The sequence below is a fragment of the Nocardia vulneris genome, from assembly GCF_001613425.1.
In the GTDB taxonomy this organism is placed as follows: domain Bacteria; phylum Actinomycetota; class Actinomycetes; order Mycobacteriales; family Mycobacteriaceae; genus Nocardia; species Nocardia vulneris.
The window spans coordinates 55,090-163,746 of the sequence record NZ_BDCI01000004.1 but is presented as its reverse complement, the minus strand read 5'-3'; the positions used below and the strand labels follow the sequence as shown (position 1 = coordinate 163,746).

Genomic DNA, 108,657 nt, shown 5'->3' with positions numbered 1-108,657 from the left:
GTCGAGCCGGAGGTATAGATGACGTACGCAGCGGTATCGATGGGCAGGGGGCGCTGTGGATCGGTCGGCGACATCGTCGGCAAAGCCGCCAATTCGCCTGTGGTGTCGGGATCGTCGAGATACAGCAGATCCCGCGGACGATCCGACAGGACCTTCGCATCGGCGCGGCGGGTGAGGACGAGAGCCGGTGCCGCGTCATCGAGGAAGAGATTGATCCGCTCCCTCGGATAAGTGATATCGAGCGGCAGGTAGGCCGCCCCGGCCTTGCTCACCGCGAGCACCGCGGCGGTGAAGTCGACGGACCGTGGTAGCGCCAATGCGACCGTGTCTCCGATACCGACGCCGCGCGACCGTAGAAGATGCGACAGCTGATTGCTCGTGCTGTCCAACTCGGCGTACGTCAGATCTCGGTCCCCGGCGGCGATGGCTACCGCTTCGGGCCGCGCGGCGACCTGGGTTTCGAACAACTCCGTGATCGTTGCTGTGGAAACAGGATTGGCCACGATCCTCACCCCGCCTTTGCCTCGTCGATAGAGCGGTGATCGCGCCCGGCACCGGTGGAGAACGCGGCCAGCCGCGCGCGGGCTATCGCCAGGGTTGCTTCGCTGCGGTTGAAAGCCACCCGCACATGGCCGTTTCCGTCGGCCGGTTGCGCGTAGAACGCGGTCGCCGGGGCTATCAGCACGCCACAGCGCGCGGCCAACGTCTGGGCCAGAGCCGGGCTGGCCGAGGTGGAAACCGCCTGAGTGTCAGCGAGGATGTAGCAGCCGCCACGCGGTGGGGCACAGCGGAATCCGGCCTCCCGCAACAGGGCGGTCGCCTGGTTTCGCCGCGCGCGCATTTCCGCCACGACCTCGTGCAGCCAGGGACCGAACAACTCGACGCTCGCCGCCGCGTGCTGCAACGGAGTGGACGCGCACACCGTGGTCGCCACATGGACCGCGCGCAGTAGCCGCGTCCACGGTGGGCGAGCACGGAGGAAGCCGAGTCGCCAGCCGCTGACCGCATGGCTTTTGGAGAGGCTGCCGATGACGATGCTGCGCTCGGCCAGCCCCGCGACAGATGCCACCGAGCAGTGGTGTTCGTGGTCGTAGACGAACGGTGCGTAGACCTCGTCCGACACCGCGGTGACGTCCCACTTCTCGCACAGCACCGCCACCTGTTCCAGTAGTGCGCGCGGCAAGACGGTGCCGGTCGGGTTGCCGGGGCTGTTGAGGATGATCGCGCGGGTACGTGGCCCGAACGCCGCCGCCAGCTCGCCGGGATCGGGCAGCCAATGTGGGCCGCGCAACCGGACGAACCGCGGTATACCGCCGCTCAAAGCGATTGCGCTGAGGAAGTTCTCGTAGAACGGCTCCAGCACGACCACCTCGTCACCGGGGTCGACGGAACTCAGCAGCGCCACGGCGAGTCCTTCGCTTCCGCCGACGGTGACCGTCAATTCGGTCTCCGGATCGGGTGTATCAGGTAGCCCGGCGGCGATTCGGGTACGTAAGGCGAGCAGGCCTGCGGGATCCGCGTACTGGTGTGCGCCGGAGCGCAACGCGGCACTCGCCGCGTCGGTCAGCGCAGCGGCAGGGGCCGGGAAGCCGGGCGTGCCGACAGCCAAGTTGACCAAATCGGCGATGCCGTCGGTGTGTAATAGGGCGGCCAACCCGCCGCTCGGCAACCGGCCGACCCGCTCGGCACCGAGCGTGCGTCGTGACGGGGTTCGAATCTCTTCGTCGGTCATGATAATTCGCTGCTCTGCCGGATCTCGTAGGGCCGGTCCGCAGCTGATCGGCACAAGCCGCAGGCCGCGTGGACCTGGTTGGCCACCGAACGCACTGCGGCGCGTACCGCCCGATCTCGGGTACCTGCCAGACCCACACCCCAGAACAAGCGTCCGTCATGGAACACCTCGCAGCATGCGTACACGGTGCCGAGGCGCGCGCCTGCACCGCTCAGCGTCCCCACGGTCAGCTCCTGCACGACGCCGTCCACCTCGTGCGCCGCGAGCATGTGCGCCGCATCGGCGGTGGTTTCGCTCGCGTCATCGATGTGGTCGAGCACCGCGCCGATACCGGGCTGGACGTACCTCGTGTCGAAATGCCGCCACAACTCGCCGGCGGTCATCTCTCCGCCGGTCGTCTCACAAACCTGCTGCATCGCCGCCGCGAGATCGATCTGCAGCCGCCGGGGCAACTCCACGCCGTATTCGGTGCGCAGGAGATGCGCGATACCGCCCTTGCCGGACTGGCTGTTGATCCGGATCAGCGCCTGGTAGTCGCGGCCGATATCGTGCGGGTCGATCGGCAGATACGGGACTTCCCACACACCGTCGGCGGACTGCCCGCGCGCCTGCAGTCCCTTGGCGATCGCGTCCTGGTGGGTTCCGGCGAACGAGGTGTAGACGAAGTCCCCGACCCACGGATGTCGTTGACCGACCGTCATTCGGGTGCAGTGCTCCACCACGCGCCGGATGCCGTCCAGGTCGCGCAGGTCGAGCATCGGGTCGACGCCTTGCGCAAAGAGATTGAGCGCCAGGGTGATCAGGCAGACATTGCCGGTTCGTTCGCCGTTGCCGAACAGCGTCCCTTCCACCCGGTTCGCACCGGCCAGCACCGCCATCTCCGCCGCGGCTACGGCGCATCCTCGGTCGTTGTGCGGGTGCACCGACAACTGGACTCGCTCGCGATGCGCCAGATGGCGGCTCATGTACTCGATGCGGTCGGCGAACTCCTGCGGTGGATAGACCTCGACCGTCGCGGGAAGGTTGATCGCCAGCGTATTTTCGGCTCGTGGCGCCCAGAAGTCCAGCACCGCATTGCAGATCTCCAGCGCGAACTCGGGTTCGGTCTGGGTGAAGGATTCCGGTGCGTACTGCAGGAAGATCTCGGTGCCAGGTAACGAGTCCTGCAGGCGCAGTGCCTGTTCGGCGCCGTGGAGCGCCAGCGCAGCCAGTTCGGCTCGGCTCTTGTGGAATACCAACCGGCGCTGCATTGCGGAGGTGGGATTGAAGACCTGCACGATCGCTCGCCGGGCACCCGCGAGCGCAGCGCCGGTGCGCTCGATGAAATCGCCGATGATCGGCGCCATCACCTGAATCACCACATCATCGGGGACTGCGTCGGTCTGGATCAGGTGGCGGACGAAGTCGTGATCGTCGCGCGATGCGGTCGGGTAGCCGACTTCGATCTCCTTGAATCCCAGCGCTATCAGTAGATCGAACATGGTGCGCCGGCGGTCGCAGTCCATCGGGTCGATCAGCGCTTGGTTACCGTCTCTCAGGTCCACGCTCGCCCACACCGGGGCGCTGTCGAGGCGTCGTGCGGGCCAGGTCCGATCGGGCAGGCCCAATGGTCGGTAAGCAACGTACTTTCCGGTGTTCATCGGGCTCGGTCGTTGCTCGCCGCGAACGGCCTTGGTGCGCCGGGCCCGCGCGGCAGAATTCGGTATCGATCGGCTGATCTGGGACGCGACAGTCAAGGCAACCCCCTACGAAACGGACTGTGGGTGTTTCGATTCCGAGTGATTCGGAGCTGTAGAGGTGGGTACTGCATTGAGCGTAGGGCGGCAGGGTGCCTTGCCGGCCAATCGGAACGGGAGCCGCTTGCCCTACGAAGTGGGCACGAGCACGCGCCGTTTGTCGCGCGTGGTGCAGTGCGCGGCTATGCCCGCGCCGCGCTGGTGACGGTGCTCCAAAACATCCTCGATGATGTCGGCCAACTATCGTTGGAAGACGTATTCGGTCGAAGCCGACCCTGAAGAGGAGTGGTCGCCGGCCCGGCTGTATCGCTGCTCAGCGCGCACTCGGTGCGGGTATCTGCATGGTGAGGCAGTGGATGGTGCCGCCGGAGCCGGCGGGGACGCGGGCGGGCACGCCGACGATGTCATGATCGGGCATGGCCTGCTGGTAGGCGCGGACAGCGGCTCGATCTGCCTCCGGTACGTCGAACAAGGGCAGGAAAACCGTGCCGTTGCTGGTGAGAGCGTTGGTGTAGGAGCGCCACACCGGCACCTGCCAATTGAGATACGCCGGTAGATAAGGCAGTTTGACGACGCGGTAACCGGCCTGTTGGAGTATTTCGATGATCCGTTGGCGGCGAGCATGATTGACGCCGCGGCCGGGCTCGGTGGCGAGTATCGTTTCGCCATCGGCGGGCTTGACGACCAGATCGACGTGGCCGGTGAATTCGCCTGTCAGGGGTGGCAATTCGATGATGTTGTGCACGTCGAAGGTCTCGCTCAGCAGTTCGCGGACGCGGGCACGACCTCGGAAGCGGTTGCGGTGGAACAACAGTGACGTGGTGAGTAGCGTGCCCTGACCGTCGGACCAGAGATTGCCGCCGTCGAGCCGCAGGGGCAGGTGGCGCCAGCCCAGCTGGTTCGCGCCTGCCCAGCGACCCGGGAAACTGTCGTCGTGTCCGGTGAATATGGCGGGCGGTGGTCGATAGCGGGTGTCCACCGCGACCCGTCGACCGGCGTCGTCCACGCCGACGAGCGGGCCGTAGTCGCGGATCCAGATGTCGTCGAGCCGTGCGACCGCGTAGTCGACGGTCTGCCCGGGCAGATGCAGTGCGACGGCAGCGGCGAACAGCGGGGTAGGCACGATCACCGTCACGGGGGTGGTCGCCGCGATCGCGCGGACCAGACTCCGATGAAACGGCCACAACCCTGGAAACAGATAGGGCCACGCCACCAGCACCCGGTCCACCGGCTCCCATTCGGCAGGCAACCGCAACGGCGCACCGTGCTCCGAAGATGGTGCGGCGGAAGGTATGTCGATAATCGAGACCGCGGACCGAGTGATCTCGGCAGCCGCCGCATCGACGTCGACACCGGGCGGCAGCAGCCGCCACCGAGACAGCCACCGGGCCATCGCCGCAGCCGTCGCCGGTGGCCGCAGCTCGGTCATCGCGGGATAGAACGCGGCCAGTTCCGGTGCGAGCCACCAGGTATAGCGCCACTTCCACCACGGATTGGCCGAATAATCGAATCGAAGACGTGCCATCGGTGCACCCCCTAACTCCCCACCCCGATCGTACCGAGCAGCCGCCCCGGCAGCGCTTCTTCGCAACTCGATCGATGCCGATCGCCGCTCGTCGCCGCCTGACGAATCTGCTGCTCGTTTCTTGCCGCGCCGTGCGGCAACGGCATGGCCGACGCGTCGAAGTGGCCTGTGTGCCGAAGGCGGGTCAGTCGTCGGGGAGCGCCCATTCGCGCAGTCGGCGTCTGTCCAGAAAACGAACTCTGATTCCCGTCAGGACAACTAACGAAATCTGTAGGTGTTGTCGCGTGTCGCCGGTTGTCGACGCGGGTATGCCGAGAACAGGCTGATCGGAAAGGAATCGTCTTCGGCACGTGATCGTGCTGGTCGGGTTGTGGGAGGTGCGCTGGTGACAGCGAGGACGCGGTTCAGCGGCCGCGACGTGGCCGCGATCGAGGACTTCCTGCGCGTGGTCTGCTCCCGCGGGTATGACGGGCCCGCGCCCGATATGCGCGCGGTGGAGTTGGTGCGGTCGGTGATCGCGCATCAGCACACCGTCGAGGCCGAGATCAGCGAGTTGGGGTTGGCCGAGGACGCGGCGGCCTATCTGGCCGCCTGCGCGAACGCCGTCGTGCCCGCCGAAATAGTGCAGGTCGAGCCGGCCCCGCGTGCCGCGGGGGAGCCGGTGCGGCGTGCGGTGTCGTTCATGCAGAAGCATCTGCGCGACGAACTCGCCATCGCCGATATCGCGGCCGCGGGTTTCGTCTCGGTGCGCACCATCCAGCTGGCGTTTCGGCACCACCTGCATACCACCCCGATGGCCTACCTGCGGGAGCTGCGCATGCACGCCGCGCACCACGAACTCGACCAATGCTGCGCCGGCGACGGTTGCACGGTCACCGGGATCGCCATCGAGTGGGGCTTCAGCCACCCGGGGCGTTTCGCCGCGGCCTACCGGCACCTTTACGGCCAATCCCCGCACACCACGCTCAACGCGCCGCGCTCGCCCGCGACTGCACCGGGGTCCGAGTCGTGACCGCCTCGATCGCTGAGCAAGCCGGGGCCCGCGCGAAAGAACTGGCCCGGTTGCGCATCGACCTGGCTGCCGGGCGTCGGCTCACGAAAGCCGACGTCGCACTCGCGGTAGAACGTGCCGAGCAGTCGCGAGCGCGGGCCGAAGCGGCCCGCCGCCGCGCCATCGCGGCTTACGAGCGAGCCGCGTGTTCCCACGACCGAGCAGCCTCGGCCCACGAGGACGCACTGAGCCGAGGTCGCGGCAACGCCACCGCGCACGAACGAGCAGTCGCGGCCCACCGTGCGGCCGCCCGCTTGGACCGGCTGGCCGCAGAGGCCGCTGAAAAAGATTGTCCGACAAGCAGGTCCAGCGCAGATGACGGTGCGCAGGCGTCGACCCTGCAGCGTGCCATCGACTACGTTCATGCCAACGTCGACCGGCGGATCACACTGGCCGAACTCGCCGAAACCACCGGCGTGAGTGAACGCGCGCTGCAATACGCGTTCCATAGCCACTGCCACACCAGCCCGCTCGGCTACCTTCAGCAGGTCCGGCTCGACCACGCCCACGCGGACCTGCGAGCCGCGGCGGTCGCAGGCGACAATCCGACCATCGCCGAGATCGCCGCCCGCTGGGGTTTCACGCATCCGGGTCGCTTCGCGGCCAGCTACCAGAAACGCTTCGGCCGGCCGCCCAGCCGCACCTTGCACGGGTGAGCCGTAGGGGCAGACGACGGTTGTCGTCGCGTCGGCCGGTACCGCCGACCCGGTAGCCACCACTTCCACGTCGAAGCTCCCGCCGCTGCCGCAAGCTACTGGCCGACGCGGTCTCCGGGTAGCAGCGAGGCCATCCCGAGAAGCTCCGACATGGGCCATGTCCGGAGTGTCTCAATCGCGTTGGGGGGCTCGGTTGCGTTGGTCTCATTCACCTTGACAACGGCCATCGTGACGATGACGATTGGCTTTATCTTCAGTCAATTCATTTGACCTAGGCTGAGTCGCGATAGGAAATCTATATGACCGCGGTGTCGTCGGATATGCGCTTTCACGTGGGCGGGCAGGGCTCTCGGACTGACACACCGGAACTGGATGCCGGCGCGCTCCTCGACGCCGCACGCGAACAGGTCGAGCCGCTGTTGCGTGCGGCAGTAGACGGACTCGCGGATCCGCTGCGACGAATGGCCGGGTATCACTTCGGGTGGTGGGATGTCGAGGGTCGCCCTACGGGCTCGACACTGGGGAAGGGGCTGCGCGCCGCGGTGACTTTCGCGTCGGCGCGAGCGTGGGGGGCTGATGCCGCGGTGGCGGCGCCGGCAGCGGCAGCGGTGGAGCTACTGCACAATTTCACGCTGATTCACGACGATGTGATGGATGGCGACCATCTGCGTCGTGGCCGGGCGACGGTGTGGCGCGTATGGGGTATCAGTGACGCCGTGCTGCTGGGTGATGCGTTGCATGCTTTGTCGACTCGCGTCCTCATCGGCAGTCCGGACCATGTGGTGGTCCGAGCGGTTGCGCTGCTGGCCTCGACGGCCCTGGACCTGTGCGCGGGTCAACATTTCGACTGCGCCTGCGAGCAGGGCGGCGCGGTGGATGTCGCCGACTACCTGCTGATGGCGTCCGGCAAGACCGGCGCGTTGCTCGGGGCCGCGTGTGCGCTGGGCGGGTTGTACGCCGGGGCCGACGACGCCACCGTGGCGGCGTTGGAAACCTATGGCCGGGAGACGGGCGTCGCATTCCAAATCGTCGACGACCTACTGGGCATCTGGGGCGATGCGGCCATTACCGGGAAAACATCCGGCAACGATCTCGCTCGGCGAAAACGAACTCTTCCGATTGTAGCGGCGCTCGAATCGGACCATCCCGCGGCAGCCGAGCTGGCAGGTCTGTATTTCGATGACCGAGTGCTGAGCAAGGCCGACTTGGCTCGTGTTGCCGAGTTGGTCGAGAAAGCGGGCGGAATGACTGCGGCACGGCAACTGGCCGAGCAGCATCGACTCGCGGCCATGGCAGCACTGCCCAGTTTTATCGATGTGTCCGAGCTGAGCATTCTCGGTTCGTCGGCTATCGACCGCAACCGATAATTCAATAGGAGTCCGAGTCACGATGCGAGCAGTATTCAGCCGGCACCGGGAACTGCCGAACGGCGTTTCGGAAAATCAGGCGATTCCGACTGTGCCAGGAGCGCTGCCGATGGTCGGGCATTCGTTGGCGCTGCTGCGGGACCCGTTGGCGTTCATTTCGGCACTTCCCGCACACGGCGATGTGACGACGATACGAATCGGGTCCCTGCCGATGGTGATGGTGTGCGATCCGCTGCTCACCCGGCAGGTTCTGTTGGAGGACAGCACCTACGACAAGGGCGGACCGGTCATGGACAAAGCTGCGGAGGTGATCGGCGACGGTCTGATCACCTGCCCGCACAGCAGGCATCGACGTCAGCGTCGTCTGTGCCAGTCGGCGTTTCATCCGACCCGGCTCCCCGAATTCGGCGCGGTGTTCGCGTCCGCGGCGAAAGAAATGGCGAGTTCCTGGCAGGACGACCAAGTCGTCGATGTCGACCGAGAATTGATGGCAATGACAGCAGGCACGGCCGTGCTGACAATGTTCGCCAACACCCTGCCGGAGCCGGAACAGCTCATCGCCGACTTGGTCACGGTGGTCGAGGGGGCGTTCCGGCGAATGATCACACCCCGGTTCCTCAACCACTTCGCGCTGCTCGGAAACCGGCGCTTCGACCAGGCGAACAAGCGATTGCGGAGTGCGGTAGCCGACGCCGTCGGCAGACGTCGTGCGGACGACGCCGGCCACAGCGACCTACTGGCTTTCCTGCAGGAGGCCGTCGATTCCACGGAACACCCGGACAGCAGCGATCGGCTGACCGATGTCGAATTGGTCGACCAGATCACCACCTTCTTCGGTGCCGGGACGGAGACGACCGCGAGCACAGTGGCCTGGGCTCTGCACCTGCTTGCCCGCCACCCCGAAATTCAGGACCGGCTGCATCAGGAAATCCAAGACGTCCTGGCCGGTGCACCGATGACTTTCGAGCGGCTGACCGACATGGAAATGGCAAGTCATGTCATCAACGAAACTCTCCGGCTTTATCCACCGGCCTGGCTGCTCACCCGCACAGTTACGAAGGAGACTTCGCTGGGCGGCTTCCAGCTTCCGGCCGGGACCACGCTGGCCTACAGTCCCTATGTCATTCACCGTAGACCGGATTTGTACGACGATCCCGATCGTTTCGACCCGCAGCGCTGGCGGCACACCAAGCCTGATCGAACGGCCTTCATTCCCTTCGCTGCCGGAGCCCGCAAGTGTATCGGCGATCGCGTTGCCATCACCCAGGCGACGATGGCATTGATCACTATTGTCGGCCAGTGGCGCCTGACGCCGCTTTCGGATCGAGCTCTCGAGCCTGCTGTCAAGGCGACCTTGACCCCCCGCCACCTCCGCCTCCGGGTTACTGCGCGCCGCTCCCGGTAACCATCCGAGCTGCCCGAATAGATTGGAGAACCACAATGTCGGTGGACGCAGGACAAGCAGTCGACGGTTTGCGCATCCCCTTCCCCAGCGCCCGCAACCCGCGAACAGAGCTGGTCCGTAAGCCGCATCGGGACTGGATCGACACCATGGGGATCGCCCCCGCGGCGACCGCGGACATCGGTGCCGACCTTCCGCTCATTATCGGGCGTCTCTATCCACACGCCGGTGTAGACGATCTGGCCCTGGTCACCGATTGGAATTGCTGGGGTTTTCTCTACGACGACGAATTCAACGGCAGTCTGGGCGCATTGCCTTCGACGGTGGCAGCCTCCGTCGAAGGCATGATCGAGATCATCTGCGCACCAGCGGATTTCCGAGAAACGTCCGAGGTGCCGTTGGCTCGGGCGCTCGCCGACATGATGCGCCGATTCCGGGACAGCGCGTCGGCGATCTGGTTCCATCGATTCAGCGAACACTTCGCCGCGGGTCTCACCGGTTTCGCCCATCACGCCGCCGCTCGCGCGGCGGGCGGATCGACCAGCATCGAGGACTACCTCGCCCATCGACGACTCGATATAGTGTCCGACCCGCTGCTGGATTTCATCGAACTGACCGACGACTGCGAACTATCGCCGGTAGTGCACACCAGTCCGGCGATGCTTCGCCTGCGCCGGGCAGCATTGGACATCATCATCATGATCAACGACGTCTTTTCCTACGACAAGGAACTCCGCTGCGGCGACACGGAGAATGCGGTAGCCGTCCTGGAACGATCGACAGGATTAACCCACGAAGACGCGACGGCACGCGCGATCGAGATCGCAAACCAGAATATCCTCGCTCTTGTCGAAGCCGCCGAGACCCTGCCGGCAGCATTGCGCAAGCTCGACGCCGACCTCGACCAGATCGATCGAGCCCTGCGGTTCCTCACCGGAGTTCAGACCGTGGTGAAGGCTACGTACGACATTCACCTCGAAAGCGCCCGATACGCCGAATAAATGTACGAACACGTCGTGCCGGGTATTGGGAATGCCGAGTACGGCGATGCGGAAACAATTGTTCTGTGAATTTCTGTAGGAGGACTGCGATGTCGGAGGTTCGGTCCGGAGCACGCCAGTATCCGATGGCCCGAGGGCGCTGCCCGTTCGACCCGCCACCCGAGCTCGGCCGCAGGCAGCGGGAGGATCCGGTGTCCAAGGTGCGGATCTGGGACGACGGCGAGCCATGGCTGTTCACCCGGTACGCGGACGTGCGCGCGCTGCTGGCCGATCCGCGCGTCAGCGCCGATTCGACCCGGGACGGGTATCCGGCGCAGTCGCCGGGGATCAAGGCCAGTCCCGACCGGGCGAGATTGTTCATCACCATGGACAACCCGGAACATGCCGCGCAGCGCAGCCTGCTCACCGCCGACTTCACCGTGCGGAAGATAGAACGGTTGCGACCGCGGATCCAGCAGATCGTCGATGACCTGATCGACGATCTGCTCGCGGGCCCGAAACCGGCCGACCTGTTGGAGGCGTTCGCACTTCCGGTGCCCTCGTTGGTGATCTGTGAACTGCTCGGCGTGCCGTACGCCGACCGGGCCTTCTTCCAGCGGGTGAGCAAGGTGCTGACCGCGAGCTATGTGCCCGCGGCCGAATCACTCGCCGCGATGCAAACACTGCTCGACTACCTCGGCGGACTGGTACGGGACAAGGCCGCCGACCCTGGCGACGACCTGCTGAGTCGGCTTGCGACAGAACACGTCGCCGCCGGCGCGGTGACGGTCGCGGAGGCGGCGTCGATGGGGCTGCTGCTGCTGGTCGCCGGGCACGAGACGACGGCCAACATGATCGCCCTGGGCACCGCCGCGCTGCTGGAACATCCGGATCAGCTCGCCGCCGTCCGCGACGGTGACGACGCAACGGTGGCGAATGCGGTCGAGGAGCTGCTGCGCTACCTCACCATCTCGCACAGCGGACGGCGGCGCGTGGCACTGGAGGATCTGGAGGTCGGTGGGCAGCGGATCCGCCAGGGCGACGGGCTGATCACCGCGGACAACGTGGCCAACCGCGATCCGGCGCGGTTCCCCGACCCCGACCGGCTCGACGTGACCCGCGAGGCGCGCCACCACCTCGCGTTCGGCTACGGCATCCACCAGTGTCTCGGCCAGGCGCTCGCGCGGGTCGAACTGCAGGTCGTCTACCGCACGCTCTACCGGCGGATCCCGACGCTGCAGCTCGCGGTTGCGCTGGACGAGATCGAGTTCAAGCACGACATGGTCGTATACGGGGTGCACGAACTCCCGGTGACGTGGTGAACCCGGAACTGTTCGACCAGTGCTTGTGATGAAACGCCTTGTCCGCAGCCTCTAGCCACAGCCACTGCCACACCTATCGGGGGTCCGAACCCGACCGGAGCTGAACTCGGGCGTTGAGGTCGCCGCGATCGAACGGATAGGTACGGCAGTGCTGACCTATTTCATGACTCTGTCGAAGCCCCCTGCCAAAGCGCGGGCCACCTCCAATGCGTGACGCTCGACAGCGGGCCCTTGCTCGGGCGTGGACGGGCCGGCGAACGTTCGGTTCAGGCGGATGTGCACGGTGGCGTTGGCGACGCGGAAATCGGTCTCGGCCGCGGCGTCGGTGGACGAGATCTCGTGGAATGAGTAAGCGTCGTCACCGATACCGTTCACGATCTTTACCGCGGGGGAATGCTGGTCCCGATAGCTGATGAAGCTGCGCTCGGTCTCGTTGACCGGATCCTTGTCCCCCCAGGAGCCGGGCTGGTTGACGGTGATCGCGATGAAAACGGTGGCAGCGCGGATTCCTGTTGCGTCGGCGCCATCCCTGTGGGACGCGTTGTTCACGAAGGCGCCGTAGCAGGTCAAGACAGTCGCGGACTCTTTCTGCGGCTGCTCGGGACGGAATTCGGATTTCGGATCGTAGAGTTCACCCGCATAGCTCGACACCGCGTCCTTCGTGACTGCCTGGACTTCGAGGCAGTCGGTGGGCGGAGTGCTGAACGGAGGGGCGGAGTCGGGTGTTTTCTCCTCGCAGCCGGTCAGTGCGAGCGAGGCCAAGACGATGCCCATCGTCACAGTTCCGATGTTCTTCATGACGGCGTCCCCCAACCCGGTCCGGTCGGGTTACGTGGTTGCCATCCAGGAACGGTCAATGCGGCTGGCGCTATCGCTGCGGGGACTTCTACCTGGTTGATCTTGGTGATGACATCGTCGATTTTCCCGCCGGTATCGACCATATATTTGCTGAGATTATCCAGTAACGATTTCGTGTCGGTCATGAACCGGTCCACGAATTCCAGTGCGGCGCTCTGGTAGCTGTCGGTGCCGCCCGCGCCGCCGGTGAAGATCACGATCAAGGCGTTGGTTTGCGCTTTCTTACGCGCAGCCTCGTACTGTGCAAGGCTTGCCGCGGTACTCTGCACATTCGACGTGGCGTTGGTATATGCGGTCGTCACATAGGCGCCGAGATCGTTCAAATATGTGGCGATTTGCGCGATGTGGCCATTGTTCGAGCGCGTGGATGTAGCGAGCCGATCCACGTAGTCGACAGCGGCATCCCGTGCAGTGCCTGCCCAGCGAGCTTTCAGGTTTTCGTTCGCTGTCGCCAGACCCATGCCGTCGTTGCTGCCATCGACCGCTTTCGTGAGTTCGGTGACCGCCTGCTGCCAGGCCGCCAGGACGGACGACACTTTGCTGGGGTCCCCGAGCATTTTCTGCAGGACGCTCATTCGATCGCGGACGGGCTCGTCGACGCCGAGGTGTTCGGCCCAAGTGACCACGTAAGCTGCCTGATCCCAGGGGAACACGAGTTCAGCAGGCAGGCCATTGGGGTTTCGCTCCGCCGGGATGGCGAAACCTTTGGTATCGCCCACGGATCAGTACCCCAACTGCGCGTCGATGTAGCCGAACTGACGGTAGTAGTCGGCGTCCAGGTTCTCGAAATGTGTAGCGCATGTTTTCAATCCGTCCGCGGCGGACTGGATCGAGGTGGCCCCTTCGCGGAGCTTCGCGGTCAGATAGGTCGTTGCGAGATTGAACTTGGCGGCATTGTCTTTGCCATAAGACCCGAGCGCATGGAGATCCATCGGAGTTTCGAGGATCTTCTTCTTCGCGGCATCCCAATGACCTGAAGTCTGCCGGATTTCTTCAGCTTCCAGCTTCAGCGCCTCGGGAACCACATGGAAATCCTGGTCAGACATTCTTACCCACTCCCTGGTAGGAACCTTGGTGCGATCGAGTGGCCGACGAGTTCATCGCGGCGGAGATCGCTTTCAGTACGTCGCCCTCGTTCGATCGAGCGACCTCCTCTGGATCGAGGTCCATCGACCTGATCGTGCCGTTTCCATCGACGATCAGGAATCCGTACGTCGCTCCGGAACAATCGTCGACAATCGGCACTTCGCGGATTTGCGCCGCGCGCTTCGCGTAAAACCGTCCGGAGTTGACGTCCGCCATGAGGTCACGCCACTCTTTGTTCCTCTCCTGCGTCAAGTGGTACAAGCTATCGAAATCCGACATGCATATCCTCGGTTGTTTCGCGTTCCCACGTCAGCGAGCGAATTCGCCGGCCAATCGGTCGGCGACCGTTTCGGCTCTGCTGAACCGCGCGGCATTGACCGCCTCGACGATGGCGGTGGCAACAGAGTTGACGTCATCGGCGACCACCCAGCTCGGACGCGTCAAATCTCCGAAGCCCCTTGCCAGTCGGATGTCGACGACATCACCGGAGCTCGAGACACTCGCGACCGCGGCCCGATCGGACGACGCCCCGGTGAACAGCATCGAACCGACACTCGCCATCACCGCGTCGATACGACCTCGGGCGATATCGCGTTGACGCTCGAACTGCTCCTGTTGAGCGGCGACATCGTCGTTGGGCACCCGCGGTTGAGACGGGGGTTGGGCATGAACGGACCTGACGTCACTCTCGGGGGCCTCGCCGATGGATGCGCCGACGTTACGGGATACGGGAACCTCCGCCGACGGGCGGCGGGAGACCTCGAGCGGTGCGTCGTCCCAGAATTCGTCAGGGTCGTCGTAATGGTTGTAGTAGCCCTGGGCAGCCATCATCGCCCCTTGGCTGAAGCGTTGCAGGCAGCTCTGAGGTGGGTCGTGCCAATGGCAGTCATCACGTGTCCCCCCGTCGATCGCGCCGTGATCATGACCCGGCGGTCCGACAGTATCGGCCATCGAATGTCGGGGTCAATCCGCAGCAACGTCATTGGCAGTTGACCGTGTCTGCGATCAAGGACCCGACCGGGCGTAGTGGAGATGCACGAACCTCTACCGATGACGACCAGGACGTGACACTTGTCTCGAGCCGTAGGAACCCGTGATGCCGTTTTGGATTGCTGGCTGGAAGCTGTGCGCAAAACCCATCGGCGTGTCGAGTTGAAGACACGCCGAAGTGGGGTTGCCGAGGTTTGTCCCCGAAGTGGTCTGGGTAGGGAGACAGGGACCTTGCAGTCACCGTCGCACGGCGGCCGAATCCAACCGGGGTGATAGGGCCTACCAGCTACCTATGAGTCGTGACCTGCCATTACGGCTCTCCACATACTCTCCACGACGGACGCCATAAGGCCCCAGAACGGGCCATGTGGCGAGTTCCTCATGGGAGGAAAATGCCCTGGTAGGGCACCATATCTGCCATATGGCCCGTGCTGGGTTGTGCGCCCCCGGCAGGAATCGAACCTGCGACCTAGGGATTAGAAGGCCCTTGCTCTATCCAACTGAGCTACGGAGGCAGTGGGTTCCACCATGGCCGACATTGGCCGTGCTGTCCAGCGCGCCAATTATAGCGACCGACCAGATGGCTAAGGGTCCAGCGCGACGGCGAGTACGAGCATCGCGGCCAAGATCACCTCTAGCACCAGGTAGAACCAAACGGGGTAGAAGGCGGACGGGCTTTCCACGACGGACGACCACACGCGGCCGAACGCCATGCCGCCGAGCGCGGCGGCCACCGCCACGCACGCCCCGAATCTGAGGTCACCGACATCTGCGGCGGCCAACCCGAGGATCACCGCGATGGCGATGCCGAAACCGCCGTAGACCGCCCGCACCTCGGCGCGGGCGTCCGCGCGGTCGGCGAGCAGCCCGAGCGGGTCGACGAGTTGGCTGGGCCGTAAGAGCCCGAAAACGCCCATGGCAGCGAAGAACAACGCCACCAAGGCAATCAACACGATCGACACGACCGACACAACACCTCCGTGATCCGCAGCCCACAATATCGGCCCAAACCCGGCGCGGCCACGCGATAACACTGGAACTACGCTCAGTCGTATGTCGTCTGCGCTGGACCCGTCCGCTTCCCCCGAGCTGGAAGGCAACCGGCCGGCGGCGACATACGCAGTGGTGATCGCGCTTTCCGCGGCGATCGCGGCGGTGGTCGCGGCACTCGTGGTGGGCCTGTCCGCGGCGCAGGCGCTGAGCTTGCTCGGCATTCCGGATCCCGGCGCGTTGACCACTTACGGGCTGCCCGCGGTGCGCGCGCTCGCGGATCTGTCCGCGGCGTTGACCGTCGGCTCGCTGCTGTTCGCCGCCTTCCTGGTGCCGCCGCAGGCGAGCGGGCTGCTCGACGTGGGCGGCTACCGCGCGGTGCGGCGCGCCTCGAACTTCGCGCTGCTCTGGGCTTGCTGTGCGGCGCTGCTGATTCCGTTGACCGTGTCCGACACCACCGGACAACCGGTGCGCGACACGCTGGACCCGGTGGGGCTGTGGCGGGCGATCGATCAGATCGAACTGGCGGGCGCGTGGCGTACGACGGTGCTGTTCGCGTTGATCGTCGCGATCGGCGCCCGGCTCGCGTTGCGCTGGGGTTGGACGCCGGTGCTGTTCGGCGCGGCGATCGCGACGATGATGCCGCTCGCACTGACCGGCCATTCCTCCTCAGGCGGCGCGCACGACGTGGCCACCAACAGCCTGATCCTGCACCTGGTTTCGGCCGCGGTGTGGGTCGGCGGCCTGTTCGCGCTGCTGGCGCACGCCCGCCGGGGCGGCGCGCACACCGAGCTGGCCGCGCGCCGCTTCTCCCTGACGGCCACCTTCGCGTTCGCCACGATCGGGGTGAGCGGGGTGATCAACTCGTGGGTCCGGGTGCCCTGGGACGAGCTGTTCAGCAGCACCTACGGCAGGCTGGTGCTGGCGAAGGCGGTGGCGCTGGTGCTGCTCGGGCTGTTCGGGTACGCGCAACGGCGGGCCGCGCTGCCCGCGCTGGCAGCGGACCCGAAAGACCGCGGCGCACTGATCCGGTTCGCCGGAGTCGAGGTGCTGGTGTTCGCCGCGACCATGGGTCTCGCGGTGGGCCTCGGCCGGACGCCGCCACCGCCGCCGACCAGCATCCCCACGCCCGCGGAGGTGGAGCTCGGCTACAACCTGGCCGGGCCGCCGACGGTCGCTCGCATGCTGTTCGACTGGCGCTTCGATCTGATCTTCGGCACGTTGGCGATCGTCCTCGCGATCGGATATCTGCTCGGCGTGCGCAGGTTGCGGGCCCGCGGCGACGCCTGGCCGATCGGGCGGACCATCGCCTGGCTGTCCGGCTGTGTGGTGTTGCTGCTGGCCACCTCGTCCGGGGTGGGGCGATACGCGCCCGCGATGTTCAGCGTGCACATGGGCGCGCACATGGCACTGTCCATGCTGGCGCCGATCCTGTTCGCGCTCGGTGGCGTGGTGACGCTGGCCTTGCGTGCCCTGCCGCCCGCGGGCCGCGGCGGGGCGCCGGGACCGCGCGAGTGGATTCTGGCCGCGGTGCACAATCCGGTGTCGCGGTTCCTGACCCACCCGATCGTGGCCTCGGTGATCTTCGTCGGCGGGTTCTATGCGCTGTACCTCGGCGGAATCTTCGACACGTTCGCGGATTCTCATGCGGCGCATCTGCTGATGAACCTGCACTTCCTGCTCAGCGGCTACCTGTTCTACTGGGTGGTGATCGGTATCGATCCGAAACCGCGTCAGGTGGAACCGCTGACCAAGCTGGCCATGGTGTTCGGTTCGCTGCCGTTCCACGCCTTCTTCGGGATCGCGCTGATGAGCATGACCACGGTGCTCGGCGGCTGGTTCTACCGCGGCCTCGGACTCGGCTGGAACGGTGACCTGCTCGGCGATCAACGCACCGGCGGCAGCCTGGCGTGGGCGAGCGGCGAGGTGCCGCTGGTCGTGGTGATGCTCGCGCTGCTCATCCAATGGTCGCGCAGCGACAAACGATTGGCGCAACGCACCGATCGAGCCGCCGACCGCGACCACGACGCGGACCTCGCCGCGCACAACGCGATGTTCGCCGAACTGGCCAAACGTGATCGGGGACCACAGAAGTCGGCGGGCGATCCGGCACAACCGTGATTTGAGTGGCACAGTGTGTTCCACTGACACAGTGTCCTGCGAAGGCAATCGTGCGAAATCCGTCTTGCGGGACGGTGCTGCACGATCGGACACTGTGCTGTCGGACATGGTTGTGCAGTCGTGGTCGAGTCGAATGTGGTCAAGGTGTGGTTGTGAACGAGCGTTCCATGGTCTTCCCCGAGCACGACCACATCGACCGTGTGCACCGATCCGATGTGCGGGCCGCGCGCAAGCGGCTGGCCGGACGCACCCGTAAGACCCCGGTCTTCCACACCTCCGTGGCCGGGCCGGACGGTCCGGTGCCGGTCACGATGAAGCTCGAATACCTCCAGTACGGAGGCACTTTCAAGGTTCGCGGCAGCCTCAACGCGTTGCTGGCGGCGCCGGACTGCGCCGAGCAGGTGGTGATCGCCTCGGGCGGGAACGCGGGCATCGCCGCCGCCTTGGCCGCCGCGCAGCTCGGAAAGTCTTGCACGGTGGTGGTTCCCGAGTCGGCGCCGCACACCAAGGTCGCCGCGATGTGGTCGCACGGCGCCGAAGTGCTCTGGCATGGCACGACTTACACCGAGGCACTCGACTACGCCACCGAACTGGCGGTGGAACGCAAGGCATTGCGTCTGCATGCTTACGACTTGGCCGCGGTCGTCGCCGGGGCCGGCGTGGTCGGATTGGAGCTCGAGGAGCAGGTGCGCGGGCGGCCGCCGGTGCTGGCGGCGGTCGGCGGGGGCGGGCTGATCGCGGGGATCGCCGCCGCGATCGGCCGGCGCCAGCAGATCATCGGCGTCGAACCGGAAGGCATCCCCACCTTGCACGCCGCGCTGGCGGCGAACCGGCCGGTGGAGATCGCGGTGTCCAGTATCGTGGCGGAATCGTTGGGCGCCACCAGGATCGGCGATATCGCGATGGACGTGGCGCGTCGGCACGAGATCCGTTCGCTGTTGGTCACCGACGACGCGATCACCACCGCGCGCGACTATCTGTGGCGTGAATTCCGGATCGTGGTCGAACTGGCCGGGGCGGTCGCGCTGGCGGCCGTACAGAGCGGGGTGTACGTTCCGGCTCCTGGGGAGCGGCCCGTTATCGTGCTGTGCGGGGCGAATACGGATCTCGCGGCGCTCTAGGGGACGAACGCGGGGTCGGGCGCGGACGCGGGACTCGCCGCCGCTGCGGGATCGGGCGCGGCTGCCGGTCGGTCGCGAGCGTGAGATTGGGCGCGGTCGCAGGGCCGTGCGTGAGCGGGGGATTGGGCGCGAACGCGGGATCGGCGGTCGCTGCGGGATTGGGCGTGGTCGCGGGGTTGGGCGTGAGCGCGGGACTGGGCGAGCGCGGGATCGGCGGTCGCTGCGAGATCGGTCGCGAGCGCGAAATCGCCTGCGAAGCACCGGATATCCACATCCGGGAAAGTTGTGCACATTCTCGGCTCGCACCGTCCGATCGGCATCCGGATCGGCAACGCTGGTGGCATCCCATCAAGGGGCGGAAGTTCCCGGGCAAGCGGGCGGAATGCGAAGGGGCGTCACCATGTACGAGGCGAATACGACCGTGATCGGCACGATCGTGAACAATCCGGTGAAGCGGGATCTGCCGAACGGCGAGCAGATGCTGACCTTCCGGATGGCGAGTAATTCGCGCAGGCTCGACCACGCGACAGGGGAGTGGGTGGACAACGGCGCGTTGTTCCTCACCGTGTCTTGCTGGCGCCGTTTGGTTTCGGGCGTCGACGTGTCACTGCACCGCGGTGACCCTGTCCTCGCGCACGGCCAGCTGCGCTCCCGCGAATACCGCGGCAGAGACGGCGTAGAGCGCCGCGACCTGGAAATGCGCGCCACCGCAGTGGGTCCCGACCTCGCCCGCTGCACCGCCCAGGTAACCCGCTGGTCCGCAGACCGCTGGACCGACGACCAACCCCCACAAGAATTCTCGGTCGCCGAGTCCGGCGTCCTCTCCGCCCCGCTCCCACCCACCCAGCCGCCACAACACGTCCCACACGACGAAGCCGTGCCCGCCCCCGTCTGATCCCCCGCCAACTCCACCCGCTCCGGTGGCATCGCAACCGCGGCCGGAGCGGGGCTGAGATTGCCCGGCGACGTATCTCGCCGCCTATCTGATGCCGTCCAGTCGTGGCCGTGCGCGTAGTGATCGGCGCGGTGTTCAAGGGTCCGAGCGAGGTGGAGACGGCCTGCCGACGGCCCGGCGACTCCGTCGACGCGGATCCCGGTGGGGGTGGGAATCTCGGTGATCAGGTGCTGGTTGAATGTACGGGCCCGTGAGCTGCGAGGGTGGGGCAGTGGGGCGTAATCGTTGATCCCCTTACCGATAGGCTTCCCTGTATGGCTGAGTTCATTTACACGATGAAGAAGGTTCGCAAGGCGCACGGCGACAAAGTCGTGCTCGACGATGTCACCTTGAACTTCCTTCCTGGCGCCAAGATCGGTGTCGTCGGCCCGAACGGTGCTGGTAAATCCAGTGTCCTGAAGATCATGGCCGGACTGGACCAGCCGAACAACGGCGACGCGTTCCTGGCGACCGACGCGACCGTCGGCATCCTGATGCAGGAGCCGGCGCTCAACGAGGAGAAGACGGTCCGCGGCAATGTCGAGGAGGGCCTCGGCGAGGTCAAGGTGAAGCTGGATCGCTTCAACGAGATCGCCGAGCTGATGGCCACCGACTACTCCGACGAGCTCATGGACGAGATGGGCAAGCTGCAGGAGTACCTGGATCACGCGGACGCCTGGGACGTCGACTCCCAGCTGGAGCAGGCCATGGACGCGCTGCGCTGCCCGCCGCCGGACGAGCCGGTCACCAACCTCTCCGGTGGTGAGCGCCGCCGCGTCGCGCTGTGCAAGCTGCTGCTGAGCAAGCCCGACCTGCTGCTGCTCGACGAGCCGACCAACCACCTCGACGCCGAGAGCGTGCTCTGGCTCGAACAGCACCTGGCCGCGTACGCGGGCGCTGTCCTCGCCGTCACGCACGACCGGTACTTCCTCGACAACGTGGCCCAGTGGATTCTCGAACTGGACCGCGGCCGCGCCTACCCGTACGAGGGCAACTACTCCACCTATCTGGAGAAGAAGGCCCAGCGACTCGAGGTGCAGGGCAAGAAGGACCAGAAGCTGCAGAAGCGGCTCAAGGACGAGCTGGCCTGGGTGCGCTCGGGTGCCAAGGCGCGGCAGGCGAAGAACAAGGCGCGCCTCGGCCGCTACGAGGAGATGGCGGCGGAGGCCGACAAGCACAGGAAGTTGGATTTCGAGGAGATCCAGATTCCGGCGGGTCCGCGCCTGGGCAACGTGGTCGTCGAGGTCGAGCACCTGGACAAGGGCTTCGGCGATCGGCAGCTGATCAAGGATCTGTCGTTCACGTTGCCGCGCAACGGCATTGTCGGCGTCATCGGTCCGAACGGTGTCGGTAAGACGACGCTGTTCAAGACCATCGTCGGCCTGGAAGCGCCGGACAGCGGCACGGTGAAGATCGGTGAGACGGTCAAGCTGAGCTACGTCGACCAGAACCGTGCGGGCATCGACCCGAAGAAGAATGTCTGGCAGGTGGTTTCCGAGGGCCTGGACTTCATCCAGGTCGGCAACCAGGAAATGCCGTCGCGGGCCTACGTCAGCGCGTTCGGTTTCAAGGGTCCGGATCAGCAGAAGCCCGCGGGCGTGCTCTCCGGTGGTGAGCGCAACCGGCTGAACCTGGCGTTGACCCTCAAGCAGGGTGGCAACCTGATCCTGCTCGACGAGCCGACCAACGACCTGGACGTGGAAACGCTCGGCTCGCTGGAGAACGCGCTCGAGCAGTTCCCCGGTTGTGCCGTGGTCATCTCGCACGACCGCTGGTTCCTCGACCGGACCTGCACCCACATCCTCGCGTGGGAGGGCGACTCGGACAGCGAGGCCAAGTGGTTCTGGTTCGAGGGCAACTTCGAGGCGTACGAGGCCAACAAGATCGAGCGCCTCGGTGTCGAAGCGGCTCGCCCGCACCGGGTCACCCACCGCAAGCTCACTCGCGACTGACCCGGTCGTTTCGGGGTAGGTGCGCCGCGCACCTACCCCGATGAGTGATACCCGAAGTACCTCCAAAGTACTGTCTCGGATCCGGCACAACGGCGACCGGCCCGCGCACACGACCCGCGCGGATCTCGCTAGGGTGGGATACGTGAATGCGAAGGCGCAGTTCGAGCAGTCGGCGGTCCGCACCGCCGAGGTGGTGGCCGAGCTGAACCGAGGTGCTTCGGCCCCGCTGCCGCCGCGGAAAGCACCTGTCGCGCACACCTGACGTTCGTGGGTCCGAACGATGCTGTGTGCCGAGATCATCCGTTCGAGATCGGCAATCGCGTGGCGAACACGGCGGTTGTGGTGAACACCCCAGGATTGGAAGGGATTTCACCCCCGCGTCTTCGACGTACAGCTACTCTCGGACCGGCGTCGCTTTGTTACGGAACCGAATCCGAGGAGTTGGCGAAAAAATGACGGTCTCGTCCGAATTGTCCAGTGCGGCGTGGGCCGCTGGTTTGCCGCAGGCGCTGCGCGGCGAACTGGCGACCCTCGAGGAGGCGTATTTCCGCCACGTCGACGCTGGCGATGTGGACTGCGCGATCACCGGCATCACACAGATCTTCCGACGGCACATGGAATTGGCCATGCACCGTCCGGCCGGCCGGGCACTAGTGCGGGTGTACCACCCGGATGACAGCTCCGGCCTCGGCGCGGCAGTACAGGTCGTCACCGACGATATGTCGCTGCTGGTCGAATCGGTCACCGCGTCGCTGAGCAGGCTCGGCGTGAGCGTGAGCGAAGTTATCCATCCGATTTTCGAGGTCGAGCGCGACGCGGACGGACGCCTCGAACAAGCCGCCCCGCACGAGGTGGACGGCAACGGCGCGGCCGGGCTGCGCGAGTCCTGGATGCATCTGCAACTGCACCCGGCCACCAGCCGGGCGCAGCTGAGCCGGATCGAATCCGGCCTGCCGAATGTGATCGCCGACGTGCGCCAGGTCATCGGCGACACCGAAGCGATCAAGGATGTCCAGAGCAAGCTGGCCGAGGACCTGGAGTTGGCCGCGAAGTCCGGCAAGGCGCCGTTCTCGGAGACCGACCTGGTCGACACCGCGAACCTGCTGCGCTGGCTGTCCAGCGGAAACTTCACCGTGCTCGGGTACGCCCGCTACCGGCTGAGTTCCGAGCAGGAACAGCAGTCCTCCAACGCACTGCCCGGCACCTGCCTCGGCGTGCTGCGGCCCGACGTGGGCACCGATTTCCAGGTGCCGATCAACGCGATCGACCGGCCGCTGCTGATCCTGACCCAGGGCCTGGTCCCGGCCACCGTGCACCGCTCGGTCTACCCGTACTTCATCGGCGTCGCCGATTTCGACGAGTCCGGCACCATCGTCGGCGAGCACCTGTTCATCGGCGTCTTCACCGTGACCGCCGTGCACGAGAACGTGCTCGACATTCCGGTGATCGAGCGGCGCGTGCGCTCGGTGATCGAGGAGAGCGGGTTCGATCTGGACTCCTTCTCCGGGCAGGCGATGCTCGAGGTCATCCAATCCTTCCCGCGCACCGAGCTGTTCTCCTCCGACGACGACACGATGCGCAAGACCGCCCTGGCGGTGCTGAACATCGGGCTGCGCCGGCAGGTGCGGTTGTTCCTGCGCGCCGACGGCTACGGCCGCTTCGTGGCCTGCATGGTCTACCTGCCGCGTGACCGGTACACCACCCGGGTGCGCCTGGAAATGCAGGAGATCCTGGTCCGGGAGCTGGGCGGTGTCGATATCGACTACTCCGCCCGGGTCGCCGAAAGCGATTTGGCCAGTGTGTATTTCACTGTGCGCATGCCCGCGGCCGAGCACGTCGCCCCGCGCTACGCGGCGGCACCGGCGGCGGACACCTCCGAGGCCAACCGCCTGCGCATCCAGGGCCTGCTCGCCGAGGCGAGCCGCACCTGGGAAGACCACCTGAACGACGAGGTCAGTACCTCGACGATGCTGGACCCGGCGGTGGTGCAGCGCTACGCCGTGGCCTTCCCGGACGCCTACAAGGAAGATTTCGAAGCCGACCGCGCGCTGGCCGATATCGTCCGGCTCGAGCACCTGCGCGACGGCGGTATCGATCAGTACCTGTACCGCAACGCGGGCTCGGATCCGGGGAGCTGGCGCTTCTCCCTCTACGTCGGCGGCGCGGGCATCTCGCTGAGCCAGGTGCTGCCGGTGTTGCAGAGCCTCGGTGTCGAGGTCGTCGACGAGCGGCCCTATCAGTTGGAGTTGGAACCGCAGCAGGGCGGCGACCCGAGCAGCGGCGGCGAGCGCTGGATCTACGACTTCGGTCTGCTGGCCCGCCCGGAGCTGCTGCGCAGCGCGCTCGACCGGGACCTGGACGCGGAACTGCTGGAGTCGTCCAAGCGCGCCGCGGTGCTCGAGGCCGAAGTGCGTGGCCTGCGTGAGCGATTCACCGAGGCGTTCGAGGCGGCCTGGTACGGCCGGGCCGAAGCCGACGGCCTCAACGAGCTGGTGCTGCGCGCCCGGCTGCCGTGGCGTGCGGTCTCGATCCTGCGGGCCTACGCGAAATACCTGCAGCAGGCGGGCTTCCCGTACAGCCAGGCGAACATCTCCCGGGTGCTGCTCACCTATCCGGATGTGGCACGGCTGTTCGTCGACCTGTTCGGTGCGCGGTTCGACCCGGACACCGTCTCGGCCGAGCACGCCGCCGAACTGGAAACCCAGGTGCGCGCCCGCATCGACGAGGTGGTCAGCCTGGATGCCGACCGCATCCTGCGCGCCATCCTCAACCTGATCCGGGCGACGCTGCGCACCAACTACTACGTCACCGACGCCGAGGGCATGTCGCGCGACTACCTGTCGATGAAGGTCGAGCCGCGCGAGATCAGCGAATTGCCCAAGCCGCGGCCGCAGTTCGAGATCTTCGTGTACTCGCCTCGGGTCGAGGGTGTGCACCTGCGGTTCGGTCCGGTCGCGCGCGGCGGGTTGCGCTGGTCGGACCGGCTCGAGGATTTCCGCACCGAGGTGCTCGGCCTGGTCAAGGCGCAGGCGGTGAAGAACGCGGTGATCGTCCCGGTCGGCGCCAAGGGTGGCTTCGTGGTGAAGCAGCCGCCGGCCGCCACGGGTGATCCGGTCGCGGATCGGCAGGCCCTGGGCGCCGAGGGCGTCGCCTGCTACCGGACCTTCATCTCCGGCCTGCTGGACGTGACCGACAACGTCGATCGCGCCACCGGCAAGGTGCTGCCGCCGGCTCGGGTGGTCCGTCGCGACGGTGACGACACCTACCTGGTCGTCGCCGCGGACAAGGGCACCGCGACCTTCTCCGATATCGCCAACGATGTGGCCAAGCGCTACGGCTTCTGGCTCGGCGACGCGTTCGCCTCCGGTGGCTCGGCGGGCTACGACCACAAGGCGATGGGCATCACCGCCAAGGGCGCCTGGGAGAGCGTCAAGCGCCACTTCCTGGAGATGGATATCGACACGCAGACAGAGGATTTCACTGTCGTCGGTATCGGTGACATGAGCGGTGACGTGTTCGGTAACGGCATGTTGCTCTCCGAGCACATCCGCCTGCTCGCCGCGTTCGATCACCGGCACATCTTCTTGGACCCGAACCCCGACACGGCGGCGTCCTACGCCGAGCGGCAGCGCATGTTCCAGCTGCCGCGCTCGTCGTGGGCGGATTACGATGCCAAGCTGATCAGTGCCGGCGGCGGCGTCTGGGACCGCACCGTGAAGTCGGTGCCGATCAGCCCGCAGGCGCGAAAGGCCCTGGGCCTCGGCGACGATGTGGAATCCCTCTCGCCGCCCGAGCTGGTGCGTGCGATCCTGCTCGCTCCGGCGCAGCTGCTGTGGAACGGCGGCATCGGCACCTACATCAAGTCGAGCACCGAATCCAACGCCGACGTCGGCGACAAGTCCAACGATCCGGTCCGGGTCAACGGAAACCAGTTGCGCGTCAAGGTGATCGGCGAGGGCGGCAACCTGGGTGCGACGGCGCTCGGCCGGATCGAGTTCTGCCGCAACGGTGGCAAGATGAATACCGACGCGCTGGACAACTCGGCGGGCGTCGACTGCTCCGACCACGAGGTCAACATCAAGGTGCTGCTCGACGGTGTCGTCAGCAGCGGCGAACTGGCGGAGCCAGATCGCAACCCGCTGCTCGCCTCGATGACCGACGAGGTCGCGCAGATCGTGCTCGAAGACAATGTGGCGCAGAACTTCCTGATGGGTATCTCGCGCACCGACGCGCCGCAGATGCTGAACGTGCACATGCGCCTGATCGATGATCTCGAAGAGCGCCGCGGTCTGGACCGCGAACTGGAGGCGCTGCCCTCCGAGGCGCAGATGCAGCGCATGCTCGAGGAGGGTGCGGGCCTGACCTCGCCGGAGCTGGCGAATCTGATGGCGCACGTGAAGCTTTCGCTCAAGGCGGACCTGCTCCAGACGGATCTGCCGGACAGCGCCTACTTCACCACCCGGCTGCCGGACTACTTCCCGACGCCGCTGCGCGACCGGTTCGGTGCGGCGATCAAGAAGCACCGGCTGCGTCGCGAGATCCTCACCACGATGATCGTCAACGAGATGGTCGACTACGGCGGCATTACCTACGCGCACCGGTTGAGCGAGGAGACCGGCGCCACCGCCACCGACTCGGTGCGCGCGTTCGCCGCGGCCACCGAGATCTTCGGCCTGCCGGAGATGTGGGCGCGGATCCGGGCGGCCGACGCCACCACCTCGGTGCGTGACCTGCTGGAACTGGAGACCAAGCGCACCCTGGACCGGGCGTCGCGGTGGTTCCTGAGCAACCGGCCGCAGCCGATCGCGGTCGGCGCCGAGATCAACCGGTACTGCCGGGACGTGCAGGAACTGGCGCCGAAGGTGCCGGGTTGGCTGCGCGGGCACCATGTCTCGACGCTCACCGATCAGTCGGCCGAGCTGATCGCGCGCGGGGCGCCGACCGACCTGGCCACCGAGGTGTTCGGGCTGCTCAACCTGTTCCCGCTGCTGGACATCGTGGATATCGCCGATATCACCGACCGGGACGGCGACGAGGTCGGCGCGCTCTACTACGCGCTGAACGAGCACCTCAAGATCGACTGGTTGTTGCAGGCGGTCAGCCACCTGGAACGCGGCGACCGCTGGCACTCACTGGCCAGGCTCGCGCTGCGCGACGACATGTACGCGTCGCTGCGCTCGCTCACCCTGGACGTGCTCTCCGCCGGAGACCCGGAGGAGAGCGCGGACGAGAAGATTGCATACTGGGAGTCGAAGAATCAGTCCAGGCTCGGGCGTGCCCGTGCCGCACTGTCGGAGTTGTTCGAGTCCGGAACCCACGATCTCGCCACGCTGTCGGTTGCAGCGCGGCAGGTGCGAAGCATGGTGAGCGGGGTGGGCGCCCAGTCGGAGGTAGCAGCACGGTGACGAGTCCGTTGAACGGTCACGGGAAGGCGCAGGGCGGCCAAGCCGTGCTGCCCAAGCGTTTCCACACCCAGGTCGAGGTCAGATGGTCGGACATGGATGCTTTCCAGCATGTGAACCATGCCCGCATGGTGACCCTGCTGGAGGAAGCGCGCATCCCGTGGCTGCTCGAGCCGGGCCGGCCGACCGCCGCGCTCGGCACGGGCTGCGTCCTCGCCGACCTGCGGGTCCGTTACCGCGGTCAGCTGCGGCACGAGGACACGCCGCTCGATATCGCCATGTGGATCGAGCAGCTGCGGGCCGTCGACTTCACCATCGGCTACGAGGTGCGGGCCGCCGCCGCGGCCCCGGACTCGCCGCCGGCCGTGATCGCTGCCACGCAGATCGCCGCGTTCGACATGCAGGCGCAGCGGTTGCGCAGGCTCACCGATGACGAGCGGGATTATCTCGCGCAGTGGCGTAACGACTGATCCAGCACGGTCGTGATGTCAGAACAGCGGGTGTTGCATGTGTCCGATCCGGCGGAGCGGGAGAATCTCGCGACGTTCCTGACTCGGGCGGTGCGGCTGGACCCCGCGGCGGTGGTACGTATCCGCCGCCGCGGGGCGCAGTACGTTTCGGCCTGGGTGGCAACGGGTTTCGAGACGCTCGCGGTGCGCACCGTGGTCGCCGAACTCGGGGTCGACGATGTCACCGTCGACGCAGAGTTGGTGTTGACCGGTTTGGGTTCCGGCCTGCCGATCGACCTCGGGTACTCGATGGATTCCGCCTGGCGCGGTGCGCTGCCGCCGCCGGATGGTTTCGCACACATCGATGACGTTCCCGCCCGCACCCTCGTCGAACTGGCCGAGCAAGGGGCGCAGCTGGCGAAGGAGCACGGCAGCAGCCACGGCCCGCCCGCCTCGCTGCTGGACCAGACGGTGCTGACCGTATCCGGGGCAGGCACCCAGGTGCAGGTTCCGATGCGGGTCGTCTTCGCGCTCACCGCAATGGATTTCATCCCGCATTCGGGCGACAAGGCGGACTCTCGGCGGATCATGCCCACCGAGATCGTCCGCGTCCGGGCCAGCCGCACCTGGCTGCGCATCGATGCCCGCTACGGTTCGGTCGCCCGCCGCCTCGGCGGCGGTATCTCCCTGTCGCCGAGCTGATCTCGCGCACCCGAGCAGCCGGGGCGCCGAATGCTCGGGTGCGCAACGGGTCTCGTGGATCAGGCGATGCCGAGGAAGCGCAGCAGCGCGGTGGTCCCGGCGGCCGCGAGGATGACCACCAGGATCGGCAGCTTGCGCCAGGCCAGCAGTCCCGCGACGAGAACGCCTGCGGGTAAAGCGAATCCGAGATGGCCGGTCCCCGCGGGTAGAGCGGTCACCGCCACCAGGGCGGCGAGCAGCACCACCGCGCCGACCTCGAGGACGCGAACGGTCCGCGCGGGGAAGCGAATACGTTCGCGCAGCGCCGGCCCGGCCCAACGGAATGCAAAGGTGCCCGCGGCGAGGGCGAACATTCCGGCCACCAGCATCATTCGCACGTCGCCTCCGAGTTCGTGGGTGTGCGTTGGGGTACCGTGACGGGCTGCTCCGGCGCGGATGTCTCGTCTTCTCGTCGCGGTATCGCTACCAGCACTCCCAGAAGTGCCACCAGTACCGGCATTCCGGCGGGCAGGAAGGGCGCGCTGATCAGGGCCAGCGCCACACCGGCCAGCACGGCCCGCAACGTCGCGCGGTCCGCCAGTGCCGGAATGACCAGCGCGAGCAGTACCGCGGGAAACACCGCGTCGAGGCCGAGGATCGAGGTGTCGGGCACCACCGACCCGATCAGCGCACCGATCGCGGCGCCGCTCGGCCAGGCGAGCAGCACGCCGAAGCCGGTGGCCCAGTAGGCCGCACGTTTACGCTCGGCATCGGGCTGGGCCAGGGCCATCGCCACGGATTCGTCGTTCATCAGATGCACCCCGAACATTCGGCGCCAGCCGGTCCCGACCACGTCCGGCACCGAGAGTCCGTAGGGCAGATGCCGGGCATTCACCACCAGCCCGGCGAACACAGCCGCGATCGGGCTGCCGCCCGCTGCGACGATCCCGATGAACAGGAACTCGGCGCCGCCCGCCAGTACCGTGAAACCGAGTGCGATGGGCAACCAGACCGGCAGGCCACTGGTCACCGCGGTGGCGCCGTACGAGACGCCGATCACCCAGACCGCGAGGCACACCGCCGCGATCCCGGTGAACGTGTCCCGGCCGAGTGTTCGCCATATCGAACGCATGTTGTTTATAGTGAACATGGTCGCCCGGTTCGTCAATATGGTTTTCTGTTGAGCGGTCTGCTACGTGACGGGAGTTGGGGATGGCGCAGGACGAACCGACGGCGACGACGCCGCAGGCGATGATCGCGGTCGCGCTGCGGCGCGAACGCGCCAGGGCCGGGTTGTCCCTCACCGAGGTCGCGAGCCGCGCCGGGGTCGCGAAGTCCACACTGTCGCAATTGGAATCGGGCACCGGGAACCCGAGCATCGAGACCCTCTGGGCGTTGTGCGTCGCGCTGGACATGCCGTTCTCGCGTCTGCTCGATCCGCCGCGGCCGCGCGTCCAGGTGATCCGGGCGGGGGAGGGGCCGGTGCTGGCCGCCGAACGTTCCGACTACCGCGCCACGCTGCTGGCGGCCAGCCCGCCGGGTTCGCGCCGCGACCTGTTCCGGGTGACCGCCGAGCCGGGGCATGCGCGCAGCTCCGACCCGCATATGCCGGGCGTGGTCGAGCACGTCCTGCTCGCGGCCGGCCGTGCTCTGGTCGGTCTGGCCGACGAGCCGGTCGAACTACACCCCGGCGACTACACCTCGTATCCGGGCGATCTTCCGCACGTCTTCGAGGCGCTCGAGCCCGACACCTGGGCTGTGCTCGTGAACGAATACCCGTGAGCCACTACCGGTTTCGCCGAGCGGTCAGGCCGCGCCCTCGCCGAGATACTGCAACCAGACCGGGTCGAGATCGGCCGTCGTGGACAGCAACCGCCAGTGCGGGCCCTTCGGCGAGACGAGCGGCGAACGCAGCGTCCACCCCAGCTCGCTCAGCAGTTTGTCGGCCTTACGGTGATTGCACGGCGCGCAGCTGGCGACGCAATTCTCCCAGGAGTGTTCGCCGCCCCGGCTGCGCGGAATCACGTGGTCGATGGTTTCGGCTTTGCTTCCGCAGTAACCGCAGCGATAGCGGTCGCGATGCATGAGGGCGGCGCGGGTCATCGGGACGCGGGCCCGATACGGCACGTGGACATAACTGCGCAGGCGGATCACCGAGGGAATGGTCACGGCGGATTCGGCGGAATGGACTACCGGACCCGCGGCGTCATGATGGACGGTGTCGGCTTTGTCGCAGATGAGCAGGACGATCGCGCGGCGCGCGGACAGAGCGGTGAGCGGCTCGTAGGTGGCGTTCAGCAGCAGCACCCGGCGCTTCAACCAGCTCGGAGTCTCACTGGGCGGCGGTGCGGAGCGGTGCGCATGCTCGGCATGACCGTGATGCGCGCCCGGATAATGATCGGACAAGATATGCAGCGGAGTAGCCCCCGACCCACGATTGTGGACGTCGGCGGGCTGGAGTTGTCGGTGTGTCCGCGCCTCGTGTGACCTGGCGCTGTGCCGCTGCTTCATCTGGACCTCAATTTCATGATTGGCAGGATCATGCTGTTAGCTCGGCAGAGATTGCCACTCAGTTGACCATGGAACGACGGCCATTGCACGGTGATTTTCAACAATGTCCGGTTAACTGTGGCTGAAGAGCCACCGCTCCGCGATTTTCCACCGCCGGATACGGCCATGTGGGCGGGCTTTGGGGCCCAGTAAGGAGCGCACAGGCCGCACTTGCCGGTGGCGGTGCTCAGCTGAGGAGCTATCGCCTTCCGGGATGGGGGCAAGGTGACGGTCGGCTTGGGAGGCCGCACAATGGTTGTGGCGCATCCAGCGAATCGAGAGGGTCTATGACTTCGGGCGAGCAGGCAGCAGCGGCAACGGCGGGCGAGCCGACGACGTCGTTCTACGAGGCGGTCGGCGGGGCGGAAACGTTCCGGCGCATCGTCGCCTCGTTCTACCGCGAGGTGGCGGAGGACGAGGTGCTCCGTCCGCTCTATCCCGAGCAGGATCTGGGCCCCGCGGAACGCAGGCTGCGGATGTTCCTCGAACAGTATTGGGGCGGACCGCGCACCTACTCCGACGAGCGGGGCCATCCGCGGCTGCGCATGCGGCACAACCCGTTCGTGATCGGGCCGATCGAGCGCGACGCGTGGCTGCGGTGCATGCGAATCGCCGTCGCCGAGATCGAACCCGAGCTGCTCGACGACGAGCATCGCAAGGCCCTACTCGACTACCTGGAGATGGCGGCGAATTCGCTGATGAACGCACCCTGGTGAGATCGTTTCGCGCGCGTACCCCTACGGCCCGAGGTAGTTCCTGTCCTGGCCGGAGTGTTCGCGCGCTCGCTGGCAATTTGCCCGAAGTCGAGATTGCTGCTCCGCCTAAGGGTTTTTACCGTAGATCTTTGGCACTATTGGCTGTGTGACTGATACACCAGCCGGGCCGGCGACGGTGGATCGCACCACGCAACCATGGTGGCGGTCGGCCGTGTTCTACCAGGTATATCCCCGTTCCTTCGCGGATTCCGACGGCGACGGCGTCGGTGATCTCGGCGGGATCCGGGACAAGCTCGGCTATCTGGAACTGCTCGGCGTCGACGCGCTGTGGGTGTGCCCGGTGATGCGGTCACCGATGGCCGACGGCGGCTACGACGTCGCCGATCCGCGCGATATCGATCCGATGTTCGGCGGCTTGGCCGCGATGGACGAGCTGATCGCCGAGGCGCACTACCGCCAGATCAAGATCACAATGGACCTGGTGCCGAACCACACCAGCAGCGAACATCCCTGGTTCCACGCGGCGCTCGAGGCGGGGCCGGGCAGTCCGGAGCGGGCCCGCTACATCTTCCGCGACGGCCGTGGGCCCGATGGTGACGAGCCGCCGAACAATTGGCCGAGCATCTTCGGCGGCCCGGCCTGGACCAGGGTTCGCGAGTCCGATGGCAGGCCAGGCCAGTGGTACCTGCACATCTTCGCGTCCGAGCAGCCCGATTTGAACTGGGAAAACCCCGAGGTAGCCGCGGATTTCGAGAAGACGCTGCGCTTCTGGCTGGACCGCGGTGTCGACGGCTTCCGGCTCGACGTGGCGCACGGGATGGCCAAGCCGGAAGGCCTGCCGGATATGGCGAAGGTCACCTCCGCGCTGCTCGTCAACGATGACGACGATCTGCGCTTCAACAATCCGGCGGTGCACGAGATCCACCGCCGCATCCGCAAGGTGCTCGACGAATACCCCGAAGCGGTGTCCATCGGCGAGGTGTGGGTCAACGACAACGTCCGGTTCGGGGAGTACGTCCGCGCCGACGAATTGCATCTGGCGTTCAACTTCCGGCTGGCCGAGACCACGTTCGACGCGGACAGCGTGCGCGACGCGATCGACAATTCGCTCGCCGCGGTCGCTCCGGTGGCGGCCGTGCCCACCTGGACGCTGTCCAACCACGACATCAAACGTGAGGTCACCCGGTACGGCGGCGGGCCCGAAGGGGTGGCGCGGGCTCGCGCGATGATCATGCTCGAACTCGCGCTGCCCGGAGCCGTATTCATCTACAACGGTGCGGAACTCGGCCTGCCGAACGTGGACGATCTGCCGGACGAGGTGCTCCAGGATCCGGCGTGGGAACGATCCGGGTACACCGAACGCGGTCGCGACGGCTGCCGGGTGCCGATTCCGTGGGAGGGCACTACGCCGCCGTTCGGATTCACCACCGGCACACCGTGGTTGCCGATGCCGGTCGGCTGGGCGAACCAGACGGTCGAGGCGCAGTTGGAAGAACTCGGCTCCACCCTGTCGCTGTATCGGATGGCCATCGACCTGCGCAGCATGCGGCCGGAGTTCGCGGGAGATCGGATCGAGTGGTACGGCAGCCCGCCCGGCTGTCTCGCCTTCCGCCGCCCGGGTGGGCTGGTCTGTGTGCTGAACGCCTCGAATACGCCGACCCAGTTGCCGCCCGGCGACGTGCTGCTCGCCAGCATCCCGCTCGACGGCGGTCACCTTCCGCCGAACGCCGCGGCCTGGCTGGTCTAGTGATCCGTCGCGTCGCCCGCGCGCAGGGACTGGATCATGCTCTGCAATATCCGGAACGCCCCTGACTGCTCGGTGTCGCTCAGCCCGGCCAGCATTCTGAGCTCGACGGATCGGACAGCTGCGGACGCCTGCTCGAGGCTTCGACGTCCACGGGGCGTGAGCCGGGTGGGCAGCACCTTGCCGACGGGCGCCGCCGCGGGCCGGGTCACGTAGCCGTCTCGTTCCAGGGCTTGGAGCAGCACGTTCATCGTCTGCCGTGTCACGAACGCGCCCCGTGCGAGTTCGGAGTTCGACAGGCCCGGTCGTTGCGCCAGCAGCTCGAGGCAGGAGTAGTGCGTCACGCTCATTCCGAGTGGGCGCAGCACCTCGTCCATGGCCGTGCGGAGCGCACTCGATGCCTCTTTCAACAGGTAGCCCAGTGACGTCTGCAGGTCGACTCCGTCTTGACTCATGTCAGTATTCTGACATAGGTTGAGTCGTGTCAGAAGACTGACACGCAACGAAGGAGCATCACCATGCCTGTTACCGGCCCCGACTTCCTCTCGCTCCAAACCCGCGACCTCGCGGCGTCACAAGCGTTCTATGAGCAGTACCTCGGCCTCGTCCGCTCCGAGGCCGGGCCGCCGCACGCGGTCGTCTTCGAGACCGAGCCGATCGCGTTCGCGCTCCGCGACCTCGTTCCCGGCACCGATCTCGCCTCCGTGGCGCAGCCCGGCATCGGGGCCGCGATCTGGTTGCACGCCACGGATGTCCAAGCGATCCACGATGCGCTCGTCGCCGACGGGCACCCGATCGTCGCCGCACCGATCGACGGGCCCTTCGGCCGGACCTTCACCTTCGCCGATCCCGACGGCTATCAGGTCACCCTGCACGACCGGGCTTGATGATCGGGATCGAGTATGCACAGCTGAGTGGGCATGCAAATGCAATTGCAAAATCACTGGGTAACAATGGATTTGTTGGAATTCCAAACGCGTCCATCTACGGTCCAATGAACTCTTTCGACGGTGCGTGATAGTAAGTGAACATGCAGGTAGGGCCGTAGTTTGGACCGAGTTGTACATGAATTGTGTTCGGCGGGGGCATCTTCGGGTCAATAGGGCTGGATACGGTCGGTCGAACCGTGAAAGAATTGGCGCTGCCTTCGACTGACGTATTCGTGAAACCACAGCGTGGAGTCCGTGACGCAGGAAGATCGCTTCGCTCGACCGGTGCATCGTGGCCCGCCGCGTACCGCGGTCGGCCGCGATCCCGCCGCCCGCAGAACTCCTTGCCGGACTTGAGGAGTGCTCGTGACCATCGACGGTCTGCTATCCACGAACGTCGGCGTGACGGCCGGACGGCGGTGCGCCGCATCGCCCGAAGCCCTGGGTCATTGGCACCGCGACCGGTGAACACGGCGACGTCCACCGCAGTCCGGGAAGCCCTCGATGCCCTCGAGCTCGAAGCGGAAACCCCCGAGGAGTTCCTGGCGATCCTGCGCGCCGCCCACACCGCATCCGGCCTCACCCGGGGTCAGCTCAGCTCCTACACCGACATCTCCCGCAGCACCGTCTACAACTGGCTGCGACCCGGCTACACCGCGCTGCCCCGCAACCGCGTCCAAGTCGAGGCGATCTTCCGCTACTGCAAACTCACACCCGACCAGCTCCGCCGGGTGCTGGCGCTGTGGGAGCGGCTCGACGCGGCACGTGCCAAACCCACCCCGCCTACGCCGAAGAAGAGGAAAGTCCAAGTCGCGCAGGAGGGTGGAGGGGTGGGCCCGAGGGCGGTTGCGTCCGCGTCGCCGAGTGCTGTGCAGGAGCTGCCGGGTTCTGCGCAGAGCTCGGTAAGTCCCATGTCGACGCCGTCGGCTTCGAGGCACGGGGCGACAGGTTCGGTCGCGACGTGGGCGAGCCCCGGGTCGGAGCTGCTCGGTTCGACACCAGGCGCGGGCAGTGCCGCGTCGTCGCAGTCGGGGTGTGAGCGAGGGGAGGTAAGCCCGGTCGCGGTGTCGGTGAACTTTGCGTCGGAGCGGCTGGGTTGTACGCCGGGCGCGGTTGGTTCGGCGTCGTCGCAATTGGGGCGTGAGCGGGGGGAGGTAAGCCCGGTCGCGATGTCGGTGAACTCTGCGCCGGAGGTAGTGGGTTCCACGCCAGACTCGGTCAGTCCCGCGCCGTCGGAGCTGAATTGTGGGCACGGGCCAACGGATTCGGTCGCGGCGTCGGTGAACTCTGTGTCGGCGTTGCTGGGTTCGGTGCCGTCGCAGTTGGGGCGCGGGGCAGCAAGTCCGGTTGGGACGGAAGCGGGTGTGGTGTCGGGGCTGCTGAGTTCTACACCGGATGTGGTCCGTCCCGTGTCGGCACAGCTGGGTCGTGGGCGGGAGCCGACGAGTCCGTTCGCGACGTCGGGGAGCTCTGTGCAGGTGTCGCCGAATCCTGTTCAGGCACTGGCCGACCCTGTGCCAGAGGCGGCGAGTCTGATCGCGGTGCCGCCGAAAGCTTCGCAGCTGCCGCCGAATTCTGCGCACGTTCCGCCCGTCGGTGCATTCGCGTGGCCGAGTCGTGTCCACGTATCGCCGGACCATGTGCTGGCGAGCCCTGCACCCTCGTCGACGCCTTCGGATCGTGGGCAGGGTTCGACCGGCTCGGTGGCGGTGTCGACAGGTCCTGTCCAGGTATCGCCGACCGCTGCACAGGTACCGGCGCGTCCCGATTCGGTCCCGCCGAGTGCCGTGCAAATGCCGACAAGCCAGGTTGCGGTGCCGTCGGATTCTGCACAGCTGCCGCCGATCGATGCGCCCGGACCGTCGAGTTCGGTGTCGCCCCAGAGTCCGCAGCTGTCGCCGGGTTTCCGGCCGGCGGCGGTTTCTGAGCAGGTCCCGGGTGGTGCTGCGCACCATTCGGCGGATTCCGTTCCGGCACCGGCGAGTTCTGTGTCTACTGCTGGTCCGGTACGGGTGTCGCCTGGTCTCTGGCCGGTGGTGCAAGGGTCGGTGGTGGTTTCTGTGCGGGGTCCGGGTGGTGCTGTGCACAGTTCGGCGGATTCCGTTTCGGCACCGGCGAGTTCCGTGCAGGTCGGGCCAGGCTTGGGGCGAGCGTTGGTCACTCCGGTGCCAACAGGTTCTGCGTCCGCGTCGATGAGTTCTGTGCAGGTGTCGGGAGAGCCTGCGCCTTCGGTGACGCGTCCGACTCGGACGGGCTCCGCGTCCGCAGTGAAACAGCCTGCGCTCGATCACGCGGACGGATCGGCCACCGGCCGTAGTGCGGCATCGGGCGCGGGGGGACGGTCGGGTACGGAAGCTGGTTCGGTTCGCGGAGATTCGCGGTGTGCGCGCCGATCCTGGCAGGTCAGTTCGATCCTGACGTTGATCGGGTCGGCCGCGCTGATCATCGTGCTGCTGCATGCGCTGGCCGGCACGGATCGGACGTTGGCCGGACCGGTGACCGTGGCGTATCTCGCGGCATTGCTGTGCGCGCTGGTCATGGTGGGGTTGGGTGCCGTCGAACGGAACCGCCGCACGGCGTACCACCGGCTGGCGAACGCGCCGGCGGTCGTGGCGCTGGCGGGTGTGGCAGTGGCGGCGATCGCGACGGTCGTCCCGCATGCCGGTGACGCTTTGGCGGCCGGAACGGTCGCCGGGACTGTGGGGCTGGTGTGGACCGGCTGGTGGCTCGCCTCGTTGAGCATGCGCGGGGTGCGTCTCCTGTTCACCGACGTGCCGATGGAATGCACGGTTTGCGTGCTGATCGGCACCGCCGCCGGAGGGTGGGTCGGCATCTCCGGCTACCCGGCCTCGGGCGCGATATTCGCCGGCGTCCTGACCACGGCCGCCCTGGTCCACCTGTTCGGCAACGCGGCCGCCGCGCTGGTGGAACCGCCGCACCGAGACGAGACCGGTCCGCCGACAACGCCCCGTGAATCCGCCACGCGTGGCACGGGTGCCCGGGAAATGTCGTTGACCGCAAAGGATCTGATCGACATCTCGACCCCGCCGCTGCCGAGATTGCCTCGGCGCAGGCCGCAGGCGCGCAACATGCACGAGCTGCTGGTCGGAATCAGCTCGGCACCGAAACCTGGTTCGGTGCAGGCGGATTCCGTGGGGTTCGGCCCGGAGCCGGAACGTCGCCCGGTGCCCGCCTACGAGATCATCGACCGGATCAACAACGAGCGGCGACAGGCTGCCAACGTCGGCGGCGAGCAGCCTTTCGCGGCTCGCCCGCGCTCGCTCGGGCGCCGCACCGGGGCGCGGTTCGGGCGCTACCGGCTGCGGTCGCTCGTGGGCAAGAGCGGGATGGGTGAGGTCTACGAGGCTTTCGACACCATCCAGGGCAGGCGGGTCGCGGTCAAACTGCTGTCGGAGGCAGTGGCCCTGGATCCGGCCTACCAGGCCAACTTTCGCAGGCAGACCGCGCTCGCCGCACAGCTCGCCGCGCCGTACATCGTCCCGATCCACGACTGGGGTGTGATCAACGGCGTGCTGTTCGCCGCCACGCGTTTGATCGACGGCACCGACCTGCACACCGTGCTGCGACGCGGTCCGGTCACCGCGGAACAGGCGGTGTCCGTTATCGAACAGGTAGCTGCCGCGTTGGACGCCGCGCACGCGGTCGGGCTGGTCCACGCCGACGTGAAACCGGCCAACATCCTGCTCACCCCCGGTGGTGCCGCCTATCTCAGCGATTTCGGAATCGCCCACCCGGCCGCCGATTCCGGGCCCGGAGCCAGCGTCGAAGCCTGCGCGTATCGAGCACCGGAGCGTTTCACGACCACCTCCGTCACCGCCGGCTCCGATATCTACGCGCTCACCGGCGTGCTCTTCGAAGCACTCACCGGTCTGCCGCCATTTCCCGCCGCGACCACAGGCGAGGTGATCCACCGCCAACTGACCGATCCGCCGCCGCGCCCCAGCACACTGCGGCCGACGGTCCCGCCCGCCATGGACGCCGTAATCCGTCGAGGCATGGCAAAGGTTGCCGCCGAACGCTTTCCGACCGCGACCGCCCTGGCCCGCGCCGCCCGCGCGGCCCTCGGCGCAACTCCGCGACCGCAGACCCCGCCCGTTCTGCTGCCCCAGCCCGCACCGATGCCACAGTCCGCGCCGCGACAGTCTGCGCCGCAGCTGAGGCCCGGCGGGGCGCCACGGTCTGCGCGACCGGTGGTTTCCGGAGCGCCACTACCGTCTGCGCCGTCGATGGGGTCCGGAGGGACGCCGGGATCTGCACGGCGGATGGTGTCGGGAGTGCCGTCGCGGTCTGCGCCGTTCGGTGGGCACGAAGCGTCCCCGGGATCTGCATCGTGGACGGGGTCGGGAGCCTCGTCACGGTCTGCGCCACGGCCAGGGGCCGGAGCGCCGTCTACACCGCAGGCGGGGCCGAAATCGCCGACGCGGTCTGTTACGCGGACCCAGTCAGCATTTCTGCCCGAGATCGCCCCTGCGACAAGTGTCATGCTGCCGCCGCAGCCTGAGGTGCCGATGCAACTCGCTTCGCGGGTGCGGTCTGTCCCGCAGGTGGGGCCCGGTTGGTCGGCGCAGTCTGTTTCGCCGACGAGGCTTGCGCTTTCGCCGGAGATCACTCCTCCAACGAAGGTCACGCCGGCGCCGCAGTCCGGGGTGCCGACGCTTGTCCCGCAGGTGCGGACCGCACCGCAGGCGGAGTTCCGATGGCCGACACGGTTTGGTTCGCCGACGGGGTCAGTGCTTCCGCCGGCGATCACCCCTGCGATGAAGCTCATGCTGCCGCCGCAACCCCCACCCTCGACGTGGTCGGCGTATGCGATGCCGGCCTTCTCCGCGCCACCTGCACCGTGGACACAATGCGCATTGCCGACGCGAACTGCACCAGCGCCACAGCCCACACCGCTGCCGCAGCCTGTCCCGCTACCCCAGCGTGCGTCGCCGCCGCAGCCCGCACCGTGGACCAAGTCCGCACGAGGGACGATGTTCGCACGAGGGACGATGTTCGCGCCGCCGCCCCAGCCCGCACCCTCAGCATGGGCTTGCGTTTGCAACGGTGCCTGAATAGTTCGCGCAGTAACCCGCGTTGGTCCGCAACGCGCATTGCAGGCAAGACCTGCGTCAGTGCCGCAGTCCACACTGCTGCCGCAACGTGTTTCGTTGCGGCAGCATGCGTTGCCGACGCAGCCTGCACCGTGCGGTACCTGACGCGCACTGCGTTGGCGTGGCACCTCCTGCTGCGGCCGTAACCTCTGCCGATGCGGCGTGCGTGGCCGAGGGAACGGTGCGGTGCGGTGCCGGGGTCGTGGCGTAGTCCGCGTATAGGACGAAGGTCGTACTGTGGACGGGCCCGCTCGTTCGTGGCGGTCTGCTCTGCATACGGAGTCTGCTTTCCCGACGTGGTTCAGCGTCTTCAAATGACGGTGTGGGCGGCGGGGACTTGGGGCGAGGAAGCGCAGCTTGCCGCTGATTCGGTGTCGTGGCCGATCGGAAACTTGCACGAGATCTGTTGTTCAGCAACGAGTTTCCAGCGCCGGGATGGTCTGATGGGCCGTCAGGCCGGAGTGTGCGCGTCGGCTATGTCGTCGCGGGTAGGTTGCCTTCGCCTCGGGGTATAGCCGCCTTGGCGTTTAGCTCTCTGGGTCGCGTATCTGTCGTGAGTTTCGGCATCCACGCCCGGTCGGCGGCGGCCCGTCGGGACAGGCCGGCGCCCTGTGTCTGGCCATCGCCCGCGCGCTGATCGAGGTCACCCCGGACGACCGTCCCGGTCGCTCTGCTGTTGCTGATAAGGGTGTCGTGCTCGGTATGGGGATGCGGCCTGGGGGTGCTGGTCGATCGGTTCAGAAGAGGTTGCACTGTGTGCATTGCCGGGAAGGGTGTGCAATGCACAGATACATGTGTTGGCGCGCAACGTATCTGTCCATTTGGGCACTGCTGGTCGATTCGGGGCTGAGTTCGGTGGTCTGTTCATCGGAGGTAAACCGCTGGTCGACGGCATTTGCAAGAGCGAGCGCCCGGCGCGTTCGAGGCGTAGTTACACATTTGTGATTTTTGCTCGCGAAGGGTGGCCGAGGAACGTTCCGGAGTGGGAGACTGGTGGCAGCCCCCGGTGCAGTGGGGGGCCGCGCCAACCGTAACTGGCTGGTAGCGCACTGCGTCGCAGAAGTCCCTGAATTGGGCTGCACCCACAATGCTTTGGGGGTTCGCGGGGCACGCGATGCTCGTCGGGCGGGAACCCATCTGGTGATGGATCCCGACCCAGGAGATACCGATCGAGGTGATCGGTTCGCGGCCCGCGGACTCCTCCGTTCCACAGGTTGAGGAGTTGACGTGACCGGTCTTGTCCGGAGAGCTGGGCGTTTCGCGGGGATCGATCATGCGCTACGTCCGGATTCAGGTGTCACTGACCGCTTTTCGTCGCATTGAGCGCCGAGTTGGCGCGGCTGGGCGCCGAATTGGGCTGCACCCTCGACCTCGACGCGGCCGCCTACCCGGATCTGCGCGTCGAGTTCCTGGCGATGACCGCGGCGGCGCAGCGCGACTCGGGACGGTCCAGGGCGGACATCGTGAAACGCTGCGCGGGCCGGCCCGGCAAGCAGACGGTGTACAACTACGCCGGTGCCCCGGACTACTCGAGCTTCCCCAAACCTGAACTTCTGCAACGGTATCTGGTGCACTGCGGCCTCGAGTCCGAGCTGGTGCGGTTCGCGGTCGAGCGCTGTGCGGAGATCAGGCGCAGGTATCCGGAGGCGGGCAAGCCCGGCCCGCGCAAGCAGCATCCGTCCCCGACGGAAGCCCCGGGCGGCCACGCACCCGGACGATCCGCGAGCGCCACCACGCCGATCAGCGGAGCGCCGGAATACGGTGGGTCGGAGGGCACCGGCCTCGGCGCGCCCGACCGTCCGGGTCCATGGCACGGATTGGCGCGAACATGCTTGCCCCGAACAGGTTTCGCTGCGGTCGGCCAGCAGTTCATCACGTTGCTGTCGCCTGCGGTGTACGAGCCGTTCGCGGCGGAAGCGTGGCAGCCGGGCGCGCGCAAAGCGGCCGATGCCTCGCCGCCTGACCGCTCCGGCCGGTGGGTGGGCAGTGCCGTACGGGATTCGGGCGTACGGATCTCGCCGGGCCGCATGGCCTTGCGGATGGTGCGCGCGGAACTCGAAAGCGGTGTGCGGCACGACGATCCCACCGCTGCGGCGAGGCTGGTGCGCCGAGGATATGCCGCGGCCGGCATCGCCCTGCACACGCGGGCCGGCGAGCAGGCCGAAGCCGGAGTGCAGGTGCCGTGGGACCAGGCCGAGCCAGGCGACATTCTCATCCGGCTCGACGGCGGCTTCGCCCTGTACGCAGGGAACGGCACGGCACTGTTGCTCGGCACCGGCGACCCGAATCCCCAACCGGTACAGCCCGATCGAATTCGCATGACGCGCCGCATCACCTGGCCGTCGGTGCCCCTGGAAAGCAGGCCGGACCTCCCGAGCGCGGGGCCGGACCCCAACCGGCGGATCCCGGACCGGCCGCTGCGGCCGGTGCACATCGCGCCGTGCCCCGCGGACGTCGCGCCACCCCATTTCGTCGATCCGCCGGAGCACGACGCCGCGCAACCGGTAAGTCGGTCATCGGCGCCGGCGCCACGAGGTCCCCGGTCGGCAGACGAGCCAGCGGACAATTGGCGGGCAGAAGCATCGAAGACTTCGTGGCCGGCGGAGAAGCTGGAAGGTTCGTGGTCGGCGAAAGGGCTTATAGGCCGGTGGTCGCCGGTAGAGCCGGAGGACCGGTGGTCGCCGGAAGGGCCGCGGTCTGCGGAACCGTCGAAGGGTTCGCGACCGGTGGAATCGCCGGAACCGCTGTGGATGGCGGGAGAGTTGGAGCGCCGGTGGTCGGCGGGAAGGCCGCGGTCTGCGGAACAGTCGAACGGATCGCGGCCGGCTGGATCGCCGGAAACGGCGTGGATGGCGGGAGAGTCGGAGGGCCGGTGGTCGGCGGGAGGGCGGCGGTCTGCGGAACAGTCGAACGGATCGCGGTCGGCGGGATCGCCGGAAACGGCGTGGATGGCGGGAGAGTCGGAGGGCCGGTGGTCGGCGGGAGGGCGGCGGTCTGCGGAACAGTCGAACGGATCGCGGTCGGCGGAATCGCCGGAACTGCTGTGGAGGGCGGGCGAGTTGGACAGGCCGTGGATGGCGGGAGAGCCGGAGGGCTGGAGGTCGGCGGAAGAACTCGAGGTGCGGCAGTCTACGGAACGGCCGGAGGGTTCGTGGTCGGCGGAAGAGCCACCGGTCGCGGGGTTGGCAGGAGAGTCGGAGGGGCCACGATCGACGGAACAGGTTGTCGCAGCTTACGAGCGGGCGATGGGTGCGGCGAGTCGGCTGGTCGAGGTTGCGGGGCGGGCAGCGGTGCCGGGCTTGGCGGCGCTGCGGGCGGTTGATCGGCTGGTGTTTCCGTATGAGGGGCCGCAGGCGTGGCTGGTGCGTGCGGCGTTCGAGGCGATCGACCTGCCGTTGCCCGCCGAGATCCGGTTCGAGCTGCCGGTCATGGCGGTCGCGCTGCGACATCTGGCGGTGCGGCCCGGCGACATCGTGTTCACCGAGTCCGGCGTGCTCGGGATCTATGGTGAGCGTGGGGAGTTGGTGCATCTGGGGCCCGCGGGTACCCGTGCGGTCACCGAGTTGCAACCGGCGGTGTACGCCGTCGCGTGGCGAGTGTCCGCGGCCCCGGCTCGAACGGGTTACGGGCTGGTGAGTGCGGTGACGATGGTCGAGCACGACGAGGCGGGCCGCCTGGTGCGGATCTATCGTCCCGGCGAGCGGCGCAGCGGCAGACACAGCCGAAGTCCGGAAACGGCCGAGGTCGTCGCGATGGTGATCGAGGTGGTGGAACAGGCGACGCGACGCGGTGCGATCCTGCCGCTGAGCGCCCGAGAGTTGTTCGCTGCAGCCAACTTTCGGGGCGGCGTCGACTTCTCGCCAATGACCGCGGCATGGGATCCGCGGCGTCAACCCGTGTACCCCCTGGATGCGCGTTTGCCCACCGCACCCGACCAGGCACCAGCGAGTCCGGCAACCGCAGCACAATTGTTCCTGGCCAGGTCCGGCTCGGCACAGTTGGCCCGGTGGGTCAGGCGGCCGAGGCCGGGAGTTGCATGAATGGAATCCCTGAGCCCCAGTTCGTGTGGCGTGTGGAAACTTCGGCGGTGGCTTCGCGGGGCTTGGACCGCGTCGGCAGCGGCGAGTCCGCGATCGCGGCGCAGCCGGTGCCAGCCAGATCGGGGACGACATCGCTAGGGCGTTGGGTCAGGCGGCTCAGGCCCGGAGTTGCGTGGGCGGGAACCCGTTGGGTCCCAGTTCGTGTGGCGTGCGGAGACTTCGGCGGTGGTTTCGTGGTGGCTCGGACCGCGGCGGCGGTGAGTCCTCCTGCGGTGCAGTGGATGTCGGTCAGGTCGGGCTTGGTGTCGCTAGCGTGGTGACGTCGGGTGGCGGAAGCCCGGAGTTGCATGAGCGGAACCCGTTGGTTCCCAGTTCGTGTGGCGTGCGGAGACTCCGGCGGCGGATTCGTGGTGGCTCGGACCGCGGCGGCGGTGAGTCCTTCTGCGGTGCAGTGGGGGTCGGTCAGGTCGGGCATGGTGTCGCAGCGTGATGACGTGGGGAGGGGCAGCCCGGAGTTGCGTGAGCGGAACCCGTTGGTTCCCAGTTCGTGTGGCAAGTGGAGACTCCAGGGACGCTCGGCGTCGATTGGATCGCGGCACTTTTGGCGGCAGGGTGCCTTCGGTTGAGCCCCGCGACTCCGTGGCAGCTCCACGTCGCTCGAACCACACCGGCTGCGTGCGATTCACGCAGTGCTCGAAGCCATTCTGTGAACGCATCGACCGTTGCGGGCGTGGTGACTACCCGTGACGGTGTGGCTGTCCCTGGTTTGCGCGCCGGACTGGTGTGTTGAGTTCGGTTGGGCGGTAGTGGTTTTCGGTGTGGAGGCTACCCGTGATGTGTAGCCCGTCCCAGGTTTGCACCGGATTATGCTGGGCGCGTCGTGTGCCGTACCCGGCTGTAGGTGCAGGTCAGGTGCGCGGTGTCTGGTTCCGGTGTGGTCATCTGGCTGTGGTTGCGTCTCGAGCGGCTTGGGAAGGGAGGGTGGTCGGGTTTGTCTGGACCAAGCGACAGATAGGTGGGGGTTCATAGAGTTTCGATGCGGTTCACAGGGGTTGTAGCTGCTGTGAACCGTAGAGACGGTCTGTGAAGCCCCCGGCCGCACTATCGCGCGCAGCCGATCACGGCAGAAACCCCAGGTCGTTGTGTACCAAGCGACAGCTTGGTGCGTGTCGACACGCGGAATCCCCACAGCTGCACCACTTCTCGGGATCAACACCCTTTCTGGCCGCCCACAACCGGTGCAAGTCCCGAGAACTGGTGCAGATCCCAAAGCGCCCGCAGACCATTTGCCCGCCCCCGAAAAGAAGCGCTCGAGAACGGCACCACAGCCAGACGACCACGCCGGAACAAGCCACCGCGCACCCGGCGCGCGCCTACAGTCGGGTACGGCACCCGACGCGCTCAGCACTATCCGTGTAACTCCCGCGGCAGGAACACCTGACTGTGCCCGGCGAACTTCGGGAGCCAGCCAACAAGCCCAAACGCAACTCTCTCTCCGGAACCTCACCACCCCAAACGCAACGTTCTCTCCGGAAGCCCACCCCAAACGCAACGTTCTCGCCGGAATCCCACCCCAAACGCAACTCTCTCCGGAACCCCACCACCCCAAACACAACGAATTACCACCCGTCAGCCGGTAACACCCACCCGGAATACTTCCATCCGATCATAATCGTGCCCGATTATTCGCCACAGACAACACTCCCACCCGAGTTTCGAACAATGGAACCGGACGCTCCGGCATAAACAAGGCCGAGTCCGAGATGCTGAGGGTGGACCTCCGCTTGCGGACGGAAGCCCACCGGTTTCACCCCGATTCTCGGTCACATTCCCTGTTTGAGTCCGGGGGAGTCGGCGCGCGAGGAGATCGCCGCGCTCGACTCGCGGTCCAGTGAACCATGGACGAGGGGTCGGAACAACCCTGACATGCGTGCGGTAGTGCTGTCCTAGATGTGTCCATACCGGTCCAAGCTTCCAAAATGGCTGGTAAGTACCGTTTTTGGACTGGTCTAAATGGTCTTGAAGGCGACTACCCGCCCTCGCTTCGGTTGTCAGCGCGAATTAATTGGAATCGATGTGGAATTCCAACCAACGCCCGCGCCTCGTTGGAATAGTCGGACTCGATGTCACGTCCAATTCGGATCCGATCAACGCTGGAACACTTCTCCGCGCGTTCGGAACGTTCCAGTAGGAACGGTTCAAAACAAACGTTGAAACCCGGCCATTTTTAGTTATGCTCGTGATCGCCTTCCGGTTCCGGCGAGGCGGGCGAACTCCGACAAATTGCGGAGCGGGTTCGCTGGTAATTCAAACGTGCACTTGATTGTGTGCTGGTCACATTCCCTGACGATTCACGAGTCCGTTGCTCGGCGGGCTGACCCGGTCCTGGAACACGGATTCCACACGAGGAGAACAACACAGAGATGCTGAATTCACACCGACATTCCGGGGACGACGCCGAGCGCGCCGGTGCCGTCCCGGATCAGGTGAACCCCGCGGTAGTGCCGCTGCCGCAGGGCGAGCCGCACCCGGCGGCCCACACCGAGGACCAGCACACCTGCGGTCACGAGCCGCCGTTCCGGCAACTGCCCGCACCGATGGTCGTCGAGCGGCGCACGACCTTTCGTGCCCTGGCACGGCGAGCAAAGGTCGATCTCCGGTTGGTCGCGGGCAGTGTGTTCACGGCCGCGACCTGCACCCAGCTGGCCGCACACGGCTGGCCGGACGACGGACTGGGCACGACGATGGCGGGAAGCGCGGCGCTGTTCGCGGCGCGCACCGCGTGGCCGATCCTCCGCGCGGTATGGCGGTACTGCGGACCCGAGGAGATCTCGTTCCGCATCCGCTTCCGCGGTCCACGCAGCTGAGCGCGCGGCCGGGCGGGGCGGGCAAACCGCCCGCCCGCGGCGCGTCATCGCTCGACACGACGGGGTCGGGACGACCAGAAGGCGAACTACTACACAGCATCGTCTACCGTTGGACTGTGAGCATTCTCGAGACAGTGCTGATCTTCGGCGGCATCCCGCTGGTGATTTATGGCGCGATCGCCGGATTGTCGTATCTCGGTAAGCCACTCGCTGGTGAGAAGCCGGCCCACTACGACCTCGGTCAGCAGTGGACCTCGGCGCCGGTGCTGTGGAGTGCGACCGACGAGGTGACCTCGGCGGTTCATCACGAAAGGGCAGAGGAGGCGCACGGCGGGCATGCGGAGCCGCATGGTCACCACGCGGCCATCGACGCCCCCAAGGCGGAGCTGATCGGAGGCCGGGCAAGTGGCAAGTTCTAAGTGGCCCGCGGTGGTCGAGGCCGACCTGCCGCACGGGTACGTCGTCACCAGCAGCGGACGCGTGTCCGGCGTGCACGAGGCCGGTGACGTGTTCAAGGAAGCTCCGTTCAGCGATGACGAGCGGCTGGCCATCGACAACGTGCTCACCGAGGCGACCCGCGCGACCAAGGTGCGGTTCAACATCTTCATCGGCGATCTCGGCACCGATTCGGCAGCCGGCGCGGACGCGATCTTCCCCTCGACCCCTGAGGCGTCGGCTTCGGTGCTCATCGCCGTCTCGCCCAACGACAAGGCGATCGAGGTGCGCTCCGGCCGCGAGGTCGCCGACCGCGCGAACGACCGCGTCTGCCAGCTCGGCGTCACCGCCGCGCTCAGCTCGTTCCGGCAGGGTCAGCTGATCGACGGCCTGGTCTCGGCGGTGCGCGTGATGGCCGCCGCCATCGGGCGCTGACCATCCGAAACCGCCACCGCGCCTGAGCCTTACCGCCGGCGCGGCGGCCGCGCCGCACGGCGAAACCACGAGCGTGTTCTTCCGGCGCGCACACCCCGAGCAGGGTGTGCGCGCCGGTTTCGTCTGCCCACACCACGGTGCGCAGACGCGGTCCGATTTTTTTCGGCAAGCACCAGAATTTGGGCTTGTTGGTCGTGGCCCTGCTCGCGCACCTTGGGACTATGCAGATTCTTGTCACGGGAGCCACCGGAAACATCGGCCGCAAGGTCGTCGACCACCTCGTCGCGGCCGGAGCGCAGAACGTGCGAGCGCTCACCACCAACCCGGCGCGCGCGGCGCTGCCCCCGGGTGTCGAAGTCGCCGAGGGCTATCTCGGACGGGTCTCCACCCTGCCCGCCGCCTTCGAGGGCGTGGACCGGATGTATCTCGCACCGTTGCTGGACACCATCGATGAGGTGGTAGCACTGGCGAAAGAAGCGGGCGTCGGGCAGATCGTAGATCTCTCCGGCGAAGCGCATTGGACGCCGATCGCCACGGCCGTCGAGAATTCGGGTGTGGACTGGACGCACCTGTTCACCGGCGACTTCATCGAGAACTCCACCATCTGGACAGATCAGATCCGCGCGTCCGACGAGATCCTCGATCCGTTCCCCGAGGTCGCGAGCACGCCGATCACGATGGACGATATCGCGCGCGTCGCCGCGGCGGTCCTGCTCTCCGACGGTCACGCGGGCCGGACCTACGAGCTGACCGGGCCGGAAGCGCTCACCCGCGCCGAGCGCATCCAGCAGATCGGCACGGCACTCGGGCGGACCCTCTCGGTCCGAAAGGTGCCCCGCGAGGAGGCGATCGAGATCTTCGCCCGCAGCATGGGGGACGGGGCCGAATGGTACGTGGACGCGACCGGCTCGATGCTGGGCTGGCAGCCCGAACCGACCACCGCCGTCGCGGATCTCACCGGCAGCCCCGCCACCACCTTCGCGCGCTGGGCCGCCGACAACACCGCGTTGTTCAGCTGAACGGCAAGCCCCCGCCCCGGCGGGGCGGGGGCCGCGACTACTACTGCGGACTACTACTGCGGACTACTACTGCGCGTCGAAGGCGCGGGCACGCAAGGCGCGCTCGACGCCCGCCTTGCCCTCGGTGACCAGGCGACGCAGGGCGGGCGGGTGGTCACCGGCGAGGAACTTGTCGGCGGCCGCGACCGCGTCGGCGCTGACGTCCCAGGACGGGTACAGCCCGACCACCACGGTCTGCGCGACCTCGCTGGAGCGACGCTCCCACACCTGCGCGACCTCGGCGAAGTAGCGCTCGACGTACGGCGCGAGCAACTCGGCCTGACCCACCGGGGCGAAGCCCGCGACGATCGCGCGCGTGGTGATGTTGGAGACGGAATCGTCCTCGAACACCGTGCGCCACGCCTGCGCCTTGACCTCCGCGATCGGCCGGGCGGTCGCCGCCGTCGCCGCCTGCCGCTTGCCCGCCGCGGTCGGGTCGTTGGCCAGTTCCTGGTCGATGAACGGGGTGGCCAGGCCGTCGGCGTCGATCTCGCCCGCGATGGCGAGCGCGATGACGATGCGCCAGCGCAGGTCCGTGTCGATCACGAGACCGGGCAGCCCGACCTTGGCCGGATCGCCGTCGATCAGTTCCCGCAGCACCTCGGTGTGCCAAGCCGACAGCTTGGCACCGGTGAGCGCGTTGACGAAGGCCAGTTGGTGATCCGAGCCCGCCGTGGCTTCCCGCGCCAGCTCGAGCAGCCGGTCCGCGTACTCGGTCCAGCCGGTGCTCGCCGCCCACGCCGGGTCGGCGTAGCTGCTGAGCGCGAGGTTGGCCTGCATCAGAAGTCGTTGCACCACACCGATTTCGGTTTCGGCCCCGACGCCGCGCTGCACCAGCGCGAGGTAGTCGCGCGCCCGCAGTTCGGCCTGCCTGGTCATCTCCCACGCGGCCGACCAGGCCAGGGTGCGGGGGAGCGGTTCGGCGATATCGGCGATCCGGTTGATCAGCACGTCCAGCGAACCCGCGTCGAGGCGCACCGAGCAGTAGGTCAGATCGTCGTCGTTGACCAGGACCAGCTGTCCGCTCGGTACGCCGACCAGCTCGGGGACGTCGGTGCGCTCGGCGGCGTCGAGATCGAGCTCGACGCGCTTGGTGCGCACCAGCTTTCCGTTCTGGTCGTCGTACACGCCGATGGCGAGCCGGTGCACCCTGCGCTCACCCGCGCCCGGCGCGGCGCCGTCCTGGACGACCGCGAACGAGGTGAACTTGCCCTCGGCGTCGACCTCGAAGTCGGGACGCAGGGTGTTCAGGCCGGTGGTCTTGAGCCACTGTGCGCCCCAGGTGGAAAGGTCACGGCCAGAAGACTTTTCGAGCGCGGTCAGCAGGTCGTCGAAGGTGGCGTTGCCGTAGGCGTGCTCGGCGAAGTAGGCGCGCAGGCCGGCCAGGAAGGGTTCCAGCCCGACGTAGGCGACGAGCTGCTTGAGCACCGAAGCGCCCTTGGCATAGGTGATTCCGTCGAAATTCACCTCGACGGCGGCGAGGTCGGGGATGTCGGCGGCGATCGGGTGGGTGGAGGGCAGCTGGTCCTGCCGGTACGCCCAGGACTTCTCGACATTCGCGAAAGTGGTCCAGGCGCTGGTGTATTCGGTCGCCTCGGCCTGGCACAGCACCGACGCGAAGGTCGCGAACGACTCGTTCAGCCACAGGTCGTCCCACCACTTCATGGTGACCAGGTCGCCGAACCACATGTGCGCCATCTCGTGCAGCACGGTCTCGGCCCGGCGCTCGTAGGACGCGCGGGTCACCTTGGACCGGAAGACGTAGTCCTCCAGGAAGGTTACCGCGCCCGCGTTCTCCATCGCGCCCGCGTTGAACTCCGGCACGAACAGCTGGTCGTACTTGCCGAACGCGTACGGTACGCCGAAGTTGTTGTGGTAGAAGCCGAATCCCTGCTTCGTCTCGGTGAACAGCCGCTCGGCGTCCATGTGCTCGGCGAGCGAGGCGCGGCAGTAGATGCCGAGCGGGATGCTGCCGTGATCGTCGGTGTAGACGTCGGTCCACTGGGCGTAGGGACCCGCGATCAGCGCGACGAGGTAGGTGCTCATCCGCGGGGTGGTGCGGAAGATGTGCTTACCCGGTTCTGCCGCAAGGGTTTCCACGACGGCGCCGTTGGAGATGACCTTCCAGTCCGGCGCGGCGGTGACGTGCACGTCGAACGTCGCCTTGAGGTCCGGCTGGTCGAAGCACGCGAACATCCGCTTGGCGTCGGCGGTTTCGAACTGCGAGTACAGGTAGACGGCGTCGTCGGTCGGGTCGACGAAGCGGTGCAGGCCCTCGCCGGTGTGCGAGTACTCGCAGTCGGCCTCCACCACCAGTTCGTTGGTCGCGGCGAGATCGGGCAGCGTGATGCCGGTGGACTCGTCGTAGCCGGAGACATCGAGCGCGGTGCCGTTGAGCACCGCCGAGCGCACGCCGCGGGCGACCAGGTCGATGAAGGTGCTCGCGCCCGGTGTCGCGCTGAAGGTGACCGTGCTGCGGGAGAAGAAGGTTTGTTCGCCCGGTTTGCCGGCACCGTCGGTCAGGTCCAGGTCGATGCGATAGTTCTCGACCGACACGGTCGAGGCGCGTTCGATGGCCTGGTCACGAGTCAGGTTCGGTGCGGACATAAGGCTCCTTCGGGTTCGAAGAACTACTCGGGCGCTCCCCACGATGCCACCTGGGTAAGGTTGCCCGCGCGGGACTTTTTTCCAGAACCCTATCCAGGAATGGAGCTGCGGAGTGAAGCATGTGCACGCCGGCAAGGTGCGCGACCTCTACGAGGACGGCGACACCCTGCTGCTCGTCGCGTCCGACCGGGTCTCGGTCTACGACGTGGTGCTGCCGACCCCGATCCCGGACAAGGGCGCGATGCTGACCCAGCTGTCCAACTGGTGGTTCGACTACTTCACCGACGTGCCCAATCACGTGATCTCGGCGACCGATGTGCCCGCCGAGTTCGCCGGGCGCGGCATCCGGGTCAAGCCGTTGAAGATGGTGCAGGTCGAGTGCATCGCCCGCGGCTACCTGGTCGGTTCCGGGCTGAAGGAGTACGAGCAGACCGGTGCCGTGTCCGGTGTCGTGCTGCCGCCGGGGTTGCGCGAGGGCGACAAGCTGCCCGAGCCGATCTTCACTCCGACCACCAAGGCGTCCGAGGGGCACGACGAGCCGATCACCTTCGACGACGTGGTGCACCAGGAGGGTCGCGAGGTCGCCGAGCGGCTCCGCGAGCTGACCCTGCACGTCTACACGCGCGGTGCCGCGCACGCCGCCGAGCGCGGGGTGATCGTCGCCGACACCAAGGTCGAGTTCGGCTGGGACGACAGCACCCTCACCCTCGGCGACGAGGTGCTCACCTCCGACTCGTCCCGCTTCTGGCCCGCGGCCGAGTGGGAACCCGGCCGCCCGCAACGTTCCTTCGACAAGCAGTTCGTTCGGGACTGGTCCACTTCGACCGGGTGGAACAAGGAATATCCGGGTCCGGAGATTCCCGCCGACATCGTCGAGGCCACCCGCCAGAAGTACCGCGAGGCTTACGAACTCATCACCGGCAACCCCTGGCCCTAGGCCCTGTCGCGAAGTCCCATCCGGCGCCGCCGCGGTCCAGCTCGGCCGGACTTCGAGACAGGGTTACGCCTGCGCGAGATGCTCGCGTAGACGTTCCAGATACGGCCGCTGGCCGGTGCCGAGTTTGGCCTGCGCGGTGGTGAGGTCGAACCAGTCGGCGCGGTCGATCTCCGGGAAGCTGGCTTGTTTGCCGGAGCGGGGCGGCCATTCCATCTCGAAGGTGCCCGGCACCATGTCGGTCAGGTCGAGGTCGGACTCGACGGCCCACACGGTGAGGGTCTTCTTGCCCCGGCCGCTGCCGTAGCGCACGTCGCCGAGCGGGATCCAGTCGCCCGGTGGCACGAAAAGTCCGAGCTCCTCGTGGAATTCGCGGCTCGCGGCCGCCCTGGCGTCCTCCAGCTCCGGTTCGTACTCGCCCTTCGGGATGGACCACGCGCCGTCGTCCTTCCGCGCGAAGAACGGGCCACCCATATGCCCGAGCAACACCTCGATCGTCTCGCCGTTCGTCCGCCGGAACAGCAGCACACCGGCACTGGTCTTATCCGTCACTCTCGCAGTCTGCCCCCACCCGCCGGCCGAACCACACTCGGCGGCGGCGCATGTCGGCTCACGCGTGCCGCAGCCGGGCGGCGCGCAGCGTCAGATACCGGTGCTCCGGGACGCTGTGCGTGCGTTCCGCGGCCGCGGTGTAGGCGGTGATCGCGGCGGCGGAATCGCCGGCCATCTCGTACAGATGGCCACGGACGGCGTCGAGCCGATGGTTGTCGGCGAGCTGGTCGTCGAGGGTGGCGAGGAGTTCCAGACCGGCCGCCGGCCCGTGCACCATCGCCAGCGCGACCGCTCGGTTCAAGGTCACCACCGGATTGTCCGAGAGCTTGTCCAGCAGCTCGTAGAGGGTGTGGATCTTGGGCCAGTCGGTGTCCTCGGTGGACCGTGCCTGCGCGTGCAACGCCGCGATGGCCGCTTGAATCTGGTACGGCCCGTCGAGTCCCGCGGCGAGCGTGCCCGTCGTCAGCGTGACGCCCGCGACGATCTGCGCGCGATCCCACAGCGCCCGGTTCTGCTCGGCGAGCGGGATCAGCTCGCCGTGCGTGCCGGTGCGGGCCGCGCGCCGGGCGTCGGTCAGCAGCATCAGCGCGAGCAGGCCGGTGACCTCGGTATCGGCCGGTACCAGCCGGTGCACGGCGCGAGCGAGCCGAATCGCCTCGCCGGACAGGTCCGTTCGGTGCAAGTCCGGGCCCGAGGTGCTGGTATTGCCCTCGTTGAAGATCAAATACAGCACGTGCAACACCGCGCCGAGCCGCTCGCGCCACTCCGCGGTATCCGACCCGGCGAACGGCCGGTCCAAGGTCGCCAGCTTCTTCTTGGCCCGCGTGATCCGTTGTGCCATCGTCGTTTCCGGCAAAAGGAAAGCCTGCGCGATCTCGGCCGTGCGCAACCCGCCGACCGCACGCAGCGTCAGCGCCACGGCGCTGGCCGGGGACAGCACCGGATGGCAGCAGAGGAAGAACATGGCCAGCGTGTCGTCCTGCTCGACCGGCATGGCGTCGGTCACCGTCTGCTCGAATGCCGTTGTCTCCCTGCGTCGCCGGGCCACCTCGGCACGCACCGCGTCGGCCATCCGGCGCTGTGCCACCTGGATCAGCCAGCCGCGTGGGTTGTCCGGCAGGCCCTCGACCGGCCACTGGGTCGCGGCGGCGAGCATGGCCTCCTGCAGCGCGTCCTCCGCGGTGTCGAAATCGCCGAAGCGGCGGACCAGCGCACCGAGGACCTGTGGCGCCAACTCGCGCAACAGGTCCTCGGCCCTCGCCGGGAGCGGTGTGTCGTCGGGCACCGCTCGCCGGTTGGTCACTGCGCGGTGGCCGGAGCGTGCATGACCGGTCGCACCTCGATGTATTCGCCGATCGGTTTACCACCCGGACCCGGGGCCGCCGAGGCTTGCGCGGCGATCTCGTAGGCCCGTTCCGGGCTTTCCACATCCACGATCCAGTACCCGGCCAAGAACTCTTTCGTCTCCGGGAACGGTCCGTCGGTCACCATCGGCGCGGAGCGGCCGTCGGAGCTGACGATGCGGGCTTCGGACGGACCGGCGAGCCCCTGCGCGTCTACCAGCTCACCCGACTTGGCCAGTTGCTCGCCGAGGGCGCGCTGAAAGTCTATGTGCGCCTGGATCTCTTCGGGGGACCACTCGTTGATCGGTGTGTCGCAGTAGGCGGGGGTGGTGTAGGTCTTCAGCAGCATGTATTTCATCGGATGTCCGTATCACAGGGGTTTCGAGGTGTCGGCGAGCGCGTCGGGGTCGGCCGGGGCGCCGTTCAGGATCAGTTCCTTGATCCGATCCGTCACATCCCACACGTTCACGTTCATGCCCGCGAGCACTCGATCGTCCCCGTCCAGCCAGAACGCGACGAACTCGCGGCCCGCGACATCGCCGCGGGTCACCACCCGCGCGTAAGCACCGGGCGCGGCGTAACCGGTGTACTCCATGCCCAGGTCGTACTGGTCGGTGAAGAAGTAGGGCAGCCGGTCGTAGCTCGCCTGCTTGCCGAGCATCGTCGCGGCCGCGACGGCGGGCTGGTTGAGCGCGTTCGCCCAGTGTTCCACCCGAATCCGGTGGCCCAGCACGGGATGCTGCTGCGCGGCGATATCACCCACCGCGACGATATCGGCGTCGCTGGTGACCAGATGTTCGTCGACGAGCACGCCCCCGTCCACCGCGAGCCCGGCGGCTTCCGCCAGCTCGACGTTCGGCTCGGCGCCGACGGCGACCAGCACCGCTTCGGCCTCGATGGTGCTGCCGTCGTCGAGTTTCACGCCGGTGGCCAGATCGGTCGCGATGCCTTCCCGGGTGGTGATCTCGCTGATCTTCGCGCCGAGCCGGAGGTCGACGCCGTGCGACCGGTGCAGCTCGGCGAACACCGCACCCATCTCGGGGCCGAGCGCGCCGAGCAGCGGCTGTTCGGCACTCTCGACGATGGTCACCTCGACACCGGCGGTGCGGGCCGCGGCCGCCACCTCGAGGCCGATCCAGCCCGCCCCGATGATCACGATCCGTTGTGCGGCGCTGGCGAAGAGTTCGATCAGCGTGTCGGAGTCGTTGATGGTGCGCAGCGTGTAGACGTTGGGCGCGTCGGCGCCGGGGATGGACAGGGTGCGCGGCGTCGATCCGGTGGCGAGGGCCAGCTTGTCGTAGGCGACGGTGGAGCCGTCCGGCAGTTCGACGGTCTTGGCGGCCGGGTCCAGGCCGGTGACGGTGGTGCCGAGCCGCAGATCGACATTGTGGTCGCGATACCACTGCGCCGGGTCGACGGTGAATTCGGCGAGCGCCTTCTTGCCGAGCAGATGTTCCTTGGACAGCGGTGGTCGCTCGTAGGGCAGGTGCTCCTCCGCGCCGATCATGGTCACCGACCCTGGAAAGTCGTTGGCGCGCAATGCTTCTGCCAGCTTCGCCGCGGCGAGCCCGCCGCCGACGATGACAAACCGCTGCCCCGAGCTCATGGCGGACTCCTTGTCGAGAGGGAACTGGACTCCTGCCGATCAACCCTAACCGGGCCGGCGACGGCATCGGCGGAAAACGCCGCGGCGGGCGGGAACGAATCGGCGCCCGCCGTGGTTGCTGGTGGTAGCGGTTAGGGGGACACCGCCCCGACAAGCCTGCGATTCGAGAGGACCCGCCGTGAGTGACAAAGGCTCCGCGAAGGATGTTGCCGATTTCTGGTTCGATCCACTGTGCCCCTGGTGCTGGATCACCTCCCGCTGGATTCTCGAGGTCGAGCAGGTGCGCGACATCGAGGCCAGGTTCCACGTGATGAGCCTGTCGGTGCTGAACGAGAACAAAGAGGGCCTGCCCGAGCAGTACAAAGAACTGCTCGCCACCGGTTGGGGACCGGTGCGCGTCGCCATCGCCGCGGCGCAGGAGCACGGCGACAAGGTGCTGCTGCCGCTCTACACCGCGATGGGCACCCGGATCCACAACTGGCGCGCCGAATACGAGCGGGACTCGCGCAAGGAGTCCCTGGCCGCGGTGATCGCCGACGCGCTGGCCGAGGTGGGCCTGCCCGCCGAACTGGCGCAGGCTGCCGAAAGCACCGACTACGACGAGGCGCTGCGCGCGAGCCATCATGCGGGCATGGACAAGGTCGGCCCGGATGTCGGCACGCCGACGATCCACATCAACGGCACCGCGTTCTTCGGCCCGGTGCTGTCCCGGATCCCGCGCGGCGAACAGGCGGGCAAGCTGTGGGACGCCTCGGTGACGCTGGCCGACTACCCGCACTTCTTCGAGCTCAAGCGCACGCGCAACGAGGAGCCCGAGTTCGACTGAGTAGCTCGGCGAGTGCCGCGGAGCGTTCCGCGGCACTCGTTCGTTACGGCACCGGTTTCGGTGGGAACGCCGGAGTCTGGCCGTACGAACTCGGATAGGCCGGCGGCGCGGCGCCGACCGGCGGGCTCGGTCGCAACCAGAGCTTGCCGTGCCTGCTGCGGTCGCGCAGCGCCCACATCCGCCAGGTCAGCACCGGGTGCGAGGACATGGCGTTGACCACCCAGACGAAGAAACCCTTTTCCAGCGCCGCCCGGTCGGCCATCTCGTCGAAGCCGACCAGCGTGTTCAGGTATTTGCCCGCGGCCAGCGTGGCCATCGCGGTGGGCGCGCCGGTGTGCCGATGGCAATAGCCGTGGTTGTCGGCGGTGTACTCCTGCGCGCGGATCAGCGAGTTGCCCAGGAACGGCAGGAACGGGACGAGGAACATGCCGAGCTGGCGCCAATAGGAGGTGTGGCCCGCCGCGATGTGGCCGACCTCGTGCCCGATGATGAACGCGAGTGCGTCGGGTTCCCGTGCCGCGCCGCCGATCTCGAACAGGTCGCTGTACACCGCGACGTAGCGGCGGAAGCCGTGCCCGCTGGCGAACGCGTTGATCTGACCGTTGCCGAGCACCACGTAGGCGTCGGGCACCTTGGCCATGCCGAAGCGGGCGGCGGCCTCGGCCACCATCCGGTACCCCTCGGGGAACTGGGTCGGCGACATGCGCACCCCATTGACCCGCTGGGTCGAGTAGGTGATGCCACGACCCACCCACAACAGCACCGGCGCGAAGACCAGCAGCAGCACGTACTGGTCGACGCTGCCGGTCACCAGCAGCAGCACCGCGATCGCGTACGCGATCACCGTCAGCGTGACGACCACGACGAGCATCGGGATCTCCCAGCTGTGCCGGGCGGGCATGCCGTAGGGCGAGAGCCCGCGCGGTTGCTGCAGGGGCGGCAGCGGCGGCGGCACCGGCGCGCCGGGGTACGGGCCGTAGGGCGCGGGGTTCGGCGGGGCACCGTAGGGCGTGTTCGGGACCTGCGCCCACCCGGCCGAGGCATACGGGTCGGCCTGCTGGCCCGTCTGTGGGGGCTGGGTTTCGTGCGGCTGCATGAAATGAACTCTATTCACTTGCTGGGAACCGGCGGTGCCGCGACGGCGCGCAGACCTCGGTCTGCCGGTCGCTCGCGGCGTATCTCTCGATTCGCGGCAGCCGCCCCCGGTGTTAATCGAGCCGCCTGACAGAATGCCTGCCATGCGCGTATACCTCGGTGCCGACCATGCCGGTTTCGAACTCAAGAATCTTGTCAAGGATCATCTGGAAAAGGCGGGCCACGACGTGGTCGACTGCGGCGCACTCGAGTACGACGCGCTGGACGACTACCCGGCCTTCTGCATCGAAGCGGCCCGCCGCACCGTCGCCGACCCGGGCAGCCTGGGACTGGTCTTCGGCGGCAGCGGCAACGGCGAGCAGATCGCCGCGAACAAGGTGCCCGGCGCCCGTTGCGCGCTGACCTGGAGCGTGGAGACCGCCAAGCTGGCCCGTCAGCACAACAACGCTCAGCTGGCCGGCATCGGCGGACGCATGCACTCCACCGAAGAGGCGCTCGCCATCGTGGACGCGTTCGTCACGACCCCGTGGTCGGAAGAGGAGCGCCACCAGCGTCGCATCGACATCCTGGCCGAGTACGAGAAGTCCGGCGACGCACCGGCGGTCCCCGCGTACTGACGCAGACCGGCTGTGCCTGAAGGACATACGCTGCACCGTCTCGCGAAGCTGCACCAGCGGCGGCTCGCGGGCGGTGTGGTGCGCGTATCGAGCCCGCAGGGCAAGTTCGCCGCCGGCGCCGCCCAAGTGGACGGGCAGCTGCTGACCAGAGCCGAGGCGTGGGGCAAACACCTGCTGCACCACTACGATTCGGGCCTGGTCGTGCACGTGCACCTCGGCCTCTACGGCAAGTTCTACGATTCCGAGCTGCCGATGGGGGAGCCCGTCGGGCAGGTGCGCATGCGCATGCTCGGCGCGCCCGACGGGCAGCCCGGCTTCGGCACCGACCTGCGCGGTCCCACCGCCTGCGAAGTGCTGCTGCCGCCGGAGGTTTCGGCGTTGACCGATCGGCTCGGTCCCGACCCGCTGCGTCGCGGCGCCGACCCCGAGCGTGCGTGGGCCCGCATGCACCGTTCGCAGCGGCCGATCGGCGCGCTGCTGATGGATCAGAAGGTGGTCGCCGGGGTCAGCGTATAATTAGTTACACCTGTTGACCCCTCACCGAGGAGGCGGTCATGCTCGATCTGATCTTAGATATCTACGCCCGCGTCTCGCGGTTGGGCGACGACCGGCAACGGTCCACGTCCGGCCAGGTAGAGGACTGCGAGGTTCGTGTCCGGGACCGGGGCGCAGAAGTCGGAGAAGTTCACGTAGACAGCGGCCGATCGGCCTGGAATCCGCGGGTGCGTCGCCCGGCATGGGAACGGCTGATGGAGCGCCTCGAATCGGGGGCAACCGGTGGCGTGATCGTTTTCGATATGGCGCGATTCTCGCGACGGCCGATCGAGGGGGAGCGCCTCATTCTCGCGGCTGAACGCGGGCTGGTGATCCTGGACAGCGAGGGTGAATATGACCTTGCAACTGCCAACGGGCGCAAGACATTTCGCGACCAATTGAACGCTGCTGCGTATGAATCCGACAGGTTGTCCACACGATCGAAACGCGGCAAGCGGATCAAGGCGTCGCGAGGCGAATCGAACCACAGCCACCGGCCGTTCGGCTTCGAGCCGGACGGCGTGACCATCCGCGAGCCTGAAGCCGTCGTACTGCGCGAAATGGTGGCTCGCCTGCTGGCGGGGGACAGCAAGAACGAGATCGTGAAGGACCTCAATGCGCGCGAGGTGCTGACATCGACCGGGCAGCGGTGGTCAGCCGAAACCTCAAACAGGTTGTGCAGCGGCCCCGTAACGCTGGTCATGTCGTCCATATGGGTGAGATCGTTGCGAAGGCAGCGGGCACGCCCATCGTTGCCGAAAAGGACTGGGACAGGCTCATGGCGCTGTTCGCATCCCGGCAACGGGGCCGACCGAACTCGGAAACCTATCTGTGCTCGGGGCTCGTGTTCTGCGACCTCTGCGGGCATCACCTCAGCGGGCGGCCCAAAGCCAATCTGCGGCCCTACCCGGATGGAAAGATGCGGCGGCAATACTGGTGTCAGAAGCGTGCGATTAATGGCGGCTGCGGCAAGATCACCATCGACCAGCGCGAATTGGACAAGCACATAGGCGCGATCGTTGTTGGCATCCTGGCAGACCCCCGTCACGCCGAGGCGGTGGAGGCAGCATCCAAAGCCATCGAGGAAGCGCGCCGACCCCTCATGGCGGAACGCGCTGAGTGCGAGCAGTTGGCCCTCGAGCTCTCAAAGAGGTTGGGCCGCCGCCAGATAACCGTGGCCCGGTACGACGCGGCCATGGACCCCTTGGAACAGCAGATTGCCGAATTGAATGCCAAGCTCGACGAGATCGGCACCGTCCCGGACGGTCCTGTATCCGCGGAAGACGCAAAGGCATCGCTTGATGAATGGACGGCCCGATGGAAGGCGGCTACCACAACCGAGAAACGGGGAATGTTCCGCCAAGCGCTTACCGGGAAGCGAGTCGTGATCAAGACAGCCGTACGCAATGGGCGCGCTCATTTCGACCCGGGCCGGATTGCGATCGAGGACGTCAAGAAGAAGAACAGAGGGAAGAGCTAGGCTGCCCGACGCTCGTCGATTTTGCGGACTATGGCGGCGACGGCGGCAAAGTGTTCGTCGTTCATGGCGGGGAATCGGGAGGTGATTCCCCGCCAGTAGTCGATGAGTTCGGCGTCGAAGCTGAGCTGATCGGGTTCGGTGCCCGGCTGGTCGGCCGGGCCTTCGTTCTGTGCGGGGGTGTCCTCGGGCATAGTCGCTGTCCCTTTCGATCAGGCGGCGAGTGCCGTGGGTTCGGTGAGTGCGATCAGCCGTTGGCGGTCGTGGCTGCCAGCGGGCAGCCACACGGGCCCCGCTGGGCTCATGGCGTCGATATCGCCGGTTGCCGTGCTCGCCACGGCGAGTCCGGCGGTGAGCGCGGGTTGTGCGCTGAGGTGGCGATGAAAGTTGTTCTGCCGCAGCTCTCCGGTGAATACGAAGAGCACCGGCAGGTTCATTCCTGCTTGTGCCAATTCTCGATATCGGCCGAGCTTGCCTACGAGTTCTTCTATCGTCTCGGTGCCGTTGTCGTATTCGAGGAAGAAGCGTATCCGTTTTCCGTGTTCTTCCCAGTGGCCGTATCCGTCAGGCCGCACGATGTTCGCACAGATTTCGGCCGTGTCGCGTTCGTTCCACCATTCCAGAAGCTCCTGGCCGTCCTTGTTTCGCGCGTCGAATTTCAGGTGTGAGAAGAATTCATTTATGCCGAGCAGGTGATCGAGTCGCTGGGATCGGGATAGTCGGAGCATTTTCTCGTGTGTTTTGCTGGCGGTGGGCAGCGTGTGCCCGTGGCTGGCGGCGATGATCATCGCGCCGAGCGGTCCGAGGGTGTAGCGCCACGGCAGGGTGCCGGGGCCGGGGCATGACCGGAAGCGCCCGATCACGCCGCGTGCGGTGAGCTTGGCAAGCCGTTTCCGTGCCACGTTCTCACTGGCGAACAGCAACCGCGCGATCTGCGTGGAAGTGAGAACGTGATGAGTGTCGAGCAATTCCAATAGCTCGATATCGCGGGAGGTGAGTTGTCGTTGGGTGGTGATGGCGTCGGCGGTGGTGATCCTGTGTCGGGTGGCTATAGAAGCCAGTGGGGGTTTCGTCATGGCGAGCCGCCTCCGTTGCCGAGCTGGGGTGATGGTTGACCGGGAGTGTCCCGTTGGGTGTCCCACTCTTAAGCGGGACACCCAACGGGAGGGCTGTGGGACACCCATTGGGAAACCCAATGGCCTCACGCTGCCGACCCTGGATCGAATTTGCGTTTATACGCGTCCGACAATTCGGTCCGGTGTTTAAGTAGCGTCCGCTGTTGCTGTGAGAGGCCGGTCAAATTCCGTGCCGCAGTCCGTAACTCGTCCGCGCGTCCCGCTATTTCGGACGGTAATGGCACGGTGTCCAGGCTGAACGGCGGAAAGGCTCTGCCGTCATGAATGATACGCGCGGTCACTTCGTAGCCGGGCCGGTTCGACAGATCCGCTGGCTGAAAATAGGGCGCGAAATGCGGCCCGAATTTCCGGCCGTCGTCCGGAGACACGGTGAACACGATCTTATTGCGGGCGTTCGCGTCGATCGCTTCCCGCATTTCCGGCGGCAATTGCGCCATGTGCTGGTGCGCGAGGACCAGCGACACCCGATAGCCGCGCGCCTCGGCCAAGGCGTCATCGACGCCGATCGGTAAATGCAGGAAATTGTGGCATTCGTCCACGATGATGGTCGCGTCGAGCCGCTGATCGGGTGATAGTCCGGCGCGGCGGGTGATCGCCGACCACAACCCCGACAACAGCAGCGACCCGACGAGTTGACTGCCGTAGTCGGTGATCTCGCCCTTGGGGATTCGGGCGATGAGTATTCCGCCGTTCAGGATTTCGGTCAGGTCGAACGTGGAAGCCGGGGCCGCGAGCAGATCCCCGGCGAAGCGGTGCGACAGCACCGACCGCAACCGTGAGACCACCGGCCCGTACAGCTGTTGGCGTTGCGGGTCGCTCAAAGCGTCGTAGCCGCTCCAAAACCCTTCGAACCCACCAGGTTCCCCGTAGCGGGTGGTGATGGCGCGGTGATGGCCGCGCACGGTCAGCAGCGGTATCACATCGGCCAGGGTGGAGCCCGGACGGCGGGCCGCAGTCAAGCACGCCGCCCGGAAGATCTCCTCCATACGCGGTCCCCACCATTGGGCGTGGGGTTTGCGGAAGGTGCCGATCACGGTCTCGGCCGCGAACTCGCGGCCCTCGAGGTCATCGGCCAGCCCGGCGGGGGCGGCGAGCACGTTCCACGCCGGGGGCGCGTCCCGTTCGGCCGGGTCCAAGATCACCAGCCGTTCGGCCGCATACGCGGGCAGCCGCGCGAGCACGTTGTTGGCCAGATCGCCCTGGCAGTCCAGCAACACCACCCCACGCCCGGCGGCGGCCTCGGCCAGCGTCAGGTTGGCCAGCCACGTCGATTTCCCGGAACCGGTCACCCCCGGCACATGGACGTGATGGCGTGCGCCCGCCACCGTCAACCCGATCATGTCGCCATCGGTGGCCAGTCCCAGCGGCTTGGGTGACTGGCGGCGCACGTCGTCTGGTGTGGCCAGCCGTAGCCGGTTCACCAACGGGTGATCGCCCGAAGGCTGCGTGTTGTCATCGGGATTCGCGGGCTTGTCGAAGCGTGGCGAGTCGTTCATTGCTGATCGTCCTTCCAGTCGGGGATGCGCGGGGCGCGGCGTCCGGCGGCGCGGGTGCGGGCGGGGCTGGTGTCCATGCCGTAGGTGCCGCCATGGGCCGGGAGATGCCACAGCGCGGCGAGTTCGGCGACCGTGGCGACGAATCCCGGCCCCGGCCGCCGGGCGGCGATACGCCGCGCGGCGCGCGCGACCCTGCGCGTGATCAGGCCGTCACCAGCGGTGACAACCTGGTCATAGCCATCGGTCAGCCGCGTGACCGCACCGCGCCGATAGCGGGCCGGGACCGACCCCGCCACACCCGCACGCACGGTCACCCGCAGATGCTGCCGATCCGTCTTCTTGACCACGACGTCTCGAAACCATTGCGCGGCAACCGGATCGGGATCCTGCGTACTCCGCGCACGATAACCGGTGCGGGCAGGGGCCGGGCCGGGCTGAAGGAAGTCCAGCAGTTCCCGCAGCAGCCACAGGCACAGCCCGCCGGTACCGTCGAGCACCCGCACACCCAAGCCGCGGGAACCCGTGCCGCGCTGCGCGGCCACGATCACCTGAACGACGGCGGTCTCACCCGGCCCGCGTTCGGCCAGTGCGGTCAGCACCTGCCCCAACGGGTCGTAGTCGTCCGCGTCCACCACCCGCCTGGCGGTCGCGTCCACCAGCGGTGACCATTCCCCAGCGCGCGGCGCGATCTCTCGCCCGCACACCCCACCGCGTCCCTCCAGCGTCGGCGGTGGGGTCACCTGTTCGACCTGCGCGCCGGGCCACGCGCCGAGAATGGCGGCAAGAACGTCTTTCGGCGCGAACGCGGGCGGCACCCACAGCCCTACCGTCGTCGCGTCGTCGGTGGCGAAGAACTCACACGCCACATGCCGCGCCCGCCACGGCCGGCGGTGAGTCCGGTGCAGCATGCCGGCCAGCGACCGGGCGAACCGCTCGCCCGCATCCCGGCCCATCGTCGCGGGCACGGTGACCTGCAACCACACCGCCTCCCGCGCCTCCCGGCAGCGGTACCAGCCGACCAGCCAGCCCAGCACCAGCCGCGCGAGAACGAAAACCACGGCGGCGATGACCAGCCACCGCCAGCCCAGGTTGATCAGCCGCCAGACTCCGGCGGACAGTCCCTGGACGAACGCATCGAGATTCCGACCGAGCTGCATGATCATGCGAATGCCTCCCGCCAGCGCACCTGACACGGGATAGACGGAGGGACCTTGCTCATGGCTACTCCTCGGATCGTGGCCGTAGATTTCTCGTGCACCCAGTACTGGCACCCCGCTGCCTGAAAATCCGGGTAGGACGGGATAAAGATTGGGATAGCGCCCGCCCCACCACCGCGCGCCGGGCGGCCCATCGACCACCGGCACCGAACGCTGCGCCGAACTTCACGCATCGCAACCTCCTCGGCTCGTCGGCATTCTTTTCTCCTCGTGTCCTCAGCAAAGGCAGGAGCTCCCCAACGTTCGACAACCGATCGGAAGGGTGCGGGACACCCCTCCTGACCTGCTCCTAACCACGGCGTCCGACTTCTCGCGCGATATGACACAGCGGTCCTCCTTCCCGGCGAATTCGCTAAGTCCTCTCGCCCGGTAGTTGCACGGGGGGGGGCCTGTTTTGCGACACCGGATCACAAAACGATCGGGACACCGGTTGGTATGACCTACACATGGGGCGAGCCCCCAGCCTCGAGGCTGGGGGCTCGCGTAGAACCCGGTAGTTCTCGTCCGGATTCATTCGGTTGTGGCAGTACATCTTGCGGTGCTGCTCGAGCACCTCTCGGTCGAGGTCAGCGGAACCCCGAGGTGTCGGGGGACCGTCGCAGTGTCGGATTCCGGTGCAGGACGGGCTGTGACCGCGTGAACTAGCCCCGGCTCACTGGGTGATCCAGCCGGGTTTGTCATCAACCCAGATGTCCGGGCGCGGAATGTCGCCGCGACTGATCCGCAGCCAGAGCCCCGCGTGCGCGATCCCATGGCGGCGGCACATGGTCACCGAGTCCGCCGCATCGATCGTCGGCTCAGGCCAGCGCCATTCCGGTGGAACTGGTCCGGCACCGGCTACGACGATCGGTGCCCACGTCTGGATCATGGGCAGCGTCCATCCCGGCCAACGGCCGATCATGACTACTGGCGGCGGCACCCAGTACGGGCCGTGCACGCGCCATCGCTGGAGCCGGTCATAGGGCACGCCCGCCTCTCGCGCGAATCGGCGCAGCCCGAGGAAGCAGCGGACACCGACATCGTAGGTACCGCGCGGCGGCGATATCGGGACCAAGGCGGCCGTCACCGTGACCGCATTTCAATGGTCGTGTCCGGCGGAATGATCCAGCGTGCGTAGGTGTCGTGCGGATCGACGGTGATCACATCGACCACCCGCACCAGCTCGTCGGGCACCGTTCCGCCGAAGTGCTCCAGATTCGGCACGACCACCGCCTCCGCGCGCATCCGGCGGACGACGTTGATCAGCCGTTGGATGGGGTCTTCGATGTGCTCGCTGAACACGACGGTTTTCGCGAGCGTGTAGCCGAGCCGTTTGGCGAGGCTGCGGTTCTGCATTTCTTCCCACTGCTGGCGTGCTCCGGACACATCGCTGCGCAAATAGCCTATGGCCCTCGGGGTTTCGAACATCGTCACCACCGCCTGGTTGGCTCATATGCACGTCGGCGCTCTGCTGCAAGGCGTGCCTGTATGTCGGCAACGCTGGCCCCGGCTCGGTGCTGCGCCGGATGGGTTGCGCGGCTGGATGATAGAGCTGCCGCGAGCATCACCATGGCAGCCAATGTGATGGCGAGGATGACTTCCATGTCGGGCTCCTTCGGATTCTGCTCGGTCAGATTTGGCGCTGTGACCAGCGTGTCTCCGGGTTTGCCGTGATTGAAGGTGACGCCAGTGCACGCGGGTATACGCTCGGTTCACGCATCTCCCCGCACAGGTGAGGTAATGGGTATGCAAGAGGCATGGACAGGTGCCGACGCAACCGCGCTGCGCATAGCGCTCGGGGTCACCCAACCCGAGTTCGCCGAGCGCACCGGCGTCGCGTTGAGCACGGTAAAGAAGTGGGCGCGACGCGGGACCACGGTTACGCTGCCGTCGTTCTTCGGCGAGCTGATGGAAACCCACCTCACGCGCGCTACCCCACAGCAGCGCGCCAAATTCCTGGCCGCCAAGAAGAATCGCATTCAGATCGTTCTCCCCGGTGATACCGATGATCCGGCCGATTCCATTGCCGCACAGTGGGAACCGGGCGTGTGGACCGCCGACTGCACGGCGATTGCCGATGACCTCACCCGAAAGGACCTGATGGTGGATCGCCGCCAAGCCACCCGCGCTCTGCTTGGGGTAGTCGTCGGAGCCAACCTGCTTGAACCGCTCGAACGCTGGCTGCTCTATGGAACCGGCCAGTCCGCCACTCCGACAGTGACTTCGGCGTGCCGAATCGGGGTGCAGGAAGTCGAGCAGTTGGAGATGGCCGCCCGAGTATTTCGCGAGTGGGATGACCAGTACGGCGGGGACTGCGACGCAAAGCCGTCATCGGCCAACTCAACGAGGTCAACGAACTGCTCACGCAGACTCAGCCGCCGGAAGTTCGCCGTCGTCTCACAGGTGTGCTTGCTCATCTCGCCGAAACCGTGGCGACGATGTCGTGGGATTCCGGACAGCAAGCCGCTGCCCAGCGCTACTACGTGCTCGCAGTCCGGGCTGCACGCGCGGCAGGTGATTCGGCCTTCGCCGCCAACTCTCTCGCGGGCATGGCGCGACAACTGCTGTATCTCGGCCGAACCGCCGATGCTCTGGAACTCGTGCGCCTGGCACAGGATCAGGCAGCTGCGGCGACACCGACTGTCCAAGCCATGCTGCGCACCCGCGAAGCGTGGGCCTATGCCCACCTCGATCGCCCCTCGGCATTCCACCGCGCCTGCGATCGAGCCCAGGAGACCATGGCCGAGGCAACACCGACGATCGACCCCTACTGGATCGGCTACTTCGACGCCTCGGAAATGGCAGGCACCATCGGCGGTCGTCTCCTCGAAATGGCGCAGCGCGCACCAGAATTCGCGAGCGAGGCTGCCGAGCAGATCGACAAGGCGATCGTGTTGCGGCAACCCAACCGGTTGCGCAGTACTGCACTGGACCAACTCGGACTGGCGGAGGCCCGTCTGATCCAGGGCGAGCTCGAGGAAGCGTGCCGACTGGGGCACGCCGCCCTGTCCACCGTCGAACAGACCGCCTCCGATCGCGTGCGGGTCAAACTGCGGGAGATGTTCGCGCGCACCGAGTATGTGGCGGACGTTCGCGCGGTGGCCGAGTTGCGGGACAGGATGCGCGTGCTGGTCGCCGACCCGGTATAGAGAAGGGCATGACTCGCATCGGCGTCACCGGGCACATGAACATCACCGCGGATTCGGTCCCGCTGGTCTACGCGGAGATCACCCGCATCCTGGCCGCCGCAGGAGATCCAGCCGAACTGATCGGTGTCAGCTGTATCGCGCGCGGGGCCGACAGCGTCTTCGCGCAAGCCGTGCTCGATGCCGGTGGGCGACTGGAAGTTGTTCTGCCGTCCCGCAACTACCGGGAGCGCAAGGTCAAGCCGGACCACGCCGAACAGTTCGACACTCTGATGTCGCGCGCGGAAACCGTGCGCGTAATGGACTTCGACGATGCGGGCACGCAAGCCTACGAGGCAGCCAACGAGGCCGTCGTAGGAACGTGCGACCGGCTGATCGCGGTATGGGACGGTCAGCCCAGCGAGCAAGGCGGCACCGCCACAGTCGTGGAACTCGCGAGGGGGAAGAACCTTCCCGTCGATATCGTCTGGCCGAGCGGTGCGGCCCGCAATTGATGCCCAGCGCCAAGGCGGGCGCTCGTTGTAGGTTCAGCAGGGCTGGCAGGTGGGGCACCAGAACAGGTTTCGGCTCTCCATCACCGCGTGGAGGACTGTCGTCCCGCACAGGCGGCAGGGTTCGCCGACACGGCGGTATACATAGGTGCGCGGTCGGTCAGCGGCGTAGGACGGTGCGCCATGGTCGTGTTCGGACCGAACCACGTGCATCTTGCCGCGTTGCACTCCAACCTGCATCAACTCCACCAAGTCGGCCCAAAGCTCGCCCCACTCTCCCGTCGACACCTCACGGCCGGGACGATGCGGGGAAATACCATGCCGGAACAGCAGCTCAGCGCGATATACATTGCCAACTCCAGCAATGACGCCTTGGTCCATGAGCAGTGCGCCGATGGGACGCTGAGAGCGGCGAATGCGCTGCCAGGCGAGGTCCGGGTCGGCATCACGGCGCAACGGATCCGGGCCGAGGCGGGCGACGAGGGTTTCCACCTCAGATTCATGCAAGATCTCGCACGCGGTAGGGCCACGTAAATCGGCACCGAAGACCTCGCCGGACCGGCCCGCGCCAATCATCCGCATACGCACTTGCCCGACCGGATCGCCAAAGGGTGCAGTAGATTCGGTGAACTTGCCGTACAGCCCGAGGTGTACATGCACGACCAGCCCCGATGCGTAATGGTGCAGGAGATGCTTACCCCAGGCGTCAGCCTGGGTCAGCATCTGCCCGTCGATCAACGCTGCGCCGTCGGCGAAACGCCCTTGGGGGCTCGATATTCGAACCACTCCGCCAGCGAATCGTCTGTGGTGCAGTTTCGCTAAGCGGTGCAGGGTATGGCCCTCAGGCATGAGTGTCCGTCACATCACATCCTGACGCGTGGCCCGCACGGTAGGTCACGAGATTGCACCACCGAAGGGCAACTCTCGTGCAATCTGCGACATTCTCTTCCAGTCGGGCTTGCCATCATTTGTCGACGGAAGAAGTACGGTGCTCTCCTTCATCCTTTCGAGCGTCCACTTGTACCCATACGTAAATCGACCTCTGCCATGTCGAATTACTCCTGCCACAAATAGCAAGGCCAACTTATCCTGTTCATCCTTGGGAACCAAGACATTGACATCGTCGCAGGCGAAGAACGGTTTATCCTGATAGAAGGCGCATCCGACCGAAGCGCCATTGTATGGCACTGTGATCGCTCCTGAATCAAAAATCGGAGCCAGGCTGACCATATCGGTAACGCCATTATTCCTTTCGGATGCGCCAATAAAGCGTGTTGTTCCAGAACTCCGGTCTGCTTTTGTAACCCGACGACCTTTGTGGATCTCGAAGATGTCTCCAAGTTTAAACTGTAGCCATTTGTCGGAGTTTCCGCGTATTGGGTCCGAGTCATGCTCTTCGTCTCCGCCCAGCGCGAACATTGCGTAATCTCGTAGTACGGAGGTGATTTCCCCTTTTGAAAGGGTGGTGTAGTCTGTCTGCAGGTATGCTTCAGCGATCCACTCATCGTCTGGGCCCACTCGGCGCATTGCGGATTCACCATCGTGAACCTCTCGATTGCGGAATATCTCGATCCAACGATCGCGAATCTTCGGCCATTGGTGATCGCGATCGATCCGGCCATGGTTCTTTACCTTGACGTATCCGTCCTCGCGCCAAAGGCCGAACCAAGTCTTTCTGCCCGACCTTTCGTGTGGGACTCCTGCAGTGAAAACCATGACGCAAGTAATTACGCCAACGGGGTGAAATATCTCCGGTGGCATGCTCATGACAGCTTCCAGCGTATGCTTCTTCATGAGATTGGATTTATGGATACTCGGCGTCGTAGCGCATGAGACTGGCACGATGGCCACACCGCGCCCGTGCGGCTCTAGGCAGTCCAGCATATGCTCGATGAATCGCAGCTCATGAAGGTCGGCCTTTGATTTTGCGTAAGGCGGGTTTATGAGGCCAACCGTAGGTTTGTGAGACTGTACTTCCTGGGTTATTCCCTTATCGAAGCAGGATCCTTGATGAAGGTTGGCCTTTCCGTCGCCACGAAGAATCATATTCGATGCCGCAAGTGCATACATCGTTGCCTGTTGCTCGATGCCGATCAAACGGTTCTTTTTGATGTCTTCGACTTCGGCTTCGGTTGTAGCATTTCCGATCATCTTCATCATTGAGCTGATTAGAAATCCACCTGTACCCGCGCATGTATCAAGGACGATATCGCTCTTGTCTACATTGGCGATGAGAACGAAAAGCTCGGTGAGATGGCGCGGAGTCAGAACGATGCCGAGACCCTTGCCATCTCCACCTGTGTACTTCAAAAATTCGCCGTAGAACTGGCCCACGACATCGAAATCGTGATAAATGGTGAGAAATGGGAGAACCTGATCCGCCAACATCGTAATGATCGCGTTTAGCAGACCCTTGGGGTAAGTCTTTGATGATTTACGCAACTCCGGGTGCACTTCGATTGCGCTGAAGGGTTGCGTCATGTTCTTGATCTTCGGCACCGGGAGTTTCGCTGCCTTGGCTTCCTTGATGATAGTTTCCATCCAGTAGCCTGGCAGTTCGTGTGCTGGATACTCCTGATAGGTGCGCGCGAATGTCCTATTGGATAATGCGAGGAGCGTGCCCGCAACGGTGAGTGGCTTCTCTTTTTCCTCAAGCTCGGCTTCGTCGCGCATGAACCGATGCATTTCTTGGCTAAATGCAATCAGGTCTGAAGACCGTTTTAATCTGACGGCGGGGTCGTATGCGGCCGCCTTTACGAGATCGTGCATGGGAACCAGTTCATTGATTTCCGCCCCGGTGGGGGAGATCAAAGATCGTGGCTCCTGTTGTCCTTGGGGGATTAGGAACGTCGACCAGCGGTTAGATTGCGGGGTTCCACTTACCGCAACTGCGATTACGGAGTACTTGCTGCTTAATGCCAGGGCGTAATGAAGTACGCCATCAACGGCGTAATCTACTGGACGATTCCGGTCTTTTGATACATGTTGACGAGTGGAGGCTTTGCACTCGATGACGACAACTACGTCCGGAGTGGCCGCTTCAGTGATGATGAACTCAGGATAGCCAGCTCCACCTTTGCCGGTCTTGCTTGCTTTGGCTAAGATTGCTCGAATCGCAGCCACCTCGCTCTGCTGCTTCTCTACAAATACTTCCTCTGGCTGGTCGTAGAAGCCTAGCTTGCGGAGGATGCCGTCGACCATGTCCTCGGTGATGCGCTCGTTAGCCACGGCAGTGATAGTATCGGGAGCGTTCTCAGTCAGGTCTGGTACCACGACTGCGGACGTTTCGTAGATGATGGTCCTCCTTGTAGCCGGATCGTGGTCTATCGCGAAACATGCGGCAGCGCTGTCTGGTGTCACCGCTTGCTCGTCGAAGCGATGGAGCGACCATCAGTATCGGATACGGGAACGGTCTAGCCTGGTGAGCGACGCGCGGCACGAGCTGGCGAGCATCCTACCGTCGTTCCACCGTCGGTTGCCTGTAGTTCCGGTTCCGTGGACTGCGGTAGGTATGACATCAACTGCTTGCTGTTATCGCCAACTTCTTCCAACCCTGAACTCCTTGGATGCCGCGCGGCGTCCAATCCGGGGAGCCCGGTCGCTGTTGCATCATTTCCGCTGGTCAGATAGGGTGAACTAATTCAATACCGACCGGGGTCGGCAACGTGTACCGGGCGGAACTGCTGTTCCGGCACCACGTTTCGCCGTTCCGGCCGGGCACCGCGCTGTCCGCCGACGAGTGGGACGCGATGTGGGCCGATCTGGTCGCGTTGATGAAGGTGGGCGTGCGGGTCGGCAAGATGGTCGTGGTCCGGCCCGAGGACGATCACGGGGAACCGTCCTACGCCCCGGACCGCCCGCGCACCTACGTCTATCGTCGCCAGGGCGCTGCCTGCCGTCGCTGCGGCACCCCCGTAGCCCATGCCGTCATGGAAGCACGAAATCTCTTCTGGTGCCCCACCTGCCAGCCGGACTAGCCGGGCACGGCCGTCCTATCCGGCGACGGCCGTGTCGATCTCCGGTTCGTCGGCGAGCGCGAAGCGGCGTCCGCCTGCCGTCTTGGCCGAGTACATCGCGCGGTCCGCGCGACGCAGCAGATCACTGAAATCGCAGGAACTTCCGGGCGGGCAGTACGCAGTGCCGACGCTCGCCGAGACCGGGACCGGGCCCGCCGTCGACCAGACGGGGTCGCGCAGGGCGGCCACGATCCGATGGGCGAGGTCGCCGAGGGTGTTGTGCGGCGGATTCACGGCGAGCACGAATTCGTCGCCGCCGTACCGGCAGATCACGGTGTCGGGCGGGCACACCTCGCGTAGCCGGTTGGCCAGTTCGACCAGTACCTCGTCGCCGATCGCGTGCCCGTAGCCGTCGTTGATCTGCTTGAAGCGATCGAGGTCGATCAGCAGCAGGCCGACGCCGCGGTTCGGGTCGGTGGACATCAACCGGACCCGATCCTGGAGCAGGGTCCGGTTGGCGAGGTCGGTGAGCGCGTCGTGGGTCGCCTCGTGCCGCAGCCGATGCTGCAGCGCCGCGATCTCCTGGACCCGCAGCGACACCTTGGCGGACAGGTTCTGTTCCTGCTGTGCCAGCGCGCGCTCCTGCAGCGCCTGGGCGTAGCTGTCGATGGCCTGGCTCGCGACGAACGGCCAGCGGGTGGCGACCAGCGAGCCCGGCGCGCCGGAGGGGAAGCCGAGCAGCCAGCGGGTGGCCTGCGCGAGCATCCGGATGCGGTCGAACGGCGCCTCGGCGAGCCGGGCGCCGAGCATCCGCGCCTCGGGCACGGGGAACGGCTCGGACCGGGCCAGGGTGAGCAGCCGGTCGACGATTTCGATCAGTACCGGTTCCAGCTGTTGCGGCGCCGCGCCGGAACCCGGCTCGGCGCACACCGCACGAGCCCAGGCGCGCGCCATCGCGGCGACGGGGGGCTCGATATCGATCGACATCGAACTCACCCGACGCAGGTAACGTCGGTGCCTTGCGGCACGGCGCCGGCACAGGTGCCGGTTTCACCCCGATCCTTCGCACTGCTACGCGGTTGGGTCCACCTCGCTCGGTGCACGCTCACCGCCCCCTTTCCAGATACCCCCGTCCGGCAAAAAGGATCCTAGCAAGCCACCCGGCATCGAAAAACGCTGTTTTACAACGTGTTCTCGATCCCTCGCGAATGGCGATCGGGTATGTGATCGCAGCAGCCGCGCCAGTGTTACACCAGGATTTCGTTCGCTGTGAAGTCGCGCCAGGACCCGCTGGCGACACGCTGTAGCGCCACGCCGAACGGGTCCTCGCGACCCCTCGCGATGCCTCGATGCCGTGGGGCCGGGCTGGCCGGCCGCCGGTCCATGTTTCGGACCTCGACATCGAAGTAGCCGGAGGAGTAGCCGAGGATGCGCGAGTCTTCGACCCGGTAAGGGTGTTGGGCCGGATTTTCCTGCCAGTAGCACACTCGGCGGTCGGTGGCAGCTGACAAGAAACTGCTGCTGCCCTTGCGGCGAGTCGTGATGTCCCCATGGGTGGCATCCTCTCCGCGACCGGTCGAGCGTGACAAATGGCCACCCCGTGGGCCACGGCTCCCCCCGACAGGAGTCGTCACGCGAACCATATGCTCCCCGTTTCCGGTCCGACACGCCCGAGTTTCAAGGAAGAGATCCCTTTTAATTTCATTTAGTTCTGTTCTGCGCGCCCTGCGTTGACCGGGGCGGTACCGTGCGAGACTCCTGCCGGGCGTTGCGACGACGACCGTCCCGGCACCCGCGTGATCGCACTGCGCGGGGGGCTGATTGGCGTTTGGGAAGCCGGGTTCGGTACAGTCTCAACGCACACGACATCGTGGCGATCCCATAGATGTCGTATGCCTGCGGGTGTAGTTCAATGGTAGAACCTCAGCCTTCCAAGCTGATGGTGCGGGTTCGATTCCCGTCACCCGCTCCACGAAAACCCTCCCTGACCAGGGAGGGGAGGAGCATCGAAATCGGACCGATCGGTCACGTGTAGCCAAAACTGTAGCCAAACGACCGCGCTCCTCCAGCTATCGAAAACGGAGCCGTTGGTACGCGCGTGCTGGTGTCGCTCATTGGGACACGCCGCTGTCGCGGGCGGGGGCGTTCGGCCGCGCGGTTGCCCCGGGCGCGCTCCTGGCGCACTGCGTGCTTCGGATCGAACCCTCCAAGTTGAATGAACCGGGGGGTTGGTTTGAATGTGCACTGCTCCAAGACTTCTCGCGTAGCGTGCAAACCTGATCGTGCCTGCAATGTTGCTGCTGTGGCTAACAAGACACGTCATGTCGGTATCGGCGTCATCTCAACAGACGACCCGGTCGGCTCTGATTTCCCTGGTGGGTCAACGCGTTTGACGCAGTAGTGCCACTGCCCATCCGAAACACGAAGGCTTGCTGAGGATTAGCGCATACGATGACCGCCGGTCACAATCCAATAAACCGGGCCGAAACCCTCCGAACTGCTGGAAGGCCCCGGCCAGGCGTGACTATAGTCGGGGCTTCACCTAGTTCACCGCCTCAACTACCGAGCACCCATTGGTAGCTGACCGAACGACGTGAAGTGTTGTCGCCGGGACGGCGACCGCGGAGCAGCTCACGAAGCCGGGCGCTCGAGCGGGTCGCGCATCGGACGTACCCGGCATGGCGTGGGAGCGGCCCGTCGATAGCGGCTGTGTGCCCGCGTATGCACAGTTACATACAGCGAACACCGGGCGCAGCGGGTCTGTCGGGGCTCACCGCAGCGGTTCGGGGCAGACGAACCGAGATTCACCAATGAAAGAGGAAGTACCTCAAACCGACTGGCCGCTCTACGATCCCGCGCTGATGCAGGCGATCGGCGTCCGCATCCTCCAGCCGAAGGGGGACATCGAGTCCCGCGGCGGCCGGCTGGTGATTGGCGGACTACGCATCACCGCGCGGGGACTGACCGTGATCCCGCGCTGCGGACTGACGCCGAAGCAGATGCGCCGGCTCTTATCGAAGGTCGATAGGGTCTGGGCGCGCGGCCCGCGTGACCATCACTGGAAACTGGTGCCCGATTTGGGTTGGTGCGCGGAGGTCTACACGCGTCAGGAGTCGGGGTTCACCTCGGCGTCGGCGCGCAAGATCCGCAGCGTCTCCTCGGACGGGGTTCCGACTTCGTCGTCCTCCTCGTCGTTGGGGGTGAGGAGGGCGCCGTTGCCGGTGTTCTTCGGGTGGGCTTCCTGATCGGCGGTCTGCACTTGGTGGAGGTGGCGGGCGCGCCCTCCGTGATGCCAGTTGGCCCTGCTGAGCGCAGTCCCGATGAAATCGTCGGGGCTGAGCTTGAAGGCCGCCGCGATCCGCGCTAGCTGCTCCATGTCGATTGCGGCGAGCCCCCGCTCGATCTTGCTGAGGGTGTCGACGGGAATGTCCGCGGCGGCGGCGAGGGCGTCTTGGCGCATGGGGATCGCCGCGCGCGTGGCCCGTATGTGGGCTGCGATCACTCGGGTGAGATCGCCTACGGGGCGGGCGTTGGTGGCCATGCATTCAGGCTAGCCGCCCATATGGGCAGATCCCAAGAGGACGTTAGGGCGTCCTTGGTCGCCTGCCTTGACCGAACTGTGCCAAATGCAAAGCCGTTACCCTCTTGCAAACCGTCCATATAGGCGTACAGTCGTCCATATGGACGGCTGCGAAGTTTGGTCGCGGGAGATATCAGCCCGAGTCAATTCCCTGATCGAAGACTCCGAGTACTCGGTGAGCAAAGTCGGCGAGCTTTCAGGGATCCCCAGGGTGACCCTGGATCGACGCCTCCGCGGCGTGAACCCCTTCAACACCGACGAGCTGGCGGCGATTGCCCGCACGCTCGGCGTCACGCCCAACGCCTTCCTGGATCCCGAGCTGTGGAAGAAGGCGTCATGAGCGACGACCTGACGCCCACCGCGGCGGTCGACATCCGGCCGATCACCTTCGATCTCGAAGGCGCGAAAGCCTATACGGGACTGTCGAAGTGGAAGCTGGAGACGCTTCTGCGTGAAGAGGTGATCTGCGGCCGCAAAGAAGGTGCAAAGACTCTCTACGAGCGCGAGAGCCTCGACCGCTACATCAAGTCACTGCCCGCGTACGGGACCGTCTGATGTCCGGGGAACTTTCGGCGCTGGGGTTCAACCCGAACCGGTTCTTGGCATGGCTGTTCCACGAGACAGAGAAGGCCGGGTTCGGCATCGCCGATGGGGCGTCGTTCGAAGCGTTTCCCGGATGCGAGGACGCCGCCGCCGACTACATGGAAGGGCTCCTCTCCCATGACTGAACTCACCCGCGCGGCCTCGCCGTTCGACGCGATCATGCTCCCCGGCGAACGCTGGTCCGCCCGCGCGCTGATGCCGCTGCTCGGCTACGGCGCGGACTGGCGCAACTTCGTCGCGGCGATTGACCGCGCGAAGGCTGCGGCGGCTAACCAAGGATTCGACGTAGTAGCCCTTTTCGTTGGCGTCACCGAAAACTCCGGTGGGCGCCCGCGTGAAGATCTGCACCTCACCCGCTTCGCCTGCTATCTCGTGGCGATGAACGGGGATCCCCGCAAGGAGGAGGTCGCTGCTGCGCAGGCGTATTTCGCGGTGAAGACTCGTGAGGCCGAGGCCGCAGTGCCTGCGCTGACCGAGGACGAGTTGATCCACCGCGCGCTCGAAGTATCGGCGCGCCGAGTCGCGGAGTTGACGGCGCGTAACGGCGAGCTGGAGGCGAAGGCCGCCGTCGACGCGCCAAAGGTCGAAGCCTACGAGCAGTTCATGGAGGCCGACGGCACGTATCTCGTCGGCACGGTGGCGCGGATGCTCGGCTCGTCGCAGAACAAGCTGTTCAAGGAGCTGCGCGAGCGCGGCGTGTTCATCGCGAAGGGTGCGATGCGAAATACCCCGTATCAGCGGTACATGCAGCACTTCACGGTGAAGGCTACACATTTCGAGCGGTCGGACGGTAGCGAGGGTGTCTCGTACACGACTCGGGTGAAGCCGTCCGGGGTGGATTTTATCCGCCGCCGTCTGAGCATGCAGGTGGTGGCGTCATGAGCAGCGGTCAGAAGCCCCGCGTCCGTACGTTCTTCCCTCGCATGAAGGTCCGCCGCGCGCACCGTCGCCGACCTCCGTTGATCGTCCTGTGGGACGCGAACTGGAATCCGGTCTGGTACGCACGCGGGCGTGACGGGCGTATGCCCAAGCTCCCGTTCGAGATCTCGATCGGCGGTGCGGCATGAACGCGCTGCTGATCGTCGCTGCCGTGTTCGGTGGCTGGTGCCTGATCTCCATCGGTGTCGTCCTTCTCATTGCCCGCATTCGTGGCGGGCTCTCTATCTCCCTCGGTGTGGCGTCCCCTGCAGCCCCCGAGGGCGGGGTGCACCCGGTAGACCCTGTGGTCGCCGATCCCCCCTCGGTGCAGTCACCGGGTGCACCCCAACCCCGTCTGCGTGTGGTGCGGGGAGGTGGAGAGCAGTGATGCGCCCCGCCGTTCCGTTCACCGCCCACGATGCGGCCCGTGACATCCGGGACACGTTGATCGCCGATGGGTTCAAGGTCCAGCGCTGCGACTGCTGCCCGTGGTCCGGACGCGAATTCATCTACTCCATGCCCAACGGTGACCGGTTCCGAGTCACCGTGACCAAGCTTCGGGGGCGCGCATGAGCACCTTCCTGATCGCTCTCGTTGTCCTCGCGCTGCTGGTGTCTGCCGTGTATGCCGTGTTGGCGCGCGGTATCAGTCCCCTCGGTCCTGTGCGCCGGGCCGGGGTGCGGGGTGCGTCCCGTCGTCGTGATCCGCAGCGGACCCCTCGGCCGCTTGCGCCGCGACGGGACGCGCTCCCGCTGACCGCCGAGCAATTGGGCGAGCTGCTGCTGACACGCCCGTGGGAATCACGCGCCGATACGCCCGAACTGGCGGTGATGTCGGCCCACGAAAACCACGGCTACTACCCGGGTTGCCCGATTTGTGCAGGCGACGAGGCGGGGCTCACGCGGATCGCTGAGGCGGTACTCCGGGCACTGCTCGATGAAATGGCAGCGGAGGCTGCCCGGCAAGACGCGGCGCGGACGGCGGCGCAGTTGCCGATCGTCGGCGTCGACAGCGCAGTGCGGGACTACCGCAGGCAGATGGCCGAGCAGATCGAGTCGACCGGCTACTACGGGGAGGAGCTGTCATGAGCGAGTCCTACAGGGTGCGGACGGAGCATCGCTTCGCGACAGGTCAGGTACTGCGTGTCGGTGATCTGTTCCGTGACAACGACAACAGTTCGATCCGGGACATGTATCGGGTGAAGGCGATCCGTGACTATCGCCGCAGTGGTTTACATGTCGTACTGACCATCATCCGCCGTGAGCACAACGGTGAGGCGACTGAGCCGATGACCGAATGCGTGTGGCCGATCGCGGCGCTGTTCGATGACGACGACCGCGTCGTCCCGGTCGAGGCTGGTGATCAGCGATGAGCCATAGCATCGAGGATGACTTCGGGGAATTCTTCGCTGAGTCCGCTGCGGCGGCCGACGCGAGTCTGACGGCCGACATCCACCAACTGATCGAGGCGTCGTCCCTCGGCGCTCCGGAGGCTCGTGCACTGCGGGAGTCGGTACCGGTTGAGGTCGGGCAGGAGATTGTCCGTCGCGCGGCCGAACGAGATCAGACCCGGCATGCCCCGATTGATGCTGACCTGGCCCTGCAATGGCGAGGTGCGCTGGCGCTGATCGCCGCCCGGGGTTGCGTGTGTGGTGGGGCGTCCTGCCGTGACCTGAAGTGGCTGTTTCCGGGCGACTGGTGTTCGTCGTGTGTCGCGGCCGGCGCCCTCCATGCCCCCTCATCGCATGACGACGAGTCTCCGTGCGGTGAGGCCACATCCCCCGGACCGCTACATGGCGATGCAAGCGGTCCGGGGGGTGTCCCAAACGTCCCCTGAAACGGGGATCGGCCGGAGGAGCGCCCACTCCTACCGGCCAGCGAATTTCACAACGCAAGAAACGAGTTTACCCGATGGCCGTTCATCCTGACGCGTACGAGCAGTACGTCGCGCAAATGTTGCGCACCCCAATCGATTCCATCGAACACCACATGGCTGATGCCGTCCAGGCGATCTCCGACGACGATGCGCTGCTGACGCTGCTGGTCGAGATGTACCTCGAAGACCGTGGCAGCCGGGAGAGTCAGATCGCGGGCTACCTGCTGTCGAAGCTGTTCCCGAAGGCGGTGCCGTCATGAGCGCGATTCCGGAGGCGGCGATTCCGGAGGCAGCGGTCGCGTTCGTCGCCGACCTGCTGCGCACCCCGGCCGAGTCGATGGAGCATCGCGTTGGCCGCTGGGTGTGGGAGATCCTCGGCGACGGTTCCCGCGATCAGGTGATGGAGTCGGTGACCGCGGTCATGGCCAACAACCCGCCGCAGTCCAGGACATTCGAGGTCGCGTACGACATCTGGCTGCTCCTCGGCGGTAGGGGAGCGGCGGCATGAGCGCCGTCGACCCGAAGGCCGTGTTCCGGTCCTGCCTCTACATCGCGTCGCTGCCGGTCCCGTCGACGGCGTTCGAGATCGGGCGGGCGTTGTTGCTGACGCCGGAGCGGCGGTGGGCGAAGTTCTTGCGGCAGATGTCGGTGGCGTTCCCGGCGGGGACGCCTGAGCACGAGACGGTTGTGGCGTTGCAGCGCATCGTCGTTGGCGATCAGGAGGCTGCGGCATGACCGCGCTCCTGCACACGGTCACCATCACCGGCACCGAGGACAACCCGCGCATCGAGTTCGCCTGCCACGGCACGATCGGCGCGGAATGTCACAGCTATCCGGATTGCGACTGCGAGACCTGGGATCGGGACCACGAGCATCCGTACGTCCAGCAGGACGAGTGCTGGATGAAGTCCTTCTTCGACAACGCCGAACAAGGCGCGGTCGATCCGATGCCGGAGATGCTCGCCGAGAGCGACATTTTCGTCGGGATGAGCGGTCCGATCACGACGCACTTCAACAACGAGTACATCGAGTGGGAGTTCGCCGAGGTGCCGTCATGACACGGCATCTGTTCCCGCGCGCGCATCTGCCTCACCCGCATATCGCCCAGCATCTGGCCGACGCGTTCGCGGCCGCGTTCCACCACCGCGAGGCCCCGCTCGTCGCCGACGGGCATGACTGGGACGACTGGCATTTCGCTCCAGCCGAGGCCGATTGGGAGCACGAACACGACGGGAGGACGGAGCCGTGAGGGAGCGATGGTTCGAGTTCTTCGAACGCACCACCCGCCATCCGGCGCACATGCACACCGGCAAAGGCTTCTGCTGCTGCCTGGACTGCAACCGCCGAGACCCGGAGAAAACCTGGCCCTACCGGAAGCAGGGAATCTATGACTGCGACTGACCTGACCGAGCGCGTTGTCGTGGAACAGGCTGCGCTGGAACACGGTTGGGTGATCAACCGAGAAGGCTTCCGCACCGAATTCACCCGCGGCGATCGGCAGTTCCGGGCGTTCTGGGACCTGACCACCGGGCGGTGCACGGGCGCGGCGCCCGCCCCGTGGATGGGTGCCCCGACGTCGTATCTGGCGGAGTGGCTACTCGAGACCCTCACCGCCACCGAAGAACCGGTCGATCCAGACGACGGCGCCGCCGACCGCGGGCACGACCAGTGGGTTGATCGGCAGGTGGGACTTTGAGCAGCAATAGGGGCAAGCAGTACTTGCCGCGCCTGACTCCTCGTCAGGTGGCCAATATCCGCACCCGGTACGGCGCCGGGGCGTCAGTGGAGGCGCTGGCCAAACAGTACGGGCGGCGGGTCGACACGATCCGGCGCGTCGCGCTCGGCCACTCGTACCAGTCCAAGTCGGCGCCCAGTCCCGTGGAGCGCTGCGCGCGATGCTCGGAGTCCGACATCGTCGCCGACAACAGCGCGCGCCGTGCCGCGGCGCCGGTCCTCGCGCGCTGCGGCGGGTGCGAACGCGAAGTCGACGCCACCGTCGCCGCGCTCGATGCTCTGGGCTGCCGGATCCGCTGCGACCACTGCGTAGGAGTGACCGCATGACCGGGGTGAAAGTCGACCGGATCTCATACCGAACCGGGGTCAGCGGGCATTGGCGGCAACGCGCCAAATGCGCGGGCGATGACGCCGACATATGGTTCGACTCCTCTTACGCTGCGCTGGCGAAGGAGACCTGCAGCGACTGCCCAGTGCGGCGGGAATGCGGCGAGGTCGCCGACGACTCCGGTGAGCAGTTCGGGATACGCGCAGGATTCGACTTGTCCGATCCGGTCGACCGGATCCTGCTGAAGAAGAGCCTGGGCAGGGCGGCCCCGTCCGCGCCGGGGATTTGCGCCAAGTGCGGCGGGCGGTTCCGGCCTGGCCGGTACATGCGGCAGCTGTGCCCGGCCTGCCGGGGCTTGGCTGACGCCGACCCTGTGCGTGCGCACCTGGCCGAACTGGAGGCCGCGGGCATGCCACGACCGGTGGTTGCGGAAGCGGCGTCGGTGTCACCGCAGCTGCTGTGGCGGTTGGTCACACCGAAGTACGGCAAGCTGCAGCAGTTCATCTCGGCTGTCGCGGCGAAACGCATTATGGCCGTGGCTGTCCCGCAGCGTGCCGCTGAGGGGGTGGCGTGATGAGCCGGTGTACGCGGTGCCCCGTCGTAACCGACCTGAAGAGGGGGCTGTGCGGCACGTGCTACTCGGCGCTGCGCAACAAGGAACTCGCCTACGGGCGCTGGGAATCCGAACTGGTACCGGCGGCGGATACCTTCGCGCACATCGACGCGCTGACCGACGCCGCGATGGGGCACCTGCAGATCCGACGGCTGTCGGCGGTGCCAGCGGCGACGTTCAGCAGACTGCTCCGGGAGCGTCCCCCGCAGATCGGCCGGCTCACTGCGCAGCGCATTGCAGCGGTGCCGGTACCGCAGACCGTGGCGGCACTCGTGGCGTCCGCTCAAGGGCATGAGGTTGTTCCGGCGCTAGGGTCCACGCGCAGGCTGCGGGCGCTGGTATCGGCCGGATGGCCCATGGCCACGATGGCCTACGACCTCGGGATGAGGCGCGCCGGTATGGACCGGCTCATCCATCGCAGCATCCGGATCCGTGCCTACCGCCACCACGAGGTGGTCGCCCTGTTCAACAGGTTGCAGTTCGAGCAGGGGCCGTCGGATGACGCCGCCGCGTATGGGCTGGAGCGGATGTGGCCGCTGCCGTTCGAGTGGGACGAAGACTCCATCGATGAGCCGGGCACGAAAGCCGCTTGGGCCCGGCGGCATCCCCGGGAGGCGGCGTGAGTATCCGTACCTGGACCAACGGCCTGTCCCGGCTGGACATCGAGCGTGATCCCGACGGCGGGATCCGGTTTGCGGTGCATGGGCTGGACCGCCGCGGTGACGTCGTCGAGTACGGCTACGTCGCGAAATTCACCGGCACCGACCTGGATGAGATCGGCGAATTCATCACGGAGGGTTCATGACTGACGCGCCTGCTGTGCACGACTGCCCGATCTGCCGCGGCGCGGGGTGCTCGCATTGTGGCGGCGGCGAGGTCGACGACCGGGAGCTGCGCATCCGGGAGCCGGGTGTATACGACGACGTCACCGACACGGAGTATCACGGCGACACGAGCAGCCTGTCGTCCTCGGGTGCCCGCAAAATCCTGCCGCCCGGATGCCCGGCGGCGTTCAAACACGAACGAGACCACGGCAAGGTCACCGCGGCCCACTTCGACGAGGGCCACGCCGCGCACTCGCTGGTGCTCGGCGTCGGCCTCGACATCGTGGAAGTGGCCGCGGAATCGTGGCAAACCAAAGCCGCTCGGGAGGAGCGCCAAGCCGCCTACGACGCGGGCAAGGTGCCGCTGCTGAGCGCGAAGGTCTCCGAGATCAAAGCGATGGCAGCCGCGATAGCCGACCACCCGCTCGCCGCCGAACTGCTCGCCGACGGCGTGGCCGAGACCTCCGCCTACTGCCTGGACCCCGCGACGTGGACCAGGCTGCGTGCCCGCGCGGACTGGCGCACCGCCTTCCGCGGCCAGCCGACCATCGTCGACTACAAAACCAGCAAGAACGCCGATCCCTCGCTGTTCAGAGTGTCCGCGTCGGGGATCGGATATCACTGCCAGGACCCCTGGTACCGGGATGTGTTCGCCGCCTGCGGAATCGAGATCGACCGCTTCATCTTCGTCGTCCAGGAGAAGACCCCGCCATACCTGATCTCGGTGCACGAGTTCAGCGATGACGATGTCGCGCTCGGCCGGCGACTCAACCGGCTCGCCATCGACATCTACGCCGCCTGCGTCGCCGAGGACTACTGGCCCGGCTACGGCGACCACATCCATTCAATGCGCCTGACCGCTCGGGCGCGCTACTTCGCTGAGGAGCTGCTTTCGTGACAGAACAATGGCGCGATGTCCCTGGTTTCGAAGGGCTGTACCAGGTCAGCGATTGCGGCCATGTGCGCTCAATCGACCGGGTTGTTGCGCACGGAAACCGTGCGAAGACGTTGCAGGGCAGACCATTACGCGGATCGACTCAGAAATCGGGGCACGTTCAGTTTCATCTCTACCGCGGACGGAGGCGCACCCACCGTGCCGTGCACCGCCTGGTTCTGGAGGTGTTCGTTGGCCCACCCGACGTCGGCATGGAGGCGTGCCATCGAGATGGCGACCCCAGCAACAATCGCGTGGCAAATCTGTATTGGGGGACTCGGTCCGACAACAACCGAGACGCCGTGCAGCACGGCACGCACCACAACGGATCGAAGACGCACTGCGTCCGCGGGCATGAGTTCACGCCCGTCAATACCTATATCAGGACCAACGGTGGCCGCGACTGCCGAACCTGCTTGCGCAGGCAGAAAGCCGCCTACAAGAACCGGATTCGATCGAAGGCGACGGCATGACCACTATCTACCAGGCCCTGAGCGCAGTAATGAACGATGTCGGAGCCGTTGGCAAAGGTGGCTGGAACGACGCTCCGGGGGCCAAATACAACTTCCGCGGCGTCGATGACGTTATTAACGCGGTAGGCCCCATCCTCAGGAAGCACGGCGTTATCGTCGTGCCCGAGCTGGTGACTGCCGACTACGAAATCGTCACCGTCGGAAAGAACCGTACGGAGATGTCCTCTGTGCGACTCCAGGTCAAATTCCACTGGTTCGGCCCCGAAGGCGACGAGGTGGTGGCGTCTGTGGCCGCCGAAAGCTTCGATTCGGGAGACAAGGCCACAGCGAAAGCGCACTCGGTGGCGTATCGGACGGCGCTCATCCAAACACTCTGCCTGCCGACCGACGAGCGCGACCCGGAGCAGGACACCTACGAGCGGTCCGAACCCGCACCGGATCCGGCGGTGACTGCGCGCACCGAACTGCTGGAGTTGCTCAACCGTATCGGGATCTCTCCGGGTGAGGCGGCCGAACGGTTCGCCGCCGACGGGCACGGCGAGATCGGCCGGTCCAGGGACGTTGCCGCGATCAAAGCGCTGACGACGCACTACCGCGAGGTGTCGGGCGAGGTGCAGCCGTGAGCGACGAACTCGACGAAGCGTTCAACCTGGTCGACATCGCCCGCAACCTGCGCCGGTTGGAGTCCACGGGCGGTCGGGCGGCGCTGGAGCTGAAGCGGCTGCGCGTGCAGCAGGCCGACGCGAAGAAGGCGCTGCGGCAAGCCAAGGCCGCCGCGCGCGCCGCGGCGCCACGCAGCTCAGACAAGGCGCGGTCGGAGTGGGTCGACGACCAAACCAATGAGGTCCAGTACCAGGCGGAGCTGGCTGAGATCGAGGTGAAGTACGGCGCGGACATGGTCGAGGAGCGTCGTTCGGAGCGGTCGTCGTTGCAGACCCGCGCCAAGCTGGCGATCGAGGCGATGCGCCTGTCCGGCTACGGCGGCGATGGCGCATGAGCGATCACAGAGAAGCGGCCCAGACCGCTATGAATCAGCGCGACTTCGCCGCGGCGAACGTACACGCCCTGCTCTACCTCGCCGACGAGCAGCGGATGGCGAACATGATCGCGGCTATCGATGTCGGCCTCGCATTCACCTCGGATCAGCAACTCGCGGTCGAGACCTACGTGTATGCCGTGTTGGCTGAGGGGGCGTCGTGAGCGTTAATCCGCGCGTCCGTGACGTGGTTCGGCAGTCGTGGCCGAAACGGCAGCCACGCAAGACGAAACCGAACCCTGACGGATTCTCGAAGGCTGCGAAGGGCATCATGTTCGGCCGCTCGGGCGGACGCTGCGAGATCGACGATTGCGGTCCCGCATCAACCTGTCACCACCGCGGTCCGAGGCAAATCGGCGGCACCCGCGAGGAGTGGGTGAACCAGCCGGCGAACGGACTCGTCGTAGCCGACGCCTGCCACTTGCGGATCGAGCTGAACCGCACCCTCGCGTACATGAACGGCTGGCTGGTATCCCGGCTGGGCCGCAAACGTGCCGCCGATATTCCTGTGCTGTACCGCGGGGAGTTCGTGCTGCTCGACGACGCCGGCGGTATCCGACCAATCGGCGGTGTCGAATGAGTGCGCCGACGGCGAGCCGGACCGCGACGCACAGGCCGGCCACGCGGCGGCGCCGGTTCCGCCACGATGACCTCGTCGCAGTAGACCTGTTCTCCGGGTTCGGTGGCCTCACCCGCGGCATCGAGATGGCCGGGTTCACCACGATCATGGCCGCGAACCACAACGCCTACAAGGTCGAGGTCCACGAGGCCAACCATCCCGACGCCGAGCATTGGATCGCCGACCTCGTCGACCCTGAATCCTCGGACTACCACTCGGCGCGCGACCTGCCCGCGGCCGACCTGCTCGTCGCTGGTGTGTCGTGTGTGAATCATTCGCAGGCCAACACGAAGAAGGCGTACGAGCAAGGGCTGTCGCTGTTCGATCTGGACGACCCGGACTTCGACGAGCGGGTCACTCGCTCGGAACGAGACCGCGCCACCGCCAATTGCGTGCTGCACTACGCAGCACGCCACCACCCTCGGTTGATCCTGGTCGAATGCACCACCGAGCTGACCTCATGGGGGCCGGGGCTTCCCGGACGGCCGAAGGTCGGCGACGGTTCGACGTATCGGTATTGGCTCAAGCAGTTCGAGAACGAGGGCTACCGGCACAAGGTGCTGTACCTGAACTCGATGTTCTTCGGCGTGCCCCAGTCCCGCAACCGGTACTACCTCGCCCTGTGGGACCGACGGCTGCCTGAACCGGATCTCGAGCATCGGCCGTTGTCATGGTGCGCGCACTGCGACCAAGCCGTCCAGGCGGTGTGGTCGTGGCGTACCGGCGTACCCGCGAGCGGGTCGGTGAGTTACGGACGCCAGTACGACTACCGGTGCCCGCGGTGCCGCAGAGAGGTCGTGCCGCCGATGAGCCCGTCGCTGACCGCGTTGGACTTGAGCACGCTGGGCGCCCGGATCGGGGACCGGACGAAGCCGCTCAAGCCGGCAACGATGGCGCGGATCGAACGGTGCCGTCAACGGTTCGCCGAGTTCCCCGCGATCCTCATGCCCGCCAAGAGCATGCACGGCAGCGAACGCCATCCGTGGCAGCCTTTGGCCACGCAGACCAGCCAGCAGGAGACCGCGATCCTGTCGACCGGGGCGGTGTTCGCCGCGCACCGGCACAACGGCGACGGCAAACATTTCTCGCAGCCGATGGACACGGTCACCTCGACCCATGAGCTGGCGATGCTGTTCGCCGCGGTCAACAACTATCAGGGCAGTCCGCGCAGCCTCGGCGACCCGCTGCCGACCGCCGTCGGGTCCGAGACCCTGAGCTTGATGGCCGGGGTCGTACCGTTCCGGCGCAACACAACCCCGACGATCAGCAGTGAGCCGATGCCGACCGTGACATCAGATCAGATCCCAGGACTGCTCACCGCCGAGTGGGCGGCCGCGCTCGCGGAGCTGGCGGTGGAGGACTGCCACTTCCGGATGCTCGCCCCGCACGAGGTGGGCCGCGGCTGCGGATTCGACACCACCTTCCCTGATCGGCCGGGCGAGTTCGTGGTGTGGGGCAGCGCCCGCGATCAGTGCGATGGGTTCGGCAACGCTGTGAGCCCCGCCGTCGGTGCATGGATTGGAGCGAGGTTGCGCGCCGTCCTGCACGCCGAACCGGACGCCTCGACTGAAGGAGCCGCACCATGACCCGCACCTGCATCCTGCTACCCGGCACGGGCTTCTCGAACGGCAACGTCGACGGCATCAGCCGAGCGTTCATGGAGGCGTTGATAAGCCGCGGTCTCGCCCGGCAGCTCGCCGAGGTCGTCAACCAGGAGGTGGCCTAGTGCCTTGGTTCAAGGTCGACGACGGATTCGCTACTTCAAAGGCCGTCCTCCGCATTCCCCGCCGGTACCGCTGCCAAGCCGTTGGGCTGTGGACGATCGCTGGGACCTGGTGCGCCAAGGAACTGACCGACGGATTCGTGCCCGCCTATGTTCTCGAAGACCTCGGCGGGACGCCGTCACTGGCCGAACATCTCGTGCAATCGGGGCTGTGGGAAACGGTCGAGGGCGGTTGGCAATTCCTCGGATGGGGGAAGTACCAGCCGACTCGCGCCGAGGTACTCGACGAAAGAGCGAAAGAAGCCGAGCGCAAACGAAAGTGGCGCGAATCCCGAAAGGCGTCAGCGTCCGGTAAGTCTGCGCAGGCAGACGACACCGCGTCCGGGGCATGTCCCACGGGGACAACCCCGTCCGTCCCGCCGGTGTCACAACCGGAGTCCGAGACCCCCGACCCGACCCGACCCGACCCGACCCGACCGCTCCCTAAAGGGAGCAATAAGGGAGAGGCGCGAACGCGCGCCGCCGCTGCCCGAGGGCATCGACTCCCCGACGGTTGGGAACCGGACACCGAGGTGATCCGGCAGATGCGTGAGGAATGCCCGAGCGTCGATCTCCGTGCCGAGCACGCGAAGTTCGTCGACCACTGGAAGTCCCAACCCGGCAGCAGGGGATGCAAGGCGGATTGGACTGCCACATGGCGCAACTGGATCCGCCGCGCCGGCGAAAACGTCCACGCTCGCGCCCGCCCAGCCGAGTCGCAACCCGGTCCATCCCGCGCCGACCAGAAGGTCCAAGGGTGGCTCGACCTCGGCAAAGACCGCCCAGACCAGCAGAAGGAACTCATCTCATGATCAGCGACGACGATCGGGCGACCGCGGCGCTCGTCCTGGCCAAGTGCGCCGCGAACGACCCGTGGTTTCCGCACGGTGGCGAATCAACCGTCCTGGCCTGGGCGGAGGTGTTCGGCGAATCAGGGCTTTCCCGCGAAGACCTCCTGTCTGGCGTGGCCCGCGCCTACCGGATGGCCGAGGAAGGGTTCCGGCCGTTGCCGGCCTCGATCGTGCGCCATGCCCGCGCCGCCTACTTCGAGCAGCTCAAGGCACTGACCGACGAGCAACGCGAGCTGATGGAGGAAGCGAACTACGTCCTGCAGGACATGGGGATCTCACCTCCGGAGGCGCATCGGTTCGCTCGCCGGGTGGCGTTGGGCCGCGAGCCGCAACTCCAGCTGACCGAGCAGCAGGCCACGGAGTTCCGGCGCCGCCTACAGGAGCGCCAGCAGTTGCCGAAGGTGCGGCGCGCGGTGGAGATGCCGGGCTTCGCTCGCCCGTTGAACGAGGTGATCGGCGATGCCTGACCGCTATGGGGAGCCCGAAAGCCCGACATGCCGCGACCCGCGCTGTCGCCGTGGCTGGCGATCCCGTGCCTGGAGCACAAACCGCACCTGATCGCGGGGACGGTGCACGACAACGACTTCGCCGAGCGGACCCCTTCCGCCCGTGCGCAAGCAGCAATCGACGCTGACGAAAGAGAGAACCAGCAATGAGCACACCAGGAATGGGCGCCCGTCTGATGCACGGCATCACCGAGTCCGCGCCCGAGAGCGAATTCACCCGGCTGTCGGTGGCACACCACGGCATCGCCGGTGATGTCCTCGGCGAACTCAATCGCGCGATCACAAAGTTCCCGCCGATGAACTCCATGCACGAGGGTTGGGCGATCCTCCGGGAGGAGGTCGACGAGATGTGGGACGACATCAAGGCCGACCGGTGGGCGGAGGCGATGGCCGAGGCGCAGCAGGTGGCGGCGATGGCGATCCGGTTCATCGCCGACATGCAGGCGCTGCGTGATGCGGAGGCGGGCGAATGACGCTGTCGCGGAACGAAACCGACACCGCCGCCCTGAAGGTGGTGCGCGAGAAACTCGACCGCGGCGTCTCGCACGTCGAGGTGGAGCTGATCCTCAACGGCCCGCCTGGTGCGCGGGAGTGGTCGGTGGAGGAGTTGCGGCAGGTGCGGGATCGGGTGCACGAGTTGTTCGCGGAGTACCTGGCGGCGATCACCCCGGAGCGTGTGGCATGAACGCGCCGGTCAACAAGTACGGCACGGAGATCCGTGTCGGGCAAACCTGGGCGGACAACGATCCGCGTAGCGCGGGCCGCACGTTGCGCGTCTTGTCGTTCACGGACGACGTTGAGCCCCGCGCGGTCTGCTCGGTGGAGACCGAGCCTGGCGGCGAGCGCGCGAAGCGGTGGCGGACGGTCCGGATCAAACTCGACCGTCTGCATCCGACCTCTACCGGGTACCGGCTCGTCGAGGACGGTGCGGCATGACACAGACGACGAACCGTGGCGTGCACGACTACCTGTCGACGTACTGCTGGCACGAGAACCACGACGACTGCCGCAAGACATGCAAGACCTGTGCGCGTCCCTGCCGCTGCGAATGTCACCGCCCCACCCAAGGACTCGAGACCATGCCCGATCGTTCGTCAGTGGACGCAGCAGGCGGCAATGCGGGGATCGTGGATCGGCTCGCCGCCGCGCTGAAGCGGGAAGGTGACCGGCGGACCTCCCATGGGTTCCGGCTCGCCGACCACTACGTGCCGATCGCCGAGCGCCTGCTCGCCGACACCGAACTCCTCGATGCTCTCGTCGCCTACCGGCGCCCCGCCCTCAAGGCGGGGAATCTCGAAGAACTGCTGGCGTTCCCGGACGGCACGGTGTTCCGCGACCGAATGGGCTGGGCGGGATTCCTCGCCACTCATGAGAGTGGCCTCAGGGGTGCGTGCCTCACGAACATGCAGGGAGTTCGGGACATCGAGTACCTGGCCTGGCCTGCCGAGGTCCTCGCCATCCCAGCCGAGAAGGCGGACACCGAATGAGCGACCCGTCGAACACATTGATGGCGGTTCTCGCCGCACACACGACCGAGACCCCAGACGTCGATGAGGACCGCCTCGAATGCGCGTGCGGGGAGACCTACATCTCAATCTCCTCGTGGGCGTGGCATGTCGCCGAAGCCGTCGAAGCCGAGCATCTGGTGATCCCCCGCTCCGACATCGTCACCGAGTACGGCGTCCAAACCCACTGGACCGACACGACTCTCGTCGAGGTGTGCAGAAGCGAGGACGTCGCCCGCTACCGATCGGAGCGGATCTGGAGTGGACGGCCGGTGGTGTCACGGGAGACGTGGAGTAGCCCGTGGACACCACACCCGGCCGAGCCCGCACCTGTCCGCTGTTCGGACTGCGGGTATCCCGAAGGACGTCAGCCGGACTGCGACACCTGCAAAGGCGTGCCGATCAGCCCGGCCCCGCTCCTCGAGGACGGTGCCGAATGAGCCACCCGAATTGTCAAGGGACGCAGGGTCATGTGTGCCAAGTGCCATCAGGACAGCCATGCGTTGACTGCGGCCAACCTGCCGGGACGAAGTGGGGACCGCATTGGTGTCCAGACTGCGACATGAAGCGGCTGGACCAGATCTCGGCCTCACTGAGCGAGCTGGTCGCCGGGGACGGAGAGCCGCGATGAGTGACGAGCGGGCGACCGCTGAACCGGTCAGATTCGAACTTCGCGAATACTTTATCGACCCCGGCAGCTGGAGGATCGGCGTCTATGACTCGATAGACGAAGCGAAGGGGGCTGCCGACCACGAATGCGGCGGCAGCCTTGAATGGGACGACGAGCGGGATGGCAGAGAGGTAGCGACGGGGTCTTTCCGGATGAGGACCCATATCAGGGAGTTCATCATCTCGGAGGTGTCCGATGCCCACTGACCGTGACCTGATCGCCGAGGGGAAAGCGATCGACGCCGCCCTCACACCAGGCCTGTGGTACTCGTGCCTGAACGACATGATCGGTGGCCGGTGTATCCAAACGGCGGACGTTCCAGCGTCGCAAGCCGAACCCGGCGCGGCGGTCGTGGACATGGTCCTCCGCGACGAGGACGCACGGCTGATCGCCCGGATGCGGAACCTGTTCCCGCTGATCCTCGAGCGGCTCGCCGAGATGGAGGCGCAGGTCGAATCCGATAGAGCCAAGGCGGCCGCAGCGGTGCTCGCCATGGAGTGCCGCGTCGCCGAGCTGGAGGCCGCGCAGCGTCCCCCACTCGGGTACCCGACGCCAGACGAAGTCGCCGAGCTACGCGCCGCCACCCTGTTCAGCTACGAGGCGGGCGAGCCGCCGAAGGTCGTCAATAGCGACTGGGTCCGCGGCGTCGTCTCGCAGGCTGATGGCGGCCTGGTGGACGTGATCGACACCCTGGCCCGTGTTTTGGCCGAGGTCCGGGAGGCACAGCCGTGACGGCGAAGATCATGTGGAGCCTGCACCGCCTAGCCGAGAAGCTTGAGGTCGCGAGGACGGGCACCGCGAAGAAAATCCGACACCTCGCCTACCTGGTCGACCCCTCCATAGGGCCGCGACCGTTCGCCGCCTATTGGAATCTCACGCCGGACGGCATCGTCATTACCAAGACGGATGGCATCCAAGTTCGTCCAGGGGATTCCGAGATGCCCGGCTGCCCACTGTGGTTCATGCAAGAAGACTACGAACGCAGCTGGAAAGGGATGCCGCGATGACCGCCACTGTCTACCGCCTCGACGACTACCGCCCTGACCCGCTGTCGGTGCTGTGCCCGCAGTGCGAGGCACCGCCTGGGCGTCGCTGCACCCTTGGCGTGTACTCGCCGATCATCCGCCTCGGCGGACCACACCAAGAACGCATCGCCGCCGCCGAAGCGGCACATCAATCCAGGAGGGAATGACATGGGTAGATCGCTCAGCGCTGACGTGTATTTCGGATACGACCTCGGCGACGAATACGAGCCGGACTGGTGGCTCGAACAAGACGAAGACGGCGAATTCGACTGGGAAGACGCGTACGCGGCTCGCCTCGGCTGGGTGAGCGTCCCATTTCCGGCAGACTACCCGGAGACTGACTACGCCCTGCCGGACGACGAACGGCAGCGGATCGAGGCAGACTACGAGAAGTCCTCAGCTGCGTACCAGGAATATGAGGCGAGCCGCGAGCGCCGACGGGAGTTGCTGGCCGACCTCACGATCGAGATCGATAGCTTCGGTTACGAATACGAGCTGAATTGCGTACGCGTGAAGGCATCGGTTCAAACGACCTACGGTTCCACGCAGTTAAAGCCGCTTGTCGCTGATCCGGAATGGGTTGATCAACTTAATCGGTTCGTCGAACTACTTGAGCTGAAGGTGCCTGAGGGTGGTCCCGGCTGGCATCTGAACTGCTCGTACGGATAGGGGCCGATCATCATGCCTGAACCTACCGACAGCAACTCGACCGCCGCCATGGCTCCTGCCGAACGGATCCGGGCTGTCCACATCGAGACCCTGGCTACCGGGCTGGCACTGTACGGCGACCTGACGGTCGACGCCGCGACAGGAACCGTCACCCTGCCCAGTGGACTGGCGCCGCTGTCCCCGCGGCACAAGGCCCTCGCTGTCATCCTGACCGACGCAATCGAACAGGCGGGACTGCTCCCGGACCACAGCCAGCGCGTCACCGGGTTCATTCGCGGACGCCCAGCCGAGCTGGAGCGGTACCTCACGGCATGGCAGGAGGTGACCGATGGCAAAACTGTCTGACCTCGAACAACTACAGGATGGCTGGGACGGGCCTGCTAGCAAGGCGATCCCGCCGCGCGTGTTCGCCGCGTACGCCAGCCTGGCGGCCGAGTTCAACGGCGCCATTCCGGCCGACCTTGAGCCGTTAGCCGACCACGATGGCGGCATCGCCCTGGAATGGGAGCGCGGACGGCTCTCGTTCTTCGCCACCATCGAAGCAGATGGCGGACTCTATCTGTGTCGCATCGGCCGCTGGCCGCAAGACGACGTTGACCGTGGCTACGACGTATTCGACGCGGCAGTGCTGAAGGCGTTCTACGACACTGGACGAATCGAGGCGACCGATGGCGAATAGCAACAAACGCAAGGGATCTGAGTTCGAGCGCTCCCAGCGTGACTACTACCGCCTCACAGGGTTCCCGCACGCCGAAACCACCCGAGCCGGCTATCAGCGCGACGGCGGGGACATCCACCTCGACCCCGTCGTCGGTGTCGCACCCGGCGTGATCGCCCAAGCTAAGAACTGGGGTGCCACGAACTGGACACAGTGGATCCACGATCTCCGCCAGCAGGTCAAGACCGCCCGGGCGGAGGTGGGATTCCTGGCGGTGAAACGCCGCGGCGTCGGCGAGGCCGGCGAACAACTGGCCGTGATGCCGATGTGGGAGTTCCTGCACCTACTGCGCCGAGCCGGATACGGCCAGCCAGTCGCCGAGGAGGACACATGACCGCTACCAGGCCGCCGTTCTGGCAGGCCTTCGTCGACCACGAGGAGCTGCTGGAGAAGAAGCGCGCCGAGCGTTCCGCCGCGGCGCGGCCGGTCGTCGCGGCCCCGCCGATCGAACCCGACAAGCCCGAGCGCCGGTCGTTGCGGGATCGGGTGGGGACTGGGCGACCCTGGTCCGCGCGATCAGCCTGGCGGTACGGCGGTGACCGAATTCAACGGACCCACCGGAGCGGCAGTGGAAGGATCCAAATCGTGACCATCGAGGATGTCCTCGCCCGGCTGTTGGCCGGACTCGAAAAGGACGAACGAATCGCGACGGCCACCAGCGGCACATCGGCCGAACGCGAATGGGTGTACGCAGAAGGCCGGGTCTCAGACACCGGCGAGTACGGCGGACTGCACGCGGAAACGCACGATCCACGAGACGGTGTACATATTGCCCGCCATGACCCTGATCGCGTCCTCCGTCACGTAGAGGCGATACGGAAGGTGATCGCCGAGCGTGATCGGCTGGCCGCTGAAGGGGCGGCGCGCGATAACGCCTTCGCTGAGGCCACTGTCGACGGCATCGAAATTGCCCTGGCGATCCTGGCCGGTATCTACACCGAGCCCGCCGAAGGGGCCGCAGTGAGCCCGCCGCCGGGTCTGAACAGTTTCCCGCGCCGCGCGGTCGGCGGCGTCGATCCGAACAAGCTCGTCAGCGCGATCATGAAGGTCGTATACGAGGGCGGTGAGGTCGACTTGCAAACGGCCAACTATCTAGCCGGACGTGCAACCAGCGACCTGTTCGTATGGCTTGTAGAGGAGCTGAATGAGGTGCGGCAGCGAGCAAGTGTGCCGCCACTGGCCAATCCATCCGAGCCCGCCGACGAGACGGAGGCGACCTGATGGGCATGTTCGACAACGTGCTGTGCCGGGCCATGTCCTGCCCTGGATGCGGTGGAGACCTGGATTGGCAGACGAAGGACGCGGGCTGCACCCTCGACACGGTTCTCGTCGTGGATGTGATGCGCGGCCGCAACGACATGCGCATGATCGGCGGCTGCGACGAATGCCGATGGAGCGTCGAGGCGACGATTACGCGCGACACCTCGCCCACGGTGAAGCAGCTGCTGATGTTGACTGCCGAGGCGAGGGGACTACCCCAGCCCACCGACACCGAGGGAGGGACACCCGCATGAGCCACGTCACCGCCTTGACGTTGTGTATCGACTATTCAGGCGATAAGGGCCTGGAACCGTTCCTGGAGAAGATCGCTGGCATCGAACGGTTCCACGACACCCTCCAAAAAATCGACACCAGCGAGGCGGGTGGCACCCGCAACTACACGGGCGCCATCTACGCGAATTGCAAGCGCTGATGGATTCGGTCCAGTGGAGGCACCCCGACCGGGTGGTGCTGATCGCCTGCGGCGAACGCTTCGCCACGGAGGTGATTCGCCCTACCTTCGAGTACGAGGAGCGATGGGGCGACTATGCGCGGGCGTATCAGCCCGCCTTCGAATCAGCCGGAAGAGGAGCACCGTGAGCGACGACGGCTTCCAGCCCGGCCGCTGGTACCGCATCCTCCAACCGGACGGCGAGCTTTGGATGGAGACCAGCGACCCCGACGAGGTACACCGGGAGTCGCAGCGCACCGGCTGGCCGGTCGAGCGCTTGTACGAGCGTCACGAGTCCGAATGGCGAGCCGACGAGACGGAGAAGCCATGAGCCGCTTCGGAGCAGTTATCCAGCGGTACATAGAGGCTGGCGTCCCGATCCTCCAGATGCTCATCAAGAGCGGCGCGGAGCGGATACGTACATGGCGATTCCGCATCGAAGCGTTGGCCGAGTTACTGGAAGGCCACTACCCGTACGACATGCTCGATGTGGACACGGGGCGCGAATGGCGTGAGTGTGCGTGCGGCTACCGGTTCGATGACGAGCCGAAGCAGTGGGCGCAGCATGTTGCGACTGTATTGGCTGCCGACGGACGATCGAGAGGAACAGCGTGAGCGACGAACGAGCCCGCCAGGTCTGCACCGCGATCTTCGATGAACTCGACCGCCAGCACGAGACCGGCGAGATCGACGGCAACGGCTACTGGGATCGGGAATGGGGTCGTGTTGATGGCGAACCCCGATGGGGCAAGATCGCTGAAGCTGTTGTCGCGGTCATCGACGCGGGAGGATCGAACCCATGAGCACCGGCAATCAGGAAATGCTGACTCTCGCAGATGGCCGTGAGGTTCCCGCTGCTGCTGTCCGCGCACTCGATGATCTGGAGCGGAAGTGGCCCGGAGCTTCGCTCGCGCAGGCGCGGCCAGCGATCGTTGCGGCAGTGCTAGCTGCCGTGGCCAAGACGGGAGGATCGAACCCATGAGCGGCAAGCCTGACGCGATTACCGCCCGTTTCCTTCGCGGCGAATGCAGCTGGGATGACGTCGCAGCCGATAAGCGCGGTTACCTCGAGATCGAGCGTGGCTGGGGAAGTCGATCCCCGCTGCTGATGCGAGTGGTCGAGGGCATCATGCGCGGCGGCTCGAGTTCGTCGGTGTAACCCCGCTACCCTGGATCTGCAACCCGCAAGTGCACTACCAGCGAGCCTCGCGCGCGCAGATCCTAAGGCCACCCCTCCTAGGTTGGGGTGGCCTTAGTTGTCGGACTACCAGCTGTTCTCGGCCATGTATCGGTTCTTGCCGCTGCCTGGGCATTCGACCCGGAACGTGACTCCACCGCGGACATCGTCGCGCAGATGTGACACGTAGACCCATGGGCTGGTCCGGCCGTCGTCGTTGATCGGCCGCAGACCGTTATTGCGTACTTCTACCGTTTGCCAGCAAACGGGGCATTGCTGTGTTCTCACGTTCTGAGTGTCGCCACCGCGTCAAGTTCGAATTGTAGACGAATCTACAGACGGTATGTAGACTGGTCTACAACAATGAACGCATCGGCACAAGGGGAATTCACATGATCACCGTCGCCATCACAGTCACATCGCGCCGCCCCGGATTCACCCCGCCCGAGCCCGACGAACAGACCTACAGCAGCTACGAAAACGCCGCCCGAGGACTCGAGGCTCAGCGCCTCAACGTACCCACCGACACCGACCGCGGCATCCACTGGGGCCGCACGGAGCGCGGACACCAATACACTGCCACCCTCATCGATGGCGAACGACGCGATTTCGACGCCGCGATGTGGGCCCGCGCAGACCTCTCTACAGCGGGGCGCAGGCTCGCCGATGCCCGCCGCGCCGTCGACGAGGTGATGCTCGAAGCCGAAACGCTCGGCATCAAGGCACTTCGCGCCGGCCAATCCGAATCGCACGTCGCGCGCGAACTCGGCGTCGACCGGATGACGGTCCGCAAGTGGCAGGGGAAGCGGTAGCGGCCGGGCTGAACGGCATCGCGCGGCGGCTCGAGTTCCACAGCCGGTTTCCCTACACTCGCAACTGATCGGCAATCGAGTTGTGAGGTGGGGTTCGATGGGGATCAGTCCATGCACATACCCGGGATGCGCCGACCAGCACGGCGACCCCGTCCTCACCTCCCTCGGCATGTGCGAGCCATGCCAGCGCCGCTTCACCCGCCTCCTCGGCTGGCTGGTCATGGACTGGGTGAACCTCACCACCAACCTGCCCCTGCCGGCCGCCCGCGGACGCCAGGAACGCCGCACCGCCGACAAAGTCTTCGGACACCCCGCGGAATGGGCGTCCGATATGGCCGCTCAGATCGCGACCAGCTTGAACTGGACCCACGATGCCCTCGCCGACCACCTCGGGGACACCCCACCTCCACACCTCGGCGTCGCCGAACGCGCCCGCGTACGGGCCGCCTGGACGTATCTGGAGTGCCGCATCGACCGGCTCGCCGCCTCAGGGTTCGGTGGCGATACGGCGGTGGAGATGCGGGACCTACACGGCCTGGTCCGCTCCCGCCTCGGCCTCACCCGCCCCCGCCAACTCCTGCCCACCCCATGCCCATCCTGCGAATTGCGCACCCTGTTCCGGGCGCTGGATGTCCAACGCCGCTCCGAAGGCCACGAGTCCTACGACAGCATCGACTGCGGCTCCTGCGGTCACACCATCCGCGAAGAGCACTACCCCTTCTACACACGCGTCGTGCTGGACACGCTGCTGGCCAGCGACACCGCAGCATGACATCCGGTGGGTGACCTGGTACTTTCACACCTAAGCAGTACTACCCGTATGCCTACACCCCTTCTTCGCCCAGCGCAGAGGGGGTTTCGTCGTTTCTGGGGAGGTGCTGTGACCGCCATCCTCGCCACCGACGGCCTCGACCAGAAACTCTCCGCCGTGGAAGCGTCAGCGATCTTCGGGGTACAGGCAGCCACGATCCGTAAATGGGCGTCCCTGGGCAAGATTCAGGCCGTGGGGGAGGACCGGCAGCACCGCAAGCTGTACCGGCTGATCGACCTCGCCCGCTACGAGAAGGAAACCCGCCGCGCGGCGGGCCGTTCCTGATCTGTAAACCGGCCCCTACAGACGTTCGATAGAGCCCTGATAGAGATGCGATAGAGCATGCGAGCTGGCAAGTGCAGGGAGGTGCCGTGGCCGATCCTGTCTGCTCGGACTGCTGGCGCCGCGCGAATCTGTCGTTCCATGAGCTGATGGACCCGGCCATGAACCCCAAACGGCGCGGCTGGCTGTGCCCCGAGCATTGGGCCGACCGCTACCTCACCGAGGAGTCCTGATGGACCTGTACGCCGTTATCGACCAGATCCTCGCCCCGCTCGCCGACGACATCCAGGCGGCCTACGAGCACTGGGCCAGCCGGTCCTGATGGTCGAAGCGCGGAGGGCTTGGTGCTGGAAATGCCAGCAGTTCCGCCCGGCAGGCGCCTGGCACTTCTACTGCAATTCGCGCGCCAGGCACTGGTTGAGACGGCTGTTCGTTGCCGAATGCCGACGCTTCTACGCGAGGGAGTCCTGATGTTCGATCTCGCCGCCCTCATCCGCTCCTGGTGCCACCCGCCCCCGAAGACCCTCGAGCAGGTCTACGTCACACCGATGCTGGAGTGGACGTGGTGAATCCGTTCCTGCCGCCGATGTTCCAGTTTCCAGACCCGCGTCGCCTCGATGCCGCTGAGCCGTTCAGTGACGCGGAACTCGACGCCGCGTTCGCCTTTGCGGACATGGACGGGCCGCTCAGCCAGGAGCAGCGTAGCCGGGTGGCGGTGGTCGTGGCGGCCTTCAATCGGTTGGGCAAGGTCGATGCGTAAGGCATTGGCGGGCAAGCTGATTCGGTTGGCCCACCGCATCTACCGGCCACGGGTGACGGAAGAGGCCCACTACACCACCATGCCGGACCACACCATCCGCGACCGAGCGGGCCGAGTAGTCGGTGGATGGGGCACCGGCGGCCGCGGTGTCCTGCCGCCCGAGCGCCGCGAATCCCGAGGATGGAACTGATGCCCGAACTCGCCAAGCGCGTCACCATCGACCACGACAAGAGCAAGCTCTACATCGACGGCGTCGAATTCCCCTGGCAGATCACCGAACAAGGACCCGTCGTCGCCGAGGCTGTGCCGGGCTGGCCCCTGAAACTCGTCACGGTAGCCATCCTCGCCGAGAACGTCGAGATCATCCAGGAGGCGAAGCAATGACCCAGCCTGAATCCGTATGGGATGTTTACGACTCCAACACCAATGTCGTCTACTCCACCGCCACCGCCGAAGATGCCGGCCAAGCAGTAGACGAAGCCCTGGCCTGCGTCCCTGCCGGAACAGTCCTGGCAGGCGTGCAGCGCCGCACCCTCGCCACCGGCGACCTCGGCCCGATGATCGGCGTCGCCCACGTCGCAGCGACCGGCGAAGGCGATGCCTGACCTGCTGGACCGGTGGATTGTCCGCCTCGTGCAGTACCTGATCTACCGCCTCGGCATCCACTGAGGCTCGGGAAACGCCCGGTGAGCCTCGATTCGCCGGTATGTTTTGTGACAGGAGTGAACAGTGACCGCCCTGCTCCCGCTGCTCTGGACCATCATCAGCTACAACGACTTCATGCTGCCCCGCCTGCTGTGGGGCGCGATCAGCAGCGGCTCCGCGGGATAGGTCGCTGCAGTTACCGTTCGCAACACCGCAACCCGCGATAAACACCGGGCACTGCTTCGCCGCGGCCGACCACCTTGCGCCATCTGCAAGCAGGACATCGACTACACACTCCCGCACCTCGATCCAGGCGAGTACGTCGTCGACCACATCATCCCGCTCAACAAGGGCGGCACCGATGACCTCGCCAACAAGCAGCCAGCACACCGAGCCTGCAACCGAGCGAAGTCCGACACCACCAACGAAGAGACTGCGGCAGCCAACGCGCCACGCACCTTCGTCACAACCCGAACGTGGTGATCACCGCATCCCGCCCAGGGGCCACCACCCTCCCTCTAGCCTCCATCCGCCGCTCCGGGCATAGGCGGCCATCTACCCACCACGATTTTTCTGTTTCCGCTAGGAGGTGGCCGAGTTGGCGAAGCGCCCCTTGCGAGCGGTGGCCGATGATGAGCGGCCGCCCGCTGCGAAGAAACCGATGTCGCTGGCCGAGGCTGTCGAGAATGGCGACCACTATCAGATCCTGCTGGCCCAACGGCGGCAGATCGTGGTCGACATGAAGGATGCGAACGGCCCGGCGAAGGCGGCATTGCACCGACAACTGTCGCTGCTGTCGAAAGAGATCGAGGTGATCGACTCGGCGTCAACCGACGACCCGGTCGGTCGGGCGGCAGCCACACCCGATGAGGACTGGGACGAGTCGGCTATCTGAGGTCGCCCGCCACGTCGTGGCGCCGAAGGGTGTCGTTTCGACGGGTTGGCCAGCGGTCCGGGATACGTGCGGCCGGCTCGGGCTTGGCTTCGACGGCTGGCAAGACGGTGGGGGCCGGCTGATCCTGGCGAAGCGGGCCGATGGCCTGTACGCCGCGGATACCGTGGTGATTTCGATCCCGCGGCAAGTCGGCAAGACCTACCTGGTGGGCGCGATCGTGTTCGCGCTGTGCATCATCATCCCGAACCTGACGGTGGTGTGGACGGCGCACCGGTTCAAGACCGCCCGGGAGGTCTTCTCCACGATGCAGGGGTTGGCGCGCCGGAAGGCGATGAGACCCTACGTCGAACGAGTCCTGCGTGGTGCCGGGGACGAGGCGATCGAGTTCCGTAACGGCTCCCGGATCCTGTTCGGTGCACGCGAACGCGGCTTCGGCCGAGGTTTCTCGAAGGTCGACGTGCTGGTGCTCGACGAGGGGCAGATCCTCACCGAGGCCGCGATGGACGACATGACCCCGGCGACGAACGTGTCAGCAAATCCGCTGATCCTGATCGTAGGCACCCCGCCGAAGCCCACCGATCCCGGTGAAGTGTTCACGATGCTCCGCCAGGAAGCCCTCGATGGGGAATCGCAGGACACGCTCTACATCGAGCTGTCGGCCGACCGCGGTTGTGATCCACGCGACCGGGAGCAGTGGCGCAAAGCGAACCCTTCGTACCCGCACCGCACTTCGGAGCGCGCGATGTTGCGGATGCTGAAGAACCTGTCGGAGGCATCGTTCGTTCGTGAGGCCCTCGGGATCTGGGACGAGGTATCCCGGCATCAGGCGGTTATCAAGGCGTCAGCATGGCGGGACTTCTCCGACGTCGGTCCGGCGGACGGTGTTAAGCCGGACGCGCTGGGCGTTGATATGTCCCACGGTCGCGAACTCTCCGTGTCAGCGTGTTGGCTCGAGGACGATAATGCGCACGGCGAAGAAGTCTGGGCCGGGGTGGATGAGGACGCTGCGCTGGCTTGGATCGTCGAGCGGGCGGGGCGGCGGACGCCGGTGGTGATCGACAACGCCTCCCCGGCGGCCTCATTGGCTCCGGCGCTGCGAGCCCGAAAGGTGCGGGTCATCACGACCAGCGCGCCGGATATGGCGAAGGCCTGCGGCTTGTTCGTCGGCAAGTTCGACGCTGGCCGTTTCACCCACGCGAACCAGGAATCGGTGAACCAAGCCCTGCAGGGTGCGCGCAAACGAGCGATCGGCACCGCTGGCGGGTGGGGTTGGGATCGACGCGACGACGCCGTGCTTCTGGCCCCGATCGTGTCCATGACGTTGGCGCTTTTCGGGGCCACAGCGACGAAACGCAGCCGCAGCAGCGAAGTTCGGAAGGCGGTGACCCTTTGACCTTGGCTGTCGCGATCGCCCTGCCGACGCTGGGCCTCAGCGAAGACGAGAGCGAGACGCTGGGATACCTGCGCGCGCGCCTGCAGTACGTGCGGGGCGTCAACGAGATCAAACAGCAGTACTACGACGGTACCCATTGGCCGAGGCAGCTCGACATCTCCATCCCCCCGCAGCTGAAGGACCTGGAGACGGTGATGGGTTGGCCGTCGACGGTAGTTAACGCTCTAGGAGAGCGGCTGGACTTTCTGGAGTGGACGTCCACCGGCGACTCGATGGGGTTGGACGAGATCTACGCTGACAACCAGCTCGAGGTCGAGTCGGGTCAGATCAACATCGAGTCGCTGACCAACGGCGTCGGGTTCGCGATCGTCGGCCGCGGGGACGTAGACGAGCCGCCAGTGCTCATCACCGCAGAGTCGGCCTCGACCACCACCGGAGAGTACGACCGGCGCCGGCGCAGGCTCGTCTCGGCGATCTCGCAGACCTTGGACGATCGCGGTCTGCTGAAGCTGGAGACCCTGTATCTGCCGGACGTCACAATTCGGATGGAGTCGGATCCGAAGACGGGACGGTCCACGATCGTGGACCGCGACCGGCACGGCCTTCATCGAGTTCCAGTAGTCCGATTCGTCAACCTGGAGCGTCCCTCCGACATCATGGGCCGCTCTGAGATCACCCGGGCTGTCCGCTACCTGACCGACGCGGCGCAACGGACCCTGTTGGGCATGGAGGTCAACCGCGAGTTCTACACCGCACCCCAACGTGCCGCGCTGGGCGCGACACCAGAGCAGTTCGGGGTGAAGGAAGACGACCCGGACTGGAAGAAGAAGCAAGCCGGGTGGTCGGCGATGATGGGCCGGTTCAACATCGTTCCCGCCACCGAGGACGGCACGCTGCCGCAGATGATGCAGTTCAACCCGTCCCCGCCAACTCCGTACATCGAGCAGATCCGCGCATACGCACTGTGGCTTGCATCCGAAGCCGGCGTGCCCGCAGCGAGCCTGGGCGTGCACACCGACAATCCGTCATCGGCCGACGCGATCATCCGGGAGGAGCGGCGGCTGATCTCCCGGGCAGAGTTCCGGCAGCGTGCGTTCAGCCGGGCGTATCTGGAGGTCGCCTCCCTGGCGCTGACATGGCGCGACGGAACAGCGCCTGACCGTGACGCCATGCGGAAGATCTCGGTGAAGTGGCAGGACCCAGCCACCCCGACGCGCGCCGCTGCGGCGGACGAGGCTACGAAACTGGTTGGCGCGGGCGTGCTTCCAGCGGACTCGTCGGTGACGTACGACCGGATCGGCCTGTCGCAGCAGGACCAGAAAAGGCTAGCGGCCGACAAGCGGCGCGCGGGAATGGCGACGTTGCTTTCCAGGCTGCCCCAACCCGCCCCGGCGCCGGTAGGCACCGATGCCGACAACGTCTGAAATACACGCCCTGCGTGAAGTCCTGGACGAACTCGCCCGTGCCGCGGCAGCCGACATCAGCGAACTCTGGCGGCTCGTCGACGGCATGGAACCGGCTCGGGCCATGCGTGAGCTTGCAGAGGCCTACCCGGAGGTGGTTACGCCGTACTCGGCAGCAGCAGCTGACGTTGCCGCGGTGTGGTACGACGACCTCGCGCCAGGTGCCCCCTTCCAAGCGGTGGCTGCGGCGCCTGCTGCCATCGAGCAGCTGCAAGCTACCGCACGGTGGGCGGCGGGCCCGCTGTTCGGCGTCGGCGATGCGTCGCCTCTGGATCTCTTGACCGGCGCTGGGCAACGTCACATCTACAACGGATCTCGGGACACGATCCGGCTCAACGCTGAGGCCGAAGGGGTGCGATTCGCCCGTTACGCGTCGGGGACGGCGTGCGCGTTCTGCCGACTGATGGCGATTCGGGGTGCGGTTTACCGCGACCGGCGAAGCGCTGAGAACTTTCACGACCGGGACCGGTGCATGGCCGTGCCAGATCGACCGGACAGCCCCATCGTGGTGCCTTCGTACGTCGAGAAGTGGGCGGATGAATACAAGGCCGCCCGCAAGGCAACGGACGGATCTACCGCAGGGATTTTGACCGCGATGCGGGTCAACGACACGAAATAGCTTCCCCAACAAGGGGATACGCGCCTACATCCAGCGCTCAAACGGATGGCATGCCGACGGGCTCACGGGAGAAACGCATGAACACAACGATACTGCCTGTCCACCCGACCACTGGTCTGCAGGCGATCGGCATCGGACGGCGCGGGCCCATTTGGCCAGTGCTGGGAGGATCCGGCGACGAAAAACCGCCAGCTGATAACCCCGACGACAAACCAGCATCGTTCAGCCAAGACGATGTCGATCGCATCGTTCGGGACCGTCTGGCTCGGGCCGCCGACAAGTACAAGGACTACGACGCCTACAAGGCGGCCGCCGAGAAGCTGGCCCAACTCGAGGACGGGCAGAAGTCCGAACTGGAGAAAGCTACCGGCCGGGCCGAGCAGCTGACTACCAAGCTGGCTGAGGCGGAAACCAGGGCAGCAGAAGCAGAGTTGGGCTTGCTGCGCCGCACCATTGCATCCGACGAGGGCTTGACCGACGCAAAGCTGGTCAAGCGTGTCACGGGTGCCACCGAGGAAGAGATCCGCGCCGACGTGCTGGAGCTGAAAGCGATCCAGGATGCAGCGGTCACTCCATCGGGACCGAAACCCAACCCACAGCAGGGCACCGCGTCATCGACGCGCACGTCCGGCCGTAGCGAGGGGTCAGCCGAAGCCGACCGGCGATTCGGCGCGATGACATGACGACACGAAAGGAACTGCAATGACCTCCATTGCGGTCACCCAGACTGGTTCATACCAGGCTGAGAACCGGTCGTGGCTCGTGCCGAGCCATGGCATTGATCCGGGCGCGAACCCCTCCATCACCCTGGATGTTTCGCTGTTCACTGAGCTGAACGTCGACGAAGTTCAGACGGTCACTATCACCGGATCTCCAACCGGCGGAACATTCACCCTCACCTACAGCGGCCAAACCACCGCGGGCATCGCGTTCAACGCCGCAGCATCTGCGGTGCAGTCCGCGCTGGTGGCTCTGTCGAACATCGGCACCGGTGACGTGACCGTCACTGGCAGTGCCGGTGGGCCGTACACCGTCACCTTCGCTGGCGCGCTGGCTGACCAGAATGTCGCTCAGATGACGGCATCCGGCGCCAGCCTTACGGGCGGTTCGTCGCCGTCGGTGAACGTCGCGACCGCCACTGGCGGTACGACCTCGCACTACCCCAACGGGTTCATCCCCTCCGGAGTGGTGCTCGGCAAGGTCACCGCGACCGGACGGTATGGCCCTTACGACAACTCGGCCAGCGATGGCCGCGAGGTCGCCGCGGGGCATCTGTTCAGCTCTCTGAGTGTGACCGGTCTGACCACCGTTGGTGGCGCCCTGGTCGTGCACGGGTTCGTACGTGAGGCGAAGTTGCCCACCAACCACGGGCTCGACGCGAACGCGAAAACTGACCTCAAGCTCATCCACTACAGCTAGGAAGGACCGGAGTAATGACCATTCTCTTCGACGCGCCGGTCGTTCCCGACGCACTCACCACGTTCGTCCGCCGTGTCCCCACCCCCGCGGTGAACACCCTGTCGACGCTGTTCCCGACGGTGTACAAGGACACCAACACCATCGATTTCGCGGAGATCGTGCAGAAGAACCGCACCGCGAAGTACCGCAGCTTCGATGGCCGCATCCACGTCTCCGAGCGCGACGTGGGCTCGGAGAAGCGCGTCCCGCTCGCTCCGCTGTCGTCCTCGATCGGCGTCGGCGAGTACGAGCGACTCCAGCTCGAGTTCGCGCGCACTGGCGGCACCTTCAAGCAGGCCCTGGCGAACGCCATCTACAACGACGGCGAGAACCTGACCCGCGAGGTTCTTAACCGTGTCGAACTGGCGTGGGGCGACGTCCTGACCGACGGCATCCTGTCGATCAACGATGACGGGTTCGAGTCCACCGCCGATTACGGCATGCCCGCAAACCACGCGGTCGCCCCAGGAACGGCATGGACCGATCTGACCAACGCCACGCCCCTGACGAATTTGCTGGCGTGGTCGGATGTCTGGAACACCACCAACGGCACTCGGCCGGCGTCGATGCTGACCTCGCTGCGGGTGCTGCGGTTGATGCAGCGCAACAAGGAGGTCATCGACGCAGTGCACGGCGCGACCCAAGGTCGCACCCGCGTCACCGTGACCGAACTCAACGACCTGTTGGAGTCCGAGTCCCTGCCGACCGTGCGTCCGCCGTACGACACGCAGCTGAACGTCGACGGCGTCGACACCCGGGTCATCGCGGACGACAAGGTCATCTTCCTGCCGGAGAACCTCGGCGAGCTGGGTTTCATGGCCTACGGCCTGACCGCCACCGCGCTCGAGCTGCTGGATTCCCGCAAGACCGACCTGTCGTTCTCCGACGCGCCGGGCATCGTCGGCGTCGTCATCAAGGACGGTCCTCCGTTCCGGCAGACGACCTATGTCGATGCGGTCGGGCAACCGGTCCTGTCGGACGCGAAGAAACTCCTCGTGGCGGATGTGGCGGCGTGATGACCAAGAAACTGACGCGATATGTGAACGTGGACGGCCCTGAAGGGTCGGTGTGGTTCGGACCAAACGATGAGGTGCCGGACTGGGCGGCCCAGGCGATCACCAACCCCAAGGCGTGGGCCGAGGATCCGGACGAGGGCGCTGAGAAGGAGTCGACTGGTGGCACTGGCAGCACAGGCCGACGTCGAAGCGCGTCTCGGTCGAAGTCTGACGACTGAGGAAGAAGGCCGGTTGCCGGGGCTCCTCGATGAAGCCTCGGCGCTGGTCGAAGCCTGGTTCCACGAGGGTGGCTGCACCATCGCCGATCCCACTCCGTCGAATGTGACGTTGGTGGTGTCGCGAATGGCGGCCCGAGTGCTGCAGGTAACCGACCAGCAGCAGCCTGGTGTGGACTCCTCCAGCGTCACCGCGGGCCCGTTCTCGATGAGCCGTAGCTACTCGGCGAGCTCCTCGCAGGGCGGGCCGTGGATCAACAAGACCGACCGTTCACTGTTGCGGACCCTGTGTGCGGGGTCTTCGGCGGCGTTCAACGTGCCGATGTCATGACGATCCCGTTGCCGTTCACGATTGGTCATCGCGCGTACTCCGGGTCGGGGGAGGACGCGCACGGCAACGAGATCGGCTCCCACGCCGCGGCGGTGGACATCCAGGCGTTCTACTACTCGCCCTCGTCCACCGAACCAGCCGTGGCAGGACACGACCGTGTCGTTGTCGACATGGTCGCTGTCGTCGATTCGGACGAGCAGATCGGGCCTCACGATCTGCTCGTTATCGACGGCGAGGAGTTCGATGTGATCGGTTTCCCCGAGGACTACGATCACGGCCCGTGGTGGAAGCCCGGCCGTAAACCGGTGAACCTGCAACGGGTGGACGGATGAGCGGGCTACCGCGGGTCCTGATCGACCTCGACACCAACGAGATGTTCTTCGATGGTGAGCCGTTCCCGTTCTCGTACGCGGGGGTGGAGCCGACGATCGCCGAAGCCCCGGATGGACGTGTCTATCCGGGGGTCACGATCACGATCGCCTGCGCGGAGGTGCAGGTCATCAAACCGAGCGAGGTGATCAGCGATGGCTAACTTCCGCCTGGTCATGAAACGGGACGCCCTCTACAAGATCCGCAGCGAACCCGGCGTCCGGCAGGACCTCGAGCGGCGCGGTCGCGCAATTCTGGGGGCTGCGGGCGGCGAAGCTGCGGGATACATGATGTCGTCTCGTCAGGGAGCTAAGAGCCCCCAAGGCCGGTGGCAGGTGTCTGTTTTCGCGGCTACCGCAGTGGCGATGAGACAGAACGCGCAAGACAACACGCTCGTGCGGGCGTTCGGTGCCGCAAATGGGTGAGGTCGTCGCACCTGCTGACGCCGAGGCCGCCGCGGTCGCCTACCTGAAAGCCGCCTTCGCTGTGCGCAGCGAGACGGCGAAAGTCGCCACCAAGGTGCCACCGGTCCGCCCGGAGCGCATGGTCCGCGTCTCTCTTGCCGACACACTTGAGCAGACGCGAGGTCATTTCTACTCACGCTTGATCTTCGAGTGCTGGGCGGCGGACGAACCGGCCTGCGCGAGTCTGGCCAGGCTCTCGTACGCGCTTATGCGTGCCGCCGAAGGCGAATCGGCGGGACCAGCGTGGGTCGCCCATGTCGTCACCGTGTCGGGACCGGCGAACTTCCCCGATGACGTCGGCCCCCGATACCAATTCACGCTCGACCTGCTCATCGGCGGCGTACTGATCTGAACTCCCCCGGCAACGGAGGGTCAGCAAGTTATCCATTCAGGGCCTGCGAATCCTGAAGGGACACAACAACAATGGCCGGAAACTCCGTTGCCAGAATCGGCGTAGGCGCACCGCTGGCCACCGGCGGTGTCCTGGTCGCCGCCGCAGGGACCGCGCTCCCCACCGGCGTCACGGGATCAACCGCGAGCTACACCAAGCTCGGCTACGTCGCAGACGATGGCCTGCGCCCGTCCGGTGAACGCAGCTCGACACCTATCTACGACTGGGCAGGCGACCTCATCGCCAGCCCGCAAGAGAACCACTCCGCCCAGTTCCAGTTCAAGCTGTACGCCGTCTACGACCCTGACGTCCTGTCGGAGGTCTTCCACGAGGACAACGTAACGACCGTTGGGTCGCTGACCACCGTCGAGGAAACCGGCGAACCCCTCGAAATCCACCCCTGGGTCTTCGATATCAAGGACGGCAGCAAACGCGCCCGATTCGCTGTTCCCCTCGGCCAGATCACCGGCGTCGCTGAAGACCCGATCGTGCGCAACGGTTTGATGGCTTTCGACGTGACCCTCGAATGCTACAAGGACGAGAACGGCGTCAAGGTCTACCGCTACTACGACAACGGCGCGGCGGCGGCGGCTCCGACCATCACCTCGCGCGAACCCGTGGGCAACCTCGCCACCGCAGGCGGTGAGCTGTTGATCCTCACCGGCACCGGCTTCGTCGGAACGACTGCGGCCACGGTTGGTGGCACCGCGGTGGGCGACTTCCAGATCTACAACGACCAGACGCTGGCGATCATCACCCCCGCGAAGAGCGCGGGCTCCTACAACGTCGTCGTGACCAACGCGACCGGTCCCAGCGCCGGCCTCTCGGTCACCTACGCGTAACGAAAACCCCGGTGGCGCGGTCTACCTCGCAGGCCCGCCGCGCCACCGGGCCCTCGGGCCTGCGACAAGGAAAGGGCCTGCGAGCCAATGGTGTTCGAAATCCCCGCAGCCGGTGCTCGACTGAAGAAGAACCGGTTCGAGTTCAAACTCGGAGACGAGACCGTCTCCGTGCCGAAGCTGGAATTCATTCCCGCCGAAGCAGAGGACTACCTCGAAGAGGTCAACGGCAAAGGCCTGTCGATGTACCGGTTCGTCATCGGATTCATCGCCAGCTTCGACCCCGACCTGGGCAAGAAACTGCACGAGGCACGTCTCTCGCGCGACCAGATCACCGACCTCTACGCGGCTTGGGGTGCGTCCTCGAAGGTGAGCACGGGGGAATCCTCGGCCTCCGAGAGTTCATAAACGGACACGAGGAGGCGATCGTCGCCGACCTGCTCGACCGCGGCCTACATCTCTACGACCTGGGAGACCGCCTGTCGTGGTTCGAGTTCAAATGCTGGCTC

The 108,657-nt window shown here is 66.1% G+C and carries 133 protein-coding genes, 2 tRNA genes and 4 pseudogenes (1 of these 139 only partly in view); 107 read left to right on the top strand and 32 right to left on the bottom strand.

The window, feature by feature from the left end:
• The 4 genes from NVU01S_RS06800 to NVU01S_RS06785 form a co-directional block, all read right to left on the bottom strand.
• A protein-coding gene (locus tag NVU01S_RS06800; RefSeq protein ID WP_167829374.1) for a polyketide synthase crosses the window boundary here: on the bottom strand, positions 1-503 show its 5' portion. It extends 4,924 nt beyond the left edge of the window; 503 of the gene's 5,427 nt are visible here — the first part of the coding sequence; it begins with the start codon at positions 501-503; its stop codon lies off the left edge, out of view.
• Between the two features lie 5 nt (positions 504-508).
• Positions 509-1,732: a pyridoxal phosphate-dependent aminotransferase gene (locus tag NVU01S_RS06795; protein WP_043669645.1), complete on the bottom strand. Its 1,224-nt coding sequence runs from the start codon at positions 1,730-1,732 to the stop codon at positions 509-511.
• Positions 1,729-3,468, bottom strand: a complete 1,740-nt coding sequence (locus NVU01S_RS06790) for a 2-isopropylmalate synthase (protein WP_209444791.1) — start codon at positions 3,466-3,468, stop codon at positions 1,729-1,731. The genes NVU01S_RS06795 and NVU01S_RS06790 overlap by 4 nt, the downstream gene beginning before the upstream one ends.
• Positions 3,469-3,781: 313 nt before the next feature.
• A complete protein-coding gene (locus NVU01S_RS06785) occupies positions 3,782-4,993 on the bottom strand; it encodes an agmatine deiminase family protein (protein WP_043669642.1) in 1,212 nt (403 codons plus the stop codon).
• A gap of 385 nt (positions 4,994-5,378) precedes the next feature.
• Here NVU01S_RS06785 and NVU01S_RS06780 point away from each other — a divergent pair, with 385 nt between their 5' ends.
• The 6 genes from NVU01S_RS06780 (at position 5,379) to NVU01S_RS06755 (ending at position 11,771) form a co-directional block, all read left to right on the top strand.
• Positions 5,379-6,005, top strand: coding sequence for a helix-turn-helix transcriptional regulator (locus NVU01S_RS06780; RefSeq protein ID WP_156161553.1), 627 nt, complete (start codon positions 5,379-5,381; stop codon positions 6,003-6,005).
• A complete protein-coding gene (locus NVU01S_RS44780) occupies positions 6,002-6,700 on the top strand; it encodes a helix-turn-helix transcriptional regulator (protein ID WP_063048076.1) in 699 nt (232 codons plus the stop codon). Before NVU01S_RS06780 ends, NVU01S_RS44780 begins: the two co-directional genes overlap by 4 nt.
• 299 nt (positions 6,701-6,999) lie before the next feature.
• A complete protein-coding gene (locus tag NVU01S_RS06770) occupies positions 7,000-8,067 on the top strand; it encodes a polyprenyl synthetase family protein (protein WP_082032013.1) in 1,068 nt (355 codons plus the stop codon).
• A gap of 22 nt (positions 8,068-8,089) precedes the next feature.
• Positions 8,090-9,472 carry a cytochrome P450 gene (locus NVU01S_RS06765; protein ID WP_052280533.1) on the top strand — a complete coding sequence of 461 codons (1,383 nt, stop codon included), beginning with the start codon at positions 8,090-8,092 and terminating at the stop codon, positions 9,470-9,472.
• A 146-nt stretch (positions 9,473-9,618) separates the two neighbouring features.
• Entirely contained in the window at positions 9,619-10,470 is an 852-nt protein-coding gene (locus tag NVU01S_RS06760) for a terpene synthase family protein (protein ID WP_156161551.1), read from the top strand.
• An 89-nt stretch (positions 10,471-10,559) separates the two neighbouring features.
• Positions 10,560-11,771 carry a cytochrome P450 gene (locus NVU01S_RS06755; protein ID WP_043669636.1) on the top strand — a complete coding sequence of 404 codons (1,212 nt, stop codon included), beginning with the start codon at positions 10,560-10,562 and terminating at the stop codon, positions 11,769-11,771.
• A gap of 156 nt (positions 11,772-11,927) precedes the next feature.
• Here NVU01S_RS06755 and NVU01S_RS06750 read toward each other — a convergent pair whose 3' ends face one another.
• The 7 genes from NVU01S_RS06750 to NVU01S_RS06715 form a co-directional block, all read right to left on the bottom strand.
• Positions 11,928-12,569: a hypothetical protein gene (locus NVU01S_RS06750; protein ID WP_043669633.1), complete on the bottom strand. Its 642-nt coding sequence runs from the start codon at positions 12,567-12,569 to the stop codon at positions 11,928-11,930.
• A complete protein-coding gene (locus tag NVU01S_RS06745) occupies positions 12,566-13,348 on the bottom strand; it encodes a hypothetical protein (protein WP_043669631.1) in 783 nt (260 codons plus the stop codon). Before NVU01S_RS06745 ends, NVU01S_RS06750 begins: the two co-directional genes overlap by 4 nt.
• A gap of 3 nt (positions 13,349-13,351) precedes the next feature.
• A complete protein-coding gene (locus tag NVU01S_RS06740; RefSeq protein ID WP_043669629.1) occupies positions 13,352-13,675 on the bottom strand; it encodes a hypothetical protein in 324 nt (107 codons plus the stop codon).
• Positions 13,668-13,994, bottom strand: coding sequence for a hypothetical protein (locus NVU01S_RS06735; RefSeq protein ID WP_043669626.1), 327 nt, complete (start codon positions 13,992-13,994; stop codon positions 13,668-13,670). Before NVU01S_RS06735 ends, NVU01S_RS06740 begins: the two co-directional genes overlap by 8 nt.
• A 30-nt stretch (positions 13,995-14,024) precedes the next feature.
• The gene (locus tag NVU01S_RS43275; RefSeq protein ID WP_156161550.1) at positions 14,025-14,666 is read right to left on the bottom strand and encodes a YbaB/EbfC family nucleoid-associated protein; all 642 of its coding nucleotides are present in this window, start codon (positions 14,664-14,666) and stop codon (positions 14,025-14,027) included.
• Between the two features lie 480 nt (positions 14,667-15,146).
• A tRNA-Arg gene (locus NVU01S_RS06720) sits at positions 15,147-15,220 on the bottom strand.
• Positions 15,221-15,289: 69 nt separating this feature from the next.
• On the bottom strand, positions 15,290-15,676 hold the full coding sequence (locus NVU01S_RS06715) for a DUF4345 family protein (RefSeq protein WP_014982527.1): 387 nt from the start codon (positions 15,674-15,676) through the stop codon (positions 15,290-15,292).
• Positions 15,677-15,758: 82 nt separating this feature from the next.
• Here NVU01S_RS06715 and NVU01S_RS06710 point away from each other — a divergent pair, with 82 nt between their 5' ends.
• The 7 genes from NVU01S_RS06710 (at position 15,759) to NVU01S_RS06680 (ending at position 28,376) form a co-directional block, all read left to right on the top strand.
• Positions 15,759-17,816, top strand: a complete 2,058-nt coding sequence (locus NVU01S_RS06710; protein ID WP_043669617.1) for a bifunctional copper resistance protein CopD/cytochrome c oxidase assembly protein — start codon at positions 15,759-15,761, stop codon at positions 17,814-17,816.
• A gap of 167 nt (positions 17,817-17,983) precedes the next feature.
• Complete coding sequence (locus NVU01S_RS06705; RefSeq protein WP_041563547.1) at positions 17,984-18,937, top strand: serine/threonine dehydratase; 954 nt, start codon at positions 17,984-17,986, stop codon at positions 18,935-18,937.
• Between the two features lie 400 nt (positions 18,938-19,337).
• Complete coding sequence (locus NVU01S_RS06700) at positions 19,338-19,832, top strand: single-stranded DNA-binding protein (RefSeq protein ID WP_043669614.1); 495 nt, start codon at positions 19,338-19,340, stop codon at positions 19,830-19,832.
• A 314-nt stretch (positions 19,833-20,146) separates the two neighbouring features.
• Positions 20,147-21,823, top strand: coding sequence for an energy-dependent translational throttle protein EttA (gene ettA / locus NVU01S_RS06695; RefSeq protein ID WP_014982533.1), 1,677 nt, complete (start codon positions 20,147-20,149; stop codon positions 21,821-21,823).
• A 452-nt stretch (positions 21,824-22,275) separates the two neighbouring features.
• Positions 22,276-27,228, top strand: a complete 4,953-nt coding sequence (locus NVU01S_RS06690) for an NAD-glutamate dehydrogenase (protein WP_043669609.1) — start codon at positions 22,276-22,278, stop codon at positions 27,226-27,228.
• Between the two features lie 8 nt (positions 27,229-27,236).
• Positions 27,237-27,695: an acyl-CoA thioesterase gene (locus NVU01S_RS06685; RefSeq protein ID WP_272944304.1), complete on the top strand. Its 459-nt coding sequence runs from the start codon at positions 27,237-27,239 to the stop codon at positions 27,693-27,695.
• 15 nt (positions 27,696-27,710) lie between these two features.
• Positions 27,711-28,376 (top strand): DUF8185 domain-containing protein, encoded by a 666-nt coding sequence (locus NVU01S_RS06680; protein ID WP_043669606.1) that lies wholly within the window; start codon positions 27,711-27,713, stop codon positions 28,374-28,376.
• A gap of 59 nt (positions 28,377-28,435) precedes the next feature.
• Here NVU01S_RS06680 and NVU01S_RS06675 read toward each other — a convergent pair whose 3' ends face one another.
• On the bottom strand, positions 28,436-28,747 hold the full coding sequence (locus tag NVU01S_RS06675; RefSeq protein WP_043669603.1) for an AzlD domain-containing protein: 312 nt from the start codon (positions 28,745-28,747) through the stop codon (positions 28,436-28,438).
• A complete protein-coding gene (locus NVU01S_RS06670; RefSeq protein WP_043669599.1) occupies positions 28,744-29,487 on the bottom strand; it encodes an AzlC family ABC transporter permease in 744 nt (247 codons plus the stop codon). Before NVU01S_RS06670 ends, NVU01S_RS06675 begins: the two co-directional genes overlap by 4 nt.
• 80 nt (positions 29,488-29,567) lie before the next feature.
• On the opposite strand from NVU01S_RS06670, the gene NVU01S_RS06665 reads away from it, so the two are divergent.
• Complete coding sequence (locus NVU01S_RS06665) at positions 29,568-30,137, top strand: helix-turn-helix domain-containing protein (protein ID WP_244467222.1); 570 nt, start codon at positions 29,568-29,570, stop codon at positions 30,135-30,137.
• Between the two features lie 24 nt (positions 30,138-30,161).
• Here NVU01S_RS06665 and NVU01S_RS06660 read toward each other — a convergent pair whose 3' ends face one another.
• Positions 30,162-30,866, bottom strand: coding sequence for an HNH endonuclease (locus tag NVU01S_RS06660; RefSeq protein WP_175068871.1), 705 nt, complete (start codon positions 30,864-30,866; stop codon positions 30,162-30,164).
• Positions 30,867-31,192: 326 nt separating this feature from the next.
• On the opposite strand from NVU01S_RS06660, the gene NVU01S_RS06655 reads away from it, so the two are divergent.
• Together NVU01S_RS06655 and NVU01S_RS06650 are read left to right on the top strand one after the other, a co-directional pair.
• A complete protein-coding gene (locus NVU01S_RS06655; RefSeq protein WP_043669596.1) occupies positions 31,193-31,621 on the top strand; it encodes a globin in 429 nt (142 codons plus the stop codon).
• A gap of 145 nt (positions 31,622-31,766) precedes the next feature.
• Positions 31,767-33,368: a glycoside hydrolase family 13 protein gene (locus NVU01S_RS06650; RefSeq protein WP_373864186.1), complete on the top strand. Its 1,602-nt coding sequence runs from the start codon at positions 31,767-31,769 to the stop codon at positions 33,366-33,368.
• On the opposite strand, the gene NVU01S_RS06645 is transcribed toward NVU01S_RS06650, so the two are convergent.
• A complete protein-coding gene (locus NVU01S_RS06645; RefSeq protein ID WP_043669590.1) occupies positions 33,365-33,820 on the bottom strand; it encodes a MarR family winged helix-turn-helix transcriptional regulator in 456 nt (151 codons plus the stop codon). The two genes, NVU01S_RS06650 and NVU01S_RS06645, sit on opposite strands and share 4 nt — an antisense overlap.
• 63 nt (positions 33,821-33,883) lie before the next feature.
• On the opposite strand from NVU01S_RS06645, the gene NVU01S_RS06640 reads away from it, so the two are divergent.
• From NVU01S_RS06640 to NVU01S_RS06605, 8 genes and pseudogenes are all read left to right on the top strand, one after another.
• Positions 33,884-34,252 (top strand): VOC family protein, encoded by a 369-nt coding sequence (locus NVU01S_RS06640; RefSeq protein WP_043669587.1) that lies wholly within the window; start codon positions 33,884-33,886, stop codon positions 34,250-34,252.
• A gap of 2,462 nt (positions 34,253-36,714) precedes the next feature.
• Positions 36,715-39,369, top strand: coding sequence for a serine/threonine-protein kinase (locus NVU01S_RS44130; protein ID WP_052280532.1), 2,655 nt, complete (start codon positions 36,715-36,717; stop codon positions 39,367-39,369).
• A gap of 603 nt (positions 39,370-39,972) precedes the next feature.
• A pseudogene (rpsI, locus tag NVU01S_RS45345) lies at positions 39,973-40,071 on the top strand (30S ribosomal protein S9); the annotation flags it as partial.
• Positions 40,072-40,727: 656 nt separating this feature from the next.
• Complete coding sequence (locus tag NVU01S_RS06625) at positions 40,728-43,448, top strand: NlpC/P60 family protein (protein ID WP_063048075.1); 2,721 nt, start codon at positions 40,728-40,730, stop codon at positions 43,446-43,448.
• 2,423 nt (positions 43,449-45,871) lie between these two features.
• The gene (locus NVU01S_RS06620; RefSeq protein ID WP_043673728.1) at positions 45,872-46,315 is read left to right on the top strand and encodes a hypothetical protein; all 444 of its coding nucleotides are present in this window, start codon (positions 45,872-45,874) and stop codon (positions 46,313-46,315) included.
• Positions 46,316-46,431: 116 nt separating this feature from the next.
• On the top strand, positions 46,432-46,734 hold the full coding sequence (gene ctaJ, locus NVU01S_RS06615; protein WP_029895288.1) for an aa3-type cytochrome oxidase subunit CtaJ: 303 nt from the start codon (positions 46,432-46,434) through the stop codon (positions 46,732-46,734).
• Positions 46,721-47,185, top strand: a complete 465-nt coding sequence (locus NVU01S_RS06610) for a DUF5130 domain-containing protein (protein ID WP_043673727.1) — start codon at positions 46,721-46,723, stop codon at positions 47,183-47,185. The genes ctaJ and NVU01S_RS06610 overlap by 14 nt, the downstream gene beginning before the upstream one ends.
• 221 nt (positions 47,186-47,406) lie before the next feature.
• On the top strand, positions 47,407-48,204 hold the full coding sequence (locus tag NVU01S_RS06605) for an NAD(P)H-binding protein (RefSeq protein WP_043673803.1): 798 nt from the start codon (positions 47,407-47,409) through the stop codon (positions 48,202-48,204).
• 66 nt (positions 48,205-48,270) lie between these two features.
• Here NVU01S_RS06605 and pepN read toward each other — a convergent pair whose 3' ends face one another.
• Positions 48,271-50,850: an aminopeptidase N gene (pepN, locus tag NVU01S_RS06600; RefSeq protein ID WP_043673725.1), complete on the bottom strand. Its 2,580-nt coding sequence runs from the start codon at positions 50,848-50,850 to the stop codon at positions 48,271-48,273.
• Positions 50,851-50,962: 112 nt separating this feature from the next.
• On the opposite strand from pepN, the gene NVU01S_RS06595 reads away from it, so the two are divergent.
• Positions 50,963-51,787 (top strand): phosphoribosylaminoimidazolesuccinocarboxamide synthase, encoded by an 825-nt coding sequence (locus NVU01S_RS06595; RefSeq protein ID WP_043673723.1) that lies wholly within the window; start codon positions 50,963-50,965, stop codon positions 51,785-51,787.
• A 63-nt stretch (positions 51,788-51,850) separates the two neighbouring features.
• Here NVU01S_RS06595 and NVU01S_RS06590 read toward each other — a convergent pair whose 3' ends face one another.
• Genes NVU01S_RS06590 through NVU01S_RS06575 form a run of 4 tightly spaced genes read right to left on the bottom strand, consistent with a single transcriptional unit; the run spans position 51,851 to position 55,285 of the window.
• Positions 51,851-52,336 (bottom strand): NUDIX hydrolase, encoded by a 486-nt coding sequence (locus tag NVU01S_RS06590; RefSeq protein WP_043673722.1) that lies wholly within the window; start codon positions 52,334-52,336, stop codon positions 51,851-51,853.
• A gap of 58 nt (positions 52,337-52,394) precedes the next feature.
• Positions 52,395-53,639 (bottom strand): RNA polymerase sigma factor, encoded by a 1,245-nt coding sequence (locus NVU01S_RS06585; RefSeq protein ID WP_052280808.1) that lies wholly within the window; start codon positions 53,637-53,639, stop codon positions 52,395-52,397.
• Complete coding sequence (locus NVU01S_RS06580) at positions 53,636-54,037, bottom strand: YciI family protein (protein WP_043673720.1); 402 nt, start codon at positions 54,035-54,037, stop codon at positions 53,636-53,638. Before NVU01S_RS06580 ends, NVU01S_RS06585 begins: the two co-directional genes overlap by 4 nt.
• Before the next feature lie 12 nt (positions 54,038-54,049).
• Complete coding sequence (locus NVU01S_RS06575) at positions 54,050-55,285, bottom strand: NAD(P)/FAD-dependent oxidoreductase (protein WP_043673719.1); 1,236 nt, start codon at positions 55,283-55,285, stop codon at positions 54,050-54,052.
• Between the two features lie 178 nt (positions 55,286-55,463).
• Between NVU01S_RS06575 and NVU01S_RS06570 the strand changes: the two genes are divergently transcribed.
• Positions 55,464-56,111: a mycothiol-dependent nitroreductase Rv2466c family protein gene (locus NVU01S_RS06570; RefSeq protein WP_043673718.1), complete on the top strand. Its 648-nt coding sequence runs from the start codon at positions 55,464-55,466 to the stop codon at positions 56,109-56,111.
• Positions 56,112-56,154: 43 nt separating this feature from the next.
• On the opposite strand, the gene NVU01S_RS06565 is transcribed toward NVU01S_RS06570, so the two are convergent.
• Positions 56,155-57,207, bottom strand: a complete 1,053-nt coding sequence (locus NVU01S_RS06565; protein ID WP_043673717.1) for a M48 family metallopeptidase — start codon at positions 57,205-57,207, stop codon at positions 56,155-56,157.
• A 142-nt stretch (positions 57,208-57,349) separates the two neighbouring features.
• Here NVU01S_RS06565 and NVU01S_RS06560 point away from each other — a divergent pair, with 142 nt between their 5' ends.
• The 4 genes and pseudogenes from NVU01S_RS06560 (at position 57,350) to NVU01S_RS44775 (ending at position 59,837) form a co-directional block, all read left to right on the top strand.
• Positions 57,350-57,823 carry a ribose-5-phosphate isomerase gene (locus NVU01S_RS06560; protein ID WP_043673715.1) on the top strand — a complete coding sequence of 158 codons (474 nt, stop codon included), beginning with the start codon at positions 57,350-57,352 and terminating at the stop codon, positions 57,821-57,823.
• A gap of 12 nt (positions 57,824-57,835) precedes the next feature.
• A pseudogene (locus NVU01S_RS06555) lies at positions 57,836-58,330 on the top strand (DNA-formamidopyrimidine glycosylase family protein); the annotation flags it as partial.
• A gap of 47 nt (positions 58,331-58,377) precedes the next feature.
• Positions 58,378-59,025, top strand: a pseudogene (locus tag NVU01S_RS45425) (recombinase family protein); the annotation flags it as partial.
• Positions 59,026-59,069: 44 nt separating this feature from the next.
• Positions 59,070-59,837, top strand: a complete 768-nt coding sequence (locus NVU01S_RS44775) for a recombinase zinc ribbon domain-containing protein (protein WP_043673714.1) — start codon at positions 59,070-59,072, stop codon at positions 59,835-59,837.
• Here the strand turns inward: NVU01S_RS44775 and NVU01S_RS06545 are convergent.
• The 6 genes from NVU01S_RS06545 to NVU01S_RS06520 form a co-directional block, all read right to left on the bottom strand.
• Positions 59,834-60,028, bottom strand: a complete 195-nt coding sequence (locus NVU01S_RS06545; RefSeq protein WP_043673713.1) for a hypothetical protein — start codon at positions 60,026-60,028, stop codon at positions 59,834-59,836. The genes NVU01S_RS44775 and NVU01S_RS06545 overlap by 4 nt on opposite strands.
• Positions 60,029-60,046: 18 nt before the next feature.
• Positions 60,047-60,910, bottom strand: coding sequence for a replication-relaxation family protein (locus tag NVU01S_RS06540; protein WP_063048074.1), 864 nt, complete (start codon positions 60,908-60,910; stop codon positions 60,047-60,049).
• Between the two features lie 125 nt (positions 60,911-61,035).
• Positions 61,036-62,466, bottom strand: coding sequence for a type IV secretory system conjugative DNA transfer family protein (locus tag NVU01S_RS06535; protein WP_052280806.1), 1,431 nt, complete (start codon positions 62,464-62,466; stop codon positions 61,036-61,038).
• Positions 62,463-63,629, bottom strand: coding sequence for a hypothetical protein (locus NVU01S_RS06530; protein ID WP_043673711.1), 1,167 nt, complete (start codon positions 63,627-63,629; stop codon positions 62,463-62,465). Before NVU01S_RS06530 ends, NVU01S_RS06535 begins: the two co-directional genes overlap by 4 nt.
• A gap of 706 nt (positions 63,630-64,335) precedes the next feature.
• Positions 64,336-64,749, bottom strand: coding sequence for a hypothetical protein (locus NVU01S_RS06525; RefSeq protein ID WP_043673710.1), 414 nt, complete (start codon positions 64,747-64,749; stop codon positions 64,336-64,338).
• Positions 64,746-65,090 carry a hypothetical protein gene (locus NVU01S_RS06520; protein WP_043673790.1) on the bottom strand — a complete coding sequence of 115 codons (345 nt, stop codon included), beginning with the start codon at positions 65,088-65,090 and terminating at the stop codon, positions 64,746-64,748. Before NVU01S_RS06520 ends, NVU01S_RS06525 begins: the two co-directional genes overlap by 4 nt.
• A gap of 884 nt (positions 65,091-65,974) precedes the next feature.
• On the opposite strand from NVU01S_RS06520, the gene NVU01S_RS06515 reads away from it, so the two are divergent.
• Positions 65,975-66,811 carry an NsdA family TPR-like regulatory protein gene (locus NVU01S_RS06515; protein ID WP_483143702.1) on the top strand — a complete coding sequence of 279 codons (837 nt, stop codon included), beginning with the start codon at positions 65,975-65,977 and terminating at the stop codon, positions 66,809-66,811.
• 8 nt (positions 66,812-66,819) lie between these two features.
• The gene (locus NVU01S_RS06510; RefSeq protein ID WP_043673708.1) at positions 66,820-67,302 is read left to right on the top strand and encodes a hypothetical protein; all 483 of its coding nucleotides are present in this window, start codon (positions 66,820-66,822) and stop codon (positions 67,300-67,302) included.
• A gap of 33 nt (positions 67,303-67,335) precedes the next feature.
• Here the strand turns inward: NVU01S_RS06510 and NVU01S_RS06505 are convergent, their stop codons facing one another.
• Together NVU01S_RS06505 and NVU01S_RS42325 are read right to left on the bottom strand one after the other, a co-directional pair.
• Positions 67,336-68,148: an Fpg/Nei family DNA glycosylase gene (locus tag NVU01S_RS06505; RefSeq protein WP_043673706.1), complete on the bottom strand. Its 813-nt coding sequence runs from the start codon at positions 68,146-68,148 to the stop codon at positions 67,336-67,338.
• A 45-nt stretch (positions 68,149-68,193) separates the two neighbouring features.
• Positions 68,194-70,527, bottom strand: a complete 2,334-nt coding sequence (locus NVU01S_RS42325) for an N-6 DNA methylase (protein WP_244467326.1) — start codon at positions 70,525-70,527, stop codon at positions 68,194-68,196.
• A gap of 425 nt (positions 70,528-70,952) precedes the next feature.
• Here NVU01S_RS42325 and NVU01S_RS06500 point away from each other — a divergent pair.
• Positions 70,953-71,276: pseudogene (locus tag NVU01S_RS06500) on the top strand (zinc finger domain-containing protein); the annotation flags it as partial.
• A gap of 15 nt (positions 71,277-71,291) precedes the next feature.
• On the opposite strand, the gene NVU01S_RS06495 reads toward NVU01S_RS06500, so the two are convergent.
• Positions 71,292-72,242 carry a GGDEF domain-containing protein gene (locus tag NVU01S_RS06495; RefSeq protein WP_014982562.1) on the bottom strand — a complete coding sequence of 317 codons (951 nt, stop codon included), beginning with the start codon at positions 72,240-72,242 and terminating at the stop codon, positions 71,292-71,294.
• Between the two features lie 911 nt (positions 72,243-73,153).
• Between NVU01S_RS06495 and NVU01S_RS06485 the strand changes: the two genes are divergently transcribed.
• A tRNA-Gly gene (locus NVU01S_RS06485) sits at positions 73,154-73,227 on the top strand.
• A gap of 1,134 nt (positions 73,228-74,361) precedes the next feature.
• Here the strand turns inward: NVU01S_RS06485 and NVU01S_RS06480 are convergent.
• Positions 74,362-74,796, bottom strand: coding sequence for a helix-turn-helix domain-containing protein (locus tag NVU01S_RS06480; RefSeq protein WP_082032135.1), 435 nt, complete (start codon positions 74,794-74,796; stop codon positions 74,362-74,364).
• A gap of 139 nt (positions 74,797-74,935) precedes the next feature.
• On the opposite strand from NVU01S_RS06480, the gene NVU01S_RS43265 reads away from it, so the two are divergent.
• The 7 genes from NVU01S_RS43265 to NVU01S_RS06455 all read left to right on the top strand — a co-directional run bounded on the left by NVU01S_RS43265 (position 74,936) and on the right by NVU01S_RS06455 (position 77,728).
• Complete coding sequence (locus NVU01S_RS43265; protein ID WP_156161680.1) at positions 74,936-75,175, top strand: helix-turn-helix domain-containing protein; 240 nt, start codon at positions 74,936-74,938, stop codon at positions 75,173-75,175.
• On the top strand, positions 75,172-75,390 hold the full coding sequence (locus NVU01S_RS06475) for a hypothetical protein (protein ID WP_043673703.1): 219 nt from the start codon (positions 75,172-75,174) through the stop codon (positions 75,388-75,390). Before NVU01S_RS43265 ends, NVU01S_RS06475 begins: the two co-directional genes overlap by 4 nt.
• Complete coding sequence (locus NVU01S_RS43260) at positions 75,390-75,563, top strand: hypothetical protein (RefSeq protein WP_156161679.1); 174 nt, start codon at positions 75,390-75,392, stop codon at positions 75,561-75,563. Before NVU01S_RS06475 ends, NVU01S_RS43260 begins: the two co-directional genes overlap by 1 nt.
• Complete coding sequence (locus tag NVU01S_RS06470) at positions 75,556-76,320, top strand: phage antirepressor KilAC domain-containing protein (RefSeq protein WP_043673702.1); 765 nt, start codon at positions 75,556-75,558, stop codon at positions 76,318-76,320. The genes NVU01S_RS43260 and NVU01S_RS06470 overlap by 8 nt, the downstream gene beginning before the upstream one ends.
• A 423-nt stretch (positions 76,321-76,743) precedes the next feature.
• Positions 76,744-76,929: a hypothetical protein gene (locus NVU01S_RS06465; protein WP_043673699.1), complete on the top strand. Its 186-nt coding sequence runs from the start codon at positions 76,744-76,746 to the stop codon at positions 76,927-76,929.
• Positions 76,926-77,444: a hypothetical protein gene (locus NVU01S_RS06460; protein ID WP_043673698.1), complete on the top strand. Its 519-nt coding sequence runs from the start codon at positions 76,926-76,928 to the stop codon at positions 77,442-77,444. Before NVU01S_RS06465 ends, NVU01S_RS06460 begins: the two co-directional genes overlap by 4 nt.
• Positions 77,441-77,728 (top strand): hypothetical protein, encoded by a 288-nt coding sequence (locus NVU01S_RS06455; protein ID WP_043673697.1) that lies wholly within the window; start codon positions 77,441-77,443, stop codon positions 77,726-77,728. The genes NVU01S_RS06460 and NVU01S_RS06455 overlap by 4 nt, the downstream gene beginning before the upstream one ends.
• Here the strand turns inward: NVU01S_RS06455 and NVU01S_RS06450 are convergent.
• Complete coding sequence (locus NVU01S_RS06450) at positions 77,719-78,087, bottom strand: hypothetical protein (RefSeq protein WP_156161678.1); 369 nt, start codon at positions 78,085-78,087, stop codon at positions 77,719-77,721. The genes NVU01S_RS06455 and NVU01S_RS06450 overlap by 10 nt on opposite strands.
• A gap of 179 nt (positions 78,088-78,266) precedes the next feature.
• Here NVU01S_RS06450 and NVU01S_RS06445 point away from each other — a divergent pair, with 179 nt between their 5' ends.
• From NVU01S_RS06445 to NVU01S_RS06165, 66 genes are all read left to right on the top strand, one after another.
• Complete coding sequence (locus NVU01S_RS06445; protein WP_043673693.1) at positions 78,267-78,491, top strand: hypothetical protein; 225 nt, start codon at positions 78,267-78,269, stop codon at positions 78,489-78,491.
• Positions 78,488-78,739 carry a hypothetical protein gene (locus tag NVU01S_RS06440; RefSeq protein WP_043673691.1) on the top strand — a complete coding sequence of 84 codons (252 nt, stop codon included), beginning with the start codon at positions 78,488-78,490 and terminating at the stop codon, positions 78,737-78,739. Before NVU01S_RS06445 ends, NVU01S_RS06440 begins: the two co-directional genes overlap by 4 nt.
• Complete coding sequence (locus tag NVU01S_RS06435; RefSeq protein ID WP_043673690.1) at positions 78,736-78,966, top strand: hypothetical protein; 231 nt, start codon at positions 78,736-78,738, stop codon at positions 78,964-78,966. Before NVU01S_RS06440 ends, NVU01S_RS06435 begins: the two co-directional genes overlap by 4 nt.
• Positions 78,963-79,289 carry a hypothetical protein gene (locus NVU01S_RS06430; RefSeq protein WP_043673688.1) on the top strand — a complete coding sequence of 109 codons (327 nt, stop codon included), beginning with the start codon at positions 78,963-78,965 and terminating at the stop codon, positions 79,287-79,289. Before NVU01S_RS06435 ends, NVU01S_RS06430 begins: the two co-directional genes overlap by 4 nt.
• Entirely contained in the window at positions 79,286-79,480 is a 195-nt protein-coding gene (locus tag NVU01S_RS06425; protein WP_043673686.1) for a hypothetical protein, read from the top strand. The genes NVU01S_RS06430 and NVU01S_RS06425 overlap by 4 nt, the downstream gene beginning before the upstream one ends.
• A complete protein-coding gene (locus NVU01S_RS43255; protein ID WP_156161677.1) occupies positions 79,477-79,632 on the top strand; it encodes a hypothetical protein in 156 nt (51 codons plus the stop codon). The genes NVU01S_RS06425 and NVU01S_RS43255 overlap by 4 nt, the downstream gene beginning before the upstream one ends.
• The gene (locus NVU01S_RS06420; protein ID WP_063048072.1) at positions 79,619-79,927 is read left to right on the top strand and encodes a hypothetical protein; all 309 of its coding nucleotides are present in this window, start codon (positions 79,619-79,621) and stop codon (positions 79,925-79,927) included. The genes NVU01S_RS43255 and NVU01S_RS06420 overlap by 14 nt, the downstream gene beginning before the upstream one ends.
• Positions 79,924-80,292 (top strand): helix-turn-helix domain-containing protein, encoded by a 369-nt coding sequence (locus NVU01S_RS43250; protein ID WP_156161676.1) that lies wholly within the window; start codon positions 79,924-79,926, stop codon positions 80,290-80,292. The genes NVU01S_RS06420 and NVU01S_RS43250 overlap by 4 nt, the downstream gene beginning before the upstream one ends.
• Positions 80,289-80,867, top strand: coding sequence for a WhiB family transcriptional regulator (locus NVU01S_RS06410; RefSeq protein WP_043673682.1), 579 nt, complete (start codon positions 80,289-80,291; stop codon positions 80,865-80,867). Before NVU01S_RS43250 ends, NVU01S_RS06410 begins: the two co-directional genes overlap by 4 nt.
• The gene (locus NVU01S_RS06405; RefSeq protein ID WP_043673679.1) at positions 80,867-81,529 is read left to right on the top strand and encodes a hypothetical protein; all 663 of its coding nucleotides are present in this window, start codon (positions 80,867-80,869) and stop codon (positions 81,527-81,529) included. Before NVU01S_RS06410 ends, NVU01S_RS06405 begins: the two co-directional genes overlap by 1 nt.
• The gene (locus tag NVU01S_RS06400) at positions 81,526-81,711 is read left to right on the top strand and encodes a hypothetical protein (RefSeq protein ID WP_043673676.1); all 186 of its coding nucleotides are present in this window, start codon (positions 81,526-81,528) and stop codon (positions 81,709-81,711) included. The genes NVU01S_RS06405 and NVU01S_RS06400 overlap by 4 nt, the downstream gene beginning before the upstream one ends.
• Complete coding sequence (locus tag NVU01S_RS06395) at positions 81,708-82,628, top strand: PD-(D/E)XK nuclease-like domain-containing protein (RefSeq protein ID WP_052280805.1); 921 nt, start codon at positions 81,708-81,710, stop codon at positions 82,626-82,628. Before NVU01S_RS06400 ends, NVU01S_RS06395 begins: the two co-directional genes overlap by 4 nt.
• Positions 82,625-83,137, top strand: coding sequence for an NUMOD4 motif-containing HNH endonuclease (locus NVU01S_RS42320; protein ID WP_043673673.1), 513 nt, complete (start codon positions 82,625-82,627; stop codon positions 83,135-83,137). The genes NVU01S_RS06395 and NVU01S_RS42320 overlap by 4 nt, the downstream gene beginning before the upstream one ends.
• Positions 83,134-83,760: an ERF family protein gene (locus tag NVU01S_RS06390; protein WP_063775990.1), complete on the top strand. Its 627-nt coding sequence runs from the start codon at positions 83,134-83,136 to the stop codon at positions 83,758-83,760. Before NVU01S_RS42320 ends, NVU01S_RS06390 begins: the two co-directional genes overlap by 4 nt.
• Positions 83,757-84,134 (top strand): hypothetical protein, encoded by a 378-nt coding sequence (locus NVU01S_RS06385; RefSeq protein WP_043673672.1) that lies wholly within the window; start codon positions 83,757-83,759, stop codon positions 84,132-84,134. Before NVU01S_RS06390 ends, NVU01S_RS06385 begins: the two co-directional genes overlap by 4 nt.
• The gene (locus NVU01S_RS43245) at positions 84,131-84,337 is read left to right on the top strand and encodes a hypothetical protein (RefSeq protein ID WP_156161675.1); all 207 of its coding nucleotides are present in this window, start codon (positions 84,131-84,133) and stop codon (positions 84,335-84,337) included. Before NVU01S_RS06385 ends, NVU01S_RS43245 begins: the two co-directional genes overlap by 4 nt.
• Positions 84,338-84,549: 212 nt before the next feature.
• Positions 84,550-84,753 (top strand): hypothetical protein, encoded by a 204-nt coding sequence (locus NVU01S_RS06380; protein ID WP_156522220.1) that lies wholly within the window; start codon positions 84,550-84,552, stop codon positions 84,751-84,753.
• Positions 84,750-86,378 carry a DNA cytosine methyltransferase gene (locus tag NVU01S_RS06375; protein ID WP_043673669.1) on the top strand — a complete coding sequence of 543 codons (1,629 nt, stop codon included), beginning with the start codon at positions 84,750-84,752 and terminating at the stop codon, positions 86,376-86,378. Before NVU01S_RS06380 ends, NVU01S_RS06375 begins: the two co-directional genes overlap by 4 nt.
• Positions 86,375-86,518, top strand: coding sequence for a hypothetical protein (locus NVU01S_RS43240; RefSeq protein ID WP_156161674.1), 144 nt, complete (start codon positions 86,375-86,377; stop codon positions 86,516-86,518). Before NVU01S_RS06375 ends, NVU01S_RS43240 begins: the two co-directional genes overlap by 4 nt.
• Entirely contained in the window at positions 86,518-87,366 is an 849-nt protein-coding gene (locus NVU01S_RS43235) for a hypothetical protein (RefSeq protein ID WP_156161673.1), read from the top strand. Before NVU01S_RS43240 ends, NVU01S_RS43235 begins: the two co-directional genes overlap by 1 nt.
• Positions 87,363-87,872 carry a hypothetical protein gene (locus tag NVU01S_RS06365; RefSeq protein WP_043673666.1) on the top strand — a complete coding sequence of 170 codons (510 nt, stop codon included), beginning with the start codon at positions 87,363-87,365 and terminating at the stop codon, positions 87,870-87,872. Before NVU01S_RS43235 ends, NVU01S_RS06365 begins: the two co-directional genes overlap by 4 nt.
• A 27-nt stretch (positions 87,873-87,899) precedes the next feature.
• On the top strand, positions 87,900-88,061 hold the full coding sequence (locus NVU01S_RS43230) for a hypothetical protein (RefSeq protein ID WP_156161672.1): 162 nt from the start codon (positions 87,900-87,902) through the stop codon (positions 88,059-88,061).
• The gene (locus tag NVU01S_RS06360) at positions 88,058-88,384 is read left to right on the top strand and encodes a hypothetical protein (protein WP_156161671.1); all 327 of its coding nucleotides are present in this window, start codon (positions 88,058-88,060) and stop codon (positions 88,382-88,384) included. Before NVU01S_RS43230 ends, NVU01S_RS06360 begins: the two co-directional genes overlap by 4 nt.
• Complete coding sequence (locus NVU01S_RS06355) at positions 88,381-88,596, top strand: hypothetical protein (protein WP_043673658.1); 216 nt, start codon at positions 88,381-88,383, stop codon at positions 88,594-88,596. Before NVU01S_RS06360 ends, NVU01S_RS06355 begins: the two co-directional genes overlap by 4 nt.
• Positions 88,593-88,847, top strand: a complete 255-nt coding sequence (locus tag NVU01S_RS06350; protein ID WP_043673655.1) for a DUF6354 family protein — start codon at positions 88,593-88,595, stop codon at positions 88,845-88,847. Before NVU01S_RS06355 ends, NVU01S_RS06350 begins: the two co-directional genes overlap by 4 nt.
• The gene (locus NVU01S_RS06345) at positions 88,844-89,398 is read left to right on the top strand and encodes a hypothetical protein (RefSeq protein ID WP_156161670.1); all 555 of its coding nucleotides are present in this window, start codon (positions 88,844-88,846) and stop codon (positions 89,396-89,398) included. Before NVU01S_RS06350 ends, NVU01S_RS06345 begins: the two co-directional genes overlap by 4 nt.
• Entirely contained in the window at positions 89,395-89,856 is a 462-nt protein-coding gene (locus tag NVU01S_RS06340) for a hypothetical protein (protein ID WP_043673649.1), read from the top strand. The genes NVU01S_RS06345 and NVU01S_RS06340 overlap by 4 nt, the downstream gene beginning before the upstream one ends.
• Positions 89,857-90,043: 187 nt before the next feature.
• A complete protein-coding gene (locus tag NVU01S_RS06335; protein ID WP_043673645.1) occupies positions 90,044-90,292 on the top strand; it encodes a hypothetical protein in 249 nt (82 codons plus the stop codon).
• The gene (locus tag NVU01S_RS06330; protein WP_043673642.1) at positions 90,282-90,818 is read left to right on the top strand and encodes a hypothetical protein; all 537 of its coding nucleotides are present in this window, start codon (positions 90,282-90,284) and stop codon (positions 90,816-90,818) included. The genes NVU01S_RS06335 and NVU01S_RS06330 overlap by 11 nt, the downstream gene beginning before the upstream one ends.
• Entirely contained in the window at positions 90,815-91,093 is a 279-nt protein-coding gene (locus tag NVU01S_RS06325) for a hypothetical protein (RefSeq protein ID WP_043673639.1), read from the top strand. Before NVU01S_RS06330 ends, NVU01S_RS06325 begins: the two co-directional genes overlap by 4 nt.
• Positions 91,090-91,278 carry a zinc finger domain-containing protein gene (locus NVU01S_RS43225; protein ID WP_156161669.1) on the top strand — a complete coding sequence of 63 codons (189 nt, stop codon included), beginning with the start codon at positions 91,090-91,092 and terminating at the stop codon, positions 91,276-91,278. Before NVU01S_RS06325 ends, NVU01S_RS43225 begins: the two co-directional genes overlap by 4 nt.
• A 1-nt stretch (position 91,279) precedes the next feature.
• The gene (locus NVU01S_RS06320) at positions 91,280-91,780 is read left to right on the top strand and encodes a hypothetical protein (RefSeq protein ID WP_156161668.1); all 501 of its coding nucleotides are present in this window, start codon (positions 91,280-91,282) and stop codon (positions 91,778-91,780) included.
• 12 nt (positions 91,781-91,792) lie between these two features.
• A complete protein-coding gene (locus NVU01S_RS06315; protein WP_156161667.1) occupies positions 91,793-92,125 on the top strand; it encodes a hypothetical protein in 333 nt (110 codons plus the stop codon).
• Positions 92,109-92,459: a hypothetical protein gene (locus NVU01S_RS06310; RefSeq protein WP_156161666.1), complete on the top strand. Its 351-nt coding sequence runs from the start codon at positions 92,109-92,111 to the stop codon at positions 92,457-92,459. Before NVU01S_RS06315 ends, NVU01S_RS06310 begins: the two co-directional genes overlap by 17 nt.
• Positions 92,449-92,832, top strand: a complete 384-nt coding sequence (locus tag NVU01S_RS06305; protein ID WP_043673629.1) for a hypothetical protein — start codon at positions 92,449-92,451, stop codon at positions 92,830-92,832. Before NVU01S_RS06310 ends, NVU01S_RS06305 begins: the two co-directional genes overlap by 11 nt.
• Entirely contained in the window at positions 92,829-93,719 is an 891-nt protein-coding gene (locus NVU01S_RS06300) for a DUF6221 family protein (protein WP_043673628.1), read from the top strand. Before NVU01S_RS06305 ends, NVU01S_RS06300 begins: the two co-directional genes overlap by 4 nt.
• Complete coding sequence (locus tag NVU01S_RS06295) at positions 93,719-94,012, top strand: hypothetical protein (protein ID WP_043673627.1); 294 nt, start codon at positions 93,719-93,721, stop codon at positions 94,010-94,012. Before NVU01S_RS06300 ends, NVU01S_RS06295 begins: the two co-directional genes overlap by 1 nt.
• Positions 94,009-94,191 (top strand): hypothetical protein, encoded by a 183-nt coding sequence (locus NVU01S_RS06290; RefSeq protein ID WP_043673624.1) that lies wholly within the window; start codon positions 94,009-94,011, stop codon positions 94,189-94,191. The genes NVU01S_RS06295 and NVU01S_RS06290 overlap by 4 nt, the downstream gene beginning before the upstream one ends.
• A 163-nt stretch (positions 94,192-94,354) precedes the next feature.
• Positions 94,355-94,540 (top strand): hypothetical protein, encoded by a 186-nt coding sequence (locus tag NVU01S_RS06285; protein WP_043673621.1) that lies wholly within the window; start codon positions 94,355-94,357, stop codon positions 94,538-94,540.
• The gene (locus tag NVU01S_RS06280; protein ID WP_043673613.1) at positions 94,537-94,824 is read left to right on the top strand and encodes a hypothetical protein; all 288 of its coding nucleotides are present in this window, start codon (positions 94,537-94,539) and stop codon (positions 94,822-94,824) included. The genes NVU01S_RS06285 and NVU01S_RS06280 overlap by 4 nt, the downstream gene beginning before the upstream one ends.
• Positions 94,821-95,012, top strand: a complete 192-nt coding sequence (locus NVU01S_RS06275; protein ID WP_043673610.1) for a hypothetical protein — start codon at positions 94,821-94,823, stop codon at positions 95,010-95,012. The genes NVU01S_RS06280 and NVU01S_RS06275 overlap by 4 nt, the downstream gene beginning before the upstream one ends.
• Entirely contained in the window at positions 95,009-95,191 is a 183-nt protein-coding gene (locus NVU01S_RS44555; RefSeq protein WP_156161665.1) for a hypothetical protein, read from the top strand. The genes NVU01S_RS06275 and NVU01S_RS44555 overlap by 4 nt, the downstream gene beginning before the upstream one ends.
• Positions 95,188-95,367 (top strand): hypothetical protein, encoded by a 180-nt coding sequence (locus NVU01S_RS06270; protein ID WP_043673609.1) that lies wholly within the window; start codon positions 95,188-95,190, stop codon positions 95,365-95,367. The genes NVU01S_RS44555 and NVU01S_RS06270 overlap by 4 nt, the downstream gene beginning before the upstream one ends.
• A gap of 410 nt (positions 95,368-95,777) precedes the next feature.
• Positions 95,778-96,197 carry a hypothetical protein gene (locus tag NVU01S_RS06265; RefSeq protein WP_052280801.1) on the top strand — a complete coding sequence of 140 codons (420 nt, stop codon included), beginning with the start codon at positions 95,778-95,780 and terminating at the stop codon, positions 96,195-96,197.
• 97 nt (positions 96,198-96,294) lie between these two features.
• Positions 96,295-96,969, top strand: a complete 675-nt coding sequence (locus NVU01S_RS06260) for a hypothetical protein (protein ID WP_043673606.1) — start codon at positions 96,295-96,297, stop codon at positions 96,967-96,969.
• A 108-nt stretch (positions 96,970-97,077) separates the two neighbouring features.
• On the top strand, positions 97,078-97,293 hold the full coding sequence (locus NVU01S_RS06255; protein WP_043673603.1) for a MerR family transcriptional regulator: 216 nt from the start codon (positions 97,078-97,080) through the stop codon (positions 97,291-97,293).
• An 86-nt stretch (positions 97,294-97,379) separates the two neighbouring features.
• Positions 97,380-97,523 carry a hypothetical protein gene (locus NVU01S_RS43215; protein ID WP_156161664.1) on the top strand — a complete coding sequence of 48 codons (144 nt, stop codon included), beginning with the start codon at positions 97,380-97,382 and terminating at the stop codon, positions 97,521-97,523.
• A 323-nt stretch (positions 97,524-97,846) separates the two neighbouring features.
• The gene (locus NVU01S_RS06250; RefSeq protein WP_043673600.1) at positions 97,847-98,050 is read left to right on the top strand and encodes a hypothetical protein; all 204 of its coding nucleotides are present in this window, start codon (positions 97,847-97,849) and stop codon (positions 98,048-98,050) included.
• Entirely contained in the window at positions 98,043-98,240 is a 198-nt protein-coding gene (locus tag NVU01S_RS06245) for a hypothetical protein (protein WP_156161663.1), read from the top strand. The genes NVU01S_RS06250 and NVU01S_RS06245 overlap by 8 nt, the downstream gene beginning before the upstream one ends.
• Positions 98,240-98,434: a hypothetical protein gene (locus tag NVU01S_RS06240; RefSeq protein ID WP_156161662.1), complete on the top strand. Its 195-nt coding sequence runs from the start codon at positions 98,240-98,242 to the stop codon at positions 98,432-98,434. The genes NVU01S_RS06245 and NVU01S_RS06240 overlap by 1 nt, the downstream gene beginning before the upstream one ends.
• Complete coding sequence (locus NVU01S_RS06235; RefSeq protein ID WP_043673594.1) at positions 98,431-98,655, top strand: hypothetical protein; 225 nt, start codon at positions 98,431-98,433, stop codon at positions 98,653-98,655. Before NVU01S_RS06240 ends, NVU01S_RS06235 begins: the two co-directional genes overlap by 4 nt.
• A gap of 277 nt (positions 98,656-98,932) precedes the next feature.
• Positions 98,933-99,178, top strand: a complete 246-nt coding sequence (locus tag NVU01S_RS42315) for an HNH endonuclease (RefSeq protein ID WP_082032141.1) — start codon at positions 98,933-98,935, stop codon at positions 99,176-99,178.
• Between the two features lie 115 nt (positions 99,179-99,293).
• Complete coding sequence (locus NVU01S_RS06230; RefSeq protein ID WP_156161661.1) at positions 99,294-99,590, top strand: hypothetical protein; 297 nt, start codon at positions 99,294-99,296, stop codon at positions 99,588-99,590.
• A 16-nt stretch (positions 99,591-99,606) separates the two neighbouring features.
• Positions 99,607-100,983 (top strand): terminase large subunit domain-containing protein, encoded by a 1,377-nt coding sequence (locus NVU01S_RS06225; RefSeq protein WP_244467325.1) that lies wholly within the window; start codon positions 99,607-99,609, stop codon positions 100,981-100,983.
• A gap of 2 nt (positions 100,984-100,985) precedes the next feature.
• Positions 100,986-102,407, top strand: a complete 1,422-nt coding sequence (locus NVU01S_RS06220; RefSeq protein ID WP_052280799.1) for a phage portal protein — start codon at positions 100,986-100,988, stop codon at positions 102,405-102,407.
• Complete coding sequence (locus NVU01S_RS06215; RefSeq protein WP_052280798.1) at positions 102,391-103,065, top strand: VG15 protein; 675 nt, start codon at positions 102,391-102,393, stop codon at positions 103,063-103,065. The genes NVU01S_RS06220 and NVU01S_RS06215 overlap by 17 nt, the downstream gene beginning before the upstream one ends.
• A 77-nt stretch (positions 103,066-103,142) precedes the next feature.
• Entirely contained in the window at positions 103,143-103,748 is a 606-nt protein-coding gene (locus tag NVU01S_RS06210; protein ID WP_082032131.1) for a capsid assembly scaffolding protein Gp46 family protein, read from the top strand.
• A 19-nt stretch (positions 103,749-103,767) separates the two neighbouring features.
• On the top strand, positions 103,768-104,484 hold the full coding sequence (locus tag NVU01S_RS44770; RefSeq protein ID WP_052280796.1) for a head decoration protein: 717 nt from the start codon (positions 103,768-103,770) through the stop codon (positions 104,482-104,484).
• A 14-nt stretch (positions 104,485-104,498) separates the two neighbouring features.
• Entirely contained in the window at positions 104,499-105,539 is a 1,041-nt protein-coding gene (locus NVU01S_RS06200) for a major capsid protein (protein WP_043673586.1), read from the top strand.
• A 159-nt stretch (positions 105,540-105,698) separates the two neighbouring features.
• Positions 105,699-106,085, top strand: coding sequence for a hypothetical protein (locus NVU01S_RS06195; protein WP_082032130.1), 387 nt, complete (start codon positions 105,699-105,701; stop codon positions 106,083-106,085).
• A complete protein-coding gene (locus NVU01S_RS06190; protein WP_043673583.1) occupies positions 106,082-106,417 on the top strand; it encodes a hypothetical protein in 336 nt (111 codons plus the stop codon). Before NVU01S_RS06195 ends, NVU01S_RS06190 begins: the two co-directional genes overlap by 4 nt.
• A complete protein-coding gene (locus NVU01S_RS06185; RefSeq protein ID WP_043673580.1) occupies positions 106,414-106,617 on the top strand; it encodes a hypothetical protein in 204 nt (67 codons plus the stop codon). The genes NVU01S_RS06190 and NVU01S_RS06185 overlap by 4 nt, the downstream gene beginning before the upstream one ends.
• Complete coding sequence (locus NVU01S_RS06180; protein ID WP_043673577.1) at positions 106,610-106,879, top strand: hypothetical protein; 270 nt, start codon at positions 106,610-106,612, stop codon at positions 106,877-106,879. The genes NVU01S_RS06185 and NVU01S_RS06180 overlap by 8 nt, the downstream gene beginning before the upstream one ends.
• Positions 106,872-107,270, top strand: coding sequence for a hypothetical protein (locus tag NVU01S_RS06175; RefSeq protein ID WP_052280795.1), 399 nt, complete (start codon positions 106,872-106,874; stop codon positions 107,268-107,270). Before NVU01S_RS06180 ends, NVU01S_RS06175 begins: the two co-directional genes overlap by 8 nt.
• A gap of 71 nt (positions 107,271-107,341) precedes the next feature.
• Complete coding sequence (locus tag NVU01S_RS06170; RefSeq protein WP_043673574.1) at positions 107,342-108,151, top strand: IPT/TIG domain-containing protein; 810 nt, start codon at positions 107,342-107,344, stop codon at positions 108,149-108,151.
• Positions 108,152-108,238: 87 nt separating this feature from the next.
• Positions 108,239-108,556, top strand: a complete 318-nt coding sequence (locus tag NVU01S_RS06165) for a hypothetical protein (RefSeq protein WP_043673571.1) — start codon at positions 108,239-108,241, stop codon at positions 108,554-108,556.
• Positions 108,557-108,657: the final 101 nt, after the last annotated feature.

Excerpts from the sequence above, each read along its gene's own strand:
- NVU01S_RS06795 (WP_043669645.1), bottom strand. The coding sequence starts at position 1,732 with ATGACCGACGAAGAGATTCGAACCCCGTCACGACGCACGCTCGGTGCC.
- NVU01S_RS06785 (WP_043669642.1), bottom strand. The coding sequence starts at position 4,993 with ATGGCACGTCTTCGATTCGATTATTCGGCCAATCCGTGGTGGAAGTGG.
- NVU01S_RS06770 (WP_082032013.1), top strand. The coding sequence starts at position 7,000 with ATGACCGCGGTGTCGTCGGATATGCGCTTTCACGTGGGCGGGCAGGGC.
- NVU01S_RS06765 (WP_052280533.1), top strand. The coding sequence starts at position 8,090 with ATGCGAGCAGTATTCAGCCGGCACCGGGAACTGCCGAACGGCGTTTCG.
- NVU01S_RS06760 (WP_156161551.1), top strand. The coding sequence starts at position 9,619 with ATGGGGATCGCCCCCGCGGCGACCGCGGACATCGGTGCCGACCTTCCG.
- NVU01S_RS06755 (WP_043669636.1), top strand. The coding sequence starts at position 10,560 with ATGTCGGAGGTTCGGTCCGGAGCACGCCAGTATCCGATGGCCCGAGGG.
- NVU01S_RS06750 (WP_043669633.1), bottom strand. The coding sequence starts at position 12,569 with ATGAAGAACATCGGAACTGTGACGATGGGCATCGTCTTGGCCTCGCTC.
- NVU01S_RS06740 (WP_043669629.1), bottom strand. The coding sequence starts at position 13,675 with ATGTCTGACCAGGATTTCCATGTGGTTCCCGAGGCGCTGAAGCTGGAA.
- NVU01S_RS06735 (WP_043669626.1), bottom strand. The coding sequence starts at position 13,994 with ATGTCGGATTTCGATAGCTTGTACCACTTGACGCAGGAGAGGAACAAA.
- NVU01S_RS43275 (WP_156161550.1), bottom strand. The coding sequence starts at position 14,666 with ATGGCCGATACTGTCGGACCGCCGGGTCATGATCACGGCGCGATCGAC.
- NVU01S_RS06710 (WP_043669617.1), top strand. The coding sequence starts at position 15,759 with ATGTCGTCTGCGCTGGACCCGTCCGCTTCCCCCGAGCTGGAAGGCAAC.
- NVU01S_RS06705 (WP_041563547.1), top strand. The coding sequence starts at position 17,984 with ATGGTCTTCCCCGAGCACGACCACATCGACCGTGTGCACCGATCCGAT.
- NVU01S_RS06700 (WP_043669614.1), top strand. The coding sequence starts at position 19,338 with ATGTACGAGGCGAATACGACCGTGATCGGCACGATCGTGAACAATCCG.
- ettA (WP_014982533.1), top strand. The coding sequence starts at position 20,147 with ATGGCTGAGTTCATTTACACGATGAAGAAGGTTCGCAAGGCGCACGGC.
- NVU01S_RS06690 (WP_043669609.1), top strand. The coding sequence starts at position 22,276 with ATGACGGTCTCGTCCGAATTGTCCAGTGCGGCGTGGGCCGCTGGTTTG.
- NVU01S_RS06680 (WP_043669606.1), top strand. The coding sequence starts at position 27,711 with ATGTCAGAACAGCGGGTGTTGCATGTGTCCGATCCGGCGGAGCGGGAG.
- NVU01S_RS06675 (WP_043669603.1), bottom strand. The coding sequence starts at position 28,747 with ATGATGCTGGTGGCCGGAATGTTCGCCCTCGCCGCGGGCACCTTTGCA.
- NVU01S_RS06670 (WP_043669599.1), bottom strand. The coding sequence starts at position 29,487 with ATGCGTTCGATATGGCGAACACTCGGCCGGGACACGTTCACCGGGATC.
- NVU01S_RS06665 (WP_244467222.1), top strand. The coding sequence starts at position 29,568 with ATGGCGCAGGACGAACCGACGGCGACGACGCCGCAGGCGATGATCGCG.
- NVU01S_RS06660 (WP_175068871.1), bottom strand. The coding sequence starts at position 30,866 with ATGAAGCAGCGGCACAGCGCCAGGTCACACGAGGCGCGGACACACCGA.
- NVU01S_RS06655 (WP_043669596.1), top strand. The coding sequence starts at position 31,193 with ATGACTTCGGGCGAGCAGGCAGCAGCGGCAACGGCGGGCGAGCCGACG.
- NVU01S_RS06645 (WP_043669590.1), bottom strand. The coding sequence starts at position 33,820 with ATGAGTCAAGACGGAGTCGACCTGCAGACGTCACTGGGCTACCTGTTG.
- NVU01S_RS06640 (WP_043669587.1), top strand. The coding sequence starts at position 33,884 with ATGCCTGTTACCGGCCCCGACTTCCTCTCGCTCCAAACCCGCGACCTC.
- NVU01S_RS06620 (WP_043673728.1), top strand. The coding sequence starts at position 45,872 with ATGCTGAATTCACACCGACATTCCGGGGACGACGCCGAGCGCGCCGGT.
- NVU01S_RS06605 (WP_043673803.1), top strand. The coding sequence starts at position 47,407 with ATGCAGATTCTTGTCACGGGAGCCACCGGAAACATCGGCCGCAAGGTC.
- pepN (WP_043673725.1), bottom strand. The coding sequence starts at position 50,850 with ATGTCCGCACCGAACCTGACTCGTGACCAGGCCATCGAACGCGCCTCG.
- NVU01S_RS06580 (WP_043673720.1), bottom strand. The coding sequence starts at position 54,037 with ATGAAATACATGCTGCTGAAGACCTACACCACCCCCGCCTACTGCGAC.
- NVU01S_RS06575 (WP_043673719.1), bottom strand. The coding sequence starts at position 55,285 with ATGAGCTCGGGGCAGCGGTTTGTCATCGTCGGCGGCGGGCTCGCCGCG.
- NVU01S_RS06565 (WP_043673717.1), bottom strand. The coding sequence starts at position 57,207 with ATGCAGCCGCACGAAACCCAGCCCCCACAGACGGGCCAGCAGGCCGAC.
- NVU01S_RS06560 (WP_043673715.1), top strand. The coding sequence starts at position 57,350 with ATGCGCGTATACCTCGGTGCCGACCATGCCGGTTTCGAACTCAAGAAT.
- NVU01S_RS44775 (WP_043673714.1), top strand. The coding sequence starts at position 59,070 with ATGGGTGAGATCGTTGCGAAGGCAGCGGGCACGCCCATCGTTGCCGAA.
- NVU01S_RS06545 (WP_043673713.1), bottom strand. The coding sequence starts at position 60,028 with ATGCCCGAGGACACCCCCGCACAGAACGAAGGCCCGGCCGACCAGCCG.
- NVU01S_RS06540 (WP_063048074.1), bottom strand. The coding sequence starts at position 60,910 with ATGACGAAACCCCCACTGGCTTCTATAGCCACCCGACACAGGATCACC.
- NVU01S_RS06535 (WP_052280806.1), bottom strand. The coding sequence starts at position 62,466 with ATGAACGACTCGCCACGCTTCGACAAGCCCGCGAATCCCGATGACAAC.
- NVU01S_RS06530 (WP_043673711.1), bottom strand. The coding sequence starts at position 63,629 with ATGATCATGCAGCTCGGTCGGAATCTCGATGCGTTCGTCCAGGGACTG.
- NVU01S_RS06520 (WP_043673790.1), bottom strand. The coding sequence starts at position 65,090 with ATGTTCGAAACCCCGAGGGCCATAGGCTATTTGCGCAGCGATGTGTCC.
- NVU01S_RS06510 (WP_043673708.1), top strand. The coding sequence starts at position 66,820 with ATGACTCGCATCGGCGTCACCGGGCACATGAACATCACCGCGGATTCG.
- NVU01S_RS06505 (WP_043673706.1), bottom strand. The coding sequence starts at position 68,148 with ATGCCTGAGGGCCATACCCTGCACCGCTTAGCGAAACTGCACCACAGA.
- NVU01S_RS06495 (WP_014982562.1), bottom strand. The coding sequence starts at position 72,242 with ATGTCGATCGATATCGAGCCCCCCGTCGCCGCGATGGCGCGCGCCTGG.
- NVU01S_RS06480 (WP_082032135.1), bottom strand. The coding sequence starts at position 74,796 with ATGGCCACCAACGCCCGCCCCGTAGGCGATCTCACCCGAGTGATCGCA.
- NVU01S_RS43265 (WP_156161680.1), top strand. The coding sequence starts at position 74,936 with ATGGACGGCTGCGAAGTTTGGTCGCGGGAGATATCAGCCCGAGTCAAT.
- NVU01S_RS06475 (WP_043673703.1), top strand. The coding sequence starts at position 75,172 with ATGAGCGACGACCTGACGCCCACCGCGGCGGTCGACATCCGGCCGATC.
- NVU01S_RS43260 (WP_156161679.1), top strand. The coding sequence starts at position 75,390 with ATGTCCGGGGAACTTTCGGCGCTGGGGTTCAACCCGAACCGGTTCTTG.
- NVU01S_RS06470 (WP_043673702.1), top strand. The coding sequence starts at position 75,556 with ATGACTGAACTCACCCGCGCGGCCTCGCCGTTCGACGCGATCATGCTC.
- NVU01S_RS06465 (WP_043673699.1), top strand. The coding sequence starts at position 76,744 with ATGCGCCCCGCCGTTCCGTTCACCGCCCACGATGCGGCCCGTGACATC.
- NVU01S_RS06460 (WP_043673698.1), top strand. The coding sequence starts at position 76,926 with ATGAGCACCTTCCTGATCGCTCTCGTTGTCCTCGCGCTGCTGGTGTCT.
- NVU01S_RS06455 (WP_043673697.1), top strand. The coding sequence starts at position 77,441 with ATGAGCGAGTCCTACAGGGTGCGGACGGAGCATCGCTTCGCGACAGGT.
- NVU01S_RS06450 (WP_156161678.1), bottom strand. The coding sequence starts at position 78,087 with ATGGAGGGCGCCGGCCGCGACACACGACGAACACCAGTCGCCCGGAAA.
- NVU01S_RS06445 (WP_043673693.1), top strand. The coding sequence starts at position 78,267 with ATGGCCGTTCATCCTGACGCGTACGAGCAGTACGTCGCGCAAATGTTG.
- NVU01S_RS06440 (WP_043673691.1), top strand. The coding sequence starts at position 78,488 with ATGAGCGCGATTCCGGAGGCGGCGATTCCGGAGGCAGCGGTCGCGTTC.
- NVU01S_RS06435 (WP_043673690.1), top strand. The coding sequence starts at position 78,736 with ATGAGCGCCGTCGACCCGAAGGCCGTGTTCCGGTCCTGCCTCTACATC.
- NVU01S_RS06430 (WP_043673688.1), top strand. The coding sequence starts at position 78,963 with ATGACCGCGCTCCTGCACACGGTCACCATCACCGGCACCGAGGACAAC.
- NVU01S_RS06425 (WP_043673686.1), top strand. The coding sequence starts at position 79,286 with ATGACACGGCATCTGTTCCCGCGCGCGCATCTGCCTCACCCGCATATC.
- NVU01S_RS06420 (WP_063048072.1), top strand. The coding sequence starts at position 79,619 with ATGACTGCGACTGACCTGACCGAGCGCGTTGTCGTGGAACAGGCTGCG.
- NVU01S_RS06410 (WP_043673682.1), top strand. The coding sequence starts at position 80,289 with ATGACCGGGGTGAAAGTCGACCGGATCTCATACCGAACCGGGGTCAGC.
- NVU01S_RS06405 (WP_043673679.1), top strand. The coding sequence starts at position 80,867 with ATGAGCCGGTGTACGCGGTGCCCCGTCGTAACCGACCTGAAGAGGGGG.
- NVU01S_RS06395 (WP_052280805.1), top strand. The coding sequence starts at position 81,708 with ATGACTGACGCGCCTGCTGTGCACGACTGCCCGATCTGCCGCGGCGCG.
- NVU01S_RS06390 (WP_063775990.1), top strand. The coding sequence starts at position 83,134 with ATGACCACTATCTACCAGGCCCTGAGCGCAGTAATGAACGATGTCGGA.
- NVU01S_RS43245 (WP_156161675.1), top strand. The coding sequence starts at position 84,131 with ATGAGCGATCACAGAGAAGCGGCCCAGACCGCTATGAATCAGCGCGAC.
- NVU01S_RS06375 (WP_043673669.1), top strand. The coding sequence starts at position 84,750 with ATGAGTGCGCCGACGGCGAGCCGGACCGCGACGCACAGGCCGGCCACG.
- NVU01S_RS43240 (WP_156161674.1), top strand. The coding sequence starts at position 86,375 with ATGACCCGCACCTGCATCCTGCTACCCGGCACGGGCTTCTCGAACGGC.
- NVU01S_RS06365 (WP_043673666.1), top strand. The coding sequence starts at position 87,363 with ATGATCAGCGACGACGATCGGGCGACCGCGGCGCTCGTCCTGGCCAAG.
- NVU01S_RS43230 (WP_156161672.1), top strand. The coding sequence starts at position 87,900 with ATGCCGCGACCCGCGCTGTCGCCGTGGCTGGCGATCCCGTGCCTGGAG.
- NVU01S_RS06360 (WP_156161671.1), top strand. The coding sequence starts at position 88,058 with ATGAGCACACCAGGAATGGGCGCCCGTCTGATGCACGGCATCACCGAG.
- NVU01S_RS06355 (WP_043673658.1), top strand. The coding sequence starts at position 88,381 with ATGACGCTGTCGCGGAACGAAACCGACACCGCCGCCCTGAAGGTGGTG.
- NVU01S_RS06350 (WP_043673655.1), top strand. The coding sequence starts at position 88,593 with ATGAACGCGCCGGTCAACAAGTACGGCACGGAGATCCGTGTCGGGCAA.
- NVU01S_RS06345 (WP_156161670.1), top strand. The coding sequence starts at position 88,844 with ATGACACAGACGACGAACCGTGGCGTGCACGACTACCTGTCGACGTAC.
- NVU01S_RS06340 (WP_043673649.1), top strand. The coding sequence starts at position 89,395 with ATGAGCGACCCGTCGAACACATTGATGGCGGTTCTCGCCGCACACACG.
- NVU01S_RS06335 (WP_043673645.1), top strand. The coding sequence starts at position 90,044 with ATGAGTGACGAGCGGGCGACCGCTGAACCGGTCAGATTCGAACTTCGC.
- NVU01S_RS06330 (WP_043673642.1), top strand. The coding sequence starts at position 90,282 with ATGCCCACTGACCGTGACCTGATCGCCGAGGGGAAAGCGATCGACGCC.
- NVU01S_RS43225 (WP_156161669.1), top strand. The coding sequence starts at position 91,090 with ATGACCGCCACTGTCTACCGCCTCGACGACTACCGCCCTGACCCGCTG.
- NVU01S_RS06320 (WP_156161668.1), top strand. The coding sequence starts at position 91,280 with ATGGGTAGATCGCTCAGCGCTGACGTGTATTTCGGATACGACCTCGGC.
- NVU01S_RS06315 (WP_156161667.1), top strand. The coding sequence starts at position 91,793 with ATGCCTGAACCTACCGACAGCAACTCGACCGCCGCCATGGCTCCTGCC.
- NVU01S_RS06310 (WP_156161666.1), top strand. The coding sequence starts at position 92,109 with ATGGCAAAACTGTCTGACCTCGAACAACTACAGGATGGCTGGGACGGG.
- NVU01S_RS06305 (WP_043673629.1), top strand. The coding sequence starts at position 92,449 with ATGGCGAATAGCAACAAACGCAAGGGATCTGAGTTCGAGCGCTCCCAG.
- NVU01S_RS06300 (WP_043673628.1), top strand. The coding sequence starts at position 92,829 with ATGACCGCTACCAGGCCGCCGTTCTGGCAGGCCTTCGTCGACCACGAG.
- NVU01S_RS06295 (WP_043673627.1), top strand. The coding sequence starts at position 93,719 with ATGGGCATGTTCGACAACGTGCTGTGCCGGGCCATGTCCTGCCCTGGA.
- NVU01S_RS06290 (WP_043673624.1), top strand. The coding sequence starts at position 94,009 with ATGAGCCACGTCACCGCCTTGACGTTGTGTATCGACTATTCAGGCGAT.
- NVU01S_RS06280 (WP_043673613.1), top strand. The coding sequence starts at position 94,537 with ATGAGCCGCTTCGGAGCAGTTATCCAGCGGTACATAGAGGCTGGCGTC.
- NVU01S_RS44555 (WP_156161665.1), top strand. The coding sequence starts at position 95,009 with ATGAGCACCGGCAATCAGGAAATGCTGACTCTCGCAGATGGCCGTGAG.
- NVU01S_RS06270 (WP_043673609.1), top strand. The coding sequence starts at position 95,188 with ATGAGCGGCAAGCCTGACGCGATTACCGCCCGTTTCCTTCGCGGCGAA.
- NVU01S_RS06265 (WP_052280801.1), top strand. The coding sequence starts at position 95,778 with ATGATCACCGTCGCCATCACAGTCACATCGCGCCGCCCCGGATTCACC.
- NVU01S_RS06260 (WP_043673606.1), top strand. The coding sequence starts at position 96,295 with ATGGGGATCAGTCCATGCACATACCCGGGATGCGCCGACCAGCACGGC.
- NVU01S_RS06245 (WP_156161663.1), top strand. The coding sequence starts at position 98,043 with ATGCGTAAGGCATTGGCGGGCAAGCTGATTCGGTTGGCCCACCGCATC.
- NVU01S_RS06240 (WP_156161662.1), top strand. The coding sequence starts at position 98,240 with ATGCCCGAACTCGCCAAGCGCGTCACCATCGACCACGACAAGAGCAAG.
- NVU01S_RS06235 (WP_043673594.1), top strand. The coding sequence starts at position 98,431 with ATGACCCAGCCTGAATCCGTATGGGATGTTTACGACTCCAACACCAAT.
- NVU01S_RS06215 (WP_052280798.1), top strand. The coding sequence starts at position 102,391 with ATGCCGACAACGTCTGAAATACACGCCCTGCGTGAAGTCCTGGACGAA.
- NVU01S_RS06210 (WP_082032131.1), top strand. The coding sequence starts at position 103,143 with ATGAACACAACGATACTGCCTGTCCACCCGACCACTGGTCTGCAGGCG.
- NVU01S_RS44770 (WP_052280796.1), top strand. The coding sequence starts at position 103,768 with ATGACCTCCATTGCGGTCACCCAGACTGGTTCATACCAGGCTGAGAAC.
- NVU01S_RS06200 (WP_043673586.1), top strand. The coding sequence starts at position 104,499 with ATGACCATTCTCTTCGACGCGCCGGTCGTTCCCGACGCACTCACCACG.
- NVU01S_RS06190 (WP_043673583.1), top strand. The coding sequence starts at position 106,082 with ATGACGATCCCGTTGCCGTTCACGATTGGTCATCGCGCGTACTCCGGG.
- NVU01S_RS06185 (WP_043673580.1), top strand. The coding sequence starts at position 106,414 with ATGAGCGGGCTACCGCGGGTCCTGATCGACCTCGACACCAACGAGATG.
- NVU01S_RS06180 (WP_043673577.1), top strand. The coding sequence starts at position 106,610 with ATGGCTAACTTCCGCCTGGTCATGAAACGGGACGCCCTCTACAAGATC.
- NVU01S_RS06175 (WP_052280795.1), top strand. The coding sequence starts at position 106,872 with ATGGGTGAGGTCGTCGCACCTGCTGACGCCGAGGCCGCCGCGGTCGCC.
- NVU01S_RS06170 (WP_043673574.1), top strand. The coding sequence starts at position 107,342 with ATGGCCGGAAACTCCGTTGCCAGAATCGGCGTAGGCGCACCGCTGGCC.
- NVU01S_RS06165 (WP_043673571.1), top strand. The coding sequence starts at position 108,239 with ATGGTGTTCGAAATCCCCGCAGCCGGTGCTCGACTGAAGAAGAACCGG.